This window comes from Thiobacter sp. AK1 (assembly GCF_039822265.1).
Lineage (GTDB): Bacteria > Pseudomonadota > Gammaproteobacteria > Burkholderiales > Thiobacteraceae > Thiobacter > Thiobacter aerophilum.
Genome location: NZ_JBAJEX010000002.1, coordinates 221368 through 330839, shown reverse-complemented (window position 1 = coordinate 330839; position 109472 = coordinate 221368). Strand labels below are relative to the sequence as shown.

Below are 109472 nucleotides of genomic sequence, written 5' to 3'. Positions count from 1 at the left end.
GTGGGTGTAGAAATCGTTGCGGTCGGCCGCGAGGGCAGAATAGGTCTTGCCGTAAATCTTGCCGACCGCGGCCAGCGTGGCTTCCAGGCTGTTGGCGGCGATGTTGGCAGAGGCTTGCAGAATGGCGGTGATTTGGCTGCGCCCGTCGGCCGCAGTGTTGAGGGCGGGGTCGAGCTGCGCGAAGAGGCTGTAGAGGGCCAAAGAATCGGTTAACGCGACGATGCTATGGGTGTTGGCTTCCAGAAACACCGGCGTATCTACGCCGTAGGTCGTGGCATAACCGGCGATGATGTTCTTGCCGCTGCCGTAGAGATTGGTTGAGCGGCTGTCATCGAGATAGGTCGAGGGTTGGCTGATACCCAATGCACTGTTAACTTCGTTGAAGAAGACCTCCGCCGCGCCGGTATTAAATCCGGGGGCATTGTAAGTATAGAGTTGGCTGACATTGCTGTTGAAAATGCGTCCAAACGCCATCCCCAGGTGCCCGCCCAGGGAATGGCCCGTCACCGTCAGGGGCCAGGTCATCTGCGCTTGCATGCCGAGCCCGATACCAGAAACCGAGCTGAGATACAGATGCGTCCCGCTGTCGCCAACCACTTTGGTAAGCTGCGGCACAGCCTCGTTTGGTGAATGAATCAAGCGTTGGTAATAGTTGTACATGGAAACAACCTGATCGGCGGCAACGCCGCCCAAGGCCAGCGCCGCATCGCTCAATAGATCGCCCACGTCGGTTTGGGTGATCCAGGGGAAGCTAGTACCGATTTCGGTACCGCGGATGGCGAAGAAAGTTTCGGTGCCTTTCTGAAAGACGGTGGCGGAGAAACCAGCGGAGGCGTCGGTGTATTGGTCGAGGATGGAATAACCATCAGCAGCGTCAGCGAAACGGGTGGCTTGGGAGGGAGACATACCAGCACGAATCAAAGCTTGCTGATATCTCGTTTTGTCCTGATTCATCCGGAGATCAAGTTCCGCATAAGCAGCCAGAGACAGTTGTGCATTCTCGAAATAACTGGAAATCGTGTTGGCCATGATCGTCTCCTCCATCAATTCCTAGTGGAAAGCGGTTTGAATACCTGTTTTAAGAAACCGCGATAATCGTACTCTTGAAGGGATGGGCAACCTGTTCCCCGAATTTGCAGTCCAGTACTGTTTGCAAGCCATCCACCGAAATGAATAAAGCTAATATACCGGCCAAGAATCTGCTGGGTTTGCTTATCTGTTACAACGTGCGCATGCCTCTTTATATGAAAAATCTCTGAGTGGTTTTCTTGCCACTCTTCAGAGAACTCATAACGCTGCCCAAGCAGGGTCTTATCAGCGAGTCCATCTGCCGTGATAAACCTCGGCCTTCCATCCGGAAACCAGTACTCAGGTCCTAGCTCTACCGTTTTATAAACCCTCACCCCGCTTTCTGCTTCACAGAGATACTGAAAATAAATTTTCCCAACAATCACATCCCACATCGGGATCAGAAAAAACACCAGCACAGAAATAATCGCGGCGATCACTTTAGCGCGACGTCCGCTGAACCGCCGCACAATCAAGACCGTTACCGCAAAAGTAATCGCGAGATAGATTACGAATCCGCCAATGAGCATTAATGCAATCATTTACGCCGCCTCCTGCAGTGGGGTTTTGTTTCCGTTGTCGGGCGCACGATGTAGGCGCAAGTGACGAGAAGCCCCAGCCGCTGTTCGGACCAGCCTGACAACTTCAGGCGACAGCATCCTGCCCTTCCCGCCGCTGAGGGCATCGTCCCCGCCCCTGCCGTAGAGCTTGTCCCACTTCCCGCCGCCGGTGAGGATGTCGGTGTTGGCCGAGCCGAACTTGATCTGGGTCAGGCTATTGAGGGGTTGGCTGACGATGGATGAGCTTGGTCCGAGATAGAGCTTGTAGGGAAGATAATTGCCGTTGTCTTCGAAGTACTGCGGACTGCCGGTGTAGGCGACCCAGGTGGTGGCGAGCGTGGTGGCGTCGGCGGTGATGTCGTTGTCCTGGTTGTTGGCCTGAATCTTGTTGTAGAGGAACGCGGCGCGGTCTTTCAGGTATTCGTCGGTGAGGCTGCCGGTGCGGGCAGCAGAGTCATAGAGATCCAGGGAATGGTCGGCGTTGATCGTGCTGTATAAGCCGCTCGCATTGGTGAGGATGAAGGGGTTGAGCTTCAACAGCGCGTAGCGGGCGGCGGGATCGGCCTTCGCGGCGGCGATCAGGTCGGCCGTGGAGTTGTTGACCAGGGAATCGACAGTCAGGGCGTAGCGGGGGGCCGTGGCCGTGCCGACATTGAACGGAGAGCGCTTCGGATAATCCGGAAGGCCAAAAAGATTGAAGGATCGAATTTGCTCTCTCACATCTCCTCCTTCACCGCACTCATCTGCATGCCCTGCTGCCCCATATTCACCACCTCATCCACTTGCAGGCCCTTGGGCACCTGGTGGGTGATGAAGATCGTCGTCACCTTGCCCTTGAGTCGGTTGATGGTCTGGGCGAAATGTTCGGCGGTCTGCTGATCCAGGTTGGAGATCGCCTCGTCGAAGATCAGCACCTTGGGGCGCTTGAGCAGGGCGCGGGCAATCGCAATGCGCTGCCGCTGCCCGCCCGATAGACCCGTGCCGCGCTCGCCGATCTCGGTCTGATAGCCCTGCGGGAGTTTCTCGATCACCTCGTGGATTTCCGCCGCTTTGCACGCAGCGACCACGTCCTCGAAGCTTGCATGCGGGTGGGCCATGACCAGGTTGTCGTAGAGGGTGCCTGAGAACAGCACCGTCTCCTGCGGCACCACGCCGAAGGCGGCGCGCAGTTCATTGGCCGCCAGCGTGCGGATGTCGCGCCCGTCGAGGGTGATTTGGCCTTCCTGCGGGAGGTAGAAGCCCAGCATCAGCTTGGCCAGGGTGCTCTTGCCGCAGCCGGAAGGGCCCATCAGTACCGTCAGCTTGCCGGCGGGAAGGGTGAGATTGAGGTTGCGGTAGAGCCAAGGGTGTCGTTCCGAATAGCGGAAACTCACATCGCGGAGGTCGATGCGGCCTTCGCCGCCCGCGGCGCGTTGCGGCGTGAGCGTGAAGGGCTCCTGCGGCATGTCCAGGATGTCGCCCAGCCGTTTCACCGAAATACTGGCCTGCTGGAATTCCTGCCACAGCCCGACCAGCCGCAACAGGGGCTGGCTCATGCGGCTGGCGAACATCTGGAAGGCCACCAGCATGCCCACCGTCATGCCCGCTTCGGGCTGCATCACCAGCCACGCCCCGACAATGAGGATGGACAGCGTCATCACCTGCTCCAAGCCGTTGGCCACCACGTTATAGGTGTTGCCCACCTGCTTGGTCGCGAAGCCGGCCGAGAGGTATTGCGCCAGATAGGTGCCGTAGCGCTTACCGACATCCGGCTCCAGTTGCAGGGATTTGACCGTGGCCATGCCGGCGAGGTATTCGGTCAGGAAGGCTTGATTCCTCGCGCCGAGCAGGAACTGCTTGTCCAGTCGCTCACGAAAGATGGGCACCATGATGAGGCTCACGATGACGATCAGCGCCAGGATGCCCAGGGCAATCAGCGTGAGCTGCCAACTGTAGGAAAACATCACCGCCAGGAAGATGAGCAGGAAGGGCAGGTCGAGCACCAGGCTGACCGCGCTGCCTGCGATGAACTCGCGCAGCTGCTCCACGCCGTGCAGCCGGGCGACCAGGGTGCCGGTGGGGCGGGCGTCGAAGTACGGCATCGGCAGGTGCAGCAGATGCTTGAACACCTTTTCCCCCAGCACGGCATCGATTCGGCTACCAGTGTGCAGCACCAGATACTGGCGCAGCCAGCTCATGGCGCTGGTAAAGAGCATGAACACCACCAGCGCCACGCCCAGCACGATGAGCGTGCTTTCCGAATGGTGAACGATGACCTTGTCGATGATGACCTGGGTAAAAAGCGGCGTGGCCAGGCCCACCAATTGGATAGCCAGGCTGGCCAAGAGCACATCGCGCCAGATGCGCTTGTGGCGCAGTAGTTCGGGCACGAACCAGGAAAAGCCGAAGGGCTTTTTCTGGGGCTCGGGGGATTCGGCGCGGCTTGCGGACTCCGACACCGGCGGATCGGCCTGCGCCACCAGCAGCAGAACCGGCGCGGCTTGAACGCGGGCCTCATCGAGCGCCACGGTTTCCGGGGCGGACTGGCCGGGCTTGACCCAGGCCAGGGTGTCGTCACCGTGCTGGACGATGAGCGCCGGGGTGAGGGGCGTGCGGGAGGGTGGCTGGGGAGAGGCTGCAGCTTCTGTTTCGGGGGAAGCTGTGTGAGTGGTTTCAGTTGCCGGAACTGGCAGCAGCGCCACGGCGGGCAGCGGCAAAGATGAGAGTCCCGCTTCGGGCCAGCGCGCCAGCCCCGCCTTGAGGCCGAGCGCGTTCAAAGCCTCGATCAGCGTGGGTAGATCAAAGGGCGGCGGAAAACGCCGAATCACCAGCTCGGCATCGAAGGGCTGGCGATACAAACCGGCCAGGTTCGCCAGAAGCCACAGCGCGGCTTGGGTTTCTACGCGTTCTTCCGGATCGGTAACCGTGTCCCGATGCGCGCCCCGCATGCTCTGCTCATTGGCTTCGTTGTTTCTGCGTCAAACCAGATATGCCAACGTACTGAAGGCACTCTTTTATGTCAAGTGCATGTATTTGCCCATGTAGAGAGCAAATAAACTGCCCGGACTTGTAACACGTGGTTCGTCCGGTTTTATTGGGTACCGAGGAGGTGTCTGATGAGAGGGGCGGAAGTGTGACAGGCGATACGGAAGATGCGATTTGAAGCAGCCTATGCAGGCTGCCGTTCGGGGCGGCTGTTGGGAGTGTCTGACCGCACGTGTCAAGCGATGTGGTGCGCTAGGAGTATGTCACAAATTCAGGGAAGGCTGATGAAAGCTTAAGCCCCGCCTAGCCGCGCGAGGATGGCATCGAGCTGGTCGAGCGTAGCGTAGTCGATGGTGAGACGACCCGCGCCCTTGCGGCCATGGCGGATGCGCACCGTGGCACCCAGGCGCTCCGACAGTTCCTGTTCCAGCCGCTGGATGTCGCGATCGGATTCTGGCAGCGTCCCTTTGCGGACTGGTTTAAGAAGGCGCGCCACGCGTTTTTCCGTCTCCCGCACCGACAGGCCCTTGGCCGCCACTTCATGGGCCACGGTGATCTGCTGGGCGGCCGGCAAAGGCAAGAGCGCGCGCGCATGGCCCATGTCCAGGGTGCCAGCCAACACCATGTCCTGCACTGTTTGGGGCAGCTGACGCAGGCGTAGCAGATTGCTGACAGCGGAGCGGGAACGCCCCACTGCCTCCGCCGCGTCTTCATGGGTCATGCCGAATTCCTCGATCAGGCGCTGAATGCCTTGGGCCTCTTCGATGGGATTGAGATCCTCGCGCTGGATATTCTCGATCAAGGCCATGGCCAAGGCCGCCTCGTCTGGCACGTCGCGCACCAGCACCGGCACCTGTTTGAGTCCCGCCATCTGCGCCGCCCGCCAGCGGCGCTCGCCGGCAATGATCTCGTACTGGCCGCTCGCCAGCGGGCGCACCAGGATGGGCTGCATGATGCCCTGCGCCTTGATCGATGCGGCGAGTTCCGCCAGCGAAGCGGCGTCCATGTGGGCGCGCGGCTGGTATTTCCCGGGCTGCAGAAGCCCGATGTCCAACTCGCGTGGGGTATCCGGGGCGGTCGGCGCCTCGCCACCCAGGAGTGCATCGAGGCCGCGGCCCAGACCTTTCATCTTCGCCATGGCAGTCCGCGCGTCATGGAGCGACGCCCACGCCCTCGCGCCGGCGCAGGAACTCTCCGGCCAGCGCGAGATAGGCAAGCGCACCCTTGGAGGAACGGTCGTGGTAGAACACCGGCAACCCGTAACTGGGCGCCTCTGCCAGGCGCACGTTGCGGGGAATGATGGTGCTGTAGACCTTGTCGCCGAAGTGCTGGGTGAGCTGCTGGGAGACCTGCTGCGCGAGCGCGTTGCGTGGGTCGTACATGGTGCGCAGCAAGCCCTCGATCTCCAGCTCCGGATTGAGATGGGCACGCACCTTCTTGACGGTGTTGATTAGATCGGTCAGGCCTTCCAGCGCGTAATACTCGCATTGCATTGGGATCATCACGGAATGGGCCGCCACCAGCCCGTTCAAGGTGAGGAGATTGAGGGCGGGCGGGCAATCGATCAGGACGTAATCGTATTCATTGGCCACTGGCGCCAGCGCCTCGCGCAGCCGGCGCTCGCGCCGTTCTTCGTCAACGAGTTCCACCTCGGCGCCGGCAAGCTCACGATTGGCAGGAAGCAGGTCGTATTTCGCCTGCGGCGTGGTGAGGCGGGTTTGCGCCACCGTGTGCTGTTCCAGCAAGACATGATACACGGTGCGGGCAAGTCCCGTCTTGGCGATGCCACTGCCGGTGGTGGCATTGCCCTGGGGATCGAGATCCACCAGCAGCACGCGGCGCTTCGCTGCCGCCAACCCCGCGGCGAGGTTGACGCTGGTGGTGGTCTTGCCCACGCCACCCTTTTGGTTCGCGATCGCGAGGATCTTGGCCATGTCAGCGCACCTCCATCACCACCAAGTGCCGCTGGGCGGCAAGCCCCGGCACTCGCAGGGGAATCACGTCGCGCAGCACCACCTCGGGCGGCAGCTGCAAAAGTTCCTCGTGGGGATAGAGGCCCTTCATCGCCAGCAGCCGCCCGCCTGGCGCGACCAGATGCCGCGCCAGGCGCGCGAATTCCTTCAGATCGGCAAAAGCCCGGCAGATCACCGCATCGGCCGGCGCCGAAAGACGCAGGCGCTCCACTCGCTCACACCTCACCGAGGCATTGGGAAGCGCCAGTTCCAATAGCGCCTGCTGCATGAAACTCGTCTTTTTGTGGCTGGCGTCGGCCAGCACCACCTTGAGCTGCGGCCGCGCGATGGCCAGGGGAATGCCCGGCAAGCCCGCCCCCGCGCCCACGTCAACCAGGGTCGCCACCTCCCCGAGATGGGGTAGCACCGAGAGACTGTCCAGCAGGTGTTGTGTCACCATGGCCTGCGGCTCGCGCACGGCGGTGAGATTGTAGACCTTGTTCCATTTCAGCAAGAGCTCGAGATAGGCGATGAGCTTCGCCTCCTGCGAGGACAACAGGGCCACCCCCAGTTCTGCCGCGCCTAAATGCAGCGTGTCTTCCAGGCTGGCCACGTTCATGCGCGTTGGCTCTCCCGCCGCTTCAGGTGCACCAGCAACAGGGAAATGGCGGCGGGTGTGACGCCGGAGATGCGCGCCGCCTGTCCCAGCGTCTCGGGCTTGTGGGCGTTGAGTTTCTGCTGCACCTCGATGGACAAGCCACGCACCTCGCGGTAATCGAGATCCGGCGGCAGGCGCAGATGTTCGGTGGCGCGATGGCGTTGCACCTCTTCCCGCTGGCGGTCGATGTAACCCTGATACTTCGCCTGGATTTCCAGCTGTTCCACCACCTGCGGATCGCTCACCGGCGCAGCGCCCTCTGGCAGGGCACCGGGCAGAGTCATCAGGCTTGCGTAGCGCACGCCCGGGCGGCGCAGCAGGTCGAACAGGCTGTGCTCCCGCTCCAGGGGCTGGCCCAGTACGCGCACCGCGTCGGACTCGCGCAGCGTGCGCGGATTGACCCAAGTGTCTTTCAGACGTTCTTGCTCGCGAGCGATGGCATCCCGCTTGCGGTTGAACTGCTCCCAGCGCACATCGTCCACCACGCCCAGGCGGCGGCCGATCTCCGTCAGGCGCAGGTCGGCATTGTCCTCGCGCAGGGAGAGGCGGTACTCGGCGCGGCTGGTGAACATGCGATAGGGCTCCATCACGCCCCGGGTGACCAGGTCATCCACCATCACGCCGATGTAGGCTTCGCCGCGTCCGGGGCACCAGGGCTCTTCCTCCCGCACGTACAGCCCGGCATTGATGCCGGCAAGCACGCCCTGGGCGGCCGCTTCCTCGTAGCCGGTGGTGCCGTTGATCTGACCAGCGAAGAACAGCCCCCGGATGGCCTTGGTCTCCAGCGAGCGCTTCAACCCACGTGGATCGAAATAGTCGTACTCGATGGCATAGCCGGGACGGGTGATGTGGGCGCGCTCGAAGCCGCGGATGGACCGCACCAGTTCCAGCTGCACGTCGAAGGGCAGGCTGGTGGAGATGCCATTGGGATAGACCTCATGGGTGGTAAGCCCCTCCGGCTCCACGAACACCTGGTGGCTGTCCTTGTCGGCAAAGCGGTGGATCTTGTCCTCGATGGAAGGACAATAGCGCGGCCCCACCCCTTCGATCACCCCGGTGTACATGGGCGAGCGGTCCAGCCCGCCGCGGATGATTTCGTGGGTGCGCGGGTTGGTCTGGGTGATCCAGCAAGACACCTGGCGCGGATGCTGGCTGGCATCACCCAGGAAGGAAAACACCGGCACGGGAACATCGCCCGGCTGCTCGGTCATCACGGAATAATCGATGGTGCGGCCGTCGATGCGCGGCGGCGTGCCGGTCTTGAGCCGCCCGACGGGCAAGTCGAGCTCCCGCAGACGCGCGGCGAGGCTCAAGGAAGCCGGATCGCCCGCCCGACCCGCGCGGTAGTTGGAAAGCCCCACGTGCACCAGGCCGCCGAGGAAGGTGCCCGCGGTGAGCACCACGGCACGCGCCCAGAAGCGGATGCCCAGTTGAGTCACCGCCCCCGCCACGCGATCGCCTTCAAGGATCAAGTCATCGACGGCCTGCTGGAAGATCCACAGACGGGGCTGATTTTCCAGACGGCGGCGGATCGCCTGCTTGTAGAGCACCCGGTCGGCCTGGGCCCGGGTGGCGCGCACCGCCGGGCCCTTGCTGGAATTGAGGATGCGGAACTGGATGCCGGCCTCGTCGGTCGCGGCTGCCATGGCGCCGCCCAGGGCATCCACCTCCTTGACCAGATGGCCCTTGCCGATGCCGCCGATGGAAGGATTGCAGGACATCTGGCCCAGGGTCTCGATGTTGTGGGTGAGCAGCAAGGTATCCACGCCCATGCGCGCGCAGGCGAGCGCGGCCTCGGTGCCGGCGTGGCCACCACCAATCACGATGACACCGAAGACCTGGGGGAAATCCATGCTGCGGAAAGTCCGGAAAAGGATTGCATGATACGTGAAATCCCTGTGCCGGGTAAGCGTGGGCACGTGTCAAAACAGGGGCTTATATAGTGCCCTTGGTTTGCGTTAAGCTACTAAATCAAAGCCAGTCGGAACCCTCGCCCCCATGCCCCGCTTGTTGAACCTCGCTCGCGCCGCCCGCCTGGTCGGTACTTCCCGCGGCACCCTGCAGCAGAAAATCCAGGCTGGCGAACTGCAATCCTTCGACGGCCAGGTGAGCCTGGAAGAACTCCAGCGTGTGTTCCCGGAAGCAGCCCTGGAAGACAACACCGTGCTGGAACACGTGGAAGGCATCAAAGAAAAGGCCTTCGGCCGCCGCGTCGCAGAGCGCACCTTGCCGCCGGCGGAAGTGCTCGCCGCGCGGGTGCACGAGATGGGGAAGGAATTGGCCGAATCCAAGGCCCTCTTGAGCCACAGCACCGGGGTGCTGGAACGACTCCATAAGCTGCTCGACGAGTGGGCCGTGCAAGACGGCGCCACTGGGGAGGTCGCGCGTCGCCTCAAATCCTGGTTGCACGAGCAGATGTTGGCCACGCCCGCCACCGATGACCGTGCCTGGGGCCTGCTGCTGCGGGACAGTCTGCTCAAGGTCATGGCAGCCCAGGTCAAGGTGCTGCCCACGGGCGAGGAGTTTTTCGTAGAAGGCGGCGACACCATCCTGGAGGCCGCCCTGCGCGCCGGCGTTCCCCTAGCCTATGGCTGTTCCAGCGGCCAGTGCGGCACCTGTCGCGCGCGGGTGGTCTCGGGTGAGGTCAAGCAAGTACGCCCCACCGAATACAAGCTGGCGCCGGCGGCGAAAGCACAAGGGGAAGTTCTGTTGTGCTCCACCACGGCGGTGACCGACGTGGTGCTTGAGGCCTCCGTGGCCCAGACACCGCAAGACGTCGGGCTTCAGAGCCTGCGCGCGGAAGTGCGCAGTGTGGAACACCCCACGCCGCAGGTGGCGGTGCTGCATCTGCGCACGCCTAAGCGCAACCGGCTGCGTTTCCTCGCGGGCCAGCGGGTGCGCCTGACGTTCGGCCAAACCCTGAGCGCGGAACTGCCGGTGGCAAGCTGCCCCTGCGAAGACCGCCATCTGGAGTTTCACGTGCGGCGCGTGGAAGGCTACCCCTTCGCGGACCACGTGTTCCAGGCCCTCTCGCCCGGGCAGGAAGTGGGGGTAGACGGGCCTTTTGGCGATTTCGTGTTGGATCGGCGTTCCACCCGTCCCGTGCTATTCCTCGCCTTCTGCACCGGTTTCGCCCCCATCAAGAGCCTGATGGAGCATGCCCTTGCACTGGAGAACGCGCCGGCCATCCACCTGGTTTGGATCGGCGCGCGTGCCGAATCCCTCTATGCCGCCAACCTGTGCCGCGCGTGGGCCGATGCCCTGGACCACGTATCCTTCACGCCGGTGATCGCCGGCGGCGATCTGGAGGCCACTGCCAGTCGCCAGGCGCAGGTGGTGCCTCGCGTGCTCCAAGAAGCACTGGGGGCACGGCCGGACCTGGCGGGCATGGACGCCTACGTGGCCGGCCCCACCCTGGCCGTGCAGACCGCCCGCGCATGGCTGGTGGCGCGCGGGGTAGGTCACGTGGTGTGCGACGAGGAGGGTTGAGAAACCCGGCAGTGGCTTCACTTGCCGATGCAGAAGCGGGAAAAGATCTCGCCCAAGAGATCGTCCGGCGTGAATTCGCCGGTAATGGTGGCGAGCTGGTTTTGGGCCAGTTTGAGCTCTTCGGCCAGTAGTTCCAGCGCCTCCCAGTTGCGCTGCGCCGCTTCCAGATGGGTGCGTGCCTGCGCGAGGGCATTCAGGTGGCGGGTGCGCGCCATATAGATGCCTTCTCCGGTCTGCTGCCAGCCCGCCAGTTCCAGCAGTCGCTGCCGTAACAGATCAAGCCCGGCGCCGGTTTTGGCGGAAAGATAGACCCCATTGGGCTCCACGTGGGGGACGTCTTGCGTCAGATCGATTTTGTTGAACACCCGCAGCACAGTCAATCCCGGCGGCAGCCGTGCCAGGATGGCAGCATCCTCTGGCGCCAGGCCCTGCGCCGCATCGATTACCACTAAGGCAAGATCCGCTTTTTCCACCGCCGCCCAGGTGCGGGCGATGCCCAGTCGCTCCACCTCGTCGCTTGCCTCGCGCAGACCTGCGGTGTCGATGATATGCAGTGGGATGCCTTCGACATGGATCTCCTCGCGCAAGGTATCGCGCGTCGTGCCCGCGAGCGGCGTGACGATGGCCACTTCTTCGCCTGCCAGACGGTTGAGCAAGCTGGATTTACCCACATTAGGGCGCCCCACCAGAACCACCTGGAGACCTTCCCGCAGCAGACTTCCCTGACGGGCGCGGGTTTGCACGGTGGCCAGCCGCGCTTGGAGCTCACCAAGTTTTTCCCGAGCATGCGCCGCGCTCAAAAAATCGATTTGCTCCTCGGGAAAATCGAGGCTGGCTTCCACTAGCATGCGCAGCTCGATCAGACCCTCCACCAGCGCCTGGATCTCCCGGGAAAAGTCGCCACGCAGGGAACGCAGCGCGCTTCTCGCTGCCTGGGTCGAGGCCGCATCGATGAGGTCCGCCACCGCTTCCGCCTGAGCTAGGTCGAGCTTGTCGTTGAGATAGGCGCGGCGAGTGAATTCCCCGGGCTCGGCCAGGCGCGCGCCGAGGGCAAGACACCGTTCGAGGACCAGCTGCAGCACGGCTGGGCCGCCGTGGCCCTGGAGCTCCAGCACGTCCTCGCCGGTGAAGGAATGGGGAGCAGGAAAAAATAGGGCGATGCCCCGGTCTAGCGCCTCGCCGGCAGCGCCGCGGAAATCGGCCAAGGTGGCGTGGCGGGGCGAGGGCAGGCGGCCCAAGATCGCCGCAGCGATGCGACGGACATCAGGGCCAGACACGCGCACCACGCCGATGCCACCTCGGCCGGGCGGCGTGGCGACTGCCGCGATGGTATCACTTGGTCCCACCCTTGGTCTCGCCGCCCAGGAGGCTGTTGATGCGCCACTGCTGGAGGATGGAAAGGAGATTGTTCACCAGCCAGTAGAGCACCAGGCCCGCCGGGAAGAAGAAGAACATGACCGAGAAAACGATGGGCATGATCATCATGACCTTGGCCTGGATGGGGTCCGGCGGGGTCGGATTGAGCTTGGTCTGCACGATCATGGACAGGCCCATGAGCACGGGCAGCACGTAATAGGGATCGGGCGCGGTAAGATCCTGGATCCACAGCGCGAACGGGGCATGACGCATCTCCACGCTGTAGAGCAGCACCCAGTAGAGGGCGATGAACACCGGGATTTGAATCAGGACAGGCAGACAGCCCCCCATGGGATTGATTCTCTCGCTCTTGTAAAGCTCCATCATGGCCTGGTGCAATTTCTGGCGATCGTCACCGTACCGTTCCTTGATCTGCTGCAGGCGCGGCGCGACCGCCTTCATCTTGGCCATGGAGCGATAGCTCGCGGCGGAGAGGGGATAAAAAACCAGCTTGATCAAGACGGTGAGGGCGATGATGGCCCAGCCCCAGTTGCCGAACAGCCCATGCAGGGTCTTGAGCAGCCAAAATAGGGGCTTGGCAATGATGGTGAGCATGCCATAGTCCACCGCCAAATCGAGACCGGGGGCGAGGGTTTTCAGGGTTTCCTGGTCCTGGGGGCCCACGTAGAGGCCGGTGTTCAGCACCGCCGTGGCGCCCGGCGCGATTTGCCCGACCGGGAGAATGACGCCAACGGCATAGAGATGATCGGCGAGCTTGCGCGTATAGTACTCCCGCTCCGGGCCGGCCGGCGGGAGATAAGCCGCGAGGAAATAGTGCTGCAGCATGGCCACCCAGCCATCCCGGGCTTTCACCGACGGCTTGCCCTTGGCGATGTCGGAGAAGGGTATTTTGTGGAATTTGTCGGCCTCAGTGTACACAGCCGGACCGGTATAGGTGGGCATCAGGCTGGACTCCCCCGCCGGCGGTGTATCGTCGCGCAAGAACTGGAAATAGGCGTCGGCTGCCAGCGGCGCAGTGCCGGTGTTGTGAATCTCGTAGCGCAAACCAATGAGGTAGCTGCCACGCCGGAATGTATAGACCTTGTCCACCCGCAGCCCGCCCGGGGCCTCCCAAGTCAAGCGAACGTCCACCGTCTGCGCCTCTGGTGTCAGGGTATAGGCGCTACGGTCGGCGCGGAAGACCTCCTTATGGGTCGGTAGCCCCTTGCCCAGCAAGCCACTTTGCGCAACATACCAATGGGGAGGGTCGTCCGCCAGCAGCACCATGGGTTTGCGACGATCCTCGGTGGCGCCATGGCGCAGCAGCACGACTTTGCGCAGATCACCGCCGATGGTATCCAGTTCGGCGTCGATCACATCGGTCCGCACGCGGATGCGCTGTCCTTTGGGCAAGGTCGCGGCCTGCGTTGCGAGCGGTTGGAGCGTCGATACCGCAGTTCCCAGCGCCTGGCTTGGTTGAGGCACCGCATCGGTGGAACCCTGGCGAGGGGCTGGGGCGACGCCCACCTTGGCGCCGTTGTAATCCTGCCAGGCCTGCCATAGCAGGAGCAGCGAAAAAGAAAAAACGATGAAGAGAATCAGGCGCTGGGTATCCATCGAAGCGATCTCGGAACGGAAAGAATTGGGGCGGGAGCTTTAGCGTCTCGCTGTTGTTGTTACTGCCCCGCGCGCGGCGGAACGGGATCACTGCCGCCGGCGGCCCAGGGATGGCAACGCGCTAGGCGCTTCGCGGTCAGCCACAGGCCACGCACGGGACCGTGCTCGGTAATGGCCTGGGAAGCGTATTCGGAGCAAGTGGGATGATAGCGGCAATCCGCCCCCAGGTAAGGACTGAGGACGATCTGATAGAGCCGAATCAGGCGCAGGAGGAATCGGGACATGGGCACAGTCTTGCCAGATGCTGGGACAGTTCTTGCCGGACCGTTGGGAAGTCCTCTCGGCCGAAGCGCCGGGTGACCCGCACCACGAAGTCGCAGCCGCCCAGGTTGGGCTGGGCCAGGCGAAACACTTCGCGCACCACCCGTCGCATGTAATTCCGATCCACGGCCCGGCGCGCGATTGAGCGCGCCACCATCACTGCGAGGCGGGGGAAACCCAGGTCGTTGGGCTTGACCTGCACCGTTAGGAAGGCACCGCTTAAGCGCCGCCGAAAATCGAAAACGGACGAGATCTCGTCCGTTTTCCGCAAATGACTGCGTTTGGGGAAGCGGTATTGTGGCTTCAACGGCGCGGGCCCGCTAGCGCCCGCGTCTTCACACCGCGAGACGCTTCCGGCCCTTGGCACGGCGGGCGTTGATGACGGCGCGGCCACCTTTGGTCCGCATCCGGACCAGAAAACCATGGGTACGCTTGCGGCGAACAACGGAGGGCTGGTAGGTGCGTTTCATGTTGGCCTCTGCGGGTCAAAAGTCTTAAACGGTATATTACAGCAGGAAAAACCTTTCCCTGTCAACGATTAAATGACGGTCTAAGCAGGTCCAGCACGCGGCGCCGCTGTGGATAACTGGGGCGGATGCGGTACAATATGGGCTTCCTTCCCGCCCGTGGCCCGGGCTGCGTCCTTCCCCAAAACAGACCTGAAGAGGCATGAACCGGATGGATGGTTTTTGGCAGCATTGTCTCGACCGTTTCAGCAAGGAACTGACTCCCCAGCAGTTCAATACCTGGATCAAGCCACTCAAAGCGGAAGGTGACGAGGAGGGCGTGCGCCTGCTTGCGCCCAACCGGTTCGTCCAGCAGTGGGTCAAGGACAAATTCCTCTCGCGCATCCAGCAGCTTGCGGAAACCCAGTTGGGGCGCCCTGTGAATATCGAAGTGGTGCTAGGCCAGCCAGAGGTCCGGCCTGCTAGCGCAGCGGCGGAGAGTAAGGCATTCGCTCCCGCCAAGCCGGCCCGGGAAGGGCATTCGGGGCTCAATCCCGCCTTTAACTTCGCCAATTTCGTCACGGGCAAGGCCAACCAGCTCGCTCGTGCTGCGGCCATGCAAGTGGCGGAAAACCCTGGCTCTGCTTACAACCCCTTGTTCGTGTACGGCGGCGTGGGCTTAGGCAAGACCCACCTCATCCAGGCCATCGGCAATCTCGTTCTGGAACACAATCGGCACGCCAAGATCAGCTACATCCATGCAGAACGCTACGTGTCGGACGTGGTGCGCGCCTACCAGCACAAATCCTTCAACGACTTCAAGCGCTATTACCACTCCCTTGACCTACTTTTAATCGACGACATTCAATTCTTCGCGGGCAAAAGCCGCACGCAAGAGGAATTCTTCTATGCCTTCAATGCCCTGATCGAGGCACAGAAGCAAGTGATCATCACCTGCGATACCTATCCCAAGGAAATGCAGGGGATAGAGGACAGATTGGTTTCCCGATTCGGCTGGGGCCTCACCGTGGCCATCGAGCCGCCGGAGCTGGAGATGCGGGTGGCCATCCTGCTCAAGAAGGCGGAGGGGGAAACGATCGCCCTGGGTGAGGACGTGGCCTTCTTCATCGCCAAACAAATCCAATCCAACGTGCGGGAGCTGGAAGGCGCGCTCAAGCGGGTGGTCGCTTACTCTCGCTTTACAGGGCAACCCATCACTGTAGATCTCGCCAAGGAGGCACTGAAAGATCTCCTCGCCGTCCAGACGCGCCAGATTTCTATCGAAAACATTCAGAAAACCGTGGCCGACTACTACAAGATCAAAGTTGCGGAGATGTACTCGAAAAAACGCTCGCGGGTAGTGGCTCGGCCGCGGCAGATGGCGATGGCTCTCGCCAAGGAGCTGACTCAACTGAGCCTACCAGATATTGGCGATGCCTTTGGCGGACGCGACCACACCACGGTCCTCCATGCCTGCCGGCGGATCGAAGAGTTGCGTAATCAGGATCCCACTTTGAGTCGGGATTTCGCCGTCTTGATGCAGACCCTACGGGGTTGACGCTCAAGGGTGGTAAGCAAGGGGAGAAACTGGGAATGGTTTGTGGACAACCGCGCCCAACCAGGCGAAAGCCCAAGCATTCACAAAACGACTCGACAGACATCCCCAGTTCCATGCACAGGGAGCATTAGGTTAAGTTACGGAAGACAATAGAAATTCCAAGTTTTCCACAGATCCGGCGCGCCTATTTAGATTTACTATCGGAAAGAAACAACAATGCTACTGACCGAAACCGACAGGGAAACTTTACTCAAAGGACTTTCCTCCGTTACCGGCATCGTGGAACGCAGACATACCCTACCCATTTTGTCGAATGTGTTGGTGCAGGGGCAGCCGGGGCGCTTGGGTTTTCTGGCTTCCGATCTGGAGATACAGATTCATGCAGAGACGGCGCCGGTTGAAGTGCAAGCGCCGTTCCAGACGACCTGTTCGGCGCGCAAGCTGCAGGACATCCTACGCGCCTTGCCGGAAGGGACGCGGGTCAGTTTGGAATCATCGGATTCGCGACTGGTGCTCAAGGCGGGTAAGAGCCGGTTTACCCTGCAGACGCTACCGGCGGAGGACTTTCCCCGGTTCTCGGCGGGGGAGGGTGGCGAGCTGGCGATTTCGTTGACCCAGAAAACGCTGCGCCAGGCCATCCAGTTGGTGGCATTTGCCATGGCGCAGGCAGACATCCGCTATTACCTGAACGGTATGTTGATGGTGATTGGCCAGGGGGAAATGCGGCTGGTGGCGACGGATGGCCACCGGCTGAGCTTGTGCAAACGGGAACTGGAGCAGGCTCAGGGAGAAGCCCGCGAAATCATCATCCCCAGGAAAACCGTGCTGGAGGTGCAGCGGCTGTTGGCAGAGAGCGAGGAGCCGGTGTCCGTGAGGGCCGGGAAGAACCACGTGCATTTCAGCTTCGGCAACATTTCGCTGGATTCCAAGGTGGTGGATGGAAAGTTTCCCGATTACACGCGCGTGATCCCCGGGGGTTATGGTAACCGCTTCCGCGTCGATCGAGTGATGTTGCTGCAGGCGTTGCAGCGGGCAGCGATTCTATCGAACGAAAAGGTGCGCGGCGTGAGGCTGGTGCTCACAAAAGATAGCCTGAAAGTGCTGTCCAGCAACGCCGAGCAGGAGGAAGCTCAAGAGGAGTTGGAAATCGAATATGCGGGCGATGCGCTGGATATCGGCTTCAACGTCAGCTACCTGATGGACGTGCTGAGTCACGGGGAGTCCAAGGAAGTGGAATGGGCGCTGGGGGATTCCTCGAGCAGTGCGCTGATTACGGCGCCAGACGACCCAGGTTTCCAGTACGTGGTGATGCCCATGCGCATCTGAAGTAAGAGGGCGTTCATGGGGGGAAGGGGATCGCCCTTGCCCAGACGGGGACTGGCTTGGGGCGGGATGCTGGTGGTAGGGCGTCCCTGGGGCCGGAGCCCGAAGCATGATCTGGGTTGAGATGTTTCACGTGAAACAATCATTTTTTGGAAAGCCTCATGAGTGATTTGAGCGTCAGGAAGTCCGGCCGCGAGTGGTGCGTGTTCTCCGGAGAGGAAAAACTCGCCTGCTTCAAGACGGAACAGGAAGCCCAAGCCCACAGGGCCGACTTGCAAGCGCAGACCTATGATTCTTCGGCGATCAAAGTCCTGCGCGGGCTGGAGGCTGTGCGCAAGCGGCCCGGCATGTACATTGGCGATACCGCCGATGGTACAGGCCTGCATCACATGGTTTTTGAGGTGGTGGACAACGCCATCGACGAGGCCTTAGCCGGCTACTGCAACGAGATTCGTGTCGTCATACACACCGATAATTCCATCAGTGTCACCGATAACGGGCGCGGTATCCCCACCGACATTCATCCCGAGGAGGGCCGCTCCGCGGCCGAGGTCATCATGACCGTCCTCCACGCTGGCGGCAAGTTTGATTCCAATTCATACAAGGTCTCCGGTGGGCTCCACGGGGTCGGCGTATCGGTGGTCAACGCCTTGTCCGAATGGCTCAAGCTCACCATTCGCCGCGACGGCAAGGTGCATTTCATGGAATTCCGCCGCGGCGAACCGGTTGCGCCGCTCAAGGTCGTTGGCGAGACCAAGCAACGGGGCACCGAAGTGCATTTCATGGCCGACAAGGCGATCTTTGGCCCCATCGAGTACCACTACGACATCCTGGCTCGGCGCCTGCGCGAACTGTCTTTTCTCAACAATGGGGTCGCCATCACCCTCCTGGACCAGCGCACGGGGAAGGAAGAAAATTTCGCCTTCTCGGGCGGGGTGAAGGGGTTCGTGGAATACATGAACCGCAGCAAGAATGTGCTCCACCCCAATATCTTTTACGCGAGCGGCGAGAAGGACGGCATCGCCGTGGAAGTCGCCATGCAGTGGAACGACTCTTACCAGGAGAACGTTCTGTGTTTTACCAACAATATTCCCCAGCGCGACGGCGGCACCCATCTCACGGGTCTGCGCGCCGCGCTCACCCGTACGCTGAACAATTACATCCAAGGCAGCGATCTGGGCAAGAAAGCCAAGGTGGAAACCACCGGCGACGACATGCGGGAAGGTCTGACCTGTGTGCTCTCCGTCAAGGTACCCAACCCCAAATTTTCCAGCCAAACCAAAGACAAGTTGGTTTCCTCTGAAGTGCGTCCTGCGGTCGAGGAAATCGTCGCCGCCAAGCTCGGGGAATTCCTAGCGGAACATCCGGTGGACGCCAAGGCCATCGCTTCCAAAATCATTGAAGCGGCGCGGGCTAGGGAGGCGGCCCGGAAAGCCCGGGAGATGACCCGCCGCAAGGGGGTGCTGGACTCCATGGGCTTGCCCGGCAAACTAGCCGACTGCCAGGAAAAAGATCCCGCCCAGTCCGAGCTTTACATCGTGGAGGGGGATTCCGCAGGCGGCTCCGCCAAACAGGGCCGGGACCGCAAATTCCAGGCCATCCTGCCCCTCAAGGGCAAGATTCTCAATGTGGAGCGGGCACGCTTCGACAAGCTCCTGTCCTCGGCGGAAATCGCCGCCTTGATCACCGCCTTGGGCACGGGCATTGGCAAGGATGAGTATTCCCCCGACAAGGTGCGCTATCACCGCATCATCATCATGACGGACGCCGACGTGGACGGCTCCCATATTCGTACGCTCTTGCTGACGTTCTTCTACCGCCAGATGCCGGAGTTGATTGAGCGCGGCTACGTATATATCGCTCAGCCACCCCTCTACCGGGTCAAGCACGGCAAGCAGGAGCGCTACCTAAAGGACGACCACGAGCTCAAGCAGTACTTGCTGGAGTTGGCCCTCTCTGAGACGGTGCTCACGCCGGCCGCGGGCGCCCAGCCCCTGTCGGGGGAGGCGCTAGAAGCCTTGGCGAAGTCTTATCTCCTGTCTGAGGCGGTCATCCAGCGGCTGTCAAAAGTTCTCGACAAAGCAACACTTTACGCTTTGCTCAAGGCTCCGCCCCTGGATCTTTCCGATCTGTCGGCTGCCGAACGGTCCGCTGCCGCCCTGGGTGCGGTGCTTGCTGACCCGGCCGTCAGTCTGCGCGCTGAATACAACGAAGCGAGCGAAAGCTGCCGGATTCTCATCACCCGCACTTACCATGGAAACCTGCAGCTGTCCGCCCTGGATCGCGATTTCGTGGAAAGCGGCGACTATGCCCAGATCCGGGCCACTGCGGACCTGCTGGAGGGGTTGCTAGGCCAGGGCGCCACGATCCGGCGTGGGGACAAGGAGTTTGCCATTGCAGACTTCAAGCAAGGCTTGGACTGGCTCATGGAGGATGTCCAGCGTAACCTGCAGATCCAGCGCTACAAAGGCCTAGGCGAGATGAATCCGGAGCAGCTGTGGGAAACCACCATGAATCCCGCCGTGCGCCGCCTGCTCAAAGTCCAGATCGAGGACGCCATCGCGGCCGACGATATCTTCAGCACCCTGATGGGCGAAGCGGTGGAACCGCGCCGGGCCTTCATCGAGAACAACGCCCTGGTGGCCCGCAACATCGACGTCTAGCCCCAGCGTGCCAGTAAAAAAGGCCGCACCTGCGGCCTTGTTTGTGTTGCGGTGGGGTCAGCTTTCTGCCGGCGGCCCGATCGCTTCACTATAGCCGCATTCCTTGCGCGGGCAGACCTTCTCGGTGCCCCGCCGCTTGGTGGTCTTGAGGGTGAGGATGGGCCATCCGCACTTGGGACAGGGTTCGGCAAGGGGTTCGTTCCAGACTGCGTATTTGCAGCTGGGATAGGTGCTACAAGAATAAAACAGCTTGCCGTAGCGGCTCTTGCGCCCGATGAGCGTCCCCTGCCCGCACTCCGGGCAGGGGATCCCCGTGTCTTTGGGTTTTTCTAGCGGCTCGATGTAGCGACACTTGGGGTAAGCCGAGCAGCCGATGAATTTCCCGTAGGGCCCGGACTTGATCACTAACCCACTGCCACACTTGGGACAATGGCGGCCTTCCAGTGTCTCGGGGGGTGCTGCGGCGGCCTGCTCGGCGGCGCTTTCGTTGGCATTGCGGGTGTAGTCACAATCCGGATAGCCGGTACAACCGATGAAGCGCCCCCGCCTGCCCAGCCGTAGCGTCAGGGGCTTGCCGCATTTGGGACAGGCCTCGCTGAGCTGCTCCGTGGTGACGTCCTTGCGGGCGATGGCCTGTTTCTCCGCAAGCTGTTGGGAGAAATCCCGCCAGAAGCGTTCCAACACCGGTATCCACTGCGCCTTTCCGGTCGCAATATCATCTAGCTGATCCTCCAGCCGCGCGGTGAAGTCGTAGTCCACGTAGCGACTGAAGTGCTCGGTCAGAAACTTGTTCACGACCCGGCCCACGTCGGTGGGCACGAAGCGTTTCTTGTCTAGCACCACGTATTCGCGCTTGAGCAGGGTAGAAATGATGCTGGCATAGGTGGATGGCCGACCGATGCCGTATTCCTCTAGCGCCTTGACCAGGCTGGCTTCGGAATAGCGGGGCGGTGGCTGGGTGAAATGCTGTTCGCCGAATAGTTCGTCCACGGGAATGGCTTCACCTTCCTCCAAGGGTGGCAGGCGGGCTTCCCCCTCTTCGTCCCCGGGGGCTTCGTCTTCTCCCTCCAGGTAGACCGCGATGAAACCCGGGAATGTCATGGTCTGCCCGCTGGCGCGAAACAGGTTGCCTGCCCCCAGCTCGATATCGAGGCTCACCGTGTCGAACTTGGCAGGACTCATCTGGGAAGCGAGCGCTCGCTTCCAGATCATTTCGTAGAGTTTGGCCTGTTCCGCTGTGAGGTATTTGCGCATCTCCTGGGGCGTGCGCGTAATGGAGGTGGGACGGATGGCCTCATGGGCCTCCTGGGCGTTCTTGGACTTGTTCTTGTAGGCGACCGGCTGCTTTGGCAAATAGCCCGGTTCGAACTGTCGCGCGATATAAGCGCGGATCTCCTCCACCGCTTCCTGCGCCAAGTTCACCGAGTCGGTGCGCATGTAGGTGATCAGCCCCACCGCCCCGCCTCCAATGTCCACCCCTTCGTAGAGCTGCTGGGCGATGCGCATCGTCTTCTCCGCCGACAGGCCCAGTTTGCGCACCGCTTCCTGCTGCAGGGTCGAGGTGGTGAAGGGCGGGGCGGGGGCCCGCGTCTTTTTGCGCCGCTCCACGCTGCGGACGATGGCTTCCGTTCCCGCGGCACGCAATGTGGCCAGAACCGCATCCGAACTCGCCGCGTCCCCCAAGGAGAATTGCTCTAGCTTGCGCCCTTGCAACTGGAACAGTTTGGCCTCAAACCCCTGGCGTCCCTTGTGGGACCGCAAGTGGATGCTCCAGTACTCGCGGCTGACGAAAGCCTCGATTTCCTGTTCCCGTTCCACGATCAGGCGCAGGGCCGGGCTCTGCACCCGACCGGCGGAGAGTCCTCGCCGCACCTTGCGCCAGAGCAACGGCGAGAGATTGAAGCCCACCAGGTAATCCAAGGCGCGACGCGCCTGCTGGGCGTTGACCAAGGGCATGGAGATGTCCCGGGGATGGCTAATGGCTTCTTTCACCGCGTTCTGGGTGATTTCGTAGAACACCACGCGCCGCAGGGGCTTATCCTTGAGGAGCTTCTTTTCCCGCAGGATCTCCGCGATGTGCCAGGCAATGGCCTCGCCTTCCCGGTCCGGATCGGTGGCGACCAGGACTTCTCGGGCCTGTTTGACGGCCTTGGCCAGGGTTTCCACGTGCTTTGCATTGCGCTCGATGAGCTGATACTTCATCGCAAAGCCGTGCTCCGGATCCACAGCGCCACTCTTGGGCACCAGATCCCGCACGTGTCCGTAGGAGGCCACGACATCGAAGCCGTTGCCCAGATATTTCTTGAGGGTCTTGGCCTTGGAGGGCGATTCGACGATGAGCAAATGCTGGGACATGTCGGAGGGAACCGAGAAAAGTCGGGCGCCGGATATTAAGGGCAGCCGGTGGCGCCTGGCAAGCCAGGCCCCAAGTCATTGCAGGCGAGGATCCGTCTGGCCGGTGAGGAAATCTTCCATGAAAACGTAATCGCGGCCCCGGCTCCAGAGCACCATGAGCACGATCCATTTCACCTGATCCACGGTGACTTCTGTCTCGTCCAGGGCCAGCGCGCGGTCGATGACGCACTCCCGCTCCAAGGGGGTGAGCACGCCCGAGCCTTCCAGGAAAGCGAGCAGGCCGCGGCTTTGCGCATCGAGCCGGACCTGTTCCGGGGCGCCATAAAGCCGCAGGGCGTCGCTTTTCCTAAGCGCCTCGGCCTCACCCTCGGCTTGGCTCAAGCGCTTCAGCCCCTTGAACCAGCCGAAGGCCTGGGAAATCTCCGCTTCCTCGCAGCCCGCCTCTGACAATTCCCGGGCGAGCTTGCCCTGATCGGAGTTGTGCGCTGCTTCAAACAATGCTCGAAGAGACACAAGAGGATGTGGAACACGGGCGCGCCAAGGGTATGAGAATCAAGGGGTGGCAGAATGCGCATCCTGCTTGGCAAGCCGCTCGCGACGCCCAACGTTGTCAGAAAATTGCCTGGTACAAGCCACCGGGAAGCACGGCCACGCGGCCGGCCAGCTCCAGTTCCAGCAGAATGGAGGAAAGCCTTTCCGGCGTCAACCCTGTGCGCGCGACCAGACCGTCCAGTCCCAGCGGCGCATGGCCCAGGGCGCGTAGGCACCGCTCCGCCTCCTGGGAAACGGCTCGCTGCGTGGCGCTTTCTGGAAAGGCGGCCGACGCGCCAACGCCCAGCTCGTCTACCACGTCCTGGGCGGTTTCCACCAACTTCGCGCCCTCTTTGATGAGGCGATGGCATCCCTTGCTCAAGGGCGAGTGTATAGAACCCGGCACGGCGAACACCTCGCGCCCCTGTTCAGCCGCGAGCCGCGCAGTGATGAGGGAACCGCTCCGGGGCGCGGCTTCCACGACCAGCACGCCCCGGGACAGCCCACTGATGAGGCGGTTCCGCCGGGGAAAGTGTTGGGCGCGCGGGGGCGTGCCGAGGGGGAACTCGGATAGCAGGAGGCCTTCCTGCGCCAGCCGGTGCGCCAGAGCCCGGTTGGCGGCGGGATAGACGATGTCCAGACCCGTGCCCACCACGGCGATGCTGCCCCCGCCACCGGCGAGCCCCCCTTCGTGGGCGGCGGCATCCACCCCGACGGCGAGCCCGCTCACGATGCACAAACCTGCGCGCGAGAGGGCCTCGGCAAAGGCCATCGCGTCCCGGCGGCCCTGCACCGTGGCATGGCGGCTGCCGACGATGGCAAAGCCCGGGCGCCCAAGCCATGCGGGATCGCCCTTGAGATAAAGCAGCGGCGGCGGATCGGCGATCTCCAGCAGACAACGGGGATAGGCTGGATCGGCGAGCGTGATGATGTGGTTTACGGGGTCTTCCAACCAACGGGCCGTCGTTTCGACGGCTGCCCCGTCGAATCGGCGTGCGCTGATGGCGTGGGCAAGCGCCTCCTGCACCACGGTGGCCAGGGCCGAGGGCGGCGTGGCGAAGATGCGATCCGGGGTGCCGAACCGGGACAGCAGCAGACGCAGGCGTTCAGACGATAGACCCGGAATGAGGGATAGGGCGACCCAGTCTAGGCGGTCGTCGGCGTGCATCACCGCAAGCAGCGCGGCTTAAGGGTTGGTCACCACGTCGCCCTGGTGTACGGCGGCTGCTGCCTGCATTACCAAAGCGTAGGCCACTCGGTCGAAGGTGCGGAACACCAGAAGCAGGCCGTAGCGCTCTTCCGGCAGCGTGACGGTGCGCTTCTGAGCGTCTTCTGGCGGGCAGGGACCCCACGCTTGGGCGCGATCGTAGAACTCGTCGAAGCTGATCTTGGCGTCCTTCTTGAGGCACTCCGTCTGGTGCCAGTTGCGCAGCGGGCGCGTCTGTTCGCCCTGGTCTTGGGGTACGGGGACCGTCATTCCATGGCGGTAAATGGCCAGCACCTGACCCCGCGCCAACCCGTCCCGACTGCCCCGGTTGAGGGCAACGATGGCCTTAGGCCCGGCTTCCGCCACCCCCGAGTACACCGACACAATACGGCCCCGCACCGCCCGATCCGGCGCGTGGGGCACGAAGTTGCTAAGCTCCGCCTCGGCTACGCGCACGAGGCGGTCGCCCCGGTTGATTTCCGCCACGGCGCGCACGATTTCGATGGTGGCGGGCTCGCCGAAACGCTTCACCCGCGCTTCACCCAAGTAAACCGCCTCGTAACCCAGCACTTCTTGAGTATCGGGATCCACCAAGGGTCGGCCCGGGCGGAACACTTGCCACTGCTGGGGATCGCCGGACTTGATGCCGGTCGCGTAGGCGCGGTTGCCGGCACCGATGACCACGCGGTTCTCCTCCGCGGCTACGATCTCGGGGGCATCCGCCAACCCGTCCTTGGCGACGACCAGGGGCTGGGAGAGAAAGGGGCCGATGTCGGCGGGGGAGATTACCGGAATAGCCGGCGTGTCCGGATGGGGTTCGATGCGCACGGAGGGCGTGAGCGTGACCTTCTCGCGGCCGTCGTATTTCTGCTTCTTCACCAGCCGCAGCCGCGCTTTACCGTCGGCTAGCCGCTCCAGCACCACCACGTCGCCTGGGTAGATGCGGTGAGGATTTTTGATTTGGTCGCGGTTCATCTGCCAGATTTCCGGCCAGCGCCAGGGCTCGTCGAGAAACCTCCCGGCGATGCCCCATAGGGTGTCCCCCTTCACCACCACGTAGCGCTCGGGCGCGCCGTCCTTTACCTGCGCATCCTGGGCGCGGGCACCCACGGACAGGAAACCAGCTATGGCAACCAACGTTATAATCACTTTACGCATGGGCACCCTCGATCGACGTGCAATGACGCGGGAACTCCAGCCGAAAAGTCGAGCCTTATGCAATCCGGATGCTGGAGTTTGGTTTAAATTCTGCATATAAAAGCTTCACTCGGCAAGCGTTTTTTCGATGGCGATATTAAAAATACTCCATTACCCGGACGAGCGCCTGCACAAGGTGGCCACACCCGTTGCCGTGGTGGATGACCGCATCCGCAAGCTGGTGGACGACATGGCCGAGACCATGTATGCCGCGCCCGGCATCGGCTTGGCCGCCACTCAGGTGGACGTGCACGAGCGGGTCATCGTCATCGACGTGTCTGAAACACGCGACCGACTGCTGGTGTTGATCAACCCGGAACTGTTGCGCGCAGAAGGCCAGGCCGAACACGAGGAAGGCTGTTTGTCGGTGCCAGGCATTTATGACCGCGTCAGCCGTGCGGAGCGGGTCACCGTGCGCGCCCTGGACCGCAACGGCCAGCCTTTCACCCTCGACGCCGAGGGCCTGCTCGCGGTGTGTATCCAGCATGAGATGGATCATCTCCAGGGCAAGGTGTTCGTCGAGTATCTGTCCCGCCTGAAACAGAACCGCATCCGTCAGAAGCTCAAGAAGCGCGAACGCGAGACCATGTGAGGCGCCCATGCAGCTCGTGTTCGCGGGCACGCCGGAATTTGCGGCCGCCGCACTAAAATCCTTAACCGCCGCTGGGCACGACATTCTCCTCGTGCTCACCCAACCGGATCGCCCGGCGGGGCGCGGCTTAAAGCCAAAGCCTAGCCCGGTCAAGGACTTCGCGCTAAAGCAGGGACTGCCCGTGGCGCAGCCGGCGAGTCTCAAGGATGCCGCCGTCCAGGCAACGTTACGCAAAATTCAGCCGCAAGTGATGGTGGTGGCGGCCTACGGGTTGATCTTGCCGCCGGCGGTTCTGTCCATTCCGGCGCGGGGGTGTCTCAACATCCATGCGTCCCTTCTACCCCGCTGGCGGGGTGCGGCCCCCATTCAACGCGCCTTGCTTGCCGGAGACGTCGAGACCGGCATCACCATCATGCGGATGGACGCGGGCCTGGATACTGGGCCCATGCTGCTGCAAAAAAAATGCCCCATCGCGCCCGAGGACACCGCCGGCAGCCTTCACGACCGGCTCGCGGCCCTGGGTGCGGCGGCCATCGTCGAGGCCTTGGACCGGCTCGATAGCCTCACCCCCGTTGCCCAAGACGAGCGGCTGGCCACCTACGCCGCCAAGCTCACCAAGGAAGAAGCCCTGATCGACTGGACCCAGCCCGCGGAGGCCATCGCACGGGCCGTGCGCGCCTACAATCCTTTCCCTGTCGCCTACACGTGGCTCGATGGGGAGCGGCTGCGCATTTGGTTTGCCCGTGCCGAGCCCGGGCAGGCGCCAGCCGGCGAGGTGGTCGCCGTCGACCGCCAGGGCGTGCGGGTAGGCACGGGCGCGGGGCTTCTCGTCATCACCGAGCTCCAGCGGGAAGGCGCCAAACGGCTTAACGCCGCCGCCTTCGCTGCCAGCGGCGTGCTGCGGCCGGGCATGCGGCTCAAACCCGCACCGGCTTGAACCCGGCTGATCCGTTTGACCGGCGCACGCCCCAGAAACTGCGCTGCCGGTGAGATCCACCGTCGTCTTGCTTTGTCACCCGTTTCCTAATGGATAATCTGGGTTGAATTTGTCGCCTCATCCCTACATCTAAGCGCGTCGAAGTTTCGCTTCTGGAGAGAACCATGTTCGGCAACTGGATCAAGACGGCTTTGCTCATGGCGACCATCGTCGCCCTGTTCGGCATGATTGGCATGGCGCTGGGCGGGGCCACCGGCATGCTGCTGGGGCTGGCCTTTGCTGCGGTCACCAATTTCTGGGCCTACTGGAATTCGGATCAGCTGGTGCTGCGCATGTATCAGGCCGAAGAAGTGGACGCCGCCAGCGCCCCGGCGCTTTATGGCATCGTCGCCGAGCTGGCCCGCCGCGCGGGCTTGCCCATGCCCCGCGTCTATGTCATCGACGAGGATCAGCCCAACGCCTTTGCCACCGGCCGTGACCCTGAACATGCGGCGGTTGCCGCGACCACAGGCATTCTGCACCTGCTCTCGCCCCGCGAACTCAGGGGCGTGCTGGCCCACGAGCTCGCCCACATCAAGCATCGCGATACCCTGATTTCCACGTTGTCGGCCAGCATCGCCGGGGCGATCTCCACGCTGGCTCAGTTCGGCATGCTGTTTGGTGGACGTGGCGATGAGCGCGAAGGCGTCCATCCGCTGGTGGCGCTTTTGGTGATGATCGTGGCCCCCATTGCGGCGCTGATCATCCAAATGGCGATCTCCCGCACGCGGGAATTCGAAGCCGATCGGGGCGGCGCAGAGATCTCGGGCGATCCCGAGGCCCTGGCCGCGGCCCTGGAAAAGATCCACGCCTACGCGAATCAGTTGCCCATGGCCACCGCGCAAGCCCATCCGGAAACCGCCCAGATGATGATCATCAATCCCCTCACGGGCGGTGGGCTGATGAGTTTGTTCTCCACCCACCCACCGGTGGAAGCACGGGTGGCACGACTTCTGGCGATGGCGCGTGGCGCAGCCTGAACCCCAGGCCTTGGCGGCCCGGGCCGTGGCTCAGGTGGCGGCGGGGCGCAGCCTGAGCGATGCCCTACCGCAAGTACTGGAGCAGGCGCTGCCTGCTCGCTTACGGGCGGCGGCCCAGGATTTAAGCTATGGCACCCTGCGCCATTACGGCCGGCTCAAAGCCCATCTCGAGGCCCTGGCGCCGCGGCCGGTGGCTGATCCGCTGGTGCGTGCCCTGGTTTTGGTGGGACTGTTTCAGTTGCTCCAACAGCGCGCGCCGGCGCATGCCGTGGTGCATCAGACGGTGGAGGCCACACGCAGCTTGGACAGAGGGTGGGCGGCAGCCTTCGTCAACGGCGTGTTGCGCAACTACCTGCGCCAGCAGCAGGCGCTCGAAGCGCGTGCAAAGCGGCGCGATACCGCCCGCTTCAGCTATCCGCGCTGGTGGATCAACCGCCTGCGGCGGCAATACCCCGACACCTACCGCAGGATCCTGGAAGCGGGACTTACGCATCCGCCCATGACCCTGCGCGTGAACCTGCGCCGGATCGATCGACAGGTCTACCAGGAGCGCTTGGCTGCGGCGGGTATCGTGAGTCGCCCCCTGGGGCTGGCGGCCCTGGTGCTGGCCGAGCCGGTGGGCGTCAAGGCGCTGCCAGGGTTTGCCGAAGGCCTGGTGTCGGTGCAGGATGCGGGCGCGCAGCTTGCGGCCGAATTCCTGGATCTCGCGCCCGGCTTGCGCGTGCTGGATGCCTGCGCCGCGCCGGGGGGCAAGACCGCCCATATCCTGGAGACGGCGGATGTGGAGCTCTTGGCGCTGGACCGGGATCCGAGTCGCCTGGCACGGGTAGAAGACAACCTGGCGCGGCTAGGACTCATGGCTGAGGTGCGCGCGGGCGATGCGGGCACGCCTCAGGATTGGTGGGACGGCCGCCCTTTCCATCGCATCCTGGCAGACGTGCCTTGCTCCGCCTCGGGTGTGGTGCGCCGTCATCCCGACAGCAAATGGCTGCGCCGCGACACCGACATTCCGGCCCTGGCGGCGCAACAGGGGCGCATCCTGGATGCGTTGTGGCGGCTGCTTGCGCCAGGTGGTAAATTGCTCTACGCCACCTGCTCCTTGTTTGCCGAGGAAAATCTACGCGTCGTCCAGGCCTTTCTGACGCGCCGCCCGGACGCGCGGCTTCACCCCTTACCGGGCCACCCGGAAGGCTTCGTCCAACTCCTGCCAGATGCGGATCATGACGGCTTTTTCTACGCGCTGCTCGCCAAGCCGGGGGCTTGAGCGGCTTTCCTGCCGGCTGCGGGCTGCGCTCATTGCCGTCTGCACCCTCTGGCTGATGCCGGCTTGGGCGGGCGAGGGCGCGACCATCAAGTCGGCGGAGCTCATTCCCGGCGAGGAGTGGGTTTACCTCTACGCCGACATCGACGTCACCTTCCCCAAGGCGTTGGAAGAGGCCCTCAACAAAGGGGTGAGCCTGAACTTCATGTTGGAGTTCGAGCTCACTCGTCCGCGCTGGTACTGGCTGGACGAGACCGTCGCCAGCGTGCGCCAGAACCTGCGCCTGAGCTATCACGCGCTGACCCGGCAGTATCAGTTCTCCAGCAATCAAGGTAACCGTTCCTATGCCAGTCTGGCGGAGGCCCGGGAGGAACTCAAGCACATCACCGAGTGGAAGGTGCTCGACCGCAGCCAGCTCAAGAAAGGCGTCACCTATCAAGGCGCACTGCGTCTGCGCCTAGACGTCAACCAGCTGCCGAAGCCCTTGCAGGTGGAAGCGCTAAGCTCCAAGGATTGGAGCTTCAATTCCGATTGGTACCGCTTCACCGTCACCCCTTGAGCCATGCGCCACATCGTCGGCTTTTCCATCGCCCTGGGCACCGTGCTCCTCTATCTCTTGTGGCGGGCGAGCAGCAACACCGCGCTGTTTGCGGAGCACTACACGCTGCTCATCGTGCTCAATGCCGTGGTTGCGACGCTCCTTTTGGGGCTGATTGGCTACCAGATCTGGCTGGTGCGCCGGCGCATTCGCGCCCAGCAGTTTGGTGCGCGCCTCACCAAGCGCCTGATCCTGGTTTTCGCGCTGATGGCCATCGTGCCGGGCACGGTGATCTACGGCGTCTCGGTGCAGTTTCTCACCCGTTCCATCGAATCCTGGTTCGACGTGCGCGTGGATAGCGCTCTGGAAGGGGGCCTCAACCTGGGGCGCAGTGCCCTGGATGCCCAGCTTGCCGAATTGACCCGCAAGGCGGAAGCCATGGCCCTGACCCTCGCCGATGAGCCCGCCAGCGGCCACATCACGACGCTCAATCGTCTGCGGGAACAGGCGGGCGTGGCGGAGGCCACCTTGTTCTCCGCAAGGGGGGCGGTGATCGCCTTTTCCAGCGCCGATCCCCGGGCGCTCACCCCGAAGCTGCCGGGGCCGGCCATCCTGCGCCAGGTGCGTCAGCAGCAACCGTACCGGTCACTGGAGGTGCTGGGTGAGCGGGGGCTTTATCTGCGTGCCGTGGTGCCGGTGAACGTACTGTCCCTGACCGAAGACATCCGCATCCTGCAGCTCATGCAACCCGTGCCCCGCAAGCTCGCCGAGGACGCGGAAGCGGTGCAGGAGGTGTATCGGGACTACCAGGAGCTTTCCTTTTCCCGTCGCAGCTTGTCGCGCCTGTTCACCCTATCTCTCACGATGACCCTGCTGCTCGCGCTGCTTTCCGCCGTGGCCGCGGCTTTCCTCGTCTCCCAGCGTTTGAGTGCGCCACTGGGGTTGTTGGCCGAAGGCACCCGCGCCGTGGGCAAGGGCGACTTCACGCCGGTGCAGCCTGTCAAGGCGCGCGACGAACTCGGCATGCTCATTAATTCCTTCAATGCGATGACGCGCCAGCTCGCAGAGACGCGGGCGCAGGTGGAATCCAAGCAGCGTCAACTAGAGGCGGCCAAGGGTTATTTGGAAAGCATCCTCGCCCATCTCTCCAGTGGCGTGCTGGCCTTCGACGAGAGCTTCCACTTGCGTACCGTCAATCCCACGGCCGCGCAAATCTTGGGCGTGGACTTCGCTGCGCTAAAGGGACTCGAGGCTTTCGCGTGGGGCGAGCGTAAGCCCGGGCTTACGCCGTTTTCCGCTGCGCTTGCCCGTCACTTCCGCGACGGCGGCGAGAAGGATTGGCAGGAGCAGATTGAGCTTACGGCAGAGACGGGCAGCCAGGTCCTGCTGGTACGGGGCACCCGCCTACCGGCACAAGCCGAAGGCGGCTATGTGGTGGTGTTCGACGACATCACCCACCTGATCCAGGCGCAGCGCGCCGCCGCCTGGGGAGAAGTGGCTCGGCGCCTGGCCCACGAGATCAAGAACCCGCTCACGCCCATCCAGCTCTCCGCCGAGCGCCTGGAGCACAAGCTTACTCCTAAGCTCACGCCCGAGGATGCCGCCATGCTGGCGCGCTCCACCCAGACCATCGTCAACCAGGTGGCGGCCTTGAAGAGCATGGTCAACGACTTCAGCGAATACGCCCGTGCGCCAGTGCTTCAGGCGCGGCCGTTGGACCTCAATGCTCTGGTGGGCGAAGTACTCGCCCTCTACGAGCACGCCGAGGTGCCGGTGAGCACCGAGTTTGGCTCAGGCCTGGCCATCGAGGGGGATGCCAAACTGCTGCGCCAGGTGATTCACAACCTGCTACGCAACGCCCAAGACGCGGTGGCCCAGACGCCGAACGGGCGTATCACGGTGCGCACCGAGGCGAGCGGTGCCTGGGCCCAGCTCAAGGTGATGGACAATGGTCCCGGTTTTCCGCCGGAGATCCTGGCCCGCGCCTTCGAGCCCTACGTCACCACCAAAGCCAAGGGCACGGGTCTAGGGCTTGCCATTGTCAAGAAGATTGTCGACGAGCATCACGGCCGGGTGGAGATCCGCAACCTGGAGCCCCTGGGCGCCTGCGTGTGCGTACACCTGCCCTTGACGCTCGCCCAGGCCCGCGACCAAGCCGCATAATCACGCCATGAGCAACATTCTCGTTGTCGACGACGAAGCAGGCATCCGCGAGCTCCTGCAGGAAATCCTGCATGACGAGGGCCACCAGGTATGGCTGGCGGAAAGCGCCCAACAGGCGCGCAGCCTGCGCGATGCCAACCCGCCCGACCTGGTGCTGCTGGACATTTGGATGCCGGATACCGATGGCATCACCCTGCTCAAAGAATGGGCCGCCAACGGCCAGCTCACCATGCCCGTGGTGATGATGTCGGGTCACGGCACCATCGACACCGCCGTGGAGGCCACCCGCATCGGCGCTTATGATTTCCTGGAGAAACCCATAGCGCTGCAGAAGCTGCTACACACGGTGAGCCGCGCGCTCAAGCGCGCCGAGGCGCTGGCGCGCCCACGGGAGGGGTTGGCGGCGCTGGGTAGCGGACCGGTGGTGACGGCGCTGCGCAACCGGCTGGCGCAGGTGGCGGCCCAGCGAGAGCCGGTGCTCCTGCTGGGCGAGTCCGGCTGCGGCTTCGAGCATTGCGCGCGGGTTTTGCACACACCCGGCACCCCGTGGCTTGCGCCGGAGGACACCACGTGGCTGCTGGACAATCCCTTGGAGGTTCTGCAGCAGGCCAAGGGTGGACTCATCTACCTGCATGACGTGGCCCGCCTCAACCGGCTGGAGCAAAAGGGCCTCGCGCTCGTGTTGCCCAAGCTGGCGCGCACCGAGACACGCCTGGTGACCAGTGCCACCGCCGCGCTCAAACAGCTTGCCGAGGGCGGCGGCTTCGATGCGGACCTCTACCATGCGCTCTCGGCCGTCACCGTTGCGGTGCCCCCTTTACGCAGCCATCGCGAGGACATTCCGGACATTGCCCGCGCGTCGCTGGAACGCCTGGTGGAGGCGCGCAGCGTGCCCGTTCGCCGTTTCAGCACGGCGGCTCTCAACGCCCTGCGCCAGCACGACTGGCCGGGCAACCTGCATGAGCTGGAAAACGTGGTGCGCAGCGCGGCCCTGGCGGCTTTGACGGAGGAAATCGGCCTGGAAGACGTGGTGCCGCTGTTGGCGTCGGCCGCTGCCGCGGGGCGGGTCTTGCCACTGGACCTGGATCTGCCCCTGCGGGAAGCGCGCGATGCGTTCGAGAAACTCTATTTCGAGCACCACATCGCCAAGGCAGGGGGCAACATGAGCCGTGTGGCGGACGCGGTCGGACTGGAGCGCACCCATCTTTACCGCAAGCTCAAGCAATTGGATGTGCGCGTCGGCCGCCGGAACGAGTGAAGCCGGACGGGCTTCCCAACACGCCATTTAAGGACCGGCCCGCCCCGGCGGAACTATTGAGCATTACGTAAGTAGGTGACACCTTTGTGTCGTCCCCGCGCAAGCGGGGACCCAGGAACATGGCGAGGAATACCCTGGATTCCCGCTTTCGCGGGAATGACGCTTGACTTACGCAGCCTGTCAACGACTTACGTAACGCTCAATAAAAGCTTGCGTTCGTCATCGCCGCCTTCTTGCATGCCGGTTCTTGCCGCGCGCGCCGGGGACGAAGCGCGCCATTGCCGCGTAGAAAAACCCTGAATCTGGCAAGGCCGGAGCCCAGGGGCTGATAATGCCAGCCGATTTTTTCGTCAACGACCTAGAGAAAGGAACCTCAATGAGCGACGCTCTCAACTATCTCGTCGCCGCCCGCGGCGATGCCCTCGGTCACTATTTCAAGTTTCTCAAGGACGCGGGCAAATACCTAGACCCGAAGACGCGCGATCTCATTTCAGTGATCACCAAGGTTCATGCCCAAACCGAGGCGGGTTTCAAGCAGTATCTGACACGGGCGCTGCGCGACGGCGTGAAACCCATCGAGGTGATCGATGCGCTGCTCATGGCCTTCCCGGCCTTGGGGCTGGCCAAGATCGTGTGGGCGGCGGAAATCATCTTGGAGATGGACATGCCCGAATTCCGCCCGGAAAACCTCACGCGCGAAGCCACCTGGCATGACGTGGGGCCGGTGGAGCGCTTCCAAGACGGCGAGACCGCGCGCGTGCCCTGCGATGGCCGCGAGCTGTTCGTCTATCGCAAGGGAGAGGAATTGCGCGTCTATGATAGCCGCTGTCCCCACCAGGTGACCAACATCCCCCACCTGGCGCTGGAGGGGACGACTCTCACCTGTCCCAAGCATCACTGGAAGTTCGACATCACCACCGGCGAATGTATCGCCGTGGGCAAAGAGCCCTTGAAGCGCTTCGAGACCAAGGTGGAAGGCGGGCGGCTCTTTGCCTACTGGTGAAGGAGGAAGGCGAGGCGGCCGGCCGGGCCCGCTAGTGACACCGGCCCCAGGCCGCTTCTATAATCGCTGGTTTCGCAAAGCTTTGGTCCATCCAGGGAGTCATCATGTCCGTCAAGCACCCCGTCGTTGCGGTCACGGGTTCCTCTGGCGCCGGCACCACTACGGTGAAGCGCGCCTTCGAGCATATCTTCCGCCGCGAGAACATCACCGCTGCCATCATCGAGGGCGACAGCCTGCATAGCCTGGACCGCAAGGCCTTCAAGGAAGCCGTGGCGAAGGCGGAGAAGGAAGGGCGGCGGCCTCCTAGCCATTTCGGCCCCGAGGCCAACCACTTCGACCTGATCGAGAAGACCTTCAAGGAGTACGGCGAGAAGGGCACTTGCATGCGCCGTTACTACATCCACAGCGAAGAGGAAGGCAAGCCCTGGGGCCAGGAGCCCGGCACCTTCACCCCATGGGAGCGCATTCCCAAGGGCACCGATTTGCTGTTCTACGAGGGTCTGCACGGGGGTGTGGTCACCGACAAGGTGAATGCTGCCCAGTACGTGGACCTGCTGGTGGGCGTGGTGCCCATCGTCAACCTGGAATGGATCCAGAAAATCCATCGCGACGCTGCGGAGCGGGGCTATTCGGCGGACGTGATCGTGGACACCATCCTGCGTCGCATGCACGACTACGTGCACTACATCACGCCGCAATTCTCGCGCACGCACATCAACTTCCAGCGGGTGCCCACGGTGGACACGTCCAACCCCTTCATCGCGCGCGACATCCCCACGCCCGACGAAAGCTTCGTGGTGATCCGCTTCCGGCGGGAGATCGCGCCGACCGTGGACTTCCCCTACCTGCTCAACATGATTCCCCATTCCTTCATGTCGCGCCCCAACACCATCGTGGTGCCAGGCGGCAAGATGGGTTTCGCCATGGAGCTCATCCTCACGCCCATGATCCACGACCTTATCGCGCGCAAGAAGAAAGCTGCTGCCGCCAAGGCCAGCACGCGCAAGTAAGACCTCTTTCGCGGGGGAACGAAGGCCGCCACGTGCGGCCTATTTTCATGGTCCAATGTTCGGCACGACATGTGCTGGCGAAATACCCGGCAGCCGCGCGCGGGTATATAGTTCCGCCATGATGCTCCGGCTGTTGGCAGACGGGGTGCTTATGCTGCACCTCGCCTTCATCCTGTGGGTGGCGCTCGGCGGCTTTTGGGTACTGCGCCGGCCGCCTCTGGCGTGGCTGCATGTGCCGGCCGTGCTGTGGGGCGCAGCCATCGAATTCACGGCCGGCGTCTGCCCCTTGACGCCCTTGGAGAACACCCCGCGCCGAGCGGCTGGCGAAGCGGGGTATGCGGGCGGTTTTATCGAACACTATCTGTTGGCGCTGATCTATCCCGCGGCCCTGACACCGGCGCGGCAATGGCTGTTGGGCGGACTGGTGCTCGCCGTCAATGTCCCCATCTACCTTTGGCTCTGGCGGGGGCTCTGGCGCCGGCGCGTATAATGGGGTTTTGTTTCTGCCGTGACGCCCGCTTTCCTCACCCACCTGAACCCGGAGCAGTTCGCTGCCGTCACCCTGCCCCGCGAATCCGCGCTGATCCTGGCGGGGGCCGGGTCGGGCAAGACACGGGTGCTCACCACGCGCATCGCCTGGCTGATCCAGACTGGCCAGGCGAGTCCCGCTCATGTGCTGGCCGTCACTTTCACCAACAAGGCGGCGAAGGAGATGCTCACCCGCATCGCGGCGATGCTGCCCATCAACACGCGAGGCATGTGGGTAGGCACCTTCCATGGACTGGCCAACCGCCTGCTGCGTGCCCATCATCGAGAGGCGGGCCTGCCCCAGCTTTTTCAGATCCTGGACGCCCAGGACCAGCTCGCCGCCATCAAGCGCCTGCTCAAAGCGCAGCAGGTGGACGACGAAAAATATCCGCCCAAGCAAGTGCAATACTTCATCAACGATGCCAAGGAGCAAGGCCTGCGTGCCACCCAGGTGGAGGCGCTGGATGAGGCAAGCAGGGTCTATCGCGAGCTCTATCAGGCCTATGAGCAGCAGTGCCAGCGGGAGGGGGTGGTGGATTTCGCAGAGCTCCTCCTGCTTAGCTACGAGCTCTTGACTCGCAATGAGCCGCTGCGTGCCCATTACCAGGCGCGTTTTCGCTACATCCTGGTGGATGAGTTCCAGGACACTAGCCGCTTCCAGTATGAGTGGCTGCGGCTATTCGCCGGACAAGACAACGCGGTGTTCGCGGTGGGTGACGATGATCAGTCCATCTACGCCTTCCGCGGGGCCCATGCCGGCAACATGCAGGACTTTCTGCGCGACTTCCGCGTGCGCCGGATCATCAAGCTGGAACAGAACTATCGTTCCCAAGGCAACATCTTGGATGCCGCGAACGCCCTCATCGCTCACAACGCCGGACGCCTGGGCAAAAACCTGTGGACTGCGCAGCAACCAGGCGCGCCCATCCGCGTGTTCGCCGCCTCCACCGACCAGGAGGAGGCGCAGTTCGTGGTGGAGCAAGTGCGGGCGTTGCGCGATGAGGGCCTGCCCCTTGCCGAGATCGCCTTGCTGTATCGTTCCAACGCCCAGTCGCGTGTGTTGGAACACGCCCTGTTCAGCGCAGGGCTGCCCTACCGCGTCTATGGGGGCTTACGTTTCTTCGAGCGCCAGGAAGTGAAGCATGCGCTCGCCTACCTGCGCTTAATGGCCAATCCCGAGGATGACAATGCCCTGTTGCGGGTGATCAACTTTCCCGCCCGTGGCATCGGTGCGCGCACCATCGAGCAGATCCAGGCAGCCGCTCGCATGCAGGGCCTCTCCCTATGGGCTGCCGCTTGCCGCCGCGGCGGCACGGACAGCGCCCGCGGCGTGCCGGCCTTCGTGCTGCTGATCGAAGCCCTACGCCGGGAGACGGCGGGCATGAGCCTTGCCGAGAAAGTGGAGCACATGCTGCATGCCAGCGGCTTGCTTGCCCATTATCACGCCAGGCGCAGCGAGGCAGACCGCGTGGAAAACTTAGAAGAGCTCATCCACGCCGCGGCGGCCTTCGAGGCGGAGTTCGACGGCGAGTCGGAGCCAGACATGCCGGACCTGCTCACGGCCTTCCTCACCCATGCGGCCCTGGAAGCGGGCGAGCATCAGGCTGCGGCAGGGCAGGATGCGCTGCAGCTCATGACGGTGCACGCGGCCAAGGGTCTCGAATTCGACGCGGTATTCATCACCGGGCTGGAAGAAGGTCTGTTTCCCCACGAAAACAGCCTGTTTGAGCACGCGGGCCTGGAAGAGGAACGGCGCCTCATGTATGTGGCCATCACCCGCGCGCGCCGGCTGCTCTATCTCAGTCACGCCGAAACTCGCATGCTGCACGGGCAGCTGCGCTACGGCCTGCCTTCCCGCTTCCTCGACGAGATCCCGCGCCACCTGTTGCAGCCGGTGGGAGTAGCGACCCTGCCGCCGGCGCCGGTGGCGCCCGTTGCTGGGCGAGGCTTTCGCGTCGGCCAGAGCGTGGTACACGCCAAGTTTGGTGTCGGTGTGATCGTCGATTGCGAAGGTCGTGGCGCCGACGCGCGCGTGCAGGTGAATTTCCGGGAGGCTGGCCTCAAATGGCTGGCGCTGGAATACGCCAAGCTCAGCCCCGCATGAGGCATTGCGGCTTGCGAGGGGTGGGGTCTTGCGCGCGCGGGACCCGTGATGGAGGCGATGGACGTCGTGGCGGGATCGCATCCTTGGTTTAGCTCTGCGCGGCCTGCGCGGGGCGCTCGAACACGTCCATGTAGGAGGCATACATGGAAGCGAAGATCACCGCAGCGAAGGCGCAGAACACCGGAAACGCGAGCACGAGTCCCAAGATCTCGGCGACGGCCTGCCCAGCGATGCGCAGCGTGAGCGCCACGATACCTTGCAGCACGAGCGATGCAATAGCGTCCAACAGGAAAAGGAGTACGCCATAGACCAGAAAGGGCCAGACATTGCGTAGGCTTGCCTTCAGCGACAGGCGCAGGGCCGCCCCGGTTGACAGGCCACGGAACAGCACCAGCGCTGGTGCGAACCAGTTGGCCATGGCCAAAGGCAGGAATAGCGCCGCCATGAGCAGGGTCGGCAGAGTGAGCTGGGTGAGGGCCTCCTCGAGCACCGCCTGGTCCGGCTTGGCGCTCCCCATGAGCTCCAGCAGACGCGTCACCTCCTGGCGCCAGCCCAGCACAAATATGAGCAGGGCCGTGAGTACGACGAAGAGGTTCACGCCGCCGACACCGATCAGCGGACGCGCCGCCGCGCGTAGTCCCGCCGTCAGATAGGTAAAGCTCAGGGGCTTTTCGCCTGCCACCGCCCGCGCTGCCGCCATGTAGCCGGCGGTAAGCGCCGGGCTAAGGAGAAACACCGCCAACAGGCCCAGAATCGGCAAGGTCCCCACAACCAGGGTTAACACGAAGCCTGCGCTGGTCAGCGCCAGCCAGGGCCAGGGCTGAGCGAAAAATAGCGCGAGGCCGGCGCGCAGCCAGCCGTAGCCATAGAGGGGATTACAGCGGCGGATGTTCATACGACCCAATGCCTGCGCAGTTCGGCTTCCTGCCGGATGTGGTTTTCCAGCACGCGCTGGAAGTGCCGCGGGTCCTTGGCATGGGTGACCTCGCCCGGTCGCGGGAAATGCAGGTCATAAAGCCGCGACAGCCAGAACCGCAGCGCCGCGGCGCGCAGCATCACCGGCCAGGCACCCTTCTCAATCGCGGTGAGCGGACGACGCGCTGAATAGCTTCCCAGCATGGCCTGCACGCGCGCGGCATCCACGGTGCAATCCTCGGTCAGGCACCAGTCGTTGACGGTGATGGCCAGATCGTAAAGCCAGGCATCGTTGCAGGCGAAGTAGAAATCGATCACGCCCGACAGCCGCGCGCCCTCGAATAGCACGTTGTCGCGAAATAGGTCGGCGTGGATCACCCCGCGCGGCAGATCCTCGAAGCGGTAGAGCGCCTGGAAGCGCAACTCCTCTGTGAGCAATGCCTGGGCTGCGGAATCGAGCTTGGGCATCACCGCGCGCGCCGTCTTGCGCCACCAGTGGGGGCCGCGCGGATTGGCAAGGCTTATGCCATAGCTCTTCCCGGCCAGATGTAGATCGGCCAGCATCTCGCCGACCTGGGCGCAGTGATCGGGACCCGGCTGCATGTCCGGCGCGCCATCGAGGCGGGTGACGATGCAGGCAGGCTTACCCTTGAGGGGATTCAGATAGCGGTTGTCCAGACTGGCGATGGGCTGCGGGCAAGGAATGCCGTGGCTGGCCAGGTGAGCCATGAGATGGATGTAGAAAGGGAGGCTTGCCTCCGCCATCCGCTCGAACAGGGTGAGCACGTAGCGGCCGTGGCTGGTGGTGACGAAATAATTGGTGTTTTCGATGCCGGCGGCAATGCCCTGGAACTCGATCAGCGTGCCGAGCGAATATTGGGTGAGCCACGCCTTGAGCTCCTCCGGCGTAACGGTGGTATAGACGGACATGGGCGTCAGAACTGGTGGATCACCCAGCGCGGCACGCGCGTGCCGGAATCGAGGTTGTCCATCCGGACGAAGCTGCCATCACCCTTGTCGTCCACCAGGTAGTAGGGCTTGCCGTACTTAGGCGTGATTTTCATCATGTAGAGCTTGCCGCCGATGCGGAATTCTTCCACCACGTCCTCACCCCGCTGGCGAATGGTCACCTCCGGCTCCAGCTGGGGGTTGAGTTCGTAGCCGGGCGGGGGCGGCGGTGGTTCAGGAACGGGTTGTAGATCCCGAGGCAGAGGCGCGCGCTCCTGGGCGAAGGCGGCGCTGGCGAAACAAAACAGGAGCGGCACGGCACGGCGCATAAAATGTCCTCGCAAGGGGCGTAGCTGCGGATTATACCCTGCGCGCTGAAAGCTTCGCGGCTCTACTACAGATGCAGCTGGATCTCGCGCTCGGCGGCGGTGGGCTCGAAACCGCGTAGCTCGTAGTGCTTGAAGATCGCTTCCACCACGGCCTTGGGTTCGTCGATAAGCTGGATCAAGTCCACGTCGGCGGCGTCGATCATCCCTTCCGTCACCAGCGTCTTGCGAAACCAGTCCAGCACCGGCGCCCAGAACGGCGAATGTACTAGGATGATGGGCATCTTGCGCGTCTTGCCAGTTTGCACCAGGGTGAGGGCCTCGAATAGCTCATCCAGGGTGCCGAAGCCACCAGGCATCACCACATAGGCCGAGGCGAAGCGCACGAACATCACCTTGCGCGCGAAGAAGTGGCGGAAAGTCTGGGAGATGTCCTGGAAGGGATTCGCGTGCTGCTCGTGGGGAAGCTGGATGTTCAGGCCGACACTGGGGGACCGACCAAAATAGGCGCCCTTGTTCGCCGCTTCCATGATCCCTGGGCCGCCGCCGGAGATAACTGCGAAGCCCGCATCCGAAAGCTGACGGGCAATCTGCTCGGTGAGCAGGTAGTAGGGATGATCCGGTGGCGTGCGGGCGCTGCCGAAGATGGATACCGCAGGCCGGATGGCGGCCAGACGTTCGGTGGCCTCGACGAACTCTGCCATAATCTCGAACACCCGCCAGGATTCCCGCGGCGAGAAGGCGCGCGCGTGAATGTCGGGATCCAGGATCTTCGGAAGTTTTTCTTTCATCGAATGCGGCCCCGCGAGAATGAAAACACTGCTGTTGGTTGACGGCTCTTCCTATCTCTACCGCGCCTTCCACGCCTTGCCCGATCTGCGCAATGCGGAAAACGAACCCACCGGCGCGATCTATGGCGTGCTCAACATGCTGCGCCGTCTGCGTAAGGAAGTGCCGGCCGATTATATAGCCTGCGTATTCGACGCAAAAGGAAAGACCTTTCGCGACGCACTCTATCCCGAATACAAGGCCCATCGTCCGCCCATGCCGGACGATCTCGCGGCGCAGGTTCCGTCCCTCCAGGAGACCATCGTCGCCATGGGCTGGCCGCTTCTGGTGATCGAAGGCGTGGAGGCCGACGACGTGATCGGCACGCTGGCGCGGGAAGCGGAAGAAAACGGCATGCGCACGGTGATTTCTACAAGTGACAAGGACATGGCGCAGCTCGTCGATCCCCATGTCACCCTGGTCAATACCATGACCAACGAAACCTTGGACGAGGCAGGCGTGCTCGCGAAATTCGGCGTGCCGCCGGAGCGCATCGTGGACTACCTGGCCCTCATCGGCGACAGCGTGGACAACGTGCCGGGTGTGGACAAGGTGGGCCCCAAGACCGCGGTGAAGTGGCTCACCCAGTACGGCAGCCTAGACAATCTCATCGCTCATGCTGACGAAATCGGGGGCGTGGTGGGGGAAAACCTGCGCCGCGCGCGGCCCTGGTTGCCGCGCGCGCGCGAGCTACTCACCATTCGGCGCGATATCGCCTTGCCGGTGCATGTCACCGATCTCGCGCCGCGCGAACCGGATCGGGAGGGCTTACGCCGGCTCTTTACCCGGTTTGGCTTCAAGGGCTGGCTTAGGGAGCTCAATGCGAGCGACGCCACCCCCGACGAAGAAGGCGTCGAGTCTGCCGGCACGGCGTCCGAGGGCGAGTATGAAACGCTGCTCACCCAAGCCCAGCTCGATGCCTGGTTGGCGCGTCTGGACACGGCGGAGCTGGTGGCGGTGGACACCGAAACCACTTGCCTCGATCCCATGCGCGCGCGCCTGGTGGGCATCGCTTTCTCCACCGGGCCGCATGCCGCCGCCTATCTGCCTCTTACGCACCGCTATCCGGGCGCGCCGGCCCAGCTCGACCTCGACCAGGTACTCGCCCGCCTCAAGCCCTGGCTGGAAAATCCGGCGAAACGGAAGCTCGGCCAGAATCTCAAATACGACAAGCACGTGTTCGCCAACCACGGGATTCGGCTGGAAGGTATCGCCCACGACACCTTGCTTCAGTCCTATGTCCTGGAGGCGCACAAGTCCCACGACATGGACGCCCTCGCCCAGCGCCATCTCGGCTACAAGACGCTCACCTACGCGGAGGTGGCCGGCAAAGGGGCCACGCACATCGGGTTTGATCAGGTGGCCATCGAGATGGCCACCCGTTACGCCGCGGAAGATGCCGACATCACCTTTCGCCTACACCAAGCGCTGTATCCCAAGCTCGCTGGCGATGCCAAGCTCAGGCGGGTGTATGAGGAGATCGAGCTCCCCACGCTGGAAGTCCTGTGGGACATGGAACGCACGGGTGTGCTGCTCGATTGCGCGAAGCTGGCTAAGCAGAGCGAAGAGATCGGGCGCAAGCTTCTCGAGCTGGAAAACCAGGCCCATGCGCTGGCGGGCCAGCCCTTCAACCTCAACTCGCCCCGCCAGATCCAGGACATCCTGTTTAGCCGCCTGGGGCTGCCGGTCAAGAAAAAGACGCCGGGCGGCGCGCCGTCCACCGACGAGGACGTGCTCGCCGAACTGGCCCTGGACTACCCGCTGCCGAAGCTGCTTCTGGAATACCGGGCGCTCGCCAAACTCAAATCCACCTACACCGACAAGCTGCCGCGCATGGTGGACCCTGCCACGGGTCGCGTGCATACCAGCTATAACCAGGCGGTGGCCGTCACCGGCCGGCTCGCCAGCAGCGATCCCAATTTGCAGAACATCCCGGTGCGCACGCCAGAGGGGCGGCGTATCCGGGAAGCCTTCATCGCGCCCCCGGGCTTCCAGCTCATGTCCGCGGACTATTCCCAGATCGAGCTGCGCATCATGGCCCATCTCTCCCAGGATCCAGGGCTGATGAAAGCCTTCGCCGAAGGCCAGGACATCCATCGTGTCACCGCCGCGGAAGTGTTTGGTGTCGCACCCGAAGCCGTCACCGCCGAACAGCGCCGTTACGCCAAGGTGATCAACTTCGGCCTCATCTATGGCATGTCCGCCTATGGGCTGGCCGCGCAACTGGGCATCGAGCGCAGCGCCGCGCAGGCCTGGATCGAGCGCTACTTCGCGCGCTATCCCGGTGTTGCCGCCTATATGGAGCGCACCCGTCAGACGGCGCGGGAGCAAGGCTACGTGGAAACGGTGTTCGGTCGCCGCTTGTGGTTGCCGGAGATCAACAGCGCAAGCCCGGCGCGGCGTCAAGCGGCGGAGCGCGCCGCGATCAACGGGCCCATGCAGGGCACGGCCGCCGATCTGATCAAGCTCGCCATGATCGCCGTGCATGGCTGGCTCAAGAAGCGGCGCATGCAAAGCCGTCTGATTCTGCAGGTGCACGACGAACTGGTGCTGGAAGTGCCCGAGGCCGAACGGGAGGAATTGATGACGGAGCTGCCACGCCTCATGTGCAGTGTGGCTGAACTTTCCGTGCCGCTGGAGACCGAACTGGGCGTGGGTCCCAACTGGGAACAGGCCCATTGATGAAAGTCCAAGATGACGCCCTCACGGCAAGCCGCCCACGTCGATTGCGACGCGCTTGCCCTGCCAGGCTCCGTGCTTGCGCTCGCATGCTGCTCCCGCCGCCTTGTCACGAAAATGCCGTTATGCACTGCAGAAGTGCATAAGTGCATAAGTTGAGAAAGCCAGGCGCTGCGTATAGAATGACCGCCCTTTCTATCGTCGTTGCCTCATGCAAATCGGTCCCCATCGCCTGCGCAACAACCTGATCGTCGCTCCCATGGCGGGGGTCACCGACCGGCCATTCCGGCAGCTGTGTAAGCAAATGGGCGCGGGCATGGCGGTGTCGGAGATGGTGACGTCCAACTCTCTGCTCTACGGTTCGGCGAAGACCCAGCGCCGCGCCAATCATGATGGCGAGCCGCCACCCATCTCCGTGCAGATCGCTGGCGCCGATCCGCAGATGATGGCACAGGCCGCGCGCTACAACGTGGACCGCGGCGCCCAGATCATCGACATCAACATGGGCTGTCCGGCGAAAAAGGTGTGCAACGTGTCCGCCGGCTCCGCGCTGCTGCAAAACGAGCCCCTGGTGGCCCGCATCCTGGAAGCCGTGGTGAACGCGGTGGAGGTGCCGGTGACGTTGAAGATTCGCACCGGCTGGGACCGGGAACACCGGAATGCTCTCAACATCCTGAAAATCGCGGAAAATGCCGGTGTCCAGGCTCTGGCCATCCACGGTCGTACGCGCGCTTGTGGCTATTCCGGTGAGGCCGAGTACGACACCATCGCCGCGGTCAAAGCGCAAGCGCATATTCCCATCATCGCCAATGGTGACATCACCTCGCCCGAGAAGGCCAAATACGTCCTCGAATACACCAAGGCCGACGCCGTCATGATCGGACGCGCGGCCCAGGGGCGGCCATGGATTTTCCGCGAAATCGAACACTACCTCGCCACCGGCGAGAAATTGCCCGAGCCGGAGGTGACGGAAATCCACGCGGTGCTACTGGATCATCTGGACGCGCTCTACGCGTTCTATGGCGAGTACACGGGGGTGCGCATGGCACGCAAGCATATCGCCTGGTATACGCGCGGGCTGGCCGGTTCGGCGGCCTTCCGTCACCGCATGAACCAGCTGGAATCGAGCCGGGAGCAGATGGCGGCCGTCGATGCTTTCTTCGCGGAACTCGCCGCGCGCAGCGCGCGCCTGGTTTACGCGGCAGACGACTCCAAAGCAGAGCTCGAAGCCGCGTAAGCGGTGATCGGGCCGGAAAGGAACAGGGATGGCATCCAAGGAAACCGAGCTTTCCGCCTGCGTGCGCAAGGCCGTTCACGATTATTTCAAGCATCTGGACGGCGAGCAGCCCGGCGGCATCTACGACATGGTGATTGGCTGCGTGGAAAAACCCCTCATCGAAACCGTGCTGGTCTATGCCCAGGGGAACCAGACGCGCGCAGCGGAGCTGCTTGGTATCAACCGCAACACCCTGCGCAAGAAGATGCAGGCCTACAAAATCAAGTGAATTTCCCGTTTCTGCCATGAGTCGAATCCAGCGCGCCCTCATCAGTGTCTCGGACAAGGCGGGCATCGTCGAATTCGCCACCGGACTCAAGCGGCTCGGGGTGGAGATCCTCTCCACCGGCGGCACCGCCAAGCTGCTTGCCGAGCGTGGCCTAAGCGTCATCGAAGTGGGCGACTATACGGGCTTTCCGGAAATGTTGGATGGGCGGGTCAAGACCCTGCATCCCAAGATTCACGCCGGCATCCTTGGTCGGCGCGATCTGCCTGAGCACGTCAGGGCCATGGAGGCGGCGGGCATTGCGCCGATCGACATGGTGGTGGTGAACTTGTACCCCTTCGGCTCCACCATCGCGCGGCCCAATTGCACCCTGGCGGAGGCGATCGAAAACATCGACATCGGTGGCCCGGCGATGGTGCGCGCCGCGGCCAAGAACTACCAGCACGTGGCGGTGGTGGTGGATCCGCGCGACTACCAGGCCCTGTTGTCGGAGCTAACCATGACCGGCGGCATTCTCGCGGCCGAGACCCATTTCAACCTCGCGCGCAAGGCCTTCTCCCACACCGCCGAATACGATTCCACCATCTCCAATTACTTGACTGCCATCGATTCTCAGGGACGGCGCGAAGGTTTTCCGGAGCGCCTCAACCTCAACCTGGTGCGTCTGCAATCCTTGCGCTATGGCGAGAATCCTCACCAGCAGGCCGCGTTCTACGCCTACCCGGGCGAGAAAGATGCTTCGGTCACCACCGCGCGTCAGCTCCAGGGTAAGGAACTCTCCTACAACAACATCGCCGATGCCGATGCGGCGCTGGAATGCGTGAAGCAGTTTCGCGACGCGCCCGCTTGCGTCATCGTCAAACACGCCAACCCGTGTGGAGTTGCGCTGGGTGCAAGCCTCCGTGAAGCCTACGAGCGCGCTTACCAGACCGATCCAGAATCGGCCTTCGGCGGCATCATCGCCTTCAACCGCGAGCTGGATGGGCAAACCATGAAGACCATCATCGAGCGCCAGTTCGTGGAGGTGATCATTGCCCCCAAGATTTCCGCCGCAGCGCTCGAGGCCGCCGGCGCCAAGAAGAACGTGCGCGTGCTGGAATGTGGGGAATGGCCCGCCGCCCCCTCGCCACGGCTAGACTTCAAGAAAGTGACCGGCGGCGTGTTGGTGCAGGAGGCCGATCTCGCCTTGCATGGCGAGCTCAAGGTGGTCACGCGACGCGCCCCCAGCGAACGGGAAATGGCCGACTTGCTGTTCGCCTGGCAGGTGGCCAAGTTCGTGAAGTCCAATGCCATCGTCTACGCGCGCGATCACATGACCATCGGCGTGGGGGCAGGACAGATGAGCCGGGTGAATTCCGCACGCATCGCCGCCATCAAGGCCGAGCATGCGGGCCTTGCCGTCGCCGGCGCGGTGATGGCGTCGGACGCCTTTTTTCCTTTCCGGGATGGCATCGACCAGGCGGCGCAGGCCGGCATTACCGCCGTGATCCAGCCCGGTGGCTCGCTACGCGACGAGGATGTGATCGCCGCTGCCGACGAACACGGCATGGCCATGGTGTTCACGGGCATGCGCCATTTCCGCCACTGAGGTCGCGACGAGTCGAGGTCATGGTTGCTCGGGTGGGCCTGACAGCGGTTTTGGCGGGACTGGCGGCGCTGTCAGCGGCGCACGCGGAGGACGTCTCGGCGTGGGCTCGGGCGCGCGAGCGCTTGGCCACCATTTGGAACGAAGGCAGCAATGACTTCTACCTGCCCTTTCACACTCACCACCTGCGCTTCGCCTACAGCCGCGAGAAGATCGACAGCTATCAGGAAAACCCTGTTGGTTTCGGCTACGGTCGCAGCCTATACGAGGATGGGGTGTGGCGCGGCCTGTACGCCATGGGTTTCCAGGACTCCCACTTCAAACCCAGCTACATGGTGGGCTATGGCCAGCAATGGCTATGGCAGCCGATGCCGGAGTGGCGCGTGGGCGGGGGCTTCACCACCTTCCTCATGACTCGCGCCGACATCGGCCATTACACGCCGTTCCCAGGCATTCTGCCGATGGCGAGTGTCGGCTATCGCCAGCTCTCGGTGGAAGCGGCCTACGTACCCGGCGCGCGCGGCGCTGGCAACCTGCTGTTCTTCTGGGCGCGCATCGAATTGGACAGACAATGAGGCAGGCATGAAGACATTGGTCATCGGATCTGGCGGACGCGAGCACGCCCTTGCGTGGCGGCTTTCCCGCTCGCCGCGCATGCAGAAGGTGTTCGTCGCCCCGGGCAATGCTGGCACCGCGCTCGACCCAAACCTGGAAAACGTTCCCCTCACGGACATCTCGGCGCTCACGGACTTCGCGCGGCGGGAGGGCATCCACCTCACCGTGGTGGGACCGGAAGCGCCCCTGGCGGCGGGCATTGTCGATGCGTTTCGCGCGGCGGGCCTCAGAATCTTCGGTCCCACGCGGCAAGCGGCGCAACTGGAGGCCTCCAAGGATTACGCCAAGGCATTCATGACACGCCATGGCATTCCCACTGCCGCTTACGCCAGCTTCAGCGAGGCCGCCGCGGCCCACGCCTACATTGAGGCCCAGGGTGCGCCCATCGTGGTCAAGGCCGATGGGCTCGCCGCCGGCAAGGGCGTGGTGGTCGCCATGACCCTAGAGGAAGCCCACGCCGCGGTGGACAGGATGCTGGCCGGGAACGCCCTGGGCGAAGCCGGCGCGCGCGTGGTGATCGAAGAATTCCTCACGGGGGAGGAGGCGAGCTTCATCGTCATGGTGGACGGGGAACACGTCCTGCCGCTTGCCACCAGCCAGGACCACAAGCGGCTTCTCGACGGCGATGAGGGGCCCAACACGGGTGGCATGGGCGCCTACTCGCCGGCACCGGTGGTGACCCCGGAACGGCATGCGCGCATCCTACGCGAGATCATCCTGCCCACGGTGGCGGGGATGCGGTTAGAGGGCATTCCCTACACGGGTTTCCTCTATGCAGGGCTCATGATCGATGCCCAAGGCCATGCCAAGGTGCTGGAATACAACTGTCGCATGGGCGACCCCGAGACCCAGCCGATCATGATGCGCTTGAAGAGTGATTTCCTCACCCTGCTGGAACACGCTGTGAGCGGCCGTCTCGACCGCGTCGAGGCGGAATGGGACCGGCGCACCGCCCTCGGTGTGGTGCTCGCCGCCGCCGGCTATCCGGACACGCCGCGCAAGGGGGATGTCATCACCGGCCTGCCGCCGCCTGGCGAAGACTACATGGTGTTCCACGCCGGCACGGCCTTGCGGGATGGCCAGGTGGTGACCAATGGTGGGCGCGTGCTGTGTGTCACCGCGTTGGGGGACACGGTCAAGATGGCGCAGCGCCGCGCCTACCAGATCGCCAGCCAGATCCACTTCGAGGGCATGCAGATGCGCCACGACATCGGCCACCGCGCCTTGCTGCGCTGAGCCTGCGCCGGGAGATAGCAATGGATATCACCCGCGTGCGGGAATTTCTCACCGAATTGCAGGAACTGATCGTCGAACGCCTGGAACAGGTAGACGGTAAGACTTTCCGCCGCGATGCCTGGACGCGTCCTGAAGGCGGGGGCGGTTTGAGCTGCGTGCTGGAGGAAGGCCACGTGCTGGAACGGGGTGGGGTCAACTTCTCCCACGTGTGCGGCGCAGCCCTTCCCGCCTCAGCGAGCGCCAGCCGGCCGCAGCTCGCGGGCCGTCGCTTCGAGGCCATGGGCGTGTCCCTGGTGCTGCATCCGCGCAATCCCTACGCCCCCACGGTACACATGAACGTGCGCTTCTTCGTGGCGGAGAAGGCGGGCGCCGATCCCGTGTGGTGGTTTGGCGGCGGCATGGATCTCACGCCCTACTATGGTTTCGAGGAAGACGCGGTGCACTTCCACACGATTTGCCGTAATAGCCTGACGCCCTTCGGCGAACAGTACTATCCGCGCTTCAAGAAATGGTGCGACGAGTATTTCTATCTCAAGCACCGGGGCGAGCCGCGCGGGGTGGGAGGCATTTTCTACGACGACTTCAGCGAACAGGGATTTGAACACGCCTTTAGTCTCACCGAAAGCGTGGGCGATCATTTCCTCCCGGCCTACATGCCCATCCTGGAACGCCGCATGGACATGGCTTATGGCGAGCGCGAGCGGGATTTCCAGTCCTACCGGCGCGGGCGCTACGTGGAATTCAATCTGGTCTATGACCGCGGGACGCTGTTCGGCCTGCAAAGCGGCGGTCGCACCGAATCCATCCTCATGTCCCTGCCGCCCATCGTGCGCTGGCGCTACGACTGGAGACCCGAGCCCGGCACGCCGGAGGCGCGCCTCTACAGCGATTTCCTGGTCCCCCGCGACTGGATCTGACGCGGCAGGCCTATACTCTAGAGGGCATGACGGCCGTCAACCTGCCCAATGTCCTCACGACCCTGCGCGTGACCGCCGCGCCGCTTTTGGCTTGGGCACTCCTCACTCGGCAATTGGAGCTGGCCTTCTGGGTGTTCGTCGCGGCGGCCCTCACCGATGCGCTGGATGGCTGGATAGCGCGCCGATTTGGTCTGCTCACCCCCTATGGCGCGGTGATGGATCCCCTGGCCGACAAGTTGGTCACGCTGGTGTGCGTGGTGCTCCTCACCTGGCTTGAGGTAGTGCCCCTGTGGCTCACCCTGGCGCTGGTGGTGCGTGACACGGTGATCGTCGGCGGCGCGTTTGCCTACCAGCGCGCCTTCGGTGAGGTGCACATCCAACCCACGCGGCTGGGCAAGCTGCACACCTCGGTGGCCTTCGCCCTGTTCGCCATGGTCCTGGCCGAGGGGGCGGATTATCTGGATCTTACGCCCTGGCGGCAAGCACTGTTCTGGATGGTGTTCGCCTTCACCCTGGCAAGCGGCGTGCAATACGTGGTGCTGTGGGGGCGCAAGGCGGCCCAGGCTTCACGGCGCTAGGCGCGCCAACCAGGTGGTGAGTGGCTCCGGCCGGTGGAAGTGGTAACCCTGGAAGCGCTCGCAGCCCAGATGGCGCAGGAACTCAAACTGGGCGGCGGTCTCCACGCCCTCCGCCACCACCTCGAAGCCCAGGTGGCTGGCCATGGCCAGGATGGTCTCCACCAAGGCGACGTCGTTGAGATCCTGGGGCAAGTCCTTGACGAAGCTCTTGTCGATCTTGAGCTCGGACACTGGAAGACGCTTCAGATAGGCGAGGGAAGAGTAGCCGGTACCAAAGTCATCGATGGAAAACCGCAGGCCCAGGGTGGCGAGCTCAGTCATGCGTGCCACCGCCTCGGACGTGTGCTCCACCAGCAGGTTTTCCGTGATCTCCAGCACCAGGTAAGCGGGGTCGGCGCCGCTGGCGGCGAGGATATCCTGCACCTTTCTCACCAGATTGGGCTGATGGAACTGGCGCGGACTCATGTTCACCGCAATGCGCAGGCTTCGTCCTGCGGCGTTGAGCCGCGCGATGAGGCGGCAGGCTTCGGCGAGCACCCATTCACCGATGGGCACGATGAGGCCCGACTCCTCGGCCACCGGGATGAAGCTTGCAGGCGGGATGAGCCCCTCTTGGGGGTGGCGCCAACGCACCAAGGCCTCGGCGGCGATGGGGCGGCCCTGCGCATCCACCTGGGACTGTAGAAAGAGTTCGAAGGCCTGGTGGTTCACCGCCTCGCGCAGCGCCTGCTCCAGGGCATAGCGCCGGCTCACCGCCTCCTGCATGGTGGTTTCGAAGTAGGCCACGGCATTGCGTCCGCTCTCTTTGGCGCGGTACATGGCGATGTCCGCTTCACGCATGAGATCGTCGATACTCTCGTGATTCTTGGGGAACAGGGTAATGCCGATGCTGGCGTTGGAGACGTAGTGGTTTTCGCCGATGGGGATCGGCTGCTCGAGGGCGACGCGCACCTTGTCCGCCACCGACAAGGCCAGGGCCGCAGCATCCTGGACGTTGACGGCGAGATTCGGAAGCAGGATCACGAACTCATCGCCCCCAAGCCGCGCCACCGTGTCCTCTTGGCGCACGTGTAGCACCAGACGCCGCGCCACTTCCTGCAACAGGGCATCGCCCAATTCGTGGCCATAGACGTCGTTGATGCGCTTGAACTGGTCCAGATCCACGAACAGCAGGGCACCGGCCCGTCCGGTGCGGCGCGCGCTGGCCAGGGCCTGGGTGAGGCGGTCGCGCAGCAAGGCGCGGTTGGGCAGCCCGGTGAGCGCATCGTGATAGGCGAGGCGCTCGATTTCCGCTTCCGCCCGCTTGCTGTCGGTGATGTCCAGGCAGTGCCCCACGTAGCCCAGGAAAACGCCTTCGCTGTCGTAACGGGGGCTGCCCTGGTTCACGATCCAGCGGTATTCCCCCGAGTGGTGACGCAGACGGTACTCCGTGCGGAAGGGTTGACGCGCATCGAAGGCGCGTCGGTAAATTTCCAGCACCCGCGGCAGGTCGTCCGGATGCACACCCGCGGTCCAGCCCATGCCCCGTTCCTGCTTGAGGCTACGGCCCGTGAATTCCAGCCAGACGCGGTTGAAATAGTCGCACTGGCCATCCACCCCGGATGTCCAGATCAGCGCCTGACCGGCATCGGCCAAGGTGCGGAAGTGCTTCTCGCTGTCGGCGAGCTGGCGGCGCAACCGGTATTCCTCGGACACGTCGCGGAACACCAGCACCACGCCCTCGACGCGCCCCTCGGGGCCACGAATCGGGGCGGCGGAATCGGCGATGTGGCAGCGATTCCCGTTGCGATCGATGAGCACGGTGTGGTTGGCAAGGCCCACCACTGTGCCTTCCGCCAGCACACGCTCCACAGGGCTTTCCTGGGGACGGCCGGTGAGAGCATTTTCGATCACGAAAATCTCGCCTATGGGGCGACCCCGTGCTTCTTCCAAGGACCAGCCAGTGAGTGTCTCCGCTACCGGATTCATGAGGGCGATGCGTTGCTTGGCATCGGTGGCGATGAGGGCATCGCCAATGGACTGCAGGGTGATGGCCAGGCGCTGCTCGCTCTGTGCCAGCCGCGCCTGGGCCTGCGCCACGGCCTCGGCCATTTGGTTGAAGTGGTGGGCGAGTTGTCTGATCTCCTCCACGCCCGCCTCAGGCACGCGTATTTCGTGCTCGCCGGCGCCAAACCGCTGCGCCGCCGTGGCGAGCCGCTGCAGTGGCTGGCTCACCTGGCGTAACAGGAACAGGCCGAGCAGCACGAGCAGCAGCGCCAGGCCTACCAGGTCCGGCGCGCGGTCCCGGAAGGCGAGCAGGCGCGCCTGAGCGCGCACCTGCGCGAGATCGAACTCTACATAGACCAGCCCGCGGCGCGAGCTACGCAGCTCGGTGGGCGTGGCAGGCAGCTCAAAGGGATGGAATGCTTCGAGCCGGTTGCCATCCGCGTGGACTTGGAGCACCGGCAGGCGCTGGCGGGTGAACTCACGGGCGCGCTCCCAGGGAAATCCTGGCAAAGCCTGTGCGACCGGCTGCCCTCGCCAGGCGTAACGGTGGGCACTCACCACGCGTCCGGCGTCATCGAGCACCAACACCACCCGAGCGCGGCGATCGGTGACGGTATGAGCCAGATCAGCTTCCACCAAGCCGCGCGCACTCCCAAGACCCTGTTCCGCCATGCGCGCGAGATGGGCGGCGGCGCTTAGGCAATCGGCGCGGCCTTGTTCGAGAATGCGTGCCTGCTCCCGTTGCAGGGTGCCGAAGAAAGAGATCCCACCAATCAGGAGCAAGGCCAAGGCCAGGCCCAGGGGGAGGACTACTCGCAGTGGCGCGCGCATCATGTGGCCCTTGGCAAAAAGCGCGGATCGGCCAAGTCGCCGGTGTGCACCGGCCCCTTGATGAGCCCGTTGGCGCGCATGATTTCCACCACCCGGTCGGCGGCCGCGACCAGCCGCGGCGGATCGGCGGCGAGCCAAGCCCGATTGGCGGCCACGTCCATCAGGCGCACACCACGCAGGGCTGCGAGCACGGCGTCCGGCGCGATGCCCATGCGGGGCGCCATGCGCGTGGCGGCATCCCAGGGTTGCTGTCGCAAGTGACGCAAGGCCGCGAAATGGCCGGCGAGCAATGCGCGAAAGGTCGCGGGTGTGGCCTCGAGGGCACTGCGCCGGGCCACCAGCACGTCCACGATCAGGCCGGGAAAGGCCCGGCTGTCCAGCAGGCGCCGCGCCCCCAGCGCCTCGAGCTGAGTGGCATGGGGCTCGTAGCTCACCAGGGCGTCCACTTCGTTTTCCTGCCACGCGGCGAGCTGACGATCGGCGGTGAGGGGCACCTTGATTACGTCTTCGGGCTTAAGCCCAGCGATCTCCAGCGTTTTGCTGAGCATGAGTGCGCCGGCGGCGGTTTCCTCCAAGCCGATGCGCTTGCCAGCGAGCTCGGCGGGGTGGCGGATGGTTGGACGCGCCATGATCACGTCGGCACCGGCGGAATCGTCGAACACCAGGATTGCCCGCACGTCGAGTCCCCCTTCCCGTGCCAGGAGGCATTCGTCCAGGGTAAGGGTGGCGGCCTCCACTTCCCCGCTCGCCAATGCCATCAGGCTGGCGGTGTTGGAAGGCATTTCCACCAGGCGGATGGATTCTTCGTCCAGCAGGCCCAGCTCCCGGGCAAGAAACAGCGGCTCATAGCCCACCCAGACGATGCCTGCCACACGGATGAGGGGCTGCGGCGGCCCACAGGCGGTGAGTAGAGGCAGGGCCAGGCTTGCAGTTAGAAAGCGCCTGCGGTTCAGGAGCATCAGCAGTTTTCTTTGGTACCAGATGGGCCAAGGGTCAAGGGGCGCGTGCGCCACCGCAAAGCCTCGGGCCAATCCCCGTTTCTTGCTCTATCGCCAGGCGGGCAAGGGACGAGGCGAAGCGCCGCTTCATCTTGGGGGCAGCACTCGACCAGGACGCCTTCCTTGATGGTAGTCCCGGCGGGGGCGCGCGCCTAGCCCCGCAAACTGGCGCCTGGTGCAAGGGGATGCGCGCGGGGCGATACGTGGCTTTCCCCGTAAGAAGGCCGTCGAGGTGCCCCACTCCCATTGGCCGCGTCAGATCCCGCCAAATCCTTGCGCAGGGCGTATCGATCCCCCACGCGGCAGGGTCGCCCATCCCACCGGCCTACATAAAAAAGCCGGCGCAAGGCCGGCTTTTTGCCGTGTCTGCCGAGGGCTTACTTGAGCGACAAGATCCACTGCACGATGGCTTTGAGGTCGGCATCGGGCACCTGCGGACTGGGCGGCATGGGCACCGTGCCCCACACGCCGGAGCCCCCTTTCTTTACCTTGTCGATGAGGTGCGCTTCGGCGGTTTTGTCCCCTTTGTACTTGGCGGCCACGTCTTTGTAGGCAGGGCCGACGACTTTCTTGTCCACCTGGTGGCAGCTCATGCAGGCGTATTTCTGGGCCAGGGCCGGACCGTCGGCGGCCAGGGCGGGCGCGCCGGCGACTACGCCGGCAGTGGCGAGGGCGATGAGGCGGTATTTCATGATGTCTCCTTGTCACGACTCGGGAAAAGGTTTGCCAATGTTAGCCAACCGATGCCGGTTTGCAAAGCCGCAGAACTTGCTCGAAGTCAACCTGCGGTGGCAGGCATTCAACGTCCCGGCACAGCCAGGCGTTGACATGGGCGGACACGGGTGCGCCAGCGACGGCGGCAATCCCTCGGCGGCGTCGGGCAGGGGAAACGCCCAGGCCCACGCGGGATCTTTCCCGCCAGCCGCGGCAGCAGATCCATGAGCCCCGGCAGCCGATGACGCGGATGTTTGGCTAGGGGATTGGCTCCAGCAGGCCGTTGCGGGCGAAGGTCCACAGAAGACGCGCGCAGCCCACCAGGGTCTCCTCGGGACTGAAGTCGGGCCACCGGTTGCGCATGGCGCTGGCCAATGCGGGCAGATCGTGTTCCCCGTCGCACAACAGGGCGAGGGCGCGCGCGGCCTCGTCCAGCTCCAGCGCACTGTGGCGGATGCCGGCGGGCGCAAGGCCTTGGCTCACTTGATGCCGCGCCATGGTATGCAGGCGCGGCCGCGGCGCGGGTTGGACCGCCCATTCTTGGGGGTCGGGCGCAAGGCCCACCAAGCGATGGCCGGCCAAGGCGGCCAGCTCGGTGGCGAGTCGCTGATCTTCCTGGGCCAGCCTTGCGTCCCCATGGGCACGCACCACCGCCTGCGCGGCGGCGGCCAGTTCTCCATAGGCGACGGCGGAAGGGAAGCGCTCCGCAAGCACAACGAGGGCCGCCTTGGTCAGGGGATGGCTGGCCTGGAAAGCCGTGCGCGTGGCGCTGCGGAAGGCCTGGGGCGTATCCCGGCTAAGGTCGATTTCTTCGTCGGAGCTTAAGTCCGCGAACAGGGCGAGCTCGGCGATGCGGGCGCAATCGAGGACCGGCTCCCCGGCTGAAAGGGGCGTGAGCAGGCTGCGCCGGAAGGGGCGCAGGGCAAGAAAGTCGTAATACTGCAGCCGCCGGGGCAGCGGATAGTCGGCCACGGCCGCACGCGCGGCGGCATCGAGCCCCTGGCCCAGGTCCGTGGCCGGTTCGGCGTCCCCCACATAAGCGAGCCCCGCCGCCTGCGCCTGCGCGAGGAAGGTGGAAAACAGCACGGGCTCGTTCTCGGCCTCCAGGTACTCGTGATAGAGATAGCCCGCCGGGGCAGTCCGCAGATACGCCAACTCCTGGGCCATAAGGCCCGCCTCTGGCGTTTCCAGGGCGGCGAAGGCGGGCGCCATGCGCGCCAGGAATTCCTGGGCCAGGGCCAGCCGCGCGCGGGGATGGCGTGCCGTCCCCACGTGGGCAAGCAACATGTCGCGCACCATGGCCCGGGCGCGCCAGCCGGGAAGTGTGTTGTAGCTCACATAGGCGATGCCCCTTGGGGCGAGCACCTTGGCGATGAGCTCCAGCAACCGCTCGCGCAGGGGCGCGGGCACCCAGGAATAGAGCCCGTGGGCGATCACGTAGTCGAACCGTCCCAGATCCTCAAGGCCCGCCGCCACGTCCCGGTGCAATAGGTGCACGTGGTCAAGCCCTAAAGCGGCGATCAGCGCTTGGCCTTCCTCGACCTGACGCAGCGACAAGTCCACCCCCACGTATTCGTTGCCGGGGCGGTAGAAGGCCATCGGGATGAGGTTGCCGCCACTTGCCGCCCCCAGTTCCAGCACGCGGCAACCGTTGATTGGTGGCGGGCTCAGGCCCGCGAGTCGCGCCACGGCCGCCAGGGCGTCCGGATGCGTGGCGGGGATGGGAATGCTTTCGTAGGGGACGAGGTCGTAGCTTTCCAGGGTGGGGGTCGCGCCGTCGCTCATTCTGCGATTAGCTCTCGCACTCGCTTCTCGATCTCCGGATGGTCGAACTCGCGTCCACCCATGGCGCGGTAGGCGATGCGCCCATGCTTGTCCACCAGGAAGCTTGCGGGCAGGCCCTTCACGCCCCAGGCTTGAGCGCTCTTGCCGTCGCTGTCGAGGAGGATGGGGAAGCTGGGCGCGGGATCGAGCTGGCCGGTAAAGGCGAACACCAGATCGAAATTTTCCATCTGGTCCACCGCGAGAACGGTGAAAGGCGCATCCTTGAGCCGCTGGTGTAGGCGTTCCAGCGAAGGCATTTCACGCCGGCACGGCGGACACCAGGTGGCCCAGAAGTTGACCAGGACCACCTTGCCCCGATAATCCGACAGCCGTTGCAGTCTGCCGTCCAAATCCTTGAAGGCGAAGTCCGGCGCTGCCGGACGCGGATTGAGTGGCGTGAGCCGATGGGTGAGTTCAGGGAGCTGGGTCTGAGCCTGGGCGGCCCCAGTGAGCAGGGCAGCCAGCGCCAGACTAGCGCAGGCCAGAGCCTTGCGGACATTCGAGATTTTCCAGCTTTCCGGTAAGGATCTTGCCATGTTGCCTCCATGTGTAGATGAGATCGAACCGCGTGCCCGGCGCAATCTTCGGGGTTGTGAAGCCCTGGGCCCAGTCGCCCACGTCGAATTCGATGTCATCCGGCAGGATGGAGTAGCTGAAGTCCGCGCCCAGCTTCCTCCACACCGCGATCCACTCCGATTTGGTGCGCAGCCGGTGGCGCTTGCCGTCACGGGTGACGTAGCGCCACTCGGCCACGCGGTAGGACAGGGGCGCATCCGATTCGTTGCGCACTACCGTGCCAAAGATGCAATAGCCCTTCATGCTGGCATAAAGGGCGCGCGGCAGGTCGCGCGAGGCGTAGGTCGCTTCGACGAACTCCGGCAAGATCTGCACCAGCTCGATGCTGAAGCCCCGGTCCAGCTTCTTCCAGCTCTTGAGTCCCGTCTCCGGGTTGATGATTTCCACCTGTTGCGCGGCCAGCGCCCACCCGCACAAGGTGAGTAGGGTGACAGTCAAAAGCGAACGCATGCGCCTCACCTGCGCTTGAGTTGTTCCACATCGCGCACCGCCCCCTTCGCGGCCGAGGTGGTGAGCGCCGCATAGGCCTGAAGGGCCGCCGACACGATGCGATTACGCGCCACCGGCTGCCAGGCCTTGGCGCCGCGCGCCTCCATCGCCACACGCCGGCGATGGAGTTCCTCCTCGCTTACACGGAGATGGATGCTGCGCTGGGGAATGTCGATGTCGATGATGTCGCCTTCTTCCACCAGGCCGAGGTTACCACCTTCCGCGGCCTCCGGGGAGACATGGCCGATGGATAGGCCCGAGGTGCCGCCGGAGAAGCGACCGTCCGTGATGAGGGCACAGAGCTTGCCCAGCCCCTTGGATTTGAGATAGGAGGTGGGGTAGAGCATCTCCTGCATGCCGGGTCCCCCGCGTGGGCCTTCGTAGCGGATAATCACCACCTCGCCCGGCTTGATGCGGTCGCCCAGGATGGCGTCCACCGCATCTTCCTGGCTTTCGAAGATGCGCGCCGGCCCGGAGAACGTGAGAATGCTCGCATCCACGCCCGCGGTCTTGACGATGCAGCCCTCTTGCGCCAGATTGCCGTAGAGCACGGCCAGCCCGCCGTCCCGGGAATAGGCGTGGGCCACATCGCGCACACAGCCGTTGATCACGTCGGTGTCGAGGCTTTCGTAGCGCTTGTTCTGGGAGAAGGCGACGGTGGTGGGCACGTTGCCGGGCGCGGCGCGGTAGAACTCCAACACCTTCTCGTCGCGGGTGCGGCGAATGTCCCAGTGTTCCAGGGCATCGCCCAGGGTGGGGCTGTGCACCGTGGGGACGTCGCGGTGGATGAGTCCGGCACGGTCGAGCTCGCCCAGGATGCGCATCACGCCCCCAGCACGATGTACATCCTCCATGTGATACTGCTGTGTGGCGGGCGCCACCTTGGCCAGATGGGGCACCTTGCGCGATAGGCGATCGATGTCCTTCATGCTGAAATCGACGCCGCCTTCCCGCGCCGCCGCCAGCAGGTGCAGCACGGTATTGGTGGAACCACCCATGGCGATGTCCAGGGCGATGGCGTTCTCGAAGGCCTCGAAGGTGGCGATGGAACGAGGCAACACGCTGGCATCGTCGCGTTCGTACCAGGCGCGGGCAAGCGCCACGATCAGGCGCCCAGCCTCGATGAACAGGCGCTTGCGGTCGGCATGGGTGGCCACAAGCGAGCCATTGCCCGGCAGAGCAAGACCAAGCGCCTCGGTCAGGCAGTTCATGGAGTTGGCGGTGAACATGCCGGAACAGGAGCCACAGGTGGGGCAGGCGGACCGTTCCGTGATCTGCACGTCCTCGTCGCTTTCCGCTGGATTGGCTGCGGCCACCATGGCATCCACCAGATCCAGCTTCACCATCTTGCCGTGCAGCACCGCCTTGCCTGCCTCCATCGGACCACCGGAGACAAACACCGTGGGAATGTTAAGGCGCATCGCCGCCATGAGCATGCCCGGGGTGATTTTGTCGCAATTGGAAATGCACACCAGCGCATCGGCGCAATGGGCGTTCACCATGTATTCCACCGAATCGGCGATCAGCTCCCGCGAAGGCAGCGAATAGAGCATGCCGCCATGACCCATGGCGATGCCGTCATCGACAGCGATGGTGTTGAACTCCTTGGCTACGCCACCCGCCTTCTCGATCTCGGCGGCTACGAGTTGACCCAGATCCTTCAGGTGCACGTGGCCCGGCACGAACTGGGTGAAGGAATTGGCGATGGCGATGATGGGTTTGTCCCAGTCGGTCTCCTTCATGCCGGTGGCGCGCCACAGGGCGCGGGCGCCGGCCATGTTGCGGCCGTGGGTCGTGGTCCAGGAACGGTAGCGGGGCATGGTCTTCTCCAAAGACGGCGGCGCCCGCACGAGCGGGCGTCGGCAAGAAAAGAGGCTTCAGTATAATCGCCGATTCTAAACAAAACCCGGTGCCCTCGCATGTTGGTCCATCCCCAGTTCGATCCCGTTGCCATCCATCTCGGTCCCCTGGCCATTCGCTGGTATGGCCTCATGTATTTGCTTGCCTTCGCATTCGTCTTGCTGCTGGGACGCTGGCGCATCCGGCACCAGCCCTGGACCGGCTGGAACGAGAAGATGCTCGACGACGTGCTGTTCTACGGCGTGCTGGGCGTGGTGCTGGGAGGCCGGCTGGGGTATGTGTTCTTTTACAAGCCGGGGGACTATCTGGCCGATCCCTTGGCCATTTTGCGGGTGTGGGAGGGGGGCATGAGCTTCCACGGCGGCTTACTCGGGGTGGCGGCAGCCATGCTGATCTTCGCCCGGCGGCATGGCTTGTCGTGGCTGGCGGTCACGGACTTCATCGCACCGCTCGTGCCCTTGGGGTTGGGCGCGGGACGCATCGGCAACTTCATCAACGGCGAGCTGTGGGGCCGTCCCACGGATGTGCCCTGGGCCATGATCTTCCCCCAAGTGGACGGCACCCCACGGCATCCCTCCCAACTCTATGAATTCGCCCTGGAGGGGCTTGTCCTGTTCCTCATCTTGTGGTGGCTTGCACGCAAGCCACAGCCGAAAGGGACGCTCTCCGCGGCGTTCCTCATCGGCTACGGCACCGTCCGGTTTCTCGTGGAATTCACCCGTGAACCGGATCGCTTCCTGGGCACGCTGGCCTTGGGCCTGTCCATGGGCCAGTGGCTGTCCCTGCCCATGATTATCGCCGGCGTGCTGCTGCTGGTCTGGGCGCGTCGCCCATGAAAAAAGCCAGCACGAGGCTGGCTTTTTCCGTGGGCTGGCTGCATCAGGGACGAATGTAAGTCCAACCAGCCCGCTGCTTCTCGCCGATCTCCAGCACACCCGCCTTCACGACCGCCACCCCCGGTACCAAGTCTGCCTTCTCAAGCTTCATGCCCTTCATGGTGTTGCCGCAGGCAACGACCTTGACTCCATCCTTCAGCGCATCTTGGATGCGGTTGGCTACTTCCGACTCCGCTTTGAGCATGTTCAGGCCCGGCCCGTATGCCACGATTTCCACCTCGGCCTTGTCCGCCCCAAGATCCTTCTGCACGTTCTTGGCGTTATTGAGGGCGAGATTCCATTTCGCCGGATCGTTGTCGCTGACCTGGATGACGAAGCCCGGCTTTTCCGGCTTCGGCGCCTGCTGGGCGCAACCGGCGAAGGCCAGAAGCGCCAGTCCCACAAATACCGAACGTAAAAACGCCCTGGTCCAAACGTGATGCTTGTGCATGTGCTGTCTCCTTTTGGTGGTTTGAACTGCCGCCCGTGCGGGCGTGCCGTCATCATAACAGATCCCGAGCCGGCATTTACGCGCGCCTCCTTTGCCCATAAAATGGCAGCTTCGCGTGGGGCGGTAGCTCAGCTGGGAGAGCGTCGCGTTCGCAATGCGAAGGTCGGGAGTTCGATCCTCCTCCGCTCCACCAAAAACCCTTCCGCAGTCGTCCACCAAAGGCCGTGAAGCAATGAGAAATCAACGCTTTGCGGCCTTTTTTGTTCCGCTATCATCCACGACGATCCGCTTGCATCCGGGGGCATGTGGATGATTAAGCCTCCGGCGGACTATAAACGGCTCACGACAGGCGCTGAAATCGTCCCAATACGGCGCGACCTGGGCTAACCGTTTTGCCTGGCCTAGGTGGCGGCTGATCGCCGCCAAAAAGCGACCCGTACCCCACCGCGTCGTTCACCGTCCCCCGGGCGCCTTGGGGCATCGCTGCCAGCGAATAACCCGCGTTCCCGCCCGCGCGCCATTGCCGAGCCACGTGACGGTGTCTGTCGCGCCTGCTCAGCATCTCCGGCCGATCCGGCTCAGTATCAGCTAAGTCAAGCCGCGTAGTGTCTGCGTCGTGCAAATCCCTGCACGCTTTTTTGGAGATACATCATGAACCGCTACACCACACTTTCCCTTCTGGTTGTCGCCCTTGCGGGCACGGGTGCCGTGGCCTACGCCACCAACGGCGGCGTGGAAAACGACGCCTTGGCCATCGGCAAGGCCAAAATTTCCCTGACCCAGGCCGTGACTGCAGCCGAGCGACACGTCAACGGCAAGGCTTCCCGCGCCGAGTACGAGAACTCGAAACAGGGCTGGATCTACGACGTGGAAGTCGTCAGCGGCGCCAAGGTCTTCGATGTCCGGGTCGATGCCGACAAGGGAACCGTCATCGCGTCCGCCGAGGACAAGGCGGACCACGATGATGAGCACGACGCGCAGGACTGATCCTGCGACAGGCGGGCCGGATCGTTCTTTCCTGGGGCGATCCGGCCTTCATGTCTGGCAAGCCCTCCACCCGAGCTTTTTGGGCTTGACGCCCGCGCAGCGCCCGCTGCCAGGCCGACCCAGTGAGGCCGGTCGCCTTGCCCTCGAGGCGCTGCTTGCGTCAACCCGTCTCGCTTATAGATCCACCCGCTCCAATTGAAAGGACAACCCATGGACACATTCCCCGCGCGCGCTAGCAACATCTGGCTCAACAAGGTTCCGGAAATCACATTGGCGTTCTGGATCATCAAGATCCTGTCCACGACGGTGGGCGAGACCGGAGCCGATTTCCTGGCGCTGAACGCAGGTTTGGGCCAAGGACTGACGCGCACCATGATGGTCGCTTTGCTCGCCGTGGCTTTATTTGCGCAACTGCGCACCCGTCGTTACACTCCTTGGATTTATTGGCTCACGGTGGTACTGGTCAGCGTGGTCGGCACCCAGATCACCGATCTGCTCACCGACGGTTTGGGCGTGAGTCTATATATCAGCACGCCGGTCTTCGCGGCAGGCCTCGCGGCGATCTTCTACGTCTGGCACCGGGTCGAGGGCACGCTGTCCATCCACCACATCGTGACACGCCGCCGCGAGCTGTTCTACTGGGCTGCGATCCTCTGCACCTTCGCCCTGGGCACGGCTGCGGGTGATTTGGCGACGGAAGCCTTGGGCTTGGGATTCATCCGCGGCGCAGCTGCCTTCGGTGCGCTGATCGGCGTCACGTATGTAGCCTGGCGTATGGGCGGCAATGCCGTGCTGACCTTCTGGATCGGCTACATCCTGACCCGCCCCTTCGGTGCGGCACTTGGCGATTGGCTCACACAGGCCAAGACCTATGGTGGTCTCGGCTTGGGGACGCTGTGGACGAGCGCCTTGTTCCTCACGGTCATCGTGCTGTTGGTGGGGGCCGACCAGGTCGCACTGAATGGGCGGCGCGCGCCCCGGCTGGCCGAATGAAAGTCTTGGTCCTGCACAAGGCGTAAAGACATGCTCAAACCGTATTCCTTCTCTGGCGCAGTCGCCGGCTGGCCTTCATGCTGACCGCGATCCTGCTATTCCGGCAGCGGGCCGCCGGCACGGCACATTGAAGGGATGAAGGGGGCGAGATGCGGGTATTGCTGGTCGAAGACGATGCCATGATCGGCGATGCGATTCAGGGCGCATTGAAAGATGCGTCTTATGCCGTGGACTGGGTGAAGGATGGTCCGACCGCCCTCAGGACGCTTGCGTCCCAGCACTACGACCTGGTGCTGCTCGACCTGGGGCTGCCGGGCAAGGATGGGCTGGCGGTGCTGTCCGGCATCCGCGCCCAGGGCAACGCCGTTCCCCTGGTCATCATTACCGCGCGCGATGGGCTCGATGACCGTCTGCGCGGTCTGGACGGCGGGGCCGACGACTATGTGTCCAAACCGTTCCAGATGGCGGAGCTGCTGGCCAGGATGCGCGCGGTGCTGCGGCGCAAAGGGGGTGCGGCGGGACCCGTTCTGACGAACGGCGTGGTGACCCTCGACCCGGTGACCAAAGAAGCCTGCGTCCGTGGCGGTCCGCCCGTGCAACTGTCGAACCGCGAGTTCGCCCTGTTGCAAGCCCTTTTGCTGCGCCCTGGCGCCATTCTCTCCCGGAGTGAATTGGAAGACCGCATCTACGGCTGGGGGGAAGAGGTGGAAAGCAATGCAGTCGAATATCTGATCCACGCACTCCGGCGCAAGCTGGGCAGTGACATCATCAAGAACGTCAGGGGAGTGGGATGGATGGTCTCAAAACGCGCCTGAACGAATCGGTCCAGCTCAAGCTGTCTTTCACCCTGTCGCTGGCCATCCTCGTGGTGGCCGTCGTCGCAGCCATCTTCTCGTTCGTAACGGCCTTCGACGAGGCCCACGAACTCCAGGACGAAATATTGCGCCAGGTGGCGCAGCTCGTAGACCATCAGCGTCTGTCACCGCGAGCGCCGGTGCACGAAAACCAGGCCAAGGACGTGGACGACGAATCGCGCGTGATCGTTCAGCCCCTGGGCGCGGCCAATCCCGCGGCGGCCGGTGTGGATGCAGGCGGCAGGCTTGCGCTGCCGCCGACACTGCCTGACGGTCTGCATACGGTCGAGGTGGGCGGCGAGACATTTCGCGTGCTGGTCAAGACCACGCAATCCGGCGAACGCATCGCCGTGGCCCAGGAAGCCGGCTTTCGCAATGAAATGGCCCGCGATGGGGCGCTGCGCACGGTGATGCCTTTCATGATTCTCGTGCCGGTGCTGGTTCTGATCGTTGCCGATCTGGTGCGCAAGATGTTCCAGCCCATTGCGGCGCTGTCCCAGCAAATCGATCAGCGGGCAGAGCAGGACTTGCGTCCCATCGAGGAAAGTCATCTTCCGATCGAGGTGCGTCCCTTCGCCGTGGCCATCAATCGTCTACTCGCCCGCGTGCACCAGTCGATGGAAGCGCAACGTCGCTTCGTGGCCGATGCCGCGCACGAGCTGCGTTCGCCGCTGACCGCCCTTTCGCTGCAGGCGGAACGGCTGGCCGATGCAGAAATGTCCGCCGCGGCGCGCCAACGACTGACGGCTTTGCGCCAGGGGATCGAGCGCGGCCAAAACCTGCTGGAGCAATTGTTGGCCCTGGCGAAGGCGCAGTCGGCCACGGATCGGCCCAAGTCGCGGGTTTCCGTGGCGCATGTCTACCGGCGCGTGCTGGAGGACCTCCTGCCGCTGGCTGAGGCCAAGCAGATCGACATCGGCGTCGAAGGCGCACAGGACCTGAGCATCCTGGCCGACGAGATGGACTTGGTCACCCTGGTCAAGAACCTGGTGGACAACGCCATCCGCTACACGCCGCCGCACGGGCGTGTCGATCTTTCCGTGGACGTCGCCGCAAACAAGGCCATACTCGGTATCCAGGACACGGGGCCCGGCATTCCCTTGGCCGAACGGGAGCGGGTTTTCGATCCTTTCTACCGTGCGCCGGGAAGCGAAGCCATCGGCTCAGGGCTGGGACTTGCCATCGTGCAAACGATTGCCCGGCGCATGGGGGCGGCAATCCGTTTCGATTTCGCCGACGCAGCGCGGCAGGCCGGCCTCAAAGTGAGCGTCATCCTTCCAACGAGCGAAGGACTGGACAGTTCAGAGTGGAACGAATGATCGACATTTCGCTGGGGCTCTCTTCGCGCGGGGACGGGCGAAGGGAACACGCACTCACGTCCCGGTGGATAGTTCCCGTTCCAACCGCAGCTTCAGTCCGTGCCCATGCTCGATGTCGGATTGCGGTGTGCGTGCAGGCTTGCTGACCTGAGGCGCGGAAATGGGGTGGACTGGCGCATCCCCTGTCGGTGGCGGTGTCCATAGGCTGTAGATGAGCGCACCGCCGCCTCCCAGCAACATTAGCAGCGTAAGCCAGAAGGGGTTGACCCGCGGTCCGCTCCGGTTGAGGGCCAGCCGGTGGGTGATGCGCTGACGCAGGGGGGCAAGACGTCTGTCGGCGAGGCGACGCAGCAGACGATGACTGCCGGTAAGGACGATGCTCAGCGGATAATTGCTGAGTTGGCGGATGGCTTCCAGTGTCGCGTCTTCATACCGGTCCGCCCCTTCACACAGGAGCACGAAGCGGCCGCGCGGCGCGGGCTCACTCAGTCGGCGACCGACACGCGCCGGCAGCGGCAGGCGCACTGCGCTCGCCGGTAGCTTGAGCTGGGCCGCCAGCGCGGCATGGAACGCCTCCGGTGGCAGCGGCGCCTTGATGCGCAAAAGCGTGCCTCGGCGTGAAATGCCATGGCAAAGATCGGCGAGAAAGCCGCTCATGCGGCCATCCGTCTTGCCGGTCACCACGATGATCTGCCGGCCTTCACCGAGCAGCGCCACCACGCCATCGGCCACGGAAGGTGGAATGTCCCGCTGATAGGCGTGGGTGGACAAAGGCTGTGCGGGATCGACTGTGGTCGCGCTCATATGGCCTCGACCGAGAACAGGCGATGGTATTCCTTCATGGCGTAACGGTCGGTCATGCCGGCGATGTAGTCGGCGATGGCGCGTGCTTTGTCGCGCCGGGCCTTTTCCTGGTGCTCGGGCGGCAGCAGGCGCGGATCGTCCATGAAGGCTTCGAACAGCGCGGTGATGATGCGCCGCGCCTTGCGGCTCATGCGGTTGACGCGGTAGTGCTGGTAGAGCCGAGTGCGCAAAAATTGTTTGAGTTCTTGCTGCTCGGCCCGAATGGCAGGACTGAAGCCAATGAGTGGCGGCGCGGCGCGCACCTCCTCGATGGACGCCGGCGCCAGCTCGGCCAGGTTGCGGCTACTGTGTTCCACCAGATCGAGGATCAGGGTATTGATCATGCGCCGCACCGTCTCGTGGATGACGCGCCGGCCGGTGAGATTGGGATAGCGCCGCTTCACTTCGTCCAGGTGGCGCGCGAACACCGTCACCTCTGACAGTTCCTCTAGAGTGATGAGTCCGGAGCGCAGGCCATCGTCCACATCGTGGTTGTTGTAGGCGATCTCGTCGGCGAGATTCGCTACCTGAGCTTCCAGCGAGGGTTGGCGACGTGTGAGGAAGCGCTCGCCGATTTCTCCCAGTTCCTGCGCCTTCATCGGCGAGCAGTGCTTGAGAATGCCTTCGCGCGTCTCGAAGGTGAGGTTTAAGCCATCGAATTCGGCGTAGCGTTCCTCCAGCACGTCCACCACGCGCAAAGACTGCAGGTTGTGCTCGAAGCCACCATAGTCGCGCATGCAGGCATTGAGCGCGTCCTGCCCGGTGTGGCCGAAAGGGGTGTGGCCCAGGTCGTGGGCGAGGGCGATGGCTTCCACCAGATCCTGATCCAGCCGCAGGCTACGGGCGATGGCTCGACCGATTTGCGCCACCTCCAGGCTGTGGGTCAAGCGAGTGCGGAACAGGTCGCCCTCGTGGTTCACGAACACCTGGGTTTTGTATTCCAAGCGGCGAAAGGCGGTGGAATGAATGATGCGATCCCGGTCGCGCTGGAACTCGGTGCGCCCCGCTGGCGGCATCTCCGGATACCGACGACCCCGGCTCTGCGCCGGATGCGCGGCATAGGGGGCCCGCTCCCCCCCTGGGAAATCAGACGGACGCGACATTTTCCTCGATGGTCGCGGCAGCTAACGCCTCGGGCACGTCTGCCGTGACCACTGCCTCCCCGAGGCGCTTGAGCAGCACGAAGCGCACCCGCCCACCTTCGACTTTCTTGTCCAGCCCCATCAAGGCCTGGTAGCGGGGAAGCCCCAGATCGGGGGCGCGATCGGGCAGGCGCGCGCGGCGTACCAAGCGGCGAACCCGCTCGACTTCGGCGACCGTGAGCCAGCCCAGGCGCCTGGAGAGATCCGCCGCCAGCACCATGCCTGCCGCCACGGCCTCCCCGTGCAGCCAGACGCCATAGCCCAGCCCCGCCTCGATGGCGTGACCGAAGGTGTGGCCCAGGTTGAGGATGGCGCGCAGGCCGCCTTCCCGTTCGTCTGCCGCCACCACCTCCGCCTTGTTGCGGCAGGATCGCAGGATGGCGAAAGTGAGAGCCTCGCCATCGCGTGCCAACAAGCGTTCCATGTTCTCTTCCAGCCAGGCAAAAAATGCCGCATCGCGAATCAGACCGTATTTGATCACTTCCGCCAGGCCTGCGGAGAGCTCCCGGTCGGGCAGGGTGTCGAGGGTGTCGGTATCGGCCAGCACCAGACGCGGCTGGTAGAAGGCGCCGATCATATTCTTGCCCAGGGGGTGATTGATGCCGGTCTTGCCCCCCACGGAGGAGTCCACCTGGGCAAGTAAGGTCGTGGGCACCTGGATGAAGGGCACGCCGCGCAGATAGGTGGCGGCGGCGAAGCCCGTGAGATCGCCGATGACCCCGCCCCCCAGGGCGATCAGGGTGCCTTTGCGTTCCATGCGCGCCGCAAGCAGCGCGTCATAGATGTGCCCCAGTGTCTCGGCATTTTTGTATTGTTCGCCATCCGGAACGACGATGGGCAACACGCTCACGCCGGCGTCTTCCAGGGCCGCGCGCAGGGTGTCCAGATAGAGGGGCCCCACCGTGCTGTTGGTCACGATGGCGACCCGCGGCATGGGCAGATGGGGCAGGATCAGCTCGGCACGCCCGATCAGGCCTGCGCCCACGTGGATGGGATAGCTGCGCGCCCCGAGGTCAACCGTGAGTGTTTGCATGGGCGGTGGGCGCGGCCGCGAGGGCCGCCAGTTTCTGTTCGATTTCACGCACCACCTGGTGCACGCTTTGCTGGCCGGAGGTGACGACGATGTCGGCGATCTCGCGATACAGAGGGTCGCGCTGTTGCAAAAGTTCGGCGAGTTTGGCGCGCGGGTCGGCGGTCTGCAGCAGGGGCCGGTTGCGATCGTGGCGTGTGCGTGCCCACAAATCGTCCACACTCGCCTTCAGGTAGATGACGATGCCGTTTGCCGCGAGCGCCGCCCGGTTTTCCTCCCGCAACACCGCGCCGCCGCCGGTGGCCAGCACGATGTCGCGCCGACTGACCAGCTCCCGGAGCAGGTCGGCTTCGCGCCGCCGGAAGCCTTCTTCGCCCTCCAACTCGAAGATGACGGGGATGCGCACGCCGGTGTGGCGCTCCAACTCCTGGTCGGCATCGATGAAGGTTTTCTGGAGATGACGGGCGAGCGCACGGCCCACGGTGGTCTTGCCCGCACCCATCGGGCCAACCAGAAACAAATTGCCCGTCATGTGTTTGGCAGCACGCATGACGGGCAATTCTAGCGGAAAAGCCCCGCCCTCCAAAGGAAAGGCGGGCGGCAATCAGCGCAGGTTCAAGCTGTCCTTGAGGATGCGCGGGGTGACGAAGATCAAAAGCTCCGTCTTGTTGTCCTGCTTGCTCGTGTTGCGGAACAGATGGCCCAGCACCGGAATGTCGCCGAACAGGGGCACCTTGGTGATGCGTTCTGACTCATCCTGGGTGTAGATCCCACCAATGGCCACGGTGCCGCCGTTTTCCACCAGCACCTGGGTGCTGATCTGCTTGGTGTCGATCGGGGGCACGCCGGCCACGATCCGATCAAAATTGGGCGAATCCTTGTTCACCTTGATGTCCATGATGACGTTGTCGTCCGGCGTGATTTGGGGCTTCACCTTCAGGGAGAGCACCGCCTTCTTGAACTGCACCGCCGTGGCACCGCTGCTGGTGGCCTGCTGGTAGGCGATTTCCGTGCCCTGCTCGATGGTGGCCTCCACCTGATCCGCCGTCACCACCCGGGGATTGGAAATGATCTTGCCCCGACCATCGGACTGTAGTGCCGTGAGCTCCAGGTTGAGGAAGCGCGCGACCCCGGAGCGGAACAGCGTGATGGCGATGCTCCCCGGGTTGAAGCCGGCGACTTTGGCCGCCGCCATGTTGACATTGAGGGTGTCCGGGACCTGGGGTGTCGTCGTGAACTGGCCCGTGGCACTGCCGGTGGCGTCGATGCTGCCACCGGGGGTGAGGCGGGTCTGGCCCCCACTGGAGACCGGCCAACCATTGCCCGTCTTGTCATAGACGCCCAGCCGCGCGCCCAGATTCTTGGCGAAGCTGTCCTGGGCTTCGACGATGCGCGACTCGATCATCACCTGCTTCACCGGCACATCCACCTGATCGATCAGGCGGCGGATTTCCTCCATCTTGGAGGGCGTGTCCTGGATGAACAGGGTGTTGGTGCGTGGATCGATGACAGCGCTGCCCCGCTTGGACAGGATGCGCTGCTTCTCGTCGGTGAGCACCTTGACGAAGTTTTCCGCGCGCTGGAAGCGCAGATGGAAGGTCTCGGTGTGTAGGGGCTCGAGGTCCAGAATCTGCTGCTTGGCTTCCAGTTCCAGCTTCTCCTTGGTGGCGAGCTCGTCCGTGGGGGCGATCCAGATCACGTTGCCATTTTTGCGCATGGACAGCCCGCGGCTTTGCAGAATGATGTCCAGCGCCTGGTCCCAGGGCACGTCCTTCAGGCGCAGGGTGAGGTTGCCCGTGACGGTGTCGCTGGTGATGATGTTAAGCCCGGTGAAGTCGGCGATCACTTGCAGCACCGCCCGCACTTCCACGTTCTGGAAGTTGAGGGAGAGTTTCTCGCCGGTGTAGCGCTTGCCGCGCCCAAGGCGCGTGGGATCTTCCTGCACCGGTTTGATGTCCACGATGAACTGGCGGTCAGCCTGGTAAGCGGAATGCTCCCACTCGCCCTTGGGTTCCACCACGATGCGCGCGGTGCTGCCCTGCTGGAAGGTATCGACGGTGAGGACCGGCGTGCCGAAATCGGTCACGTCCATGCGTCGCTCCAGGTTCTTCGGCACCGTGGTGTTGAGCAGGTCGATGACGAGATTCTTGCCCTGCTGGCGGATGTCAATCCCCACGTTGGGATCCGACAGATCCACCACCACGCGGCCCTCGCCGCTGCGGCCGCGGCGGAAGTCCACATCGCGGATGCTGTGGCTGCTGCCGCCGCGGTCTTCCGCGAAGTGGGTGGTGCGCGTCGCGACCGTGGCGGAGGGCGCACCACCTTGCAGGGTGATCACCAGGGTGTTGCCCTCGATGGTGGTGTCATAGGGCGTGTTGCGAGCGAGATTGAGCACGAGCCGCGTCTTCTTGCCGGATTGCACCACGTTCACGCTGCGTAGCGCGCCTTCGCCCACGTTGATGGTGCTCTTGCCCAGGGCGTTGGCGGTGTCCGGAAAATCGAGGGCGATGCGGGGTGGGTTGTTGATGGTGAAGCCGGCGGGCGGGTTGGCGAGCGGCTGCTTCAGACCGACCTTGAGCAACAGCTTGCCGCCCTGAAGCACGGTGTAATCGATGGCGGTGATGCTGTTGCTGGCCGCTTCCTCGGTTTCCTGTGCCGCCACAAATGGCGCGCAAAGCAGGCTGAACGCGAGGGCGACCACCACGTGGGGGCACAGGTCCGCGACGCGCTTGAGGGAGAGAAGGGTCCGTATGCTCATAGTGCACCTCTGAGGTTTTATCTCGGGTTGGTTGCGGGCTATTTCTTGGCCGGCGCCGCGGGCTCTTCGCTCAAGGTGAGCGATGCGGGACGCTCGACCCAGTCGCCGCCGCTGTCCTGTACGATTTCCGTGAGCTTGACTTCGCTTTCCGTCACCTGGGTGATGATGCCGAAGTTCTGGCCCAAGTGATTGCCGGGTTTGACGCGGTAGAGGCTGTTGTCCGGCGTCTTGATGATGGCGTAGGTGATCTTGCCTTGGCTGAGCGTGCCCACCATCTTGAGGCTTTCCAGGGGATAGTTCTCCAGGGCTTCCTTGGGCCGGTTGAAGTCGGGGGCCAGCCCGCCGCCGCTCCCCTTGGGCGGTTCCAGCTTGCGCGGCTTGAAGGGGTCTGGCAAATCCATCGCCTCGTAGGTGAAGGGCTCATAGGGCTTCACTTCGGGCAGGGGCGCGACTCTGCCACGCAGGTCCTTGCCAGCATTCTTCACGAATTCGCGCGGGTCGTCCGCGCCGCCGCCGCAGGCGGCCAACATGAGCGGCAGAAAGAGCATGACCAGGCGCCTCATTTGCGGCCCCCTTTCTGCTTGGCCTCGCGCTGGGCCTTGCGCTGGGCGGCAAGCTCCTCTTCGTCCAGATAGCGGTAGGTGACGGCGGTGGCTTCCATCACCAGCTTGCCGTCCTTGTTGGGATAAATGGAGATGTCACGCAGGTTGACGATGCGCGGCAGCTGGGCGAGGTCACTGGCGAAGCGCCCCAGGTCGTGATAATCGCCGGTGACCTTGATGGCGATGGGCAGCTCGGCGATCTCCCCCTTGATGGTCTCCTGCCCGGGCTTGAACAATTCGAATTCCAGCCCCCGCCCTAGCCCCGCCTGGTTGATGTCGGTGATCAGCGCGTCCATTTCTGATTTATTGGGCAACTGCCGCACCAGGGCGCCGAAAGACTGCTCGACCTCCGCGAGCTGCTGCCGATAGAGGTCCAAGTTGACCGCCTGTTTTTTCTTGTCCAGGAATTCGCTGCGCAGCTTCTGTTCCTCCTGGCGCGCCCGATCCAGGTTGGCGAGTTCATCGCTCCACACCAGGAAATAGCCGCCAGTCACGATCAGTGCATATAGGATCACCATGGCGGCGATCTTGAAGGGCACCGGCCAGATACCGATTTCCTTCAGGTTGAGCTTGTTGATGTCGTCGACCAGGCTCATGACCGCTTATCCTTGGCTTGGGTGTCCTTGTTTGGCTCGCCACCGGCAGGCTGCGGCGCGGACAGGGTGACATCGAGGGAGAACTCGTTGGCCCGGACGTTGTTCACCGTGACCGCCTTGATCTCCACCAGTTGCGGGTTTTCTAGCCAGGGTGAGGCTTCCAGGTTGCGCATCAGGGTGGAGACGCGGGCATTGGATTGGGTATAGCCCTGGATGTTGACCTTCTGGCCGGTCTGCTTGATGGCCTTGAGATACATGCCGGGTGGCAGCTGGCGCACCATCTGGTCCAACAGGCGCACGGCGGTGGCCCGCCCGGCCTGGAGTTCCTCCACCACCTTCTTGCGGTCCAGCAGAAGCTGGGTCTTTTCTTTGAGGCTCCTGATTTCCTGGATGTCCTTGTCGAGCTTCGCGATCTCGGATTTGAGATAGCGATTGTTTTCTTCCTGGCGGTCGATCAGGGTGCCGATCACCAGGGAACCGGCGAATACGCTCAATACGCCCAGGATCGCCACCCCGGCCGAGATGACGATCATCTGCTGCTGGCGCGCCTTGCGCTTGGCTTCCCGGTGGGGCAGGAGGTTGATGCGGATCATTGGTCGAACCTCCGCATGGCCAGCCCACAGGCCACCAGCAGGGCGGGTGCCTCCAGGGTGAGCTGGCGCGGTTTGATGCGCGAGGACAGTGCCATGTTCGCGAAGGGGTTGGCGATCATGGTGCTCACCTGGGTGCGGTTGGCGACGATCTCATCCAGGCCCGGCAGCAGGGCGCAGCCGCCGCCCAGCAGGATGTGATCCACGTGGCTGAACTGGCTGGAGGAAAAGAAAAACTGCATGGCACGCGCCACTTCCAGCGCCAGGGTATCCATGAAGGGTTGCAAAACCTCGGCCTCGTAGCTTTCCGGCAGCCCGCCCTGACGCTTGGCCATTTCCGCTTCCTCGGCGGAGAGGCTGTAGCGGCGCTGAATCTCCTGGGTGAGCTGGTTGCCGCCGAAGGTCTGCTCACGCAAATAGATGGGCTGGCTGTCGTGCACAACATTGATGTGCATCATGGCCGCGCCAATGTCCACGATGGCCACCGTTTGCCCGCGGCCACCATTGGGCAGCTGTTGCGCGATCAACTCATAGGCGGTGAGCGTGGCGTAAGCATCCACGTCCATCACGACGGCTTTGAGGCCCGCGCTCTCCGCCGCCGCCACGCGGTCTTCGACTTTTTCCTTGCGCGCGGCCGCGATCAGCACTTCCACTTCTTCCGGGCCGCTGGGGGCTGGGCCGAGCACCTGGAAGTCCAGGTTTACCTCGTCCAGCGCGAAGGGGATGTATTGGTTGGCTTCCGCCTCCACCTGCACTTCCATTTCTTCCTCGCGCAGGCCGGCGGGGGCGATGATCTTCTTGGTGATTACCGCCGCCGATGGCAGCGCCAGCGCCACGTTCTTCACCCGCGTGCCCATGCGCTTCCAGGCGCGCCGCAGGGTTTCCGCCACGGCGTCCAGGTTCATGATGTTGCCATCGGTAACCGCGTCCTTGGGCAGAGGCTCGATGGCATAGCGCTCCACGCGGTATAGATTTTTTCCAGCCTCCTCGATCTCCACCATCTTCACCGCCGAGGAGCTGATGTCCACGCCGATGAGGGGAGGCGACTTGGCTTGAAGGAGGTTCGATAACAAGGCGGAAACCCCTTTGACTGTTGCCCCTGGTTAGGGGCATTTATAAAGTTTTGGTTTAAATCCTAGCAACAAGCATTTAGGGTGTAAAGCAAAATTTTTCTGATTCATCCCATTTGAATAACGGCCGTCACGAGTCCCTCTTGAGGGCCGGGCACGTTTCCTGAAGAAAAATTCATGCGCCTGCCGGAGCGTGGCGGCCGCGGGCCGAGGTCCGCGGTCCCTCCGCGTCAGGTAGAATGGTCGCAAAATCTCCCGCCCATCGACCCAATTCGTCTGCATGTCCTCTCGCTGGTGGCTTTTGCCCGTCAAGCTCGTCGCGATCGCCGTTCTTCTCGCTGGCTTGGCCGTGATTCTTGCAGCGGTGCTGGTCTATCCCAGCCTGCCGGATCTCACCGTGCTCACGGATTACCGACCCAAGGTGCCGCTGCGTGTCTACACCGCAGACGGCGCCCTGCTGGGCGAGTTTGGCGAGGAACGGCGCACCGTGGTGAAGATTGCAGCCGTGCCCAAGACCATGATCCAAGCCATCCTGGCCGCCGAGGACGAGCGCTTCTACGAGCACGGCGGCGTGGACTATCTGGGCGTGGCGCGCGCGGCGCTGGCCAATCTGCTCAAGCGCGGCGTGCGTGAAGGCGCGAGCACCATCACCATGCAGGTGGCGCGCAATTTCTTCCTCACCCCCGAGAAGACCTTGAGCCGCAAGTTCAACGAGGCCCTGATGGCTTTCAAGATCGAGCGCAATCTCAGCAAGGATAAGATCCTAGAGCTCTACATCAATCAGATCTACCTGGGGCAGCGCGCCTACGGCTTTAGCGCCGCCGCCCAGACCTATTTCGGCAAGCCCCTGGAAAAATTGACGGTGGCGGAAATGGCCATGCTGGCCGGCCTGCCCAAGGCGCCTTCCCGCTACAATCCGGTGACCAACCCAGCGCGGGCGGCCCAGCGCCAGCACTACGTCCTGCGGCGCATGCGCGAGCTGGGCTACATCGACGAGGCGACCTATCAGACGGCGCTGGCGCAAAAACTCTCGATTCGCCACGAACCCACGGTGTACGAGGTGAAGGCGGACTATGTCGCGGAAATGGCGCGCCAGATGATGTTCGAGCGCTATCAGGAAGCGGCCTACACCAACGGCTTGAGCGTGATCACCACGCTGCGCCGCGCGGATCAGGAGGCGGCCAATGCCGCGGTGCGTCAGGGGCTTTTGGACTACGACCGGCGTCATGGCTACCGTGGGCCAGAGGGACACCTGGAGCTCCCGGACAAACTGAGCAATCCGGACGAACAGCTGGAGGATTTGCTCCAAGACGTGGAGGAAAGCAATGGCCTGCTCCCCGCCGTGGTGCTGGCTGCCCACCCCAAGGCGGTGCGCGTGTTCATCAAGGGCCAGGGAATGGCCGAGCTCACGGGCGATGCCCTGGCCTTCGTGCAGAAAGCCCTGTCGGAGAAGGCGGCCAAACCCATCGTGCGTGGCTCGCTGGTGCGGGTGGCGCAAGACGCCAAAGGACATTGGCAGATCCTTCAGCTACCGCAGGCGGAGGCGGCCCTGGTTTCCCTCACACCGCAGGATGGCGCTATCCACGCCCTGGTGGGGGGCTTCGATTACTTCCGCACTAAGTTCAATCACGTGGTCCAGGCCTGGCGCCAGCCCGGCTCCAGTTTCAAGCCCTTCATCTATTCGGCTGCACTGGAGAAGGGTTTCACGCCCGCGACCCTCATCAACGATGCGCCCATCGCCCTCGATCCCGCGGTCACCGGTGGCAAGCTGTGGGAGCCCAAGAACTTCGACGGCACCTATGGGGGGCCCACGCGCATGCGCGAGGCGCTGGTGAAATCCAAGAACCTGGTATCCATCCGGATCCTGCAGGCCATTGGCACCCGCTATGCCCAGGACTACATCACCCGCTTCGGATTCAACCCGGAACAGCATCCGCCCTATCTCACCATGGCACTGGGGGCAGGGTCCGTCACGCCCTTCCAGATGGCCACGGCTTACGCCGTGTTTGCCAATGGTGGCTACCGGGTGAAGCCCTATTACGTGCAGCGGGTGGTGGATGCCCGCGGCACGGTGCTGGCCCAGGCCAGCCCGGTGCGGGCCGGCGAAAATGCGGAGCAGGTGATCGACCCGCGCAATGCCTTTATCATGACCTCGATGATGCAAGACGTGGTGCGGCGTGGCACCGCCGCCCGCGCCATGCAGCTCAAACGCAATGATCTGGCAGGTAAGACCGGTACCACGAACGACCAGGTGGATGCATGGTTCTGTGGCTTTAACCGCAGCCTGGTGGCGGTGGCCTGGATCGGCTTCGATCAACCCAGAAGCCTCGGCGCTGCGGAGACCGGCGCTCAAGCGGCGCTGCCAATCTGGATGGCCTACATGGGCAAAGCCTTGAAAGGCGTGCCCGAAGAACAGTGGACGCCCCCGGCAGGTGTGGTGAGCGTGCACATCGATCCCGCTACCGGCCGACGGGTGCGGGAAGGCGGCATTCCCGAATGGTTCTACCAGGAAAACCTGCCGCCCGAAGCCAGCAGCTGGGGTGAGGACGGCACTTCCGACCTGGTGAAAGACCAGATCTTCTGACCATGGCCCGCGCCAACCCCCACCTGCGCCAGCAGATGCGCATCCGCATCGCTCAGGCCGCGGCACGCCTGATGGCCGAGGACGGCATCCAGGACTATGCCCTGGCCAAACGCAAGGCCGCCCGCCAGCTGGGGGCCGAGGACACCCATAGCCTGCCCACCAATGTGGAGATCGAAGAGGCGCTGCGCGCCTACCAGGCCCTCTATCAGGGGGACGAGCAGGCTAAGCGGCTGCGCGTGTTGCGGCTTCAGGCTTGTGCGATGATGCGGCTATTGGAGCGCTTCAATCCCCATCTCACCGGCTCGGTGCTGGCGGGCACCGCGGCTCGTCACGCCGACATCAATCTCCTGCTCTTCACCGACAGCGACAAGGACGTGGAGTTATTCCTCCTCAATGCGAAGCTTGCCTACCAGCGGGGCGAGAAGCGTTACCGCTTCGGCGATAGCGTGCGGCTCGTGCCCGTATTCAGGCTGCAACACGGGGGGCCGGCAGACGTCAACCTGGCGGTGTTCCCCACCGATGCCATTCGCGAGCCCCCGCGCAGCCCGGTAGATGGGCGGGCCTTACCACGCGCGCGGCTGGCCGAAGTGGAAGCCCTTCTGTCCTGACCGTCGGCAAAAACTCGTCGCCCCAGTCGGCCGCGCGACGCTTTCCGCGTCCTTTGGCCCGCGCGGCCTGCCTCCAGACACGCCCATGCACGTGGCATGGAAACTGCTTACACTGTCGGGCCCGCCGCTGGCGTTGCGGCCATCCTTTGCCTGACGACAGAACCACTCCGTGATCCGAGTCTTCAGCCATTACCTCTCCAAGGGCCTGCTGCTTTTGATGCTGGCCGAGCTGGGGGTGTTGCTGGCGGCCCTGCCAGTCGTCTCCACCCTGGGGCAGTATCCAGTGCCGGCGCTCTTGGGGGTGGCCAATCTGGGCTTCACCCTGGTGTGCTTCGGGTGGATGGCATTGTTCGGGTTGTATCGACGGGATTTCGACGAGGGACTGGGCAGCATGGTGTTGCGCGTGCTCACTGCCCTCGGCCTGGCCTTCTTGCTGGTGTGGTTTGCCGGCTGGCTGGTGCCGCGTCTGAGCATGCCCACGGCGGCGCTGGCCTGGGCCACCGTTTCGGCGGGTGTTGCCATTTTGTTATTGCGTTTCGCCTTTTTCCGCTGGGCGGATTGGGAGGTGCTCAAGACGCGTGTGCTGGTGCTGGGCACGGGTACCCGCGCGGCCCGCGTCCTGGAACTTTTGCGCCAGCCGGAGAGCCGACACCGGCTGCACATCGTGGGCTTCCTGCCGCTGGGCGGCATTCATCATTTCGTCAACCACAGCCTGATCCTGCCCGACGAGGCGCCCTTGTCGGAGATCGTGGACAAATACCAGATCGACGAGATCGTGATCGCCATCCGTGAGCGGCGCGGCGGGAACCTGCCGGTGCACGAGCTGCTGGACTGCAAGCTCAAGGGAATCCGGGTGGTGGAATTGTCCAGCTTCTTCGAGCGCGAGCGCGGCCACGTGCAGCTCGATTCCCTCAACGCGAGCTGGATGGTGCTGTCCGAGGGCTTCCGCCAGGGGCTGTTGCGCGACGTAGTTAAACGTACTTTCGACCTCACGGTGAGCGCGGCCATCCTGGTCGTGACGCTCCCGGTCATGCTGCTTGCGGCGCTTGCCATTGTCGCCGAAAGCGGCTTTCCCATACTTTATCGGCAGGAGCGGGTGGGGCAGGGCGGGCGTGTGTTCACCATCTACAAGTTCCGCAGCATGACCCAGAACGCGGAGGCCGACGGACAACCGCGCTGGGCCCAGGCAGGCGATGCGCGCATCACCCGCGTCGGCCGCTTCATCCGCAAGACCCGGATCGACGAGCTGCCCCAGCTCATCAACGTGTTCAAAGGCGATATGAGCTTCGTCGGCCCGCGTCCGGAACGCCCCTTCTTCGTCAACCAGCTCATGGAGCAGATCCCCTACTATGGTGCGCGCCATAGCATCAAACCGGGCGTCACCGGCTGGGCGCAGGTGCGCTACAGCTACGGCGCCTCCCTTGAGGACGCCATCGAAAAGCTGCAATATGACCTCTACTATGTGAAGAACCACAGTTTCTTCCTGGATCTCATGATCCTGTTCGAAACCGCCCTCGTGGTGCTGCTGGGCAAGGGCGCGCGATGAAGGAGACTTTAGGCGTGCACATCGGGGTCTTGAGTTACGGACTGGCGGCCCTTGCCTTCTTTCTTTTCGCGCTCCTTTTACTCTTGAATTGGCGCGGCCGGCTACAGGGTGCCTTGCTTGCCGCGGCTGCCGCTAGCACCGCCATCTGGGCGGGCACGCTGACCTATAGCTTGATCGTGTCCAGCGCCTGGCCGGGCGCCGTGATGGCGCTGGAATATGCGCGCGATGGCCTCTGGCTCGCCTTTCTCTACCAGCTCCTGGAATCGCGCGTCCGGGTCGCGGGAAAGGCGCCCACACGCCTGCGTCGCCGCTTCCTGGTGGGGCTTGTCGTCCTCGCCCTGTTGGCCCTTGCCAGCATCGCGGCCAGCGGCTTACCCCATCTGGCGCTGCCTGGCTGGCTGCGTAGCCTCGGTGGCCTGGGCCTGCTGTTGGCTTCCCTCACGGGCATGGCCCTGATAGAGCAGCTCTACCGCAATGCGGCGGAGACCGAGCGCTGGGCCATCAAGTACTTTTGCCTGGGCTTGGGCGCCCTGTTCGCTTACGACTTTTACCTCTATTCCGAAGGCCTGCTACTTAAGCATCTGGACGAGGACGTGTGGAGTGCGCGCGGCTTGGCCAACGCGCTGGTGGTGCCGCTGTTGGCGGTCTCCGCGGCGCGCAACCCCCAATGGTCGGTGAATCTGCATGTGTCGCGGCGCATGGTGTTCCACACCGCCACCTTGATGGGCGCCGGCGTGTATCTGCTGCTGATGGCGGCGGCGGGTTATTACATCCGTTATTTCGGCGGCAGTTGGGGCGCGGTGCTGCAGTCCGTGTTCCTGTTTGGAGCGCTGGTGGTCCTCGCCGTGGTGGTGTTCTCGGGCGCCATGCGCGCGCGTCTCAAGGTCTTCCTGAGCAAGCATTTTTTTAGTTACAAATACGACTACCGCGAGGAATGGTTGCGTTTCACCCGTACCCTGTCCACGGGCGAGCCCACCGCGGTGCGGGAACGGGCGCTGCAGGCGGTGGCCGGCCTGGTTGACAGCCCGGGTGCCGCTCTCTGGCTTGCCCAGGAGGACGGCTCGTTCACCTTTGCCGCCCACTGGAATTTTCCCGTCAGCCCGGAGCCGGTGGCTCAGGCGGCGTCCCTGGTGCGGTTCCTGCGCAGCCGCCAGTGGGTGGTGAATCTGGAGGAGTATGCCGACTCGCCCGATCTCTACGGCGATCTCGTACTGCCGGCCTGGCTGGAGGCGCGGCGGGATGCCTGGCTCGTCGTCCCCCTCATGGTGCATGAGGACCTGATCGGCTTCATGGTCCTCGCACATCCGCGCAGCCGGCGGGGATTCAACTGGGAGGATTCCGATTTGCTCAAGACTGCGGGGCGACAGGCTGCCGCCCACCTTGCCCAGGCCAGTGCACTGGAGGCCCTGGCCCAGGCCCGCCAGTTCGAATCCTTCAACCGTTTTTCTGCCTTCGTGGTGCACGATGTGAAAAACGTCGTCGCCCAGCTGTCCCTGATGTTGAAGAATGCCGAAAGACACAAGCACAATCCAGAATTCCAGGAAGACATGCTGGCCACCGTGGATCACGCGGTGCAGAAAATGTCACGACTTTTGTCCCAGCTGCGCGCCGGCTATCAGAGCGCCCAGGGCGTGGGGCTTTTGAACTTGCGTGACGTGCTGGCCAGTGTCGTGGCGGAGAAAGCGGCCTACCGCCCGCAGCCGCGCTTCGAGACGGCGGTAGAGGAGGCCTGGGTGGTGGCGGAGCGGGAGCGGCTTGCCCGGGTGTTGGGTCATCTGGTGCAAAATGCCATTGAGGCCACTCCGGACACCGGCCGCGTGGAGGTGACCTTGGATGCCGTCGATGGCCAAGCCGTGATCCAGGTGCGGGACACCGGACGGGGCATGGACGAGACCTTCCTGCACACCCAACTGTTCCGGCCCTTTGCCAGCACCAAGCGCGCGGGCATGGGCATCGGTGCCTACGAGTGCCGGGAATACGTGCGCGAGCTCAAAGGCGACATTCGCGTGGAAAGTCGGCTGGGGAAAGGGACCACCTTCACCCTCACTCTGCCCCTCACCCGCCGCGATAACCAGAGGGAGGGGGCGTGGCCCCTTGAGGGAGCGAGCAGTGGCTGAGAATCCCGACCGCGCTAAGCCCGTACTGTTGGTGGTCGAGGACGACCCCGGTCTGCAGAAGCAGCTCAAGTGGAGCTTCGACGACCTCGAGGTGGTGATCGCCGGGGACCGTCAGGAGGCGTTGGCTGCCCTGCGTCGCCACGAGCCGGCCGTGGTCACCCTGGACCTGGGTCTGCCACCGGATGCGGATGGCGTCTCTGAGGGCCTGGCCACGCTGCACGAGATGCTGGCGCTCGCCCCGGCCACCAAGGTGATCGTCGTCTCTGGCAACCAGGATCGCGCCAATGCAGTGAAGGCGGTGGGCATGGGGGCTTACGACTTCTACCAGAAGCCCTTCGATCTCGAGGTCCTCCAACTCATCATCAAGCGGGCCTTCCACGTGGCGCAACTGGAGGCAGAGAACCGCAAGCTGCAGCGCCTGTCTTCCAGCTTTGCCCTTACTGGCATCCTCACCGCCGCCGAGCCCATGCTCAAGGTTTGCCGCACCATCGAAAAGGTGGCGCCGGTGGATGCGACCGTGCTGCTTTTGGGCGAGTCCGGCACGGGCAAGGAGCTTTTGGCCCGTGCCCTGCACGAGCTCTCGCCACGCGCGGGCAAGCGCTTCGTGGCCATCAACTGCGCCGCCATTCCCGAAACCCTGCTAGAGAGCGAGCTATTCGGCTACGAGAAGGGCGCGTTCACCGGCGCCAGCAAACAGACCAAGGGCAAGATCGAATATGCCGATGGTGGCACCTTCTTCCTGGACGAGGTGGGCGATCTGCCGATGGCCCTGCAGGCCAAGCTGCTGCGTTTCCTGCAGGAGCGTGTGGTGGAGCGCTTGGGCGGGCGTGAGGAGATTCCGGTGGACGTGCGCGTGGTATGCGCCACGCATCGGGATCTTTCCGGCCTCATCGCCGAGGGGCGGTTCCGCGAGGACCTCTATTACCGCATCAGCGAGATCACGGTGGCCATCCCGCCCCTGAGGGAGCGGGCCGGGGATGCGGCGCTACTTGCCCAGGCCTTCCTGGAACGCTTTGCCGAGCAGTTCAAGAAGCCGGTGAAAGGGTTCACGCCGGAAGCGGTGGCGGCCTTGGAAGCTCACACCTGGCCCGGCAACGTGCGGGAGCTGGAAAACTGCATCAAGCGTGCGGTCATCATGAGCGAAGACGGCCGCATTGGGGCGGCCGACCTGGGTCTGGCGGCTTTTGCCGCCGAACCGCTCAACCTGCGCCAGGTGCGGGAAGAAGCCGAGCGCCGAGCGGTGACCCGGGCTTTGGCGCGTGCCGCCGGCAACGTTGCGCGAGCAGCGGAACTGCTGGGCGTTTCCCGGCCCACGTTGTACGATCTCATCAACCGCTATGGCCTCGTGGCCAAGACGGAAAACAACCCGGCACCATGACCGGGACCCGGCGCAGACCAGACATGACCACCCAAAGGAGAGTCCCATGCTGGATCGTCCCAGGCTGCGCTGTCTTGCCCTGGCCCTCACCGCTGCCGGCCTGATCGTCGGCTGTTCCGGCGAGAAGCCGGAGACCCTCTTCGGGCGCGCCCAGCAATACCACCAGGCGGGCGATTCCAAGGCCGCCGTCATCGAGCTCAAGAACGTCCTGCAAAAGGCCCCGGCGCATCGCGAGGCGCGCCTGCTCCTTGGTCGCATCTACGTGGAGCAGGGCGATGGTGTGGCCGCGGAGAAGGAGCTACGCCGTGCCCTCGAGCTCGGCGCGCAGCAGGAGGCGGTGCTGCCGTGGCTGGGGCGGGCGCTCCTGCTTGAGCGGGAATACCAGAAAGTGCTGGAGGAGATCCCGGCCGCGCCCAAGGGCTCCCAAGCCGCCGTCCTCTTTGCCCTGCGTGGCGAAGCTTACGCGGCGCTCGAGGACATGGTCGAGGCGCGGCGTGCCTTTGAAGCGGCCCGCGCCCTGATGCCCGGGCTGCCGGAAGCCAACCGGGGCCTGGCCGCCCTGCTGCTCGCGCAGGGCAAGGCAGAACAAGCCCTCCAGTTGGCTGACGAATCCATCCGCGACGCGGGTGACAAGGCCGAGCCCTGGGTCCTGAAGGGGGATCTTATGCGTGCCCGCGGGCAGAACCGGGAGGCCGCCCTGGCCTATGAGGAAGCCATCCGGCGCAATCCGAAGCACCTCGGCGCCCACCTCGCCCTCGCGCTGGTCCGCATGGGCGAGAAAGATTTCGCTGGCGCTAAGCGCTACATCGACCAGGCGCGCAGCCTCGAGCCCCGGGCCGTGCCGGTACGTCTGGCCCAGGCCCAGCTCTGGCTGCTTGAGCAGCGCTTCGACAAGGCCCGCGACGAGCTGCAGGAAGTCCTCAAGGTCGCCCCCAACAATGGCTTGGCGATCCTCATGATGGGGGCCGCCCAGCTGGGGCTCAACAATCTCAGCCAGGCGCAGACCTATCTTTCCGCCTTCGTGGCGGCGATTCCGGCGCACGCCTACGCGCGCCGACTGCTTGCCATCACCTACTTGCGCCAGCGGCAGCCGGACAAGGCGCTAAAGCTAGTCGAGCCACTCCTGGCGAAGGATCCGGACCCCGCCGTGCTGGCGTTGGTCGGGGAGGCCCACTTGCAGCGTAAGGACTATGTCCAGGCCGCGGACTATCTGGAAAAGGCTGCCCAGGCTAGGCCCGACCAGCCGATATTGCGCACGGAACTGGCCATCAGTCGGCTGGCGCGCGGCCAGACCGAGGCGGGGCTTTCCGAACTGGAAGCGGCGGCCAAGCTGGAAGGCAGCCCGATCCAGACTGACCTCCTACTCATCGCCACTCAGCTCGGGCGCGGGGAATTCGATGCGGCGCTGGCGGCCATCGATGCCCTTGGTCGGAAACAGCCGAAGCTGCCCCTGGTGCCCAATCTGCGCGGCATGGCCTTGCTGGGCAAACAGGACACTGTGGGCGCGCGCCGCGCCTTCGAGGCCGCCCTCGCCCTCGATCCCGCTTTTTATCCCGCAGCCGCCCATCTGGCCGAGCTCGATTTGCGGGAGAGGAACCCGCAAGCCGCTCGCAAGCGCTTCGAGGCGGTGCTTGCGGCCGATCGCAAGAACGTGGCTGCCATGCTGGGCCTGGCGGCCCTGGAGCAGGCCCAGGGCCAAACCCAAAAAGCCGTCGATTGGCTGACCCGCGCGGCCCAAGCGGATGCCAAGGCCATTGCCCCGCGGGCCCTGCTGGCCCAACACTACCTGGCGCAGCGCGAGCCCCAGCGGGCCCTGGTCTTGGCGCGGGAGGCCCAGACTGCCAATCCGGAAAATCCCCAGGCCGTGGAACTAGTGGGTAACGTGCAGCTTGCCGCCGGGGAAATAGACAATGCGCTTGCCACCTTCACCCGGCTGACCGAACTCCGTCCGGATTCCGGTGCCGCCTTCCTGCGCCTGGCCTCGGCCCAGCTTGCCGCCAATCGGCCGGAGGAGGCGCGCAAGTCCTTGACCCGCGCCATCGAAGTCCAGCCCGACCTAATGGATGCCCAGCTTGCCCTGATTGGGCTCGACATGAAGGATCAGCGCGTGGACGAAGCCACCCGCCGCGCCCGCGCGCTCCAGACCCGTTACCCCAAAGCGGCGGGCGGCTACCTGGTGGAAGGCGACATCCTGGCCAGCCAGAACCGGCCGGGCGAGGCTGCGACGCTGTACCAAAAGGCGCTCGAGCGCGAGGCCAACCCGGTGATCGCCATCAAGCTGCACGGCAGTCTACTTTCCGCTGGCAAGGTGGCCGAGGCCCAGGCCATGGCCACGCGCTGGCTCAAGGACCACCCCGACGACGTGGGCGTGCGGCTCTATCTGGGCGATGCCCACATGAAGCGCGGCGAGGACCAGGCGGCCATCGCCCAGTACCGCGCCGTGCTCAAGCAGCTTCCGGATCATCCGGTCGCCCTCAACAACCTGGCCTGGCTGCTCAACAAACAGGGCGATACCGAGGCGCTCCCCCTCGCCCAGCGGGCCCTGAAGGTGCGACCAGACGATCCCAACATCCTGGATACCGTGGGGTGGATCCATCTCAGCCGGGGCGAGCCGAATATCGCGCGTGATTTCCTCGCCAAGGCCGTGGCCGGCGCCCCAGGGCAGCCCAGCGTGCGCTACCACTATGCGGTGGCCTTGGCCAGGGGGGGCGATGCCGCCCGCGCCCGCCAGGAGTTGCAGCGGGCCCTGGATGCCGGCGTGCGCTTCCCGGAAGAAAAGGACGCACAGGCCCTGCTCGCCCAGTTGAAAACCGCCCGTCCCTGAAACTTTTCTGCCAAGGATTTCGCCATGAGAACGCTCCCTTTTTGCTGCGCTGCCGTGCTCGCCTTGGGGCTTACCCTTTCCGGCTGCGACCGGCTGCTTAGCTACACCGACCAGGAACACGTCCAGCGCGCCAAGGATTTCCAAGCCAAGGGCGACTTGCGTGCGGCGGAGATCGAGCTTAAGAACGCGGTGGCCAAGAACCCAAAAAATCCCGAGGCGCGGCTGGAATTGGGCAAGCTCTACCTTACGCTACGCCAGGGTATGGCGGCGCAAAAAGAGCTCGCCCAGGCGATAAACCTCGGCGCCCAGACTGACGGCGTGAAGCTTTCGCTCGGCCAAGCCCTGTTACTCGCCAATCAGCCAGAGCAGGCGCTCGCTTGGCTTAAGCCCGGCCCCCAAACGACCGACCGCATGGCGGCCAAGATGCTCGCCACCCAGGGCGATGCCCATCTGGCCCTGCGCAAACCCCGCGAAGCCTGCGATCTGTACCAGCGTGCCGCCGACCGGGATCCCCAAGGCGCCACCGAAGCCTACTGGGGGCTCGCCGTCTGCCAGGCCCTGCGCCGGGATCTCGCGGGCGCGCAGGCGATATTGGAAAAAGCCCGCGACCTCGACCCAAACAACGACGGGACCTGGGCACGCCTAGGGGAAGTCCTGCAGACCCGAGGGGATACCGCCGGTGCCGAAAAGGCCTACGTCGAGGCCTTGCGTCTCAACCCGGGTAACCTGGAGGCGCTGATTGGTCACGGCGTGCTGGCGGTGAATCGCGGCCGCTTGCGGGATGCCGAGCGGGACCTCAAAAACCTCACCGCCACCGGCATCGAGACGCCGGGGCGGCTATATCTCGCCGCCCTGGTCGCCGCCGCGAAAAAAAACGGGGCCCGCGCCCTGGAAATCCTGGGCACGCTGGCAAAGGCCTACCCCGACTATTTTCCGGCATGGTTGCTCGCCGCGCGCGTCCACTACGCGCAAAAGCATCTTGCTTCGGCCGAGCAGTACGTGGACCGCTACCTCGCCGTGCAACCGGGTGATTTAGCGGCGGTCGGTTTGAAGGCCACCCTCCTGCTTGATAGCGGGCGCGCCGCGGAAGTTCCGGACCTGCTCGCCCCCTACCTTGCCCGCTATCCGGATGATGTCCATTTGCTCTACCTGGCGGGGCGTGCCTACCTCGAAACGGGGGATGCGGCGCGCGCCCGAGCGTCACTGGAAAAGGCGGTGGCGCTCAAGCCCGAGATCACCGGTTTGAAAACACCGCTCGCCGCCGCCCTGCTCGCCCAGGGCGAGCGGCTGCAAGCGGTGAACCTGCTGGCGGCGGCCTCCGCGGCCGACGCCAGCCACATCGATGCGGATCTCTTGCTGGTCGCCGCCCATCTGCAGGCCGAGCGATACGGTGAGGCGCTGGCTGCGGTGGCGGCCATTGAAAAAAAACGTCCGCGGGATTCCCTCGCGGATCGGCTACGGGCCGGGATCCACTTGCGCCAGGGTGACCGGGCCGCTGCCCGGCATGACCTGGAGCGGGCGCTTGCCAAGGCGCCGACCGATTTCGCCGCTACGGCGGCCTTAGCCGAGCTGGACCTGGGCGACGGACATCCGGAAGCGGCGCGGCAACGTTTCCTCACCTTGCTGGGGCGCGACCGGGGCAGCGTGCCGGCAATGCTCGCCCTGGCCAGGCTTGCTGCCAGCGGCGAGCGGGAAAAAGAATTCCTGGAGTGGACCGAACAGGCCAGCCGGGCGGCACCCCAAGCCCTCGCGCCGCAAGCCTTGCTTGCCGAGTATTACCTCAGCAAAGGCAAACGGGAGCAGGCCCTGCGTGTCGCCAACGCCGTCCAGTCGGCGCACCCCGATGATCCCCTCGCCCTGGATCTGCTTGCCCGCACCCAGCTCGCCGCTGGCGATCTGCGCAATGCCTTGGCCAGTTACGGCAAGCTCGCCGAGGCACGCCCCAATGATGTTGGACCGCGTGTGGGACTGGTCCGTGCGCACATGATGCTCAAACAATATCCGGAGGCCCGCTCAACCCTGGAGGCGGCCTTGAAACGCTGGCCGGGCATGCCCGCGCTGCTGGAAGCGGCGGCGCAACTGGAGATCCTGGCCGGGCGTCCCGAAGTGGCCCTCACCCACGCCCGGGCCCTTGCCGGATCGGACCAGGCAGGTGTGGCCGGGCTTTTGCTCGAAGGCGATGCCCTCGTCCTCATGAAAAAACCCGCCGAGGCCACGCGGGTTTTCGAATCCGCGCTGGCACGGGCGCCCCAGGGCGAGACCATGGCCCGACTGGCGCGCGCCCTCTGGCTCGCCGGGCGTGGCGAGGAAGCAGACCGCCGGCTTGATGGTTGGCTCGCCGAACATCCCCGGGATGCCGCGGCGCGCCGGGCCCGGGTGGACATTGCCCTGGCGCGGGGCCAGACCGCGCTCGCCGTGCGGGAGCTGGAGGCGCTGCTGGCTCAGCGGCCCCAAGACGCCACCGCCTTAAACGATCTGGCGGTCCTCTACCATGAGCAGGGCGATGCCCGAGCCTTAGAGGTGGCCGAGCGCGCCTATCGCCTCGCCCCCGACGCGCCCATGGTCCAAGACACCTTGGGCTGGATTCTTATCGAGCGCAAGGCCCTCGAGCGGGGGCGCGAGCTGATCGAGCAGGCCTATGCCGGATTGCCCCATCACCCCGTGGTCCGCTATCACCGGGCGGTGGCTCTCGCCCAAAGCGGGGAGCGGGCCCAGGCGCGGCGGGAGCTGGAAGCCCTGCTCAAGGGCGGCGAGAATTTTCCAGAGAAGGCGCAGGCCCGCGCGCTGCTTGCCAGCTTGCGCGGGGAATGAGGGAAGGCATGCCGTCGATGGCCGAGGGTCACCTATTCGACACCGGCCAAGGGCGAATCGGCGAGACGGCTACACCGTGAACGGAGGGGAAGGGTTGCCCCAACCCGCCAAAAAAACGGCCCCGAGATCGGGGCCGTCGCTTCGAGGCAAAATGGAGGGCGGGTCGGTTCAGGCCAAGGCCTTGCGCCGACGCAAGCCCAGGGCCACCAGCCCGCCGCCCAAGAGGGCCAAGGTTGCCGGCTCGGGGATGAGACGGAACTGGCCATTGTTGCTGACGATGAAGTTGGTGGGCGGCTGGTTGAAGCTGGTGCCATAGCCGCAGTTCGCAACCCCGCCGCAGGAAAGCTCTACTGCCACTTCCTGTTTCACATTGGTGCTGGGGTTGGCCACATAGCTCGCATTGGTGGTGGTGAAACCAAACAAAATGGGCGGCAGCGAGGGCACCAAAGTGCAGAGGTCGTTGCCCAGGCTATCGAAGGCGTAGCCGCAGGAAAGATTAGTGAAGGCAAAGATCATGCTGATGTTGCCATTGGGCAGGCCGGATGTGTTGACTACGCCCCCGCCGCCCACCAGGCTCAAGGTGGCGAAGGGTGTGCCATTGTTGGCGCCAAAGAAGCCGTTGGTGCTACCGTAGTCGAAACCCGCATGCGAATAGAGCGTAAGCGTGCCGCCCGGGTTGAAGGTGAAACTCCCGCCCAAGGTGCCGGAACCGGTTGCGTTTTGGAGCAGGCCGGTGATTTCCACCGGCTTGGCATTCAGGCCTACCCAGGGGGTTCCGTCATTCCCGCTAACGACGAACACACCGTTGTCGCTGAAGGTAAAGCTCGAGCCGGAGATGCTGTTTTGGATATAGCTGTTGCCGATGTAATCCAGATACTCGTTCACGGTGAAGGCGCTAGCGGACCCGGAGCCGTCGGGATCGAATTTCCAGTTCTGAAGAAAGGCCGAGGCGCTCATGGGGGCGCAGGCCAGCGCAAAGCCAGCGGCCGCCAGGACCTGTTTGAAAGCGTTGTGCATGGTGATCTCCTAGTCTTGGGTTGGAGGGCCCGGGCCCAGCCCGGCAGATTTGTGTGTCCACTGATTAGCAAGTGACGTGCCAACGGTCCATAATCGTTTTGGATCAATGTGTTAGGAAGCTGCACCGGCACCAGCGCGGCGCGAAGTGTAAAAAAATCCGACAAAGCCCCGGCCGCCGCCGCTTAGGTGAGGAGGCTTTTGGGGGGCCGACGCACAGACCGCGCGAAGGCCACAGGGGCATGGCCTACTCGCCCGAGGAAGAGGGTCCGCGGGGCGGCGGATCCCATCAGTCGGTCGAAGGCATCGCGGATGGCCTGGGCCTCCCGGGTTGCGTGGGGCGCGGCGGAGAAAGCCCGTCCTTCTCGAGCATAGCGGCTGAAGATTACCGGCGTCATTTCCGGCTGCAGCTGGAGACCCAGCCGGGTGGCCGCCAGCCAGAAGCGCTGCACCGTCCGCCCGGCGGCGATGTAATCATCCACCCCTTGCGGGGCCCGTTTGGCGATCAGCGCGAAGTGGGCGGCGCAGGCAAGGCCCGGCAGCAAGTCGAGTTCGAGGCGCGGCACCAGGGTGCCTGCCAGCCAGCGATTGAAGAAGCGTACCCGTTTCCAGGAGGTCATCACCCAGCGGGTGAGGCGTAAGGTGAGGGGGTCCAGGCCAATGGCTTGGTCCGGCACGCGGTCGGTGCTGTAGCGGGCGTTCCACTCGATGATGTCCCGATGGACCGCGTAGGCCTCGGGCAGGGTGAGGCGCAGATGGGCATTGCGAAACGCGAGCCAGGCCACGCGCCAGCGCGCCGCCCAGCCCTCGAACCATCGCACCTCCCACTCCGGGCCCACGGCCGCTTCCAGCTCGGCCTTTTCCCGGGTAGTCAGGGGGCGGGTGGAATAGGGCCGGCGATTGACAGAGCGGATGCGGATGAAACCGGCCAGCGGATCGGGGATGATCGCCGCGTCCGGCTCGAGCGCCACATCGAAGGTGGGGTGTGTGTCCGGGCCTTGGCGCCGCTCGATGTTTGCGCGCAGTTTTAGGTGGCCGGCGGCAAGGACCAGGGTTTCCAAGAGGGCGCCCAGGGCGAGCTGGCTGGCGTGGCCGTCCAGGTCATAGACGCAGTGGTCGCGGGTGTCGAAGCCGTGCACCACCAGGTGCCGCGCGTCGATCACCTGGAAGCGCCAGGGCTGGGTGTTGTCCCCGCTCGGTGCCCAGCGCGCGAGTTCGATGAGTTGCTCCATGATGTCCTGGGGCGGCGGCGCCTCGGGCGGGCGCTGGGCGACGTAGGCCGCCAGCTTGCGTCGGGCCACCGCCAGAGTAAGCCGCTGCAGGGGATTGCGCATGCCCCATGGCCGGTAGGTGTGCACCAGCCGCTGTTGATAGGCGTCGAACTGGTAACCCCAGGGCGCGGCCCGCACCGGTCCCCGTTTCAACAATATTTTGAGCACTTCCGTGGCGGCGATGGCGGCGCACAGCTCACAGGCCATGACGGTGGAGGGCCCGCGCTGGGCGGCCAAATCCACACGAGTGGGATCCATCAGGTAGGCGCGCTGGAGCGCGGCCGGCGCGAGCCCTACCAGGAAGCGCAAGGCCTTTTCATCCTCGGGCTGACCGGCGAACCGGAAATACTCCTCGAAACTCATGCCCTCTGGCGTGAATACCAACAGGGCGGCCCCCATGCCCAGGGGGGCCGCGGTCACCGCCGGGATGCCGTGCCGGCGGCAGGCGGCGAAAACCATGTCCCGAGCCTCGAAGGCGAAGAAGTCGAGCCCGTCCACGTAAACATCCACGCCTTCCAGGAAGGCGTCCACATTCTCAGTGGTCAGCCCCTCGGGAAAACCGGTGAGCAAAAGCCCCGGGTTGATCTCTCGGGCGGCCCTGGTCATCACCTCAAGCTTGGCGCGCCCGAGCGTGGCCAGGGTGGCACCGGTCTGACGGTTGAAATTGGCTAGATCGAAGCGGTCCGGGTCGGCGAGCCGAAAGCCGCCCACGCCCAGCCGCGCCAGGGTGAGCAGGTGATAGCCGCCCACCCCGCCCAGGCCCGCAATGGCTACACGGCTTCCACGCAAACGGGCTTGTTCTTCCTGGGTCAGCCAGCCGATGTTGCGGCTGAAAGCGGTGTCGTAATCGAACGGGGTCATGGACGCTTCCCCTGTCGTGCGGCCAGACGCGGATGACGCCTGGCCCATTCCCGTCGCAGGCGGTTTTGCTGGTGCTGGTACCACAACACCAGCAGCGCCGGCAAAAGAACGAGTTCGAAGAACTGGCCGGCGATCAGTCCGGTGGCGGACATCAGCCCGAAATCCACCGTCGGCTGGAACTGGGAGCCGGTGAGCAGCAAGAATTGCGCGGTGAGCAGCACAGAGACGGCGAGCACCGCGCGCCCTGAGGCTTCGAAGCTGCGCGCCACCGCCCAAGTGTGGTCAAGTCCCTGCTCCAGGCGGCGTTGGTAGCCATGGTAGAGGTGGATGGTGTCGTCCACCGTGATGCCCAGAAGCTCCCCTGCGATGAGCACGGTGGCCATGTCCAGATGCATGCCCAGCAGCCCCATGATGGCGAAGATGAAGAAAAGAGGCGCGAGATTGGGAATGAGGGCGATCAAACCCCCGCGCCAGGAGCGGAACGCCAGCGCCAACAGCAGGAAGATGGTTAAGAAGGCGAACAGGAAGCTATTGACCTGGCCCGATAGCAGAAGGGCGTTCTGGTCGGCGAACAGCCTGCCCCAGCCGCCGATGTCCCAGCGCAGGTCGTCGAGCTTGCGTCTTTCCAGTTCTCCGCGGATGCGTTCGATTACTGCGCCGATGGCCACGGCGCCGTGCACGTTGAGGTTCATGGCGATGCGGGTGCGGCGAAATTCCCGGTTGGTGAGCTCGTCCAGGTCCCGCCCGTCGTAGATGAGCAAGAGCTGGGACAAGGCCCGGTCGGTGTCGGGCAGACGGCGGAAGGCGGGATCCTCACCGTGGAAGGCCCAGTTCATCTCTTCCACCAGATCAACCATGGAGAAGGTGCGATCCACCTCCGGCTGCTTGTCCAACCACGTCTGGAAGTCCTTGAGGCGTTTGAGTACCGCCACTCGCTTGAAACCATCGCGCTGCGGTGCATCGAACACCACCTCCAGCCCGATCACCCCGGAGAGCTTGTCTTCTGCGATGCGGGTGGAAATGGTCAGGGGGTGATGCGCGGGAAAAAACTTGAACAGGTCGGACTCCGGCGTGACCTTGAGCACCAGGGGAATGGCGGCCACCACCAGGATGCTCAAGCCAGCCACCACCCAGCCGGCCCGGCGCATGGAGAACTGGGCGATTTTGAAGGCGATCTTGTCGGTCACCGACAACACGGTCTTGCGGGTCGGCCAGCGTCCCCGGTCGAAGCGCACCAGAAGCGGCGGTGCCAAGTGGAACACCACGAGGTAGATCACGCCAACCCCCACGCCGCCGATCATGGCGTAGTTCTGGATGGGCGGGATGGAAGTGAAATAAAGGCTTGCGATCCCCGCCACGGTGGTGAGCACGTTGAACAAGGATGCCACGTGTATCTCGCGGCGCGCCCACAGTACCCGCTGAGGCCTTCGCATGCCGCGCTCCCGGGCCCGCGCCAGCGCCGCGTAGAAGTGGATCAAGGCCGTGGTGCTATAGGCGGCGAGCAGCGGCGGCACCATGGCGGTGACCAGGGTATAGGGCTTACCCAAATAGGCGGCCATGGCCAGCGTCGTGCTCATGGTGGTCATCATGGTGACGGCGCCGATCACCACCGGCGCCACCCGCCCCACCACCCAATAGAGCAAAAGTAGCGACAGGCCCATGACGATGGGCAACAGGGCCGTGGTGTCCACCAACATGGAGCGCAGCTCCGCCGCATCCAGGGGCACGGTGCCCGCCACCGCCACCAGGTGGTCGCGCAGGCCCGCGGCCTTCACCGCTTCGTGGACGGCGGTCTCCAGCGCCTGACGCTGGCGGCTTTCGGTCAAGGGCTTGGGCCGTATGACGATAGCCAGGGCCGAGCCATCCTTGGCCACCAAAAGGCCCGGCGCGAAGCGATCGTCCAGCACTCGTCGGCGGAGTTCCTGTGGGGTGAGATGATCGAGCTTGCCAGGGTCCACCAGTCTTTCCACTGTGAAGCCATCCTCGCTGGCCGCGATGTGGTCCACGGTGGTAACGGCGAACACGCGGTCCACCAGCGGGTGGCGCGCGAGGCGCTCAGCCACTGCGTGTTGCTGGCGCAAAAAGGCGGGCGTAAACAGATCATCGCCCTGGAACACGGCGACCACGCTCTCGTCTTCCGGAAATTCCTTGCGCAGGCTCTTTTCGAGCAGCGTGGCCGGTGCGTCCGGAGGGAAATAGAGCTCAGGTGCGTTATTGAATTCGATGCGGGTGGCGATCACCCACAGCGCGACCCCATTGGCCACCAGCAGCAGCAGGGCGGCCAGCCACCAGGGCAGCAGGAAGCGCTGCAGGCGCTCTAGTAACGGACCTGCCACCCGATCACCACCAGGTCATGGTCGCGGTGGAACCCGCCCAGACCCCGGTCGTCGCCGCCATAGAAATGCCCCGCGAGATAGAACTCGTGGGGCTCGAAGCCACGGTAGGTGAGCCTCGGGCTCAGGTAGTTGTCCCGGTGATTGAGGCCGATGAGTCCACGCAGGTTGAACCGCCAGCGGTCGCCGGCGAAAGGGTGCTCCAAGTCGAGGGTGGCGGCGTTGAACGTCTTGCGCTCGAGGAGGGCCTCCGAGGTTGACAGGCGGTGGCTGGCAAGCTGGAAAGTGATGCGCGTGTCCCGGTCGCCGGGAAAGAATTCCACTCCGGCCACGACATCGGTGGCGGGTACCAGGCGATACTCGAAGGCGGTGGTGGTCACGGGGCTTGCAAGGGTGCGCGCGCCTTCCAAGCGGAAGGTGGCGCCGCCCCACTGGAATTCTCCTTCCAGGCCCAGCACCGTGGCCATGGGATGGACCGCTGTGAAGGTGGGCAGCCCCGGTGCGAAGTTGTTGAAGCGGTAATAGGGCGTGGATTGACGCGCCCGCTGCAGAGAGATCCCCCAGTCGAAACTGCCGCCGGTGCGGGTCAGCCGCAGACCTGCACCGCCCGCACCGTGCTTGTCCTCACCGAAAGTCGCAGTTTGCACCACAGTCGGAGGCAATAAACTCGGGTCCACGCCCAGGATGCGGCCGCGCTTGCGGTCCACGGGGTGCCAGATACTTTCCCAGGGTGGCAGTTCCGCTGGCTGGAAGACCGGCACCCATACGGCGTCCAGCTTGAAGTCGTCCAGGGTCTTCTCTACGCGCAGCGCGCCCACTGTCCGTCGCCGCTGGGTAAGGGGATCCAGATTGAACCGGTTCAGATCCACGCGCGAGAGGCGGTCGCTGGGCGGGATCTCATCGGTGCGTCCCCACAGGATGTTTTGTGCGCCCAGGGTTACGCGCAGGCCATCGCCTCGGTAGCGGACGAAGGTTTCGCCCAGGTCGGCGCGCAGGCGGTCGGCGTTGGGGTCGCTTTGCAGGTAGCCGTCCAGGCGTGCCGAGGCCTGCCATTCCCAGGCGCGGGAAGGCTGCCAGTTTAGGCTGGCGGTGAGGTGGCCGTAAGCCTGGCCGGCCGGTGCCTCGGCGTCGAGGAAACCGCCGGCCTCGAGTTGGGCACGCTCCAGCTTCAGGGTGGGGCCGCTTCGCGCCGCCTTCTTCGCCGGGCGCGGCTTCTTGGCGGGCGCGGCATCTTGGCCGTCTTCCGTGGATGCGGCGGCGGCCGCGCTAACCAGGCTGGCCAATAGGGCGGCACACAACAACGGGCGGGTGTTCATGGGCTCCTCCTTGCCCTCAGGGGCGATAATCTTCTTCCAGGCTTTCGTCTTCCAACACTTCCGTGGTGAATAGCCGCGCCGGCAGCCGCCGGTTGTACTGGATCTTTTCCGCTGTCAGCCGGGTGGCATTGCCGTTAGCGAGATCGGTCATCGTGCTGTCGGTCACGGTCCAGAAGCCGGAAATCTTGCGGAACGCGCTCACTGTAAGGCGCTTGCTGGGCTGCTGTTCGTTTTTCTCGTAGAAATCCACGCGTAGCGGCAGCAGGGTGTTGGGATCGATGAAACTCACGCGCTTCAAATAGGCGGAATTGCCCGCCTCGACGGGAATGCTTTCCAGCACCTCGCAGGGGATGCCGTTGACCGTCTCCTTGCCGAGGATGCGGTGATGGTCCTGGTGCACTTTTCGTTCCCGCAAGTCCTCGTAGTAATACTCGGAGTTGACGAAGCGCCCGCCTTTGCGGTTCGAGGCGATGCGGCGCACGCGTTCCATGGCGGGCAGATAAATCCACTGGTCGCTGTCGCCGCTTTTGTGGTCCAAGGTAAGTAGCCCAGTGCCGGCGATGTCTTCCGGCTCGGTGAACCGAATCAGCGTGGCCACTTCGCCGGGCGCTTTGTCCAGGCGGTAGACCACCATGCGCCGGTTGCGGGGCGCGCGTCCCGGCTGGATCAGGGACATGGTGAGCACGCTCACGGCGTCGTTGCCGTTGGGGCGATCATAGACCTTTTGCGCGAGGGCCTCTCCCGCGGGATCGGCGCGCGCGGCAGGCGCGCTCAAGGCCGTAAGGGCCGCGCAAAAGACGGTGCACAGGAGGCGACGCATCCATGCATTATGCATGGCCCATGCTCCAATGTCGATGAAAAGACAAGGGCTTGCCAGGGTTTCCTCGGGTAAGGGATGAAATCCTTCAGCGACCGGAAAGCAGGCGCCGGGTAATGCCGGCTTCCTCTTCCGGGCTGAAAAACCAAGGATAAAGGGAATGCTCGCCGCGGGCGGCTTCCCGCTGGCCGCCAAACTGGCGAATCTTTTCTGCCACGTAGTCGGCGGACAGGGAGAGCAGCACAGCCGGCGCCTGCGCACGCGGGCATAGGCGTTCCGGCCCAATTTGCTGGAAGCCCAGGATTTTCTGATAGAAACCTACGTGGCGCGGATTCACCTCGATCACCGCATCCGTGTACTCATGGATGTTGCGCCCATAGATGTAGGCGAGATGGAACAGGGCGGCGAGCACGCGCATGGAATGGATGTCGCGGTCGGCGGCAAGCTTGATGAATTCACCCACGCGCCGGCCTTCGGCGCGTAGCCGGTCCACCTCGGCCTTATACATTTGGTCGGCGAGCAGGCCGGCGGCCGAATCGAAGCCGATGGTGAGCGTGCCAATTACGCGTTCCTGCAAGGAGGCGACCAGGGTGATGCGGTTGGCCTCAGCCTGGGCGAGGGCATCTTCCGTGGCATAGCCGCGCCAGGAATACATTTTCTTGACCAGGAGGCTCGCGGATTGGCGCCGGTCTGGCGTGCTGGCGAAACGAATCTTGAACTTCTCTTGCCCGAGGGAGACCTGCGAGACATCTGCTTGCTCCGCAGGCTCCGCTGACATGCGGGACAAGGACTTGCGCGGCGCGGGCACATCCACGATGGTGCGCGCCCACACCTCTTCCGGTAGGGCGGGCGCCTCGGTTTTGTCGGGTCTGGGTTTGAAGCGGTGAAAGCCGAACATGATGTCATTATAACGGCGGCATCTGTTTCGGCTTGAGGATGCGTGTGGCTGGCAGGGCGTATTCATTTGCGGGAGAATGCGATCTTTGCGAGAGGAGTCAATGGCCGAGCCCCCCGCTTCCGCGCGCAATGCCTTGATCAACTGGGATGCCGAGCAGTCGGAGTATGCGCGTTTTCTTTTGCGCTCGCGTGGGGAGATCCTGCAGGTGCTGCGCGGCGTGGCCAAAGGGCGGGAACTCGTCACGGTGTATTTCGATCACGGCCAGCGTTTCTTTCTCAGCAGTCTGCTGGCCGTGGAGCCTGGTCAGGACGCCCTGTTCCTGGATTGGGGCGCGGACGAGGAGCTCAACCGGCGGGCGCTCGGCGCCTCCCGCCTGGTCTGTGTGACCGCCCATGAGCGGGTCAAGGTCCAGTTCACCTTAGATGGCCTTGACCAGGTGCAGTGGAACGGGCGGCCCGCCTTTCGCGCCCGTCTGCCGAAACTCCTGCTCAAGCTGCAGCGGCGCGAGTACTACCGGCTGGTGTGTCCCCTGCGCGAGCCACTTTTCTGCCACATTCCCCTGAAGTCAGAACCCCTGGAGGCCCAGGTAGTGGACATCAGTGTCGGCGGCGTGGGACTGGGCAACCTGGCACCCAATACGCCGCTGCTGGTGGGTGAGCGTTACCCCGGCTGCTCGCTCACCTTGCCGGGGGAGGGGGCGTTGCTGACCACCTTGGAAGTGCGCAGCCTGCAGGATCTCGCCTTGCGTAACGGCGGGCTGGTGAAGCGTGCAGGCTGCCGCTTCGTCGATCTGCCTGCTGCCCAGCAGGCCATGATCCAGCGCTACATCATCCGTATCGACCGGGAGCGCATCGCCCTTGCCAAGGGCGCCTGACTAGCCCTGCTTCAACCAGCGGGCGGCGTCCAGGGCGAAGTAGGTGAGGATGCCGTCGGCGCCGGCCCGCTTGAAGGCGAGCAAGGCCTCCAGCACGCAGGCGCGCTCGTCGAGCCAGCCGTTTTCGGCGGCGGCCTTGAGCATGGCGTATTCTCCGCTCACCTGATACGCGAACGTGGGTGCGCCGAAGGTGTCCTTGACCCGACGGACGATGTCCAGATAAGGAAGGCCAGGCTTCACCATCACCATGTCGGCCCCTTCCGCCAGGTCCAGCCCCACTTCCCAAAGGGCCTCGTCGGAGTTGGCGCAGTCCATCTGATAGGTGTACTTGTTGCCGGTGCCCAGATTGGCTGCGGATCCCACGGCGTCGCGGAAGGGACCGTAGAAGCTGGAGGCGTATTTGGCCGAATAGGCCAGGATGCGAGTGTGGATGAAGCCATTCTCCTCTAATGCGGCGCGGATGGCGCCGATGCGACCGTCCATCATGTCCGAAGGGGCCACCACATCCGCGCCCGCTTGAGCGTGGCTGAGCGCCTGTTTCTGTAGCACTGCCACCGTCTCGTCGTTGATCACGTAGCCTTGGGCGTCGGTGAGGCCATCCTGGCCGTGGCTGGTATAAGGGTCCAGGGCCACGTCGGTGATGATGCCCAGCGTAGGCAGCCGTGCTTTCAGGGCGCGCACCGTGCTGGGCACCAATCCATCCGGATTGTAGGCCTCGCGTGCATCGAGGGTTTTCAAGGCGGGGTCCACCACGGGGAACAGGGCCAGGGCGGGAATGCCCAGGGCCACGCATTCCTCGGCCACCGGCAGGAGCTGATCGAGGCTTAGGCGTTCCACGCCTGGCATGGAAGGGACCGCCTCGCGCCGACCCTCGCCCTCCAGCACGAACACGGGAAGGATCAGGTCATCCACGCTCAGGCGATGTTCCCGCACCAGCCGCCGGGAAAAATCGTCGCGCCGCATGCGACGCATGCGGCGGTTGGGGTAGCTGCCCAGGATGTGCATGTGAGACTCCGATACCAGTCAAAAGCCCAAGGGGCGGGCAAAAATTTTCGGGAACCAATTCGCGCCGCGCCTATCATAGGAAGCAGATGGCAGCGATGTCATCTCCCGCTTCTCCTCCCTGAGCGGGTGCCTTAATCCCATTAAGGCGTTTGCCCCCCCGGTTTTTGCTCCCCTTTGACCGGGGGTTTTTTATGCGCGGCCGCCTGGCGCGGCCTGCGCTTGTTCTCTTCCCAGCCAGCCTGCCAGCACCGCTTCCGCTTCCGCCACGCCCTGCTTCTTGAGGCTGGAGAAAAGCTGCACGCTGAAAGCCGGACCCTGGGCCGCGAGTTCTTGCCACACCTTGTGCAGGGTGCGCGTGGCTTGCCCGCGCGAGAGTTTATCGGCCTTGGTGAGCAGGCAGTGGATGGGCCGGCCGCTGGGGGCGAACCAGGCGATCATCTGGCGATCCAGGGGGGTCAAGGGATGACGCGCATCCATGATGAGCACCAGCCCCACGAGGCTTGCCCGTGTCTCGAGGTAGCGGGCCAGTGTTGCCTGCCAGTGGCGGCGCACCGCCTCTGGTACCCTGGCATAGCCATAGCCCGGCAGGTCCACCAGATACTGGCCCTCCTCGATGCGGAAGAAATTGATGAGCTGGGTGCGGCCCGGGATCTTGCTGACGAAGGCCGTCTTGCGCCCTGCCAGGGTGTTGATGGCGCTGGACTTGCCTGCATTGGAGCGCCCGGCGAAGGCGATTTCCTGGCGGCTAGTGGGCAGCTCGCTAAGGTCGTGTACCGACTTTTCGTACTGGAGGCGAGAAAACAGGGCCATGGGGCGTTTTCGCGGGCAAGGGCTTGTGGTATAAATCCGGCTTTTCGGACTTCTCTGTCGGTTTCCCACCCCCTCGAAAAGCGTGAAGGAGCGTCATCCATGAAATCCATTCTGGCCCTGGCCCTGGCTTCCGGCGTGTTCGTCGTCGGTGCCGCGCAGGCTGAAACCGGACCCGCCAATGGTGATCCCGCCAAGGCCGCGCCCATCGTCAACCAGGTCTGCGCGGCCTGTCATGCGGCCGACGGCAACAGCGCCAGCCCGGCCAATCCCAAACTCGCGGGTCAGCACGCTGAGTATATCACCAAGCAGCTGCGCGACTTTAAGGCCGCCCTGGCCGATCCCAACAAGGAAGGGGTGCGCAAGAGTGCGGTGATGGGGGCCATGGTCGCTGCCCTGAGTGAGGAGGACATGGTGAATCTGGGCGCCTATTTCGCCGAGAAGCCGATCAAGCCGGGCGCGGCCAAACAACCCTATACGAACGGCGAGAAGCTCTGGCGCGGCGGCAATGCCGCAAGTGGCGTGCCCGCTTGTGCCGGCTGTCACGGTCCCACCGGGGCAGGCATTCCCGTTCAATATCCGCGTCTTGGTGGCCAGCACGCAGATTACATCATCGCCCAGCTCAAGGCCTTCCGCAGCCGCGACCGGCAAAACGATCCCGCCAAGATGATGCGCAGCATTGCCGACCGCATGACGGAGCAAGAGATCAAGGACGTGGCCAATTACATCGCCGGTCTGAAGTGAGCGCGCCCAGCGCCAAAAAAAGGAGGCATGGCCTCCTTTTTTTTGGGGGGCCGCGATGACTCAAGAAGCCTCGCGTAGGGCAGCGAAGGCACGCTCCGCTGCCTCCAGGGTGTGGCCGAGCTCCGCCTCGCCGTGGGCGGCGGAGACGAAGCCTGCCTCGAAGGCGGAAGGGGCCAGATACACGCCTGCGTCCAGCATGGCGTGGAAGAAGCGGTTGAAGCGTTCCCGGTCGCAGGCCACGGCCTCGCCGTAACTCGCCGGCGGGCGCGCGCTGAAATAGATCCCGAACATTCCTCCCACCGACTGGGCGCTGAAACCCACCCCATGGCGGTGAGCGGCCTCGGTGAGACCCTGCATCAGCCGCGCGGTGGTGTCGGCGAGGCGGTCGTAGAAGCCCGGCTCCTGCACCCTGTTCAGGGTGGCCAGCCCTGCCGCCACCGCCACCGGATTGCCGGACAGGGTGCCGGCCTGATAGACGGGGCCGTTGGGGGCGAGCTGTTCCATGATTTCCTGTCGGCCGCCGAAGGCGCCCACAGGCAGCCCGCCCCCAATGACCTTGCCCAGGGTGGTGAGATCGGGCTGGATACCGAACAGCCCCTGGGCACCCGTGAGCCCGACGCGAAAGCCCGTCATCACCTCGTCGAAGATGAGCACAGCGCCGTGGGCGCTGCAGCGTTCCCGCAGGGTCTCAAGGAAGCCCGGCAGCGGCAGGATGAGGTTCATGTTGCCGGCGATGGGTTCCACGATGACACAGGCGATTTCGCCACCCATCTGGTCGAACAGGCGGTTGACCGCGTCAATATCGTTGTAGGGCAAGGTGAGGGTGTGGGCCGCGGTCTCCGGCGGCACGCCCGCCGAGCTGGGTTGGCCAAAGGTGAGGGCGCCGGAGCCTGCCTTCACCAACAGACTATCGGCATGACCGTGGTAGCAGCCTTCGAATTTGACGATCTTGGCGCGGCCGGTGAAACCCCGCGCCAGGCGGATGGCGCTCATGGTGGCTTCCGTGCCGGAGGACACCAGGCGCACTTCTTCCAGCCCCGGTAACAACCCGGTCAGGCATTCCGCCATTTCCAGCTCCCGCGCCGTGGGCGCGCCGAAGGACAGCCCTTCCTGGGCTGCCGCGCACACCGCCGCCACCACCTCCGGATGGGCATGGCCCAGGATCATGGGGCCCCAGGAACCCACGTAGTCCACGTAACGTCGGTCTTCCTCGTCCCATAGCCAGGCGCCCTGGCCGCGTTTGAAGAAGACCGGCGTGCCTCCTACCGAGCGGAAGGCGCGCACGGGTGAATTGACACCACCCGGGATGAGGCGTTGGGAACGTTCGAAAAGTATTTCGTTGCGGGAGGTCATGGCGAATTTGCTCAGTGTCGGGTTGCAAACAGGCTGGCGAAGCGGGCCGCAGCGAGCCGCACGTCCGGGGCGGCGAACAGCGCCGAGATCACGGCGAGGGCATCGGCCCCGGCCGCGATCAGGCCGGGTGCGTTCTCAGGCGTGATGCCGCCGATGGCCACTACGGGAACGGTGAGCACTCGCTTCGCCTCGGTGAGGCGTTCCAGTGGGCAAAGCGGTGCCTGCGGTTTGGTGGGCGAGGAAAAGAAGCTGCCCAAGGCCACATAGTCGGCACCCGCCTCGGCCAGGTGTCGCGCCCGTTCCAGATCGGCATAGGCGGACACGCCGATGATTTTTTTCGGCCCAAGGTTGATGCGGGCTTCATCAAGTGGCGCATCGTCCCGTCCCAGATGCACGCCGTCGGCGTCGGTCAGCGCGGCCAGCCGGACGTCATCGTTGACGAGCAGGGGCACGTGGTAGCGGTGGCATAGCTCGATCAACTCCGATGCTTGCTCGTGGCGCAGGGCCACGTCCGTGGCTTTGCTGCGATATTGCACGGCCTGTGCGCCCCCCTCAAGCGCCTGCTTTACCAGGGCGAGCAGACGCGCCGTGTCCGGGATGTCCGGGGTCAGCGCGTAGAGGCCTTCAATCCTGGCTTTCATCGGCATCGCGCGCCCAGAACAGGCGATCTGGCAGATACTGGCCCATGCCGGGGCGGAAGCCTTGCTTGAGGCTGTACCAAGTGAATTCCTGGGCATCCCGCACAGCGGAGACGATGTCCGCGCCCTGGGCGATGGCCGCGGCGATGGCGGAGGCCAGGGTACAACCCGAGCCGTGGTAACTGCCGGGCAGGCGTGGCCAGCGGTCCCGGGCGAGCACGCCAGACTCTCCATATAAGGTGTTCACCACCTCCGGCCCGGGTTCGTGGGTGCCGGTGATGAGCACGTACTCACATCCCATGGCAATGAGCCGCGCCGCGCATTCCTCTAAAGAAGGTTGGTCGTCCTCATTGGCTTCGTCGCTGGCCAGTCGCCGCGCTTCCAGACTATTGGGCGTGAGCACGGTGGTTTGGGACACCAGCATGTCCAATAGCGCCGCGATCATGTCTTCAGTGACCAGCTCATCGCCGCGCCCGGAGGCCAGCACGGGGTCCAGGATCAGGGGGATGTCCGGATAGTCAGAGACGACTTCGGCGATGGCGGCGATGTTTTCCACGCTGCCGACAAGCCCGATCTTGAACGCGGCCACCGGCATGTCTTCCAACACGGCGCGCGCCTGGTCGGCCACCCATTCCGCGTCCAGGGGCAACAGGGCATCCACACCGGCGGTGTCCTGGACGGTGACCGCCGTGAGCGCCGTTAGGGGGTGGCAGCCCATGGCGGCGAGGGTGAGGATGTCGGCCTGGATGCCGGCCCCGCTGGTGGGATCGCTGGCGGCGAAGGTCAGCACCATGGGTGGGGGGAGGATAGACGGCGTGTCGGCCATGGCGTATCAGAAGTCGGCCGGAACGGTATCCCACCCCGGCGATCATGCGTAAAATCGCATTTTACCCTGATTCTTTGATGCCATGACCGATAACAAACCCTACCGCGCCTACATGTGCCTGATCTGTGGCTTCATCTATGACGAGGCCCAAGGCCGCCCGGAGGATGGCATTCCGCCTGGCACCCGCTGGGAGGACGTTCCCCCCAACTGGACCTGCCCCGACTGCGGGGCGCGCAAAGACGATTTCGAACTCCTGGAAATCTGATTTCCGCCACGGGCGGCGGATGCTCTCCAGCGGGTTGCGAACCGCTTGCCTCAAGAATTCCTTGGGCCAGCCGATAAACGTTGTCACTAGGCTTCATGGCGCCGGACTGGACCTTAGGTACGGAAATTGCAACACGCCGCCGGCGTGACATGCGCGAGTGGGGTGGGAAAGAAGTTCTGGTAATTTCTGAAAAAACACCCCTGCAGGCTTGATTTTCTAATACAATGAGTTGGCCTGTGCCTGGCCAGGGGATGTGCCGATGATGACAATGGCTTGGGGGTCATGTGGCTGAGACAACGAACAGTCTGGCGGGTATCAAGGTCATGGTGATCGACGACAGCAACACCATTCGCCGCAGCGCCGAGATCTTTTTGGCGCAGGCGGGCTGCGAGGTGATTCTCGCCGAGGATGGATTCGACGCCATGGCCAAGATTGCCGATCATCAACCCGATCTGATCTTCGTCGATATCATGATGCCGCGTCTGGATGGTTACCAGACCTGCATGCTGATCAAGAAGAACCAGCGCTTCCGCAACACGCCGGTGATCATGCTCTCCAGCAAGGACGGGCTGTTCGACCGGGTGCGGGGCCGCATGGTCGGCTCCGACGAATATCTGACCAAACCCTTTACGAAAGACACGTTGCTGGCTGCGGTGCGCAAGCATGTGCTGGCGAGTCCAGCGGCGGCTTGACTCCGTTTCGAGGACGTCACCAGCTTCGAGGACATCACAAGCGAGGATCCGAACCCATGCCCATCAACAAAGTCCTGGTCGTGGACGACTCTCCCACTGAACGACACTTTCTCTCCGAGATCCTGACCAAGCAGGGTTATCAGGTGATCATGGCGGAAAGCGGCGAGGAAGCCATGGAAAAGGCCAAGAGCCAGAAGCCCGATCTCATCCTCATGGATGTGGTGATGCCGGGGCTCAACGGCTTCCAGGCCACCCGCGCCATCAGCCGGGATGACGAGACCAAGCACATCCCCATCATCATGTGTACTTCCAAGGGGCAGGAAACCGACAAGGTATGGGGCATGCGACAAGGCGCGCGCGACTATCTGGTCAAGCCCATCAACCCGGACGAGTTGCTGCGCAAGATCGCAGCCCTTCGCTGATTTGCGACCCATGGCCCGCAAGACCAGTCTGCGCGAGTTCCAGGAAAGCGTCGTTGCGCGCCTGCAGAATGCCGCCGCCGGCGGCGCGGCAGCGGTGGCTTCCAAGGTTGGCGTGCTGGTGGGGCAGGAGCGCTGGCTGGTCAACCTTGGCGACGTGAGCGAGGTGATCCCCGTGCCGCCGCTATTGGCCGTTCCCCTCACCAAACGCTGGTTTCTGGGCGTGGCCAATGTGCGCGGCGTGCTCTACGGCGTGGTGGACTGGGCGGACTATCTCTACGGTCAGCCCAATGCAGCCGGCCTGGACAGCCGGCTTTTGCTCATTCATCCGCGTCATGGCGTGAATGCGGGGCTCTTGGTGCGCCAGATGCTGGGCCTGAAGACCCCGGACCAGCTTACGGCGAGCCAGACCGATGGCCTGCCGCCGGGTGTTGCCGCGGAATACGTGGATGCCGACGGCCAGGTCTGGAAGGAGCTGTCCATGCAGGCGCTGGTCAATCAGGCAGAGTTTCTCAACGTCGGCAGGTGAGCCGGCGACAAGCACGCACCGGCCTGGGGCGCCGGCCGCGACGTGATCCCAACGGGATGGGAAACACCGGATCAAGGAACGGAGACTGACAATGGGATTGTTCAACAAGAAACCGGCCGCTAAGAAAGGGGAGACATCCTCGCTGCACACCACACTCATCATGCAGGGGCTGCGTAAGCTCTCGGGCAAGGAGCCCACGCAGCTGCCGCTCATCGGGCACCTGCCCGCGGAAAAGCAGCAACTCTATTCCGGCGTGGCGGCGCTCGTGTTCATTCTCCTCGCACTGGGCACCTTGGCTCTCAATGCCTACCTGGTGGGCAACAAGGCCAAATACGTGGGGACCGCGACCGAGATGCAGATGCTTTCGCAGCGCATCGCCAAGGGCGCGCAGCAGGCCGTGCTGGGCAACCCGGAAGCTTTTCGTCAGATCAGGGATTCTCGCACCACCTTCGACCGCGACTTGAAGCGTCTAATGTATGGCGAGGGGACCTTACCGGCCTCGCCTTCCTCTGTGCAGCCGATTCTGAAGGAGCTCGACGCGGTATGGAAACGCATGGCGCAGCAGACCGACCAGATTCTTGAGCAGGAGAAGAGTCTAGTGGAGTTGAACAAGGCGGTGGCGGCCATCAACGCCGCCAACGTTCAGATGCTGGAACTCTCCGAGCAGGTGGTCTCCCTCATGTCCCAGACCGGTGCCGCAGTGCGCGACGTGTCCATGGCCTCGCAGCAGGTGATGCTGACCCAGCGCATGGCGAAGAACGCCAACAACCTGCTTTCCTCCGATGTGATCGATCCCGAGGTGGCCTTCCTGCTGGGCAAGGACGCCAACAACTTCCGCGACGTGCTCTTGGCCCTGCTCAACGGTAGCGAGGACTTGCGCATCAACGCGGTCAAGGACGCGGACACCCGCGAGAAACTCAAGGAGCTGGAAACCGTATTCAACGAATTCTACGGCCACGTCAACAGCATCCTGCAGAACATGCAAAGCCTGGTGAACGCCAAGCAGGCTGGTCGTGAGCTGTTCACGGGATCCGACAAACTGCTGGCACTGACCCAGAAGCTCACCGAGGCCTACGAAGGCATCGGTCGTGTGGTGGGGCCTTGGTTGGCGGCCCTGTTCGGTGCCATTGGCATCTTCGCCGCCGTGCTCTTTGCCTGGTCGGTGGTAAACGAGGCGCGCCGGCGCGCGATCCAGAGCGAGGAGGAAAACAAGCGCAACCAGGAGGCGATTCTGCGCCTGCTCAACGAGATGGGCGATTTGGCCGAAGGCGACCTCACGGTGCGCGCCTCGGTGACTGAGGACATCACTGGCGCCATCGCCGACTCCATCAACTACACCATCGATGAGCTGCGCCTTTTGGTGTCCGAGATCAACAAGGCCACCGAGCAGGTGACCCATGCCACGCAACAGGCGCAGGCGATTTCCGCGCAACTTTTGGAGGCAGCGCAGCGCCAGTCGAAGGAAATCGAGGAAACTTCCCAGTCCGTGCTGCAGATGGCCGAGTCCATCAACGAGGTGTCGGCCAGCGCCGCCGAATCCGCGCGTGTGGCGCAGCAATCCCTCCAGGCCGCGGAGAAGGGCCAGGAAGCGGTGCACAACCAGATCACCGGCATGAACGACATCCGCGAGCAGATCCAGGAGACCGCCAAGCGCATCAAGCGTCTGGGTGAATCCTCCCAGGAAATTTCCGAGATCGTGGAGCTCATTTCCGACATTACCGAGCAGACCAACATTCTGGCGCTCAATGCTGCCATCCAGGCCGCTTCCGCGGGTGAGGCGGGCCGCGGCTTTACCGTGGTGGCGGAGGAGGTGCAGCGGCTCGCGGAACGTTCCGGCGAGGCCACCAAGCAGATCGGCGCCATCGTCAAAACCATTCAGACCGACACTCACGACGCGGTGGCGGCGATGGAGAAAAGCACCCAGGGTGTGGTGGAGGGTGCGAAGCTCTCGGATGCCGCGGGTCAAGCCCTGGCCGAGATCGGTCGCGTGTCGCGGGAACTGGCGGCCCTGATCGAGACCATTTCCCAGCGCACCCAAGCCCAGGCGGAAATGGCCAAGATCGTCGCCAAGAACATGCAGGACATCCAGGCCATTACCACCCAGACCACCGAGGGCACCAAGCAGACGGCGGTGTCCATCGGTCAGCTGGCCAGCCTGGCGGCCGACCTGAAGGGTTCCGTGGCCGGCTTCAAGCTTTCCTGATTGCCCCGGCAGGCGGACATGAGCACACCATCGAATTTCGACATCGGCCCCCTCACCTGGGTCAAGGCAGAGATCGACGCCGCGCTCGCCAAGGCGCGGGAACAGCTCACCTTGTTTGCGGGCAACACTGCCGATAGCACGCCCCTCAAGTTTGCCCAGACCCATCTGCACCAGGTCACGGGCGCGGTGCAAATGGTGGGCTTGGACGGGCTGGCCCGTTTCGCGGAAGAAGTGGAGCGCCTGCTTGCCGCCTTGGAAAAGCGCGAGCTGGAAGCCGACGGCGACCGCCTAGACCTGGCCGATCAGGGATTCACTGCGCTTGCGCGCTATCTCGACGACCTCATGGCCGGCGCGCCCGATGTCCCCCTGCGCCTATTTCCCATTTATCGCGCCCTCCTGCAGGCGCGTGGGGCGGAGCGGATCAGCGAAGCGGATCTCTTTTATCCTGATCTCTCCGTGCGGGCGCCGCGGGCGGCGGCCGATTCGCCGGTGTCCGAGGCCGATTTTCCCCGTTACGTGCGCGCCGAGCGCAGCCAGTACCAGAAGGGGTTGCTCAAGTGGCTACGCCAGCCGCACGAGAGGGAGGGCCTGGAGCAGATGAAGCGGGCGCTTCAGGCCATCGAGGCCACCCAGACCCAGCCCGCCAACCGCACCTTCTGGTGGAATGCCGTCGCCTTTGTGGATGGCCTGCTAGAAGGCGGCTTGGAACCCGAATTTGCAGTAAAGTCTTTGTGCGCTCGCATCGATCAGCAGATTCGCCGCCTGGGTGAGCGTTCCAGCAAGGTGGCGGAGCGCCTGCTGCGCGACGTGCTCTACCACATCGCCCGCGCCAAGCCCGCCACCGAGCGGCTGGCCAGCGTGAAACAAGCCTACGCCTTGGACGAATACCTGGCCGCGGCACCCCTGGTCACGACAAGCGGCGACGAGCAAGCAGAGCGCCTGCGGCCGCTATTGCGGGAGCTTGGCGAACTCGTCGCCGGGGCTAAGGAGGCGTGGCTTAAGTTCACGGCGGGCAATCCGGATGCCCTCAAGGCCTTCCACGGCCACGCTGCGCGCCTGGCGGACAAAGCCCGCGCCCTGGAGCATCCGGCCCTGGACGAGTTGCTGCACGGCATTGCCCAAGGCGCGGCGCGCCTGATGGCCGGCGCGCCCCGCAACGAGACCGTGGACATGGAGATGGCCACCGCGCTCCTGCTTGCCGAGAATGCCATCGAAAACTTCGCCCACCTTTCGCCTGCCTTCGTGGGACAGGCCCATGTCCAGGGCAAGCGGCTGGCGGCCGCGCTCGCCGGCGAATCCCTGGCCGAGATCGAAGTCGTGCCACTGCTCGACGAGATGGCGCGGCGGGCCCAGGAGAAACTTCTGCTTGCTCAGGTGGGCACGGAGATTCAAACCAATCTGCGCCAGGTGGAGCAGGTGCTCGATGCCTTCTTCCGCGATCATACCAAGCGCGCGGAGCTTCCCAAGCTTGCGCGCTACATGACCCAGATCGAGGGGGCGCTGCGCATCCTGGAACTGGAGCGGGCGGCTGAGCTGCTCGCTGCTTGCCAGCGCATCATCGACCACTTCGCCGATCCCGCCTACGAACCCCAGCCGGGCGAGTTGGAGCGGCTCGCCGAAGGGTTGTCCGCTCTGGGCTTCTACGTGGAGGCGGTGCAGCACGGGCGGCCCGATGCGTTCGAAATCCTGGCGCCCGTGATCAAGCGTTTCCCTGAGCTCAAGCAGCGCGAGGCAGAAGCGCGGGAGGAGGAAACCGTCCTGCCACCCCTGGCCAGCGTCGAAGAAGGGCTGGAGGACCAAAAGAAACTGGCCCAGACCCTCTACGCAGCCTGGAAGGCCGATCCCACGGATGCTAACCGGGAGGCTCTACTCGCGCAGGTGGCTCTGCTACAGCAGGACGCCGACCTCATGGACGACGCCCGCCTGAAAGAGCGGGCAAGCCGCGTGCTCGACTTGCTTTCTGCCGGCACGGGTGCAACCGAAGCGCTCGATACCGCCCTGGCAGAGCTGGCGGCGCCCAGAGTGGCGACGGTGGCGCCCTCTGCGGAAACGGCCGCGTTGCTTGAGGCAAGCAAGGAGGCCATCGACCGCGAGATGCTGGAGGTCTATCTGGAGGAAGCGCAGGACGTGCTCGCCACAGTGGCGGAGCACTTGAGCCGAGTGCGCATCCAGCCACACGACCATGGCGCGCTCACCACGATTCGCCGTGGCTTCCACACCCTCAAGGGTTCAGGACGCATGGTGGGACTCACCGACCTGGGCGAGGTGGCCTGGGGCATCGAGCAGACCATGAACAAATGGCTGCAGGAAGAGCGCGACGCCACACCGGAACTCATCGACATGCTGCAACAGGCCCACGCGGCCTTCACCGGCTGGGTCGATACCCTGAACCGCGAGGGTCACGTGACCGTGCATGCGGATGAACTGCTGGCCAAGGCAGCGGCCCTGCGCGGCGAGCCGCCCCCCGGCCCGCCTTCTCCGCCCACGCCCCCACCCGGCCCCGGCGCCGCGACGGTCGCCGAGGCGCAAGCCGCGCCGGACACGCTGACAGGCCCGCAGACGGTCGCCGAAATCCAGGCGGAGACCGTAGGCGCCGCCGATGAGATGACCATGCCGGGAGACACCGCGCCCGGGGCCCGGCGCGACCCCGGGGAGGCCATGTCGTCCGAAACCGTGTTCCCCGAGCCGGAAAGCGGCGAGCAAGCCATCTCCGACAGCGAGCGGGAGCGGCCCCAGGCCGGGGCAACCGGGGCGCAGCCGCTCGCCACAGAGGGTCCGTCCGCGCCGTGGGAGGATCGGCTCACCGCCGACCCGCACCAGCTGCTCGAGTCGCTCGCCACAGAGGCGCCGGCGGCGCCGTTGGAGGCCATCGTGGAGACCCTGCCGGCTCCGCCCCCGCCCCCCAGCGAAATCGACGTGGGGGGACGCGTGCTTTCGCCGACTTTGTACGAACTCTTTCTGAACGAAGCGGGCCAGCATCTGGCTAGGCTGCGTGAAGGTCTCGCTGCGCTGCGGCAGGCGCCGGCCGCGCCCATCCCCTACGATTTCATGCGCGCCGCTCACACCTTGGGGGGCATCTGTAGCACCGTTGGCTTTGGCGCGCCGGCCGATTGCGCCTATGCCCTGGAACGTTTCCTGGTGGACCTGCTCGACCACCCGCGCGCCTTGCCGCCCGAGGACGTGGCGCTCATCGGCGGCGCCATCGAGGCGCTCAGCGCCATGGTCGAGGCGATTCGCCGGCGCGAGACCCCGACCCCCGCGGCAGACACGGTGGCGGCGTTGGCCCAACGCCTGGAGGCGGTCCGTGCCGCGCGTGCGGACAGTGAAGCGTCCTCGAGTGAGCCCGCGGCGGCACCCCTTGGCGCGCAGGCCGAGACCGGGTCGTCAGAAGAGCCGGTCCAGGGAAGGGATGACTTCTCGCAGGCCGTGTCAACGCCTGCCCAGGAGGCACGCGCTGCCGAAGCCGGGGCGCCAGACGGATCCGCTGCTGCCACGAGCATTTCGCCAGCGGCGGCCGCGCCCGAGCCCGCAAGCGGTATCCGCG

92 protein-coding genes, 1 tRNA gene and 1 pseudogene (1 of these 94 running past the window's edge) are annotated in these 109472 nt (G+C 64.1%); 45 read left to right on the top strand and 49 right to left on the bottom strand.

The features are described from left to right. From V6E02_RS04905 to mnmG, 8 genes are all read right to left on the bottom strand, one after another. A partial coding sequence (locus tag V6E02_RS04905; RefSeq protein ID WP_347307643.1) for an alpha/beta hydrolase family protein occupies positions 1 to 1029 on the bottom strand: 1029 nt, incomplete at its 3' end. Between the two features lie 14 nt (positions 1030 to 1043). Continuing rightward, the gene (locus V6E02_RS04900) at positions 1044 to 1610 is read right to left on the bottom strand and encodes a hypothetical protein (protein ID WP_347307642.1); all 567 of its coding nucleotides are present in this window, start codon (positions 1608 to 1610) and stop codon (positions 1044 to 1046) included. After that, a complete protein-coding gene (locus V6E02_RS04895; RefSeq protein WP_347307641.1) occupies positions 1611 to 2348 on the bottom strand; it encodes a hypothetical protein in 738 nt (245 codons plus the stop codon). Then, the gene (locus V6E02_RS04890) at positions 2345 to 4555 is read right to left on the bottom strand and encodes a peptidase domain-containing ABC transporter (RefSeq protein ID WP_347307640.1); all 2211 of its coding nucleotides are present in this window, start codon (positions 4553 to 4555) and stop codon (positions 2345 to 2347) included. Before V6E02_RS04890 ends, V6E02_RS04895 begins: the two co-directional genes overlap by 4 nt. Positions 4556 to 4884: 329 nt before the next feature. Continuing rightward, positions 4885 to 5730 carry a ParB/RepB/Spo0J family partition protein gene (locus tag V6E02_RS04885; protein WP_347307639.1) on the bottom strand — a complete coding sequence of 282 codons (846 nt, stop codon included), beginning with the start codon at positions 5728 to 5730 and terminating at the stop codon, positions 4885 to 4887. Between the two features lie 13 nt (positions 5731 to 5743). Next, positions 5744 to 6526, bottom strand: coding sequence for a ParA family protein (locus V6E02_RS04880; protein ID WP_347307638.1), 783 nt, complete (start codon positions 6524 to 6526; stop codon positions 5744 to 5746). 1 nt (position 6527) lies between these two features. Beyond that, positions 6528 to 7163, bottom strand: a complete 636-nt coding sequence (gene rsmG / locus V6E02_RS04875) for a 16S rRNA (guanine(527)-N(7))-methyltransferase RsmG (protein WP_347307637.1) — start codon at positions 7161 to 7163, stop codon at positions 6528 to 6530. After that, a complete protein-coding gene (gene mnmG / locus V6E02_RS04870; protein WP_347307636.1) occupies positions 7160 to 9055 on the bottom strand; it encodes a tRNA uridine-5-carboxymethylaminomethyl(34) synthesis enzyme MnmG in 1896 nt (631 codons plus the stop codon). Before mnmG ends, rsmG begins: the two co-directional genes overlap by 4 nt. A gap of 145 nt (positions 9056 to 9200) precedes the next feature. Here mnmG and V6E02_RS04865 point away from each other — a divergent pair, with 145 nt between their 5' ends. Further along, a complete protein-coding gene (locus tag V6E02_RS04865) occupies positions 9201 to 10691 on the top strand; it encodes a 2Fe-2S iron-sulfur cluster-binding protein (protein ID WP_347307635.1) in 1491 nt (496 codons plus the stop codon). Between the two features lie 17 nt (positions 10692 to 10708). Here V6E02_RS04865 and mnmE read toward each other — a convergent pair whose 3' ends face one another. From mnmE to rpmH, 5 genes are read right to left on the bottom strand one after another with little or no spacing between them, the layout of a single operon-like run. Beyond that, positions 10709 to 12037, bottom strand: coding sequence for a tRNA uridine-5-carboxymethylaminomethyl(34) synthesis GTPase MnmE (mnmE, locus tag V6E02_RS04860; protein WP_347307634.1), 1329 nt, complete (start codon positions 12035 to 12037; stop codon positions 10709 to 10711). Then, complete coding sequence (gene yidC / locus V6E02_RS04855; RefSeq protein WP_347307633.1) at positions 12024 to 13664, bottom strand: membrane protein insertase YidC; 1641 nt, start codon at positions 13662 to 13664, stop codon at positions 12024 to 12026. Before yidC ends, mnmE begins: the two co-directional genes overlap by 14 nt. Before the next feature lie 59 nt (positions 13665 to 13723). Next, the gene (yidD, locus tag V6E02_RS04850) at positions 13724 to 13948 is read right to left on the bottom strand and encodes a membrane protein insertion efficiency factor YidD (protein ID WP_347307632.1); all 225 of its coding nucleotides are present in this window, start codon (positions 13946 to 13948) and stop codon (positions 13724 to 13726) included. Continuing rightward, positions 13924 to 14352, bottom strand: a complete 429-nt coding sequence (gene rnpA, locus V6E02_RS04845; protein WP_430626767.1) for a ribonuclease P protein component — start codon at positions 14350 to 14352, stop codon at positions 13924 to 13926. The genes yidD and rnpA overlap by 25 nt, the downstream gene beginning before the upstream one ends. Then, the gene (gene rpmH, locus V6E02_RS04840) at positions 14321 to 14455 is read right to left on the bottom strand and encodes a 50S ribosomal protein L34 (RefSeq protein WP_347307630.1); all 135 of its coding nucleotides are present in this window, start codon (positions 14453 to 14455) and stop codon (positions 14321 to 14323) included. The genes rnpA and rpmH overlap by 32 nt, the downstream gene beginning before the upstream one ends. A gap of 208 nt (positions 14456 to 14663) precedes the next feature. Here rpmH and dnaA point away from each other — a divergent pair, with 208 nt between their 5' ends. The 3 genes from dnaA to gyrB all read left to right on the top strand — a co-directional run bounded on the left by dnaA (position 14664) and on the right by gyrB (position 19975). Next, the gene (dnaA, locus tag V6E02_RS04835) at positions 14664 to 15989 is read left to right on the top strand and encodes a chromosomal replication initiator protein DnaA (RefSeq protein WP_347307658.1); all 1326 of its coding nucleotides are present in this window, start codon (positions 14664 to 14666) and stop codon (positions 15987 to 15989) included. A gap of 216 nt (positions 15990 to 16205) precedes the next feature. Next, on the top strand, positions 16206 to 17315 hold the full coding sequence (gene dnaN, locus V6E02_RS04830) for a DNA polymerase III subunit beta (protein WP_347307629.1): 1110 nt from the start codon (positions 16206 to 16208) through the stop codon (positions 17313 to 17315). Between the two features lie 158 nt (positions 17316 to 17473). Continuing rightward, positions 17474 to 19975 carry a DNA topoisomerase (ATP-hydrolyzing) subunit B gene (gyrB, locus tag V6E02_RS04825; RefSeq protein ID WP_347307628.1) on the top strand — a complete coding sequence of 834 codons (2502 nt, stop codon included), beginning with the start codon at positions 17474 to 17476 and terminating at the stop codon, positions 19973 to 19975. Between the two features lie 57 nt (positions 19976 to 20032). Here gyrB and topA read toward each other — a convergent pair whose 3' ends face one another. From topA to V6E02_RS04805, 4 genes are all read right to left on the bottom strand, one after another. Continuing rightward, positions 20033 to 22330, bottom strand: coding sequence for a type I DNA topoisomerase (gene topA, locus V6E02_RS04820; RefSeq protein WP_347307627.1), 2298 nt, complete (start codon positions 22328 to 22330; stop codon positions 20033 to 20035). A 75-nt stretch (positions 22331 to 22405) separates the two neighbouring features. Next, a complete protein-coding gene (locus tag V6E02_RS04815; RefSeq protein WP_347307626.1) occupies positions 22406 to 22828 on the bottom strand; it encodes a Smg family protein in 423 nt (140 codons plus the stop codon). A gap of 112 nt (positions 22829 to 22940) precedes the next feature. Then, positions 22941 to 24029 carry a DNA-processing protein DprA gene (gene dprA, locus V6E02_RS04810; RefSeq protein WP_347307625.1) on the bottom strand — a complete coding sequence of 363 codons (1089 nt, stop codon included), beginning with the start codon at positions 24027 to 24029 and terminating at the stop codon, positions 22941 to 22943. 18 nt (positions 24030 to 24047) lie between these two features. Then, on the bottom strand, positions 24048 to 25226 hold the full coding sequence (locus tag V6E02_RS04805) for a LysM peptidoglycan-binding domain-containing protein (protein ID WP_347307624.1): 1179 nt from the start codon (positions 25224 to 25226) through the stop codon (positions 24048 to 24050). 127 nt (positions 25227 to 25353) lie between these two features. Here V6E02_RS04805 and def point away from each other — a divergent pair, with 127 nt between their 5' ends. The 12 genes and pseudogenes from def (at position 25354) to V6E02_RS04740 (ending at position 37678) form a co-directional block, all read left to right on the top strand. Next, a complete protein-coding gene (gene def, locus V6E02_RS04800) occupies positions 25354 to 25857 on the top strand; it encodes a peptide deformylase (protein ID WP_347307623.1) in 504 nt (167 codons plus the stop codon). A gap of 7 nt (positions 25858 to 25864) precedes the next feature. Beyond that, positions 25865 to 26794 (top strand): methionyl-tRNA formyltransferase, encoded by a 930-nt coding sequence (gene fmt / locus V6E02_RS04795; protein ID WP_347307622.1) that lies wholly within the window; start codon positions 25865 to 25867, stop codon positions 26792 to 26794. A 164-nt stretch (positions 26795 to 26958) separates the two neighbouring features. Next, on the top strand, positions 26959 to 27813 hold the full coding sequence (htpX, locus tag V6E02_RS04790; protein ID WP_347307621.1) for a zinc metalloprotease HtpX: 855 nt from the start codon (positions 26959 to 26961) through the stop codon (positions 27811 to 27813). Then, complete coding sequence (gene rsmB / locus V6E02_RS04785) at positions 27800 to 29077, top strand: 16S rRNA (cytosine(967)-C(5))-methyltransferase RsmB (RefSeq protein ID WP_347307620.1); 1278 nt, start codon at positions 27800 to 27802, stop codon at positions 29075 to 29077. The genes htpX and rsmB overlap by 14 nt, the downstream gene beginning before the upstream one ends. Then, positions 29034 to 29633 (top strand): DUF4390 domain-containing protein, encoded by a 600-nt coding sequence (locus V6E02_RS04780; protein WP_347307619.1) that lies wholly within the window; start codon positions 29034 to 29036, stop codon positions 29631 to 29633. Before rsmB ends, V6E02_RS04780 begins: the two co-directional genes overlap by 44 nt. A 3-nt stretch (positions 29634 to 29636) precedes the next feature. Beyond that, complete coding sequence (locus V6E02_RS04775; protein WP_347307618.1) at positions 29637 to 31775, top strand: sensor histidine kinase; 2139 nt, start codon at positions 29637 to 29639, stop codon at positions 31773 to 31775. Positions 31776 to 31782: 7 nt separating this feature from the next. After that, a pseudogene (locus V6E02_RS12980) lies at positions 31783 to 32583 on the top strand (sigma-54-dependent transcriptional regulator); the annotation flags it as partial. Next, entirely contained in the window at positions 32584 to 33033 is a 450-nt protein-coding gene (locus V6E02_RS12975) for an AAA-type ATPase lid domain-containing protein (protein WP_430626771.1), read from the top strand. A 376-nt stretch (positions 33034 to 33409) separates the two neighbouring features. Beyond that, positions 33410 to 34036, top strand: a complete 627-nt coding sequence (locus tag V6E02_RS04755) for a Rieske 2Fe-2S domain-containing protein (RefSeq protein ID WP_347307617.1) — start codon at positions 33410 to 33412, stop codon at positions 34034 to 34036. Positions 34037 to 34140: 104 nt separating this feature from the next. Further along, the gene (locus tag V6E02_RS04750; RefSeq protein WP_347307616.1) at positions 34141 to 35046 is read left to right on the top strand and encodes a phosphoribulokinase; all 906 of its coding nucleotides are present in this window, start codon (positions 34141 to 34143) and stop codon (positions 35044 to 35046) included. Positions 35047 to 35164: 118 nt separating this feature from the next. Then, positions 35165 to 35536 carry a DUF2784 domain-containing protein gene (locus tag V6E02_RS04745; protein ID WP_347307615.1) on the top strand — a complete coding sequence of 124 codons (372 nt, stop codon included), beginning with the start codon at positions 35165 to 35167 and terminating at the stop codon, positions 35534 to 35536. 18 nt (positions 35537 to 35554) lie between these two features. Beyond that, complete coding sequence (locus V6E02_RS04740; protein ID WP_347307614.1) at positions 35555 to 37678, top strand: UvrD-helicase domain-containing protein; 2124 nt, start codon at positions 35555 to 35557, stop codon at positions 37676 to 37678. Positions 37679 to 37766: 88 nt separating this feature from the next. On the opposite strand, the gene V6E02_RS04735 is transcribed toward V6E02_RS04740, so the two are convergent. The 4 genes from V6E02_RS04735 to V6E02_RS04720 all read right to left on the bottom strand — a co-directional run bounded on the left by V6E02_RS04735 (position 37767) and on the right by V6E02_RS04720 (position 40658). After that, complete coding sequence (locus V6E02_RS04735; protein ID WP_347307613.1) at positions 37767 to 38573, bottom strand: BPSS1780 family membrane protein; 807 nt, start codon at positions 38571 to 38573, stop codon at positions 37767 to 37769. Then, positions 38570 to 39523, bottom strand: a complete 954-nt coding sequence (locus V6E02_RS04730) for a homoserine kinase (protein WP_347307612.1) — start codon at positions 39521 to 39523, stop codon at positions 38570 to 38572. The genes V6E02_RS04735 and V6E02_RS04730 overlap by 4 nt, the downstream gene beginning before the upstream one ends. Before the next feature lie 5 nt (positions 39524 to 39528). Next, positions 39529 to 39870 (bottom strand): DUF2782 domain-containing protein, encoded by a 342-nt coding sequence (locus tag V6E02_RS04725; protein WP_347307611.1) that lies wholly within the window; start codon positions 39868 to 39870, stop codon positions 39529 to 39531. A 65-nt stretch (positions 39871 to 39935) separates the two neighbouring features. Next, positions 39936 to 40658 carry an LOG family protein gene (locus V6E02_RS04720; RefSeq protein WP_347307610.1) on the bottom strand — a complete coding sequence of 241 codons (723 nt, stop codon included), beginning with the start codon at positions 40656 to 40658 and terminating at the stop codon, positions 39936 to 39938. A 19-nt stretch (positions 40659 to 40677) separates the two neighbouring features. On the opposite strand from V6E02_RS04720, the gene polA reads away from it, so the two are divergent. From polA to V6E02_RS04680, 8 genes are all read left to right on the top strand, one after another. Further along, positions 40678 to 43377 (top strand): DNA polymerase I, encoded by a 2700-nt coding sequence (polA, locus tag V6E02_RS04715; RefSeq protein WP_347307609.1) that lies wholly within the window; start codon positions 40678 to 40680, stop codon positions 43375 to 43377. A 208-nt stretch (positions 43378 to 43585) separates the two neighbouring features. Further along, positions 43586 to 44611, top strand: a complete 1026-nt coding sequence (gene dusB / locus V6E02_RS04710) for a tRNA dihydrouridine synthase DusB (protein ID WP_347307608.1) — start codon at positions 43586 to 43588, stop codon at positions 44609 to 44611. Between the two features lie 28 nt (positions 44612 to 44639). Further along, on the top strand, positions 44640 to 44879 hold the full coding sequence (locus V6E02_RS04705; protein WP_347307607.1) for a helix-turn-helix domain-containing protein: 240 nt from the start codon (positions 44640 to 44642) through the stop codon (positions 44877 to 44879). Positions 44880 to 44895: 16 nt separating this feature from the next. Further along, positions 44896 to 46464, top strand: a complete 1569-nt coding sequence (gene purH, locus V6E02_RS04700; RefSeq protein ID WP_347307606.1) for a bifunctional phosphoribosylaminoimidazolecarboxamide formyltransferase/IMP cyclohydrolase — start codon at positions 44896 to 44898, stop codon at positions 46462 to 46464. Positions 46465 to 46484: 20 nt separating this feature from the next. Then, on the top strand, positions 46485 to 47036 hold the full coding sequence (gene pagP, locus V6E02_RS04695; protein WP_347307605.1) for a lipid IV(A) palmitoyltransferase PagP: 552 nt from the start codon (positions 46485 to 46487) through the stop codon (positions 47034 to 47036). A 7-nt stretch (positions 47037 to 47043) separates the two neighbouring features. Beyond that, a complete protein-coding gene (purD, locus tag V6E02_RS04690; RefSeq protein WP_347307604.1) occupies positions 47044 to 48312 on the top strand; it encodes a phosphoribosylamine--glycine ligase in 1269 nt (422 codons plus the stop codon). Positions 48313 to 48332: 20 nt separating this feature from the next. Beyond that, positions 48333 to 49229, top strand: coding sequence for an oxygen-dependent coproporphyrinogen oxidase (gene hemF / locus V6E02_RS04685; protein WP_347307603.1), 897 nt, complete (start codon positions 48333 to 48335; stop codon positions 49227 to 49229). 26 nt (positions 49230 to 49255) lie between these two features. Continuing rightward, a complete protein-coding gene (locus tag V6E02_RS04680; protein ID WP_347307602.1) occupies positions 49256 to 49807 on the top strand; it encodes a CDP-alcohol phosphatidyltransferase family protein in 552 nt (183 codons plus the stop codon). On the opposite strand, the gene V6E02_RS04675 is transcribed toward V6E02_RS04680, so the two are convergent. The 7 genes from V6E02_RS04675 to ilvD form a co-directional block, all read right to left on the bottom strand. Further along, positions 49796 to 52627 (bottom strand): bifunctional diguanylate cyclase/phosphodiesterase, encoded by a 2832-nt coding sequence (locus tag V6E02_RS04675; RefSeq protein WP_347307601.1) that lies wholly within the window; start codon positions 52625 to 52627, stop codon positions 49796 to 49798. The genes V6E02_RS04680 and V6E02_RS04675 overlap by 12 nt on opposite strands. Beyond that, entirely contained in the window at positions 52624 to 53583 is a 960-nt protein-coding gene (locus V6E02_RS04670) for an ABC transporter substrate-binding protein (protein WP_347307600.1), read from the bottom strand. Before V6E02_RS04670 ends, V6E02_RS04675 begins: the two co-directional genes overlap by 4 nt. 416 nt (positions 53584 to 53999) lie before the next feature. Beyond that, complete coding sequence (locus tag V6E02_RS04665; RefSeq protein WP_347307599.1) at positions 54000 to 54314, bottom strand: c-type cytochrome; 315 nt, start codon at positions 54312 to 54314, stop codon at positions 54000 to 54002. 280 nt (positions 54315 to 54594) lie between these two features. Continuing rightward, positions 54595 to 56121 carry a methyltransferase regulatory domain-containing protein gene (locus V6E02_RS04660; protein ID WP_347307598.1) on the bottom strand — a complete coding sequence of 509 codons (1527 nt, stop codon included), beginning with the start codon at positions 56119 to 56121 and terminating at the stop codon, positions 54595 to 54597. Continuing rightward, on the bottom strand, positions 56118 to 56696 hold the full coding sequence (locus tag V6E02_RS04655; protein WP_347307597.1) for a TlpA family protein disulfide reductase: 579 nt from the start codon (positions 56694 to 56696) through the stop codon (positions 56118 to 56120). The genes V6E02_RS04660 and V6E02_RS04655 overlap by 4 nt, the downstream gene beginning before the upstream one ends. Next, the gene (locus tag V6E02_RS04650; protein WP_347307596.1) at positions 56632 to 57186 is read right to left on the bottom strand and encodes a hypothetical protein; all 555 of its coding nucleotides are present in this window, start codon (positions 57184 to 57186) and stop codon (positions 56632 to 56634) included. The genes V6E02_RS04655 and V6E02_RS04650 overlap by 65 nt, the downstream gene beginning before the upstream one ends. A gap of 5 nt (positions 57187 to 57191) precedes the next feature. Beyond that, positions 57192 to 59045 (bottom strand): dihydroxy-acid dehydratase, encoded by a 1854-nt coding sequence (ilvD, locus tag V6E02_RS04645; RefSeq protein WP_347307595.1) that lies wholly within the window; start codon positions 59043 to 59045, stop codon positions 57192 to 57194. A gap of 99 nt (positions 59046 to 59144) precedes the next feature. On the opposite strand from ilvD, the gene lgt reads away from it, so the two are divergent. Further along, on the top strand, positions 59145 to 59921 hold the full coding sequence (gene lgt / locus V6E02_RS04640) for a prolipoprotein diacylglyceryl transferase (RefSeq protein ID WP_347307594.1): 777 nt from the start codon (positions 59145 to 59147) through the stop codon (positions 59919 to 59921). Positions 59922 to 59964: 43 nt separating this feature from the next. Here the strand turns inward: lgt and V6E02_RS04635 are convergent, their stop codons facing one another. Further along, positions 59965 to 60411, bottom strand: a complete 447-nt coding sequence (locus V6E02_RS04635; RefSeq protein WP_347307593.1) for a DsrE family protein — start codon at positions 60409 to 60411, stop codon at positions 59965 to 59967. A gap of 117 nt (positions 60412 to 60528) precedes the next feature. On the opposite strand from V6E02_RS04635, the gene V6E02_RS04630 reads away from it, so the two are divergent. From V6E02_RS04630 to V6E02_RS04610, 5 genes are all read left to right on the top strand, one after another. Further along, positions 60529 to 60604 (top strand) — tRNA-Ala (locus tag V6E02_RS04630). Positions 60605 to 61062: 458 nt separating this feature from the next. Beyond that, a complete protein-coding gene (locus tag V6E02_RS04625; protein WP_347307592.1) occupies positions 61063 to 61398 on the top strand; it encodes a PepSY domain-containing protein in 336 nt (111 codons plus the stop codon). A gap of 210 nt (positions 61399 to 61608) precedes the next feature. After that, positions 61609 to 62391, top strand: a complete 783-nt coding sequence (locus tag V6E02_RS04620; protein WP_347307591.1) for a COG4705 family protein — start codon at positions 61609 to 61611, stop codon at positions 62389 to 62391. Between the two features lie 149 nt (positions 62392 to 62540). Continuing rightward, the gene (locus tag V6E02_RS04615; protein ID WP_347307590.1) at positions 62541 to 63206 is read left to right on the top strand and encodes a response regulator transcription factor; all 666 of its coding nucleotides are present in this window, start codon (positions 62541 to 62543) and stop codon (positions 63204 to 63206) included. Continuing rightward, a complete protein-coding gene (locus V6E02_RS04610; RefSeq protein WP_347307589.1) occupies positions 63182 to 64564 on the top strand; it encodes an ATP-binding protein in 1383 nt (460 codons plus the stop codon). Before V6E02_RS04615 ends, V6E02_RS04610 begins: the two co-directional genes overlap by 25 nt. 54 nt (positions 64565 to 64618) lie before the next feature. Here V6E02_RS04610 and V6E02_RS04605 read toward each other — a convergent pair whose 3' ends face one another. Genes V6E02_RS04605 through V6E02_RS04565 form a run of 9 tightly spaced genes read right to left on the bottom strand, consistent with a single transcriptional unit; the run spans position 64619 to position 73198 of the window. Beyond that, positions 64619 to 65368: a hypothetical protein gene (locus V6E02_RS04605; RefSeq protein WP_347307588.1), complete on the bottom strand. Its 750-nt coding sequence runs from the start codon at positions 65366 to 65368 to the stop codon at positions 64619 to 64621. After that, positions 65365 to 66510, bottom strand: a complete 1146-nt coding sequence (locus V6E02_RS04600) for a deoxyguanosinetriphosphate triphosphohydrolase (RefSeq protein WP_347307587.1) — start codon at positions 66508 to 66510, stop codon at positions 65365 to 65367. Before V6E02_RS04600 ends, V6E02_RS04605 begins: the two co-directional genes overlap by 4 nt. After that, positions 66494 to 67582, bottom strand: coding sequence for a 3-dehydroquinate synthase (gene aroB / locus V6E02_RS04595; protein ID WP_347307586.1), 1089 nt, complete (start codon positions 67580 to 67582; stop codon positions 66494 to 66496). The genes V6E02_RS04600 and aroB overlap by 17 nt, the downstream gene beginning before the upstream one ends. After that, positions 67563 to 68129: a shikimate kinase AroK gene (gene aroK, locus V6E02_RS04590; protein WP_347307584.1), complete on the bottom strand. Its 567-nt coding sequence runs from the start codon at positions 68127 to 68129 to the stop codon at positions 67563 to 67565. Before aroK ends, aroB begins: the two co-directional genes overlap by 20 nt. Positions 68130 to 68183: 54 nt before the next feature. Continuing rightward, the gene (locus tag V6E02_RS04585) at positions 68184 to 70337 is read right to left on the bottom strand and encodes a type IV pilus secretin PilQ (RefSeq protein WP_347307582.1); all 2154 of its coding nucleotides are present in this window, start codon (positions 70335 to 70337) and stop codon (positions 68184 to 68186) included. Between the two features lie 38 nt (positions 70338 to 70375). Further along, positions 70376 to 70900 carry a pilus assembly protein PilP gene (locus V6E02_RS04580; RefSeq protein ID WP_347307580.1) on the bottom strand — a complete coding sequence of 175 codons (525 nt, stop codon included), beginning with the start codon at positions 70898 to 70900 and terminating at the stop codon, positions 70376 to 70378. Next, entirely contained in the window at positions 70897 to 71535 is a 639-nt protein-coding gene (locus V6E02_RS04575) for a type IV pilus inner membrane component PilO (RefSeq protein WP_347307578.1), read from the bottom strand. Before V6E02_RS04575 ends, V6E02_RS04580 begins: the two co-directional genes overlap by 4 nt. Beyond that, a complete protein-coding gene (locus V6E02_RS04570; RefSeq protein WP_347307576.1) occupies positions 71532 to 72128 on the bottom strand; it encodes a PilN domain-containing protein in 597 nt (198 codons plus the stop codon). Before V6E02_RS04570 ends, V6E02_RS04575 begins: the two co-directional genes overlap by 4 nt. Then, positions 72125 to 73198 (bottom strand): pilus assembly protein PilM, encoded by a 1074-nt coding sequence (locus V6E02_RS04565; RefSeq protein WP_347307574.1) that lies wholly within the window; start codon positions 73196 to 73198, stop codon positions 72125 to 72127. The genes V6E02_RS04570 and V6E02_RS04565 overlap by 4 nt, the downstream gene beginning before the upstream one ends. 277 nt (positions 73199 to 73475) lie before the next feature. On the opposite strand from V6E02_RS04565, the gene V6E02_RS04560 reads away from it, so the two are divergent. The 7 genes from V6E02_RS04560 (at position 73476) to prsT (V6E02_RS04530) (ending at position 87063) form a co-directional block, all read left to right on the top strand. Beyond that, positions 73476 to 75779, top strand: coding sequence for a penicillin-binding protein 1A (locus tag V6E02_RS04560; RefSeq protein WP_347307572.1), 2304 nt, complete (start codon positions 73476 to 73478; stop codon positions 75777 to 75779). Between the two features lie 2 nt (positions 75780 to 75781). Next, positions 75782 to 76387 (top strand): UDP-N-acetylmuramate--alanine ligase, encoded by a 606-nt coding sequence (locus tag V6E02_RS04555; protein WP_347307570.1) that lies wholly within the window; start codon positions 75782 to 75784, stop codon positions 76385 to 76387. 169 nt (positions 76388 to 76556) lie between these two features. After that, the gene (locus tag V6E02_RS04550) at positions 76557 to 77933 is read left to right on the top strand and encodes a TIGR03013 family XrtA/PEP-CTERM system glycosyltransferase (RefSeq protein WP_347307568.1); all 1377 of its coding nucleotides are present in this window, start codon (positions 76557 to 76559) and stop codon (positions 77931 to 77933) included. A 14-nt stretch (positions 77934 to 77947) separates the two neighbouring features. Continuing rightward, positions 77948 to 80050 (top strand): XrtA/PEP-CTERM system histidine kinase PrsK, encoded by a 2103-nt coding sequence (prsK, locus tag V6E02_RS04545; protein ID WP_347307566.1) that lies wholly within the window; start codon positions 77948 to 77950, stop codon positions 80048 to 80050. After that, positions 80043 to 81428: a PEP-CTERM-box response regulator transcription factor gene (prsR, locus tag V6E02_RS04540; RefSeq protein WP_347307564.1), complete on the top strand. Its 1386-nt coding sequence runs from the start codon at positions 80043 to 80045 to the stop codon at positions 81426 to 81428. Before prsK ends, prsR begins: the two co-directional genes overlap by 8 nt. A gap of 46 nt (positions 81429 to 81474) precedes the next feature. Beyond that, positions 81475 to 84252: an XrtA/PEP-CTERM system TPR-repeat protein PrsT gene (gene prsT / locus V6E02_RS04535; protein ID WP_347307562.1), complete on the top strand. Its 2778-nt coding sequence runs from the start codon at positions 81475 to 81477 to the stop codon at positions 84250 to 84252. A gap of 24 nt (positions 84253 to 84276) precedes the next feature. Then, complete coding sequence (gene prsT / locus V6E02_RS04530) at positions 84277 to 87063, top strand: XrtA/PEP-CTERM system TPR-repeat protein PrsT (RefSeq protein ID WP_347307560.1); 2787 nt, start codon at positions 84277 to 84279, stop codon at positions 87061 to 87063. Positions 87064 to 87231: 168 nt separating this feature from the next. Here the strand turns inward: prsT (V6E02_RS04530) and pepA are convergent, their stop codons facing one another. From pepA to V6E02_RS04500, 6 genes are all read right to left on the bottom strand, one after another. Further along, positions 87232 to 88080, bottom strand: coding sequence for a flocculation-associated PEP-CTERM protein PepA (gene pepA, locus V6E02_RS04525; RefSeq protein WP_347307558.1), 849 nt, complete (start codon positions 88078 to 88080; stop codon positions 87232 to 87234). A 182-nt stretch (positions 88081 to 88262) separates the two neighbouring features. Then, on the bottom strand, positions 88263 to 90209 hold the full coding sequence (locus V6E02_RS04520) for a ThiF family adenylyltransferase (RefSeq protein ID WP_347307556.1): 1947 nt from the start codon (positions 90207 to 90209) through the stop codon (positions 88263 to 88265). Beyond that, positions 90206 to 92545 (bottom strand): efflux RND transporter permease subunit, encoded by a 2340-nt coding sequence (locus V6E02_RS04515; protein ID WP_347307554.1) that lies wholly within the window; start codon positions 92543 to 92545, stop codon positions 90206 to 90208. Before V6E02_RS04515 ends, V6E02_RS04520 begins: the two co-directional genes overlap by 4 nt. Continuing rightward, entirely contained in the window at positions 92527 to 93858 is a 1332-nt protein-coding gene (locus V6E02_RS04510; RefSeq protein ID WP_347307552.1) for a DUF1302 family protein, read from the bottom strand. The genes V6E02_RS04515 and V6E02_RS04510 overlap by 19 nt, the downstream gene beginning before the upstream one ends. Before the next feature lie 16 nt (positions 93859 to 93874). Then, positions 93875 to 94693: an outer membrane lipoprotein-sorting protein gene (locus tag V6E02_RS04505; protein WP_347307550.1), complete on the bottom strand. Its 819-nt coding sequence runs from the start codon at positions 94691 to 94693 to the stop codon at positions 93875 to 93877. Between the two features lie 70 nt (positions 94694 to 94763). Then, a complete protein-coding gene (locus tag V6E02_RS04500; protein ID WP_347307548.1) occupies positions 94764 to 95573 on the bottom strand; it encodes an N-acyl amino acid synthase FeeM domain-containing protein in 810 nt (269 codons plus the stop codon). 100 nt (positions 95574 to 95673) lie between these two features. Here V6E02_RS04500 and V6E02_RS04495 point away from each other — a divergent pair, with 100 nt between their 5' ends. Further along, on the top strand, positions 95674 to 96447 hold the full coding sequence (locus V6E02_RS04495) for a flagellar brake protein (protein WP_347307547.1): 774 nt from the start codon (positions 95674 to 95676) through the stop codon (positions 96445 to 96447). Here V6E02_RS04495 and hemB read toward each other — a convergent pair whose 3' ends face one another. Further along, positions 96448 to 97452, bottom strand: a complete 1005-nt coding sequence (gene hemB, locus V6E02_RS04490) for a porphobilinogen synthase (protein WP_430626766.1) — start codon at positions 97450 to 97452, stop codon at positions 96448 to 96450. 189 nt (positions 97453 to 97641) lie between these two features. Then, positions 97642 to 98262, bottom strand: a complete 621-nt coding sequence (gene yihA / locus V6E02_RS04485; protein ID WP_347307545.1) for a ribosome biogenesis GTP-binding protein YihA/YsxC — start codon at positions 98260 to 98262, stop codon at positions 97642 to 97644. A gap of 99 nt (positions 98263 to 98361) precedes the next feature. On the opposite strand from yihA, the gene V6E02_RS04480 reads away from it, so the two are divergent. Further along, on the top strand, positions 98362 to 99003 hold the full coding sequence (locus tag V6E02_RS04480) for a c-type cytochrome (RefSeq protein ID WP_347307544.1): 642 nt from the start codon (positions 98362 to 98364) through the stop codon (positions 99001 to 99003). 60 nt (positions 99004 to 99063) lie between these two features. On the opposite strand, the gene hemL is transcribed toward V6E02_RS04480, so the two are convergent. From hemL to thiD, 3 genes are read right to left on the bottom strand one after another with little or no spacing between them, the layout of a single operon-like run. Next, on the bottom strand, positions 99064 to 100356 hold the full coding sequence (gene hemL, locus V6E02_RS04475; RefSeq protein ID WP_347307542.1) for a glutamate-1-semialdehyde 2,1-aminomutase: 1293 nt from the start codon (positions 100354 to 100356) through the stop codon (positions 99064 to 99066). 11 nt (positions 100357 to 100367) lie between these two features. After that, positions 100368 to 100997 (bottom strand): thiamine phosphate synthase, encoded by a 630-nt coding sequence (gene thiE, locus V6E02_RS04470; protein ID WP_347307541.1) that lies wholly within the window; start codon positions 100995 to 100997, stop codon positions 100368 to 100370. Next, a complete protein-coding gene (gene thiD / locus V6E02_RS04465) occupies positions 100981 to 101820 on the bottom strand; it encodes a bifunctional hydroxymethylpyrimidine kinase/phosphomethylpyrimidine kinase (RefSeq protein WP_347307540.1) in 840 nt (279 codons plus the stop codon). Before thiD ends, thiE begins: the two co-directional genes overlap by 17 nt. An 82-nt stretch (positions 101821 to 101902) precedes the next feature. Here thiD and V6E02_RS04460 point away from each other — a divergent pair, with 82 nt between their 5' ends. The 6 genes from V6E02_RS04460 to V6E02_RS04435 form a co-directional block, all read left to right on the top strand. Continuing rightward, entirely contained in the window at positions 101903 to 102085 is a 183-nt protein-coding gene (locus V6E02_RS04460; protein WP_347307538.1) for a rubredoxin, read from the top strand. Positions 102086 to 102408: 323 nt separating this feature from the next. After that, on the top strand, positions 102409 to 102777 hold the full coding sequence (gene pilG, locus V6E02_RS04455) for a twitching motility response regulator PilG (protein WP_347307656.1): 369 nt from the start codon (positions 102409 to 102411) through the stop codon (positions 102775 to 102777). A gap of 56 nt (positions 102778 to 102833) precedes the next feature. After that, positions 102834 to 103199, top strand: a complete 366-nt coding sequence (locus V6E02_RS04450; protein ID WP_347307537.1) for a response regulator — start codon at positions 102834 to 102836, stop codon at positions 103197 to 103199. Between the two features lie 10 nt (positions 103200 to 103209). After that, positions 103210 to 103725, top strand: a complete 516-nt coding sequence (locus V6E02_RS04445) for a chemotaxis protein CheW (RefSeq protein ID WP_347307535.1) — start codon at positions 103210 to 103212, stop codon at positions 103723 to 103725. A 91-nt stretch (positions 103726 to 103816) separates the two neighbouring features. After that, positions 103817 to 105928, top strand: coding sequence for a methyl-accepting chemotaxis protein (locus V6E02_RS04440; protein WP_347307533.1), 2112 nt, complete (start codon positions 103817 to 103819; stop codon positions 105926 to 105928). A gap of 18 nt (positions 105929 to 105946) precedes the next feature. Beyond that, on the top strand, positions 105947 to 109472 hold the 5' portion of the coding sequence (locus V6E02_RS04435; protein ID WP_347307531.1) for an Hpt domain-containing protein. Its footprint extends 2264 nt past the window's final position; 3526 of the gene's 5790 nt are visible here — the first part of the coding sequence; its start codon is at positions 105947 to 105949; its stop codon lies beyond the right edge, outside the window.

What these genes read in the sequence shown, in the direction of transcription:
- V6E02_RS04650 (WP_347307596.1), bottom strand. Translation starts at nt 57,186, where the DNA reads ATGCGTTCGCTTTTGACTGTCACCCTACTCACCTTGTGCGGGTGGGCG.
- yihA (WP_347307545.1), bottom strand. Translation starts at nt 98,262, where the DNA reads ATGGCCCTGTTTTCTCGCCTCCAGTACGAAAAGTCGGTACACGACCTT.
- V6E02_RS04655 (WP_347307597.1), bottom strand. Translation starts at nt 56,696, where the DNA reads ATGGCAAGATCCTTACCGGAAAGCTGGAAAATCTCGAATGTCCGCAAG.
- def (WP_347307623.1), top strand. Translation starts at nt 25,354, where the DNA reads ATGGCGATATTAAAAATACTCCATTACCCGGACGAGCGCCTGCACAAG.
- V6E02_RS04880 (WP_347307638.1), bottom strand. Translation starts at nt 6,526, where the DNA reads ATGGCCAAGATCCTCGCGATCGCGAACCAAAAGGGTGGCGTGGGCAAG.
- V6E02_RS04495 (WP_347307547.1), top strand. Translation starts at nt 95,674, where the DNA reads ATGGCCGAGCCCCCCGCTTCCGCGCGCAATGCCTTGATCAACTGGGAT.
- V6E02_RS04635 (WP_347307593.1), bottom strand. Translation starts at nt 60,411, where the DNA reads ATGCACAAGCATCACGTTTGGACCAGGGCGTTTTTACGTTCGGTATTT.
- rsmG (WP_347307637.1), bottom strand. Translation starts at nt 7,163, where the DNA reads ATGAACGTGGCCAGCCTGGAAGACACGCTGCATTTAGGCGCGGCAGAA.
- V6E02_RS04775 (WP_347307618.1), top strand. Translation starts at nt 29,637, where the DNA reads ATGCGCCACATCGTCGGCTTTTCCATCGCCCTGGGCACCGTGCTCCTC.
- V6E02_RS04520 (WP_347307556.1), bottom strand. Translation starts at nt 90,209, where the DNA reads ATGACCCCGTTCGATTACGACACCGCTTTCAGCCGCAACATCGGCTGG.
- V6E02_RS04560 (WP_347307572.1), top strand. Translation starts at nt 73,476, where the DNA reads ATGTCCTCTCGCTGGTGGCTTTTGCCCGTCAAGCTCGTCGCGATCGCC.
- V6E02_RS04580 (WP_347307580.1), bottom strand. Translation starts at nt 70,900, where the DNA reads ATGAGGCGCCTGGTCATGCTCTTTCTGCCGCTCATGTTGGCCGCCTGC.
- V6E02_RS04735 (WP_347307613.1), bottom strand. Translation starts at nt 38,573, where the DNA reads ATGAACATCCGCCGCTGTAATCCCCTCTATGGCTACGGCTGGCTGCGC.
- V6E02_RS04725 (WP_347307611.1), bottom strand. Translation starts at nt 39,870, where the DNA reads ATGCGCCGTGCCGTGCCGCTCCTGTTTTGTTTCGCCAGCGCCGCCTTC.
- V6E02_RS04625 (WP_347307592.1), top strand. Translation starts at nt 61,063, where the DNA reads ATGAACCGCTACACCACACTTTCCCTTCTGGTTGTCGCCCTTGCGGGC.
- polA (WP_347307609.1), top strand. Translation starts at nt 40,678, where the DNA reads ATGAAAACACTGCTGTTGGTTGACGGCTCTTCCTATCTCTACCGCGCC.
- V6E02_RS04900 (WP_347307642.1), bottom strand. Translation starts at nt 1,610, where the DNA reads ATGATTGCATTAATGCTCATTGGCGGATTCGTAATCTATCTCGCGATT.
- hemB (WP_430626766.1), bottom strand. Translation starts at nt 97,452, where the DNA reads ATGCACATCCTGGGCAGCTACCCCAACCGCCGCATGCGTCGCATGCGG.
- thiE (WP_347307541.1), bottom strand. Translation starts at nt 100,997, where the DNA reads ATGAAAGCCAGGATTGAAGGCCTCTACGCGCTGACCCCGGACATCCCG.
- V6E02_RS04890 (WP_347307640.1), bottom strand. Translation starts at nt 4,555, where the DNA reads ATGCGGGGCGCGCATCGGGACACGGTTACCGATCCGGAAGAACGCGTA.
- V6E02_RS04575 (WP_347307578.1), bottom strand. Translation starts at nt 71,535, where the DNA reads ATGAGCCTGGTCGACGACATCAACAAGCTCAACCTGAAGGAAATCGGT.
- aroB (WP_347307586.1), bottom strand. Translation starts at nt 67,582, where the DNA reads ATGCAAACACTCACGGTTGACCTCGGGGCGCGCAGCTATCCCATCCAC.
- V6E02_RS04750 (WP_347307616.1), top strand. Translation starts at nt 34,141, where the DNA reads ATGTCCGTCAAGCACCCCGTCGTTGCGGTCACGGGTTCCTCTGGCGCC.
- V6E02_RS04600 (WP_347307587.1), bottom strand. Translation starts at nt 66,510, where the DNA reads ATGTCGCGTCCGTCTGATTTCCCAGGGGGGGAGCGGGCCCCCTATGCC.
- V6E02_RS04755 (WP_347307617.1), top strand. Translation starts at nt 33,410, where the DNA reads ATGAGCGACGCTCTCAACTATCTCGTCGCCGCCCGCGGCGATGCCCTC.
- V6E02_RS04585 (WP_347307582.1), bottom strand. Translation starts at nt 70,337, where the DNA reads ATGAGCATACGGACCCTTCTCTCCCTCAAGCGCGTCGCGGACCTGTGC.
- V6E02_RS04610 (WP_347307589.1), top strand. Translation starts at nt 63,182, where the DNA reads ATGGATGGTCTCAAAACGCGCCTGAACGAATCGGTCCAGCTCAAGCTG.
- htpX (WP_347307621.1), top strand. Translation starts at nt 26,959, where the DNA reads ATGTTCGGCAACTGGATCAAGACGGCTTTGCTCATGGCGACCATCGTC.
- V6E02_RS04480 (WP_347307544.1), top strand. Translation starts at nt 98,362, where the DNA reads ATGAAATCCATTCTGGCCCTGGCCCTGGCTTCCGGCGTGTTCGTCGTC.
- V6E02_RS04730 (WP_347307612.1), bottom strand. Translation starts at nt 39,523, where the DNA reads ATGTCCGTCTATACCACCGTTACGCCGGAGGAGCTCAAGGCGTGGCTC.
- aroK (WP_347307584.1), bottom strand. Translation starts at nt 68,129, where the DNA reads ATGCGTGCTGCCAAACACATGACGGGCAATTTGTTTCTGGTTGGCCCG.
- purD (WP_347307604.1), top strand. Translation starts at nt 47,044, where the DNA reads ATGAAGACATTGGTCATCGGATCTGGCGGACGCGAGCACGCCCTTGCG.
- V6E02_RS04720 (WP_347307610.1), bottom strand. Translation starts at nt 40,658, where the DNA reads ATGAAAGAAAAACTTCCGAAGATCCTGGATCCCGACATTCACGCGCGC.
- V6E02_RS04865 (WP_347307635.1), top strand. Translation starts at nt 9,201, where the DNA reads ATGCCCCGCTTGTTGAACCTCGCTCGCGCCGCCCGCCTGGTCGGTACT.
- V6E02_RS04615 (WP_347307590.1), top strand. Translation starts at nt 62,541, where the DNA reads ATGCGGGTATTGCTGGTCGAAGACGATGCCATGATCGGCGATGCGATT.
- V6E02_RS04450 (WP_347307537.1), top strand. Translation starts at nt 102,834, where the DNA reads ATGCCCATCAACAAAGTCCTGGTCGTGGACGACTCTCCCACTGAACGA.
- fmt (WP_347307622.1), top strand. Translation starts at nt 25,865, where the DNA reads ATGCAGCTCGTGTTCGCGGGCACGCCGGAATTTGCGGCCGCCGCACTA.
- prsT (WP_347307560.1), top strand. Translation starts at nt 84,277, where the DNA reads ATGAGAACGCTCCCTTTTTGCTGCGCTGCCGTGCTCGCCTTGGGGCTT.
- V6E02_RS04505 (WP_347307550.1), bottom strand. Translation starts at nt 94,693, where the DNA reads ATGCATAATGCATGGATGCGTCGCCTCCTGTGCACCGTCTTTTGCGCG.
- V6E02_RS04510 (WP_347307552.1), bottom strand. Translation starts at nt 93,858, where the DNA reads ATGAACACCCGCCCGTTGTTGTGTGCCGCCCTATTGGCCAGCCTGGTT.
- topA (WP_347307627.1), bottom strand. Translation starts at nt 22,330, where the DNA reads ATGTCCCAGCATTTGCTCATCGTCGAATCGCCCTCCAAGGCCAAGACC.
- lgt (WP_347307594.1), top strand. Translation starts at nt 59,145, where the DNA reads ATGTTGGTCCATCCCCAGTTCGATCCCGTTGCCATCCATCTCGGTCCC.
- V6E02_RS04670 (WP_347307600.1), bottom strand. Translation starts at nt 53,583, where the DNA reads ATGCTCCTGAACCGCAGGCGCTTTCTAACTGCAAGCCTGGCCCTGCCT.
- pagP (WP_347307605.1), top strand. Translation starts at nt 46,485, where the DNA reads ATGGTTGCTCGGGTGGGCCTGACAGCGGTTTTGGCGGGACTGGCGGCG.
- V6E02_RS04620 (WP_347307591.1), top strand. Translation starts at nt 61,609, where the DNA reads ATGGACACATTCCCCGCGCGCGCTAGCAACATCTGGCTCAACAAGGTT.
- V6E02_RS04705 (WP_347307607.1), top strand. Translation starts at nt 44,640, where the DNA reads ATGGCATCCAAGGAAACCGAGCTTTCCGCCTGCGTGCGCAAGGCCGTT.
- dusB (WP_347307608.1), top strand. Translation starts at nt 43,586, where the DNA reads ATGCAAATCGGTCCCCATCGCCTGCGCAACAACCTGATCGTCGCTCCC.
- V6E02_RS04780 (WP_347307619.1), top strand. Translation starts at nt 29,034, where the DNA reads ATGACGGCTTTTTCTACGCGCTGCTCGCCAAGCCGGGGGCTTGAGCGG.
- dprA (WP_347307625.1), bottom strand. Translation starts at nt 24,029, where the DNA reads ATGCACGCCGACGACCGCCTAGACTGGGTCGCCCTATCCCTCATTCCG.
- thiD (WP_347307540.1), bottom strand. Translation starts at nt 101,820, where the DNA reads ATGGCCGACACGCCGTCTATCCTCCCCCCACCCATGGTGCTGACCTTC.
- yidC (WP_347307633.1), bottom strand. Translation starts at nt 13,664, where the DNA reads ATGGATACCCAGCGCCTGATTCTCTTCATCGTTTTTTCTTTTTCGCTG.
- purH (WP_347307606.1), top strand. Translation starts at nt 44,896, where the DNA reads ATGAGTCGAATCCAGCGCGCCCTCATCAGTGTCTCGGACAAGGCGGGC.
- hemL (WP_347307542.1), bottom strand. Translation starts at nt 100,356, where the DNA reads ATGACCTCCCGCAACGAAATACTTTTCGAACGTTCCCAACGCCTCATC.
- V6E02_RS04665 (WP_347307599.1), bottom strand. Translation starts at nt 54,314, where the DNA reads ATGAAATACCGCCTCATCGCCCTCGCCACTGCCGGCGTAGTCGCCGGC.
- yidD (WP_347307632.1), bottom strand. Translation starts at nt 13,948, where the DNA reads ATGTCCCGATTCCTCCTGCGCCTGATTCGGCTCTATCAGATCGTCCTC.
- pepA (WP_347307558.1), bottom strand. Translation starts at nt 88,080, where the DNA reads ATGCACAACGCTTTCAAACAGGTCCTGGCGGCCGCTGGCTTTGCGCTG.
- V6E02_RS04680 (WP_347307602.1), top strand. Translation starts at nt 49,256, where the DNA reads ATGACGGCCGTCAACCTGCCCAATGTCCTCACGACCCTGCGCGTGACC.
- V6E02_RS04660 (WP_347307598.1), bottom strand. Translation starts at nt 56,121, where the DNA reads ATGAGCGACGGCGCGACCCCCACCCTGGAAAGCTACGACCTCGTCCCC.
- ilvD (WP_347307595.1), bottom strand. Translation starts at nt 59,045, where the DNA reads ATGCCCCGCTACCGTTCCTGGACCACGACCCACGGCCGCAACATGGCC.
- hemF (WP_347307603.1), top strand. Translation starts at nt 48,333, where the DNA reads ATGGATATCACCCGCGTGCGGGAATTTCTCACCGAATTGCAGGAACTG.
- V6E02_RS04440 (WP_347307533.1), top strand. Translation starts at nt 103,817, where the DNA reads ATGGGATTGTTCAACAAGAAACCGGCCGCTAAGAAAGGGGAGACATCC.
- V6E02_RS04555 (WP_347307570.1), top strand. Translation starts at nt 75,782, where the DNA reads ATGGCCCGCGCCAACCCCCACCTGCGCCAGCAGATGCGCATCCGCATC.
- V6E02_RS04805 (WP_347307624.1), bottom strand. Translation starts at nt 25,226, where the DNA reads ATGCGTAAAGTGATTATAACGTTGGTTGCCATAGCTGGTTTCCTGTCC.
- V6E02_RS04570 (WP_347307576.1), bottom strand. Translation starts at nt 72,128, where the DNA reads ATGATCCGCATCAACCTCCTGCCCCACCGGGAAGCCAAGCGCAAGGCG.
- dnaA (WP_347307658.1), top strand. Translation starts at nt 14,664, where the DNA reads ATGGATGGTTTTTGGCAGCATTGTCTCGACCGTTTCAGCAAGGAACTG.
- pilG (WP_347307656.1), top strand. Translation starts at nt 102,409, where the DNA reads ATGGTGATCGACGACAGCAACACCATTCGCCGCAGCGCCGAGATCTTT.
- V6E02_RS04745 (WP_347307615.1), top strand. Translation starts at nt 35,165, where the DNA reads ATGATGCTCCGGCTGTTGGCAGACGGGGTGCTTATGCTGCACCTCGCC.
- rpmH (WP_347307630.1), bottom strand. Translation starts at nt 14,455, where the DNA reads ATGAAACGCACCTACCAGCCCTCCGTTGTTCGCCGCAAGCGTACCCAT.
- V6E02_RS04885 (WP_347307639.1), bottom strand. Translation starts at nt 5,730, where the DNA reads ATGGCGAAGATGAAAGGTCTGGGCCGCGGCCTCGATGCACTCCTGGGT.
- V6E02_RS04500 (WP_347307548.1), bottom strand. Translation starts at nt 95,573, where the DNA reads ATGTTCGGCTTTCACCGCTTCAAACCCAGACCCGACAAAACCGAGGCG.
- mnmG (WP_347307636.1), bottom strand. Translation starts at nt 9,055, where the DNA reads ATGGATTTCCCCCAGGTCTTCGGTGTCATCGTGATTGGTGGTGGCCAC.
- V6E02_RS04445 (WP_347307535.1), top strand. Translation starts at nt 103,210, where the DNA reads ATGGCCCGCAAGACCAGTCTGCGCGAGTTCCAGGAAAGCGTCGTTGCG.
- V6E02_RS04675 (WP_347307601.1), bottom strand. Translation starts at nt 52,627, where the DNA reads ATGATGCGCGCGCCACTGCGAGTAGTCCTCCCCCTGGGCCTGGCCTTG.
- gyrB (WP_347307628.1), top strand. Translation starts at nt 17,474, where the DNA reads ATGAGTGATTTGAGCGTCAGGAAGTCCGGCCGCGAGTGGTGCGTGTTC.
- dnaN (WP_347307629.1), top strand. Translation starts at nt 16,206, where the DNA reads ATGCTACTGACCGAAACCGACAGGGAAACTTTACTCAAAGGACTTTCC.
- prsT (WP_347307562.1), top strand. Translation starts at nt 81,475, where the DNA reads ATGCTGGATCGTCCCAGGCTGCGCTGTCTTGCCCTGGCCCTCACCGCT.
- V6E02_RS04605 (WP_347307588.1), bottom strand. Translation starts at nt 65,368, where the DNA reads ATGAGCGCGACCACAGTCGATCCCGCACAGCCTTTGTCCACCCACGCC.
- V6E02_RS04460 (WP_347307538.1), top strand. Translation starts at nt 101,903, where the DNA reads ATGACCGATAACAAACCCTACCGCGCCTACATGTGCCTGATCTGTGGC.